The sequence below is a fragment of the Mesorhizobium sp. B2-1-3 genome (assembly GCF_006442495.1).
GTDB lineage: Bacteria > Pseudomonadota > Alphaproteobacteria > Rhizobiales > Rhizobiaceae > Mesorhizobium.
In genome coordinates this window covers 1-115343 of sequence record NZ_VFWL01000013.1, presented here as the reverse complement: position 1 = coordinate 115343, position 115343 = coordinate 1, and the positions used below count along the sequence as shown (strand labels likewise).

94 protein-coding genes, 1 other RNA gene and 2 pseudogenes (1 of these 97 running past the window's edge) are annotated in these 115343 nt (G+C 63.2%); 33 read left to right on the top strand and 64 right to left on the bottom strand.

Annotated elements, in window-relative coordinates; genetic code table 11:
* A protein-coding gene (locus FJ973_RS21080) for an SDR family NAD(P)-dependent oxidoreductase (RefSeq protein WP_140557548.1) crosses the window boundary here: on the top strand, window positions 1-159 show its end. It extends 708 nt beyond the left edge of the window; 159 of the gene's 867 nt are visible here — the last part of the coding sequence; the start codon falls outside the window, past its left edge; its stop codon occupies window positions 157-159.
* Window positions 160-238: 79 nt separating this feature from the next.
* Here FJ973_RS21080 and FJ973_RS21075 read toward each other — a convergent pair whose 3' ends face one another.
* The 3 genes from FJ973_RS21075 to FJ973_RS21065 all read right to left on the bottom strand — a co-directional run bounded on the left by FJ973_RS21075 (window position 239) and on the right by FJ973_RS21065 (window position 2243).
* Window positions 239-679 carry a low affinity iron permease family protein gene (locus FJ973_RS21075; RefSeq protein ID WP_181165307.1) on the bottom strand — a complete coding sequence of 147 codons (441 nt, stop codon included), beginning with the start codon at window positions 677-679 and terminating at the stop codon, window positions 239-241.
* 333 nt (window positions 680-1012) lie between these two features.
* Window positions 1013-1654, bottom strand: a complete 642-nt coding sequence (locus FJ973_RS21070; protein WP_140557546.1) for a DapH/DapD/GlmU-related protein — start codon at window positions 1652-1654, stop codon at window positions 1013-1015.
* Between the two features lie 85 nt (window positions 1655-1739).
* Window positions 1740-2243: a CreA family protein gene (locus FJ973_RS21065; protein ID WP_140630936.1), complete on the bottom strand. Its 504-nt coding sequence runs from the start codon at window positions 2241-2243 to the stop codon at window positions 1740-1742.
* Window positions 2244-2463: 220 nt separating this feature from the next.
* Between FJ973_RS21065 and FJ973_RS21060 the strand changes: the two genes are divergently transcribed.
* The 3 genes from FJ973_RS21060 (at window position 2464) to FJ973_RS21050 (ending at window position 5855) form a co-directional block, all read left to right on the top strand.
* Window positions 2464-3042 carry an SCO family protein gene (locus FJ973_RS21060; RefSeq protein WP_140495247.1) on the top strand — a complete coding sequence of 193 codons (579 nt, stop codon included), beginning with the start codon at window positions 2464-2466 and terminating at the stop codon, window positions 3040-3042.
* A gap of 9 nt (window positions 3043-3051) precedes the next feature.
* Entirely contained in the window at window positions 3052-3924 is an 873-nt protein-coding gene (locus FJ973_RS21055) for a 50S ribosomal protein L11 methyltransferase (RefSeq protein ID WP_140557545.1), read from the top strand.
* Between the two features lie 86 nt (window positions 3925-4010).
* Complete coding sequence (locus tag FJ973_RS21050) at window positions 4011-5855, top strand: aminopeptidase P family protein (RefSeq protein WP_140521203.1); 1845 nt, start codon at window positions 4011-4013, stop codon at window positions 5853-5855.
* A gap of 46 nt (window positions 5856-5901) precedes the next feature.
* On the opposite strand, the gene FJ973_RS21045 is transcribed toward FJ973_RS21050, so the two are convergent.
* The 23 genes from FJ973_RS21045 to mraZ all read right to left on the bottom strand — a co-directional run bounded on the left by FJ973_RS21045 (window position 5902) and on the right by mraZ (window position 33125).
* Window positions 5902-6198: an AzlD family protein gene (locus FJ973_RS21045; protein ID WP_140521204.1), complete on the bottom strand. Its 297-nt coding sequence runs from the start codon at window positions 6196-6198 to the stop codon at window positions 5902-5904.
* On the bottom strand, window positions 6195-6923 hold the full coding sequence (locus FJ973_RS21040; protein WP_140521205.1) for an AzlC family ABC transporter permease: 729 nt from the start codon (window positions 6921-6923) through the stop codon (window positions 6195-6197). The genes FJ973_RS21045 and FJ973_RS21040 overlap by 4 nt, the downstream gene beginning before the upstream one ends.
* Window positions 6924-7027: 104 nt before the next feature.
* Complete coding sequence (locus tag FJ973_RS21035) at window positions 7028-7720, bottom strand: TIGR02453 family protein (protein WP_140557588.1); 693 nt, start codon at window positions 7718-7720, stop codon at window positions 7028-7030.
* Window positions 7720-9924, bottom strand: a complete 2205-nt coding sequence (gene ligA, locus FJ973_RS21030; protein WP_140557543.1) for an NAD-dependent DNA ligase LigA — start codon at window positions 9922-9924, stop codon at window positions 7720-7722. Before ligA ends, FJ973_RS21035 begins: the two co-directional genes overlap by 1 nt.
* A 211-nt stretch (window positions 9925-10135) precedes the next feature.
* Window positions 10136-11809: a DNA repair protein RecN gene (gene recN, locus FJ973_RS21025; protein WP_140495235.1), complete on the bottom strand. Its 1674-nt coding sequence runs from the start codon at window positions 11807-11809 to the stop codon at window positions 10136-10138.
* A gap of 13 nt (window positions 11810-11822) precedes the next feature.
* The gene (locus FJ973_RS21020; RefSeq protein ID WP_140495233.1) at window positions 11823-12692 is read right to left on the bottom strand and encodes an outer membrane protein assembly factor BamD; all 870 of its coding nucleotides are present in this window, start codon (window positions 12690-12692) and stop codon (window positions 11823-11825) included.
* A gap of 261 nt (window positions 12693-12953) precedes the next feature.
* A complete protein-coding gene (gene lpxC / locus FJ973_RS21015) occupies window positions 12954-13904 on the bottom strand; it encodes a UDP-3-O-acyl-N-acetylglucosamine deacetylase (protein ID WP_140495231.1) in 951 nt (316 codons plus the stop codon).
* Window positions 13905-14186: 282 nt separating this feature from the next.
* Window positions 14187-15869, bottom strand: a complete 1683-nt coding sequence (gene ftsZ, locus FJ973_RS21010) for a cell division protein FtsZ (RefSeq protein WP_140495229.1) — start codon at window positions 15867-15869, stop codon at window positions 14187-14189.
* Between the two features lie 66 nt (window positions 15870-15935).
* Window positions 15936-17243 (bottom strand): cell division protein FtsA, encoded by a 1308-nt coding sequence (ftsA, locus tag FJ973_RS21005; protein WP_140553117.1) that lies wholly within the window; start codon window positions 17241-17243, stop codon window positions 15936-15938.
* Complete coding sequence (locus FJ973_RS21000) at window positions 17240-18181, bottom strand: cell division protein FtsQ/DivIB (RefSeq protein WP_140557542.1); 942 nt, start codon at window positions 18179-18181, stop codon at window positions 17240-17242. The genes ftsA and FJ973_RS21000 overlap by 4 nt, the downstream gene beginning before the upstream one ends.
* A complete protein-coding gene (locus FJ973_RS20995; protein WP_140557541.1) occupies window positions 18169-19095 on the bottom strand; it encodes a D-alanine--D-alanine ligase in 927 nt (308 codons plus the stop codon). Before FJ973_RS20995 ends, FJ973_RS21000 begins: the two co-directional genes overlap by 13 nt.
* A gap of 301 nt (window positions 19096-19396) precedes the next feature.
* Entirely contained in the window at window positions 19397-20362 is a 966-nt protein-coding gene (murB, locus tag FJ973_RS20990; protein WP_140557539.1) for a UDP-N-acetylmuramate dehydrogenase, read from the bottom strand.
* Complete coding sequence (murC, locus tag FJ973_RS20985; RefSeq protein ID WP_140495219.1) at window positions 20359-21759, bottom strand: UDP-N-acetylmuramate--L-alanine ligase; 1401 nt, start codon at window positions 21757-21759, stop codon at window positions 20359-20361. The genes murB and murC overlap by 4 nt, the downstream gene beginning before the upstream one ends.
* Window positions 21756-22883 (bottom strand): undecaprenyldiphospho-muramoylpentapeptide beta-N-acetylglucosaminyltransferase, encoded by a 1128-nt coding sequence (gene murG / locus FJ973_RS20980; RefSeq protein WP_140557537.1) that lies wholly within the window; start codon window positions 22881-22883, stop codon window positions 21756-21758. Before murG ends, murC begins: the two co-directional genes overlap by 4 nt.
* A gap of 1 nt (window position 22884) precedes the next feature.
* Entirely contained in the window at window positions 22885-24036 is a 1152-nt protein-coding gene (gene ftsW, locus FJ973_RS20975; RefSeq protein WP_140557536.1) for a putative lipid II flippase FtsW, read from the bottom strand.
* On the bottom strand, window positions 24036-25436 hold the full coding sequence (gene murD / locus FJ973_RS20970) for a UDP-N-acetylmuramoyl-L-alanine--D-glutamate ligase (RefSeq protein ID WP_140557534.1): 1401 nt from the start codon (window positions 25434-25436) through the stop codon (window positions 24036-24038). Before murD ends, ftsW begins: the two co-directional genes overlap by 1 nt.
* A gap of 9 nt (window positions 25437-25445) precedes the next feature.
* Complete coding sequence (gene mraY, locus FJ973_RS20965) at window positions 25446-26528, bottom strand: phospho-N-acetylmuramoyl-pentapeptide-transferase (RefSeq protein WP_140495211.1); 1083 nt, start codon at window positions 26526-26528, stop codon at window positions 25446-25448.
* Window positions 26529-26552: 24 nt separating this feature from the next.
* Complete coding sequence (locus FJ973_RS20960; RefSeq protein WP_140557532.1) at window positions 26553-28028, bottom strand: UDP-N-acetylmuramoylalanyl-D-glutamyl-2,6-diaminopimelate--D-alanyl-D-alanine ligase; 1476 nt, start codon at window positions 28026-28028, stop codon at window positions 26553-26555.
* Window positions 28025-29479, bottom strand: coding sequence for a UDP-N-acetylmuramoyl-L-alanyl-D-glutamate--2,6-diaminopimelate ligase (locus FJ973_RS20955; RefSeq protein WP_140557531.1), 1455 nt, complete (start codon window positions 29477-29479; stop codon window positions 28025-28027). The genes FJ973_RS20960 and FJ973_RS20955 overlap by 4 nt, the downstream gene beginning before the upstream one ends.
* Before the next feature lie 53 nt (window positions 29480-29532).
* Window positions 29533-31242: a penicillin-binding protein 2 gene (locus FJ973_RS20950; RefSeq protein WP_140495205.1), complete on the bottom strand. Its 1710-nt coding sequence runs from the start codon at window positions 31240-31242 to the stop codon at window positions 29533-29535.
* Entirely contained in the window at window positions 31239-31634 is a 396-nt protein-coding gene (locus tag FJ973_RS20945) for a hypothetical protein (RefSeq protein ID WP_140495202.1), read from the bottom strand. The genes FJ973_RS20950 and FJ973_RS20945 overlap by 4 nt, the downstream gene beginning before the upstream one ends.
* A 4-nt stretch (window positions 31635-31638) precedes the next feature.
* Window positions 31639-32670: a 16S rRNA (cytosine(1402)-N(4))-methyltransferase RsmH gene (gene rsmH / locus FJ973_RS20940; protein WP_140495200.1), complete on the bottom strand. Its 1032-nt coding sequence runs from the start codon at window positions 32668-32670 to the stop codon at window positions 31639-31641.
* Complete coding sequence (mraZ, locus tag FJ973_RS20935) at window positions 32667-33125, bottom strand: division/cell wall cluster transcriptional repressor MraZ (RefSeq protein WP_140495198.1); 459 nt, start codon at window positions 33123-33125, stop codon at window positions 32667-32669. The genes rsmH and mraZ overlap by 4 nt, the downstream gene beginning before the upstream one ends.
* 408 nt (window positions 33126-33533) lie before the next feature.
* Here mraZ and FJ973_RS20930 point away from each other — a divergent pair, with 408 nt between their 5' ends.
* Window positions 33534-34649, top strand: coding sequence for a cystathionine gamma-lyase (locus FJ973_RS20930; RefSeq protein ID WP_140557586.1), 1116 nt, complete (start codon window positions 33534-33536; stop codon window positions 34647-34649).
* Window positions 34650-34817: 168 nt separating this feature from the next.
* On the opposite strand, the gene rnpB is transcribed toward FJ973_RS20930, so the two are convergent.
* The 5 genes and pseudogenes from rnpB to FJ973_RS20905 all read right to left on the bottom strand — a co-directional run bounded on the left by rnpB (window position 34818) and on the right by FJ973_RS20905 (window position 38056).
* An RNA gene (rnpB, locus tag FJ973_RS20925) (RNase P RNA component class A) lies at window positions 34818-35227 on the bottom strand.
* Between the two features lie 65 nt (window positions 35228-35292).
* Window positions 35293-36009, bottom strand: coding sequence for a transglycosylase SLT domain-containing protein (locus FJ973_RS20920; RefSeq protein ID WP_140557529.1), 717 nt, complete (start codon window positions 36007-36009; stop codon window positions 35293-35295).
* A gap of 211 nt (window positions 36010-36220) precedes the next feature.
* Entirely contained in the window at window positions 36221-36976 is a 756-nt protein-coding gene (locus FJ973_RS20915) for an N-acetylmuramoyl-L-alanine amidase (RefSeq protein ID WP_140557528.1), read from the bottom strand.
* Window positions 36973-37691, bottom strand: a pseudogene (locus FJ973_RS20910) (DnaJ family molecular chaperone). The gene FJ973_RS20915 and the pseudogene FJ973_RS20910 overlap by 4 nt, the downstream one beginning before the upstream one ends.
* Before the next feature lie 155 nt (window positions 37692-37846).
* Window positions 37847-38056, bottom strand: coding sequence for a hypothetical protein (locus FJ973_RS20905; protein ID WP_140495184.1), 210 nt, complete (start codon window positions 38054-38056; stop codon window positions 37847-37849).
* A 235-nt stretch (window positions 38057-38291) separates the two neighbouring features.
* Here FJ973_RS20905 and FJ973_RS20900 point away from each other — a divergent pair, with 235 nt between their 5' ends.
* Window positions 38292-39539 (top strand): DUF3419 family protein, encoded by a 1248-nt coding sequence (locus FJ973_RS20900; protein WP_246675912.1) that lies wholly within the window; start codon window positions 38292-38294, stop codon window positions 39537-39539.
* Complete coding sequence (locus FJ973_RS20895) at window positions 39536-40201, top strand: class I SAM-dependent methyltransferase (RefSeq protein ID WP_140557525.1); 666 nt, start codon at window positions 39536-39538, stop codon at window positions 40199-40201. Before FJ973_RS20900 ends, FJ973_RS20895 begins: the two co-directional genes overlap by 4 nt.
* Window positions 40202-40205: 4 nt before the next feature.
* Here the strand turns inward: FJ973_RS20895 and FJ973_RS20890 are convergent, their stop codons facing one another.
* Window positions 40206-41585, bottom strand: a complete 1380-nt coding sequence (locus tag FJ973_RS20890; RefSeq protein ID WP_140557523.1) for a serine hydrolase — start codon at window positions 41583-41585, stop codon at window positions 40206-40208.
* A 316-nt stretch (window positions 41586-41901) separates the two neighbouring features.
* Between FJ973_RS20890 and FJ973_RS20885 the strand changes: the two genes are divergently transcribed.
* The gene (locus tag FJ973_RS20885) at window positions 41902-42696 is read left to right on the top strand and encodes a GH25 family lysozyme (protein ID WP_140557522.1); all 795 of its coding nucleotides are present in this window, start codon (window positions 41902-41904) and stop codon (window positions 42694-42696) included.
* Between the two features lie 185 nt (window positions 42697-42881).
* Complete coding sequence (locus FJ973_RS20880) at window positions 42882-44060, top strand: lytic murein transglycosylase (protein WP_140516624.1); 1179 nt, start codon at window positions 42882-42884, stop codon at window positions 44058-44060.
* Between the two features lie 94 nt (window positions 44061-44154).
* Here the strand turns inward: FJ973_RS20880 and FJ973_RS20875 are convergent, their stop codons facing one another.
* Window positions 44155-45375 carry an alanine racemase gene (locus tag FJ973_RS20875; protein WP_140516626.1) on the bottom strand — a complete coding sequence of 407 codons (1221 nt, stop codon included), beginning with the start codon at window positions 45373-45375 and terminating at the stop codon, window positions 44155-44157.
* A 208-nt stretch (window positions 45376-45583) separates the two neighbouring features.
* Between FJ973_RS20875 and FJ973_RS20870 the strand changes: the two genes are divergently transcribed.
* The gene (locus tag FJ973_RS20870) at window positions 45584-46513 is read left to right on the top strand and encodes a DMT family transporter (RefSeq protein ID WP_140557520.1); all 930 of its coding nucleotides are present in this window, start codon (window positions 45584-45586) and stop codon (window positions 46511-46513) included.
* 372 nt (window positions 46514-46885) lie between these two features.
* Here FJ973_RS20870 and metF read toward each other — a convergent pair whose 3' ends face one another.
* Both metF and FJ973_RS20860 read right to left on the bottom strand, forming a co-directional pair.
* On the bottom strand, window positions 46886-47803 hold the full coding sequence (gene metF / locus FJ973_RS20865; protein ID WP_140521221.1) for a methylenetetrahydrofolate reductase [NAD(P)H]: 918 nt from the start codon (window positions 47801-47803) through the stop codon (window positions 46886-46888).
* Entirely contained in the window at window positions 47803-48825 is a 1023-nt protein-coding gene (locus FJ973_RS20860) for a metalloregulator ArsR/SmtB family transcription factor (protein ID WP_140495166.1), read from the bottom strand. The genes metF and FJ973_RS20860 overlap by 1 nt, the downstream gene beginning before the upstream one ends.
* A 177-nt stretch (window positions 48826-49002) precedes the next feature.
* Here FJ973_RS20860 and tsaA point away from each other — a divergent pair, with 177 nt between their 5' ends.
* From tsaA to FJ973_RS20840, 4 genes are all read left to right on the top strand, one after another.
* The gene (gene tsaA / locus FJ973_RS20855) at window positions 49003-49524 is read left to right on the top strand and encodes a tRNA (N6-threonylcarbamoyladenosine(37)-N6)-methyltransferase TrmO (RefSeq protein WP_140495164.1); all 522 of its coding nucleotides are present in this window, start codon (window positions 49003-49005) and stop codon (window positions 49522-49524) included.
* Entirely contained in the window at window positions 49524-49838 is a 315-nt protein-coding gene (locus tag FJ973_RS20850; RefSeq protein WP_140495859.1) for a DUF2293 domain-containing protein, read from the top strand. The genes tsaA and FJ973_RS20850 overlap by 1 nt, the downstream gene beginning before the upstream one ends.
* Before the next feature lie 131 nt (window positions 49839-49969).
* Complete coding sequence (locus tag FJ973_RS20845) at window positions 49970-50926, top strand: aminotransferase class IV (RefSeq protein ID WP_140557519.1); 957 nt, start codon at window positions 49970-49972, stop codon at window positions 50924-50926.
* A gap of 135 nt (window positions 50927-51061) precedes the next feature.
* On the top strand, window positions 51062-51901 hold the full coding sequence (locus tag FJ973_RS20840) for an SDR family oxidoreductase (protein ID WP_140557518.1): 840 nt from the start codon (window positions 51062-51064) through the stop codon (window positions 51899-51901).
* A gap of 48 nt (window positions 51902-51949) precedes the next feature.
* On the opposite strand, the gene FJ973_RS20835 is transcribed toward FJ973_RS20840, so the two are convergent.
* On the bottom strand, window positions 51950-52576 hold the full coding sequence (locus FJ973_RS20835) for an MOSC domain-containing protein (RefSeq protein WP_140557517.1): 627 nt from the start codon (window positions 52574-52576) through the stop codon (window positions 51950-51952).
* 180 nt (window positions 52577-52756) lie between these two features.
* Here FJ973_RS20835 and FJ973_RS20830 point away from each other — a divergent pair, with 180 nt between their 5' ends.
* Entirely contained in the window at window positions 52757-53323 is a 567-nt protein-coding gene (locus FJ973_RS20830; protein WP_140557515.1) for an isoprenylcysteine carboxylmethyltransferase family protein, read from the top strand.
* 15 nt (window positions 53324-53338) lie between these two features.
* Here FJ973_RS20830 and FJ973_RS20825 read toward each other — a convergent pair whose 3' ends face one another.
* Together FJ973_RS20825 and tam are read right to left on the bottom strand one after the other, a co-directional pair.
* Window positions 53339-54460, bottom strand: a complete 1122-nt coding sequence (locus tag FJ973_RS20825; RefSeq protein ID WP_140557513.1) for a beta-ketoacyl-ACP synthase III — start codon at window positions 54458-54460, stop codon at window positions 53339-53341.
* 220 nt (window positions 54461-54680) lie between these two features.
* Window positions 54681-55448: a trans-aconitate 2-methyltransferase gene (tam, locus tag FJ973_RS20820; RefSeq protein WP_140557511.1), complete on the bottom strand. Its 768-nt coding sequence runs from the start codon at window positions 55446-55448 to the stop codon at window positions 54681-54683.
* A 185-nt stretch (window positions 55449-55633) separates the two neighbouring features.
* Here tam and FJ973_RS20815 point away from each other — a divergent pair, with 185 nt between their 5' ends.
* From FJ973_RS20815 to FJ973_RS20805, 3 genes are read left to right on the top strand one after another with little or no spacing between them, the layout of a single operon-like run.
* Window positions 55634-56272 (top strand): MT-A70 family methyltransferase, encoded by a 639-nt coding sequence (locus FJ973_RS20815; RefSeq protein WP_140557510.1) that lies wholly within the window; start codon window positions 55634-55636, stop codon window positions 56270-56272.
* Window positions 56233-57330: a hypothetical protein gene (locus tag FJ973_RS20810; RefSeq protein ID WP_140557508.1), complete on the top strand. Its 1098-nt coding sequence runs from the start codon at window positions 56233-56235 to the stop codon at window positions 57328-57330. The genes FJ973_RS20815 and FJ973_RS20810 overlap by 40 nt, the downstream gene beginning before the upstream one ends.
* Window positions 57317-57739, top strand: a complete 423-nt coding sequence (locus FJ973_RS20805; protein WP_140557507.1) for a PIN domain-containing protein — start codon at window positions 57317-57319, stop codon at window positions 57737-57739. The genes FJ973_RS20810 and FJ973_RS20805 overlap by 14 nt, the downstream gene beginning before the upstream one ends.
* Before the next feature lie 128 nt (window positions 57740-57867).
* Here FJ973_RS20805 and ettA read toward each other — a convergent pair whose 3' ends face one another.
* A complete protein-coding gene (ettA, locus tag FJ973_RS20800; protein WP_140495150.1) occupies window positions 57868-59517 on the bottom strand; it encodes an energy-dependent translational throttle protein EttA in 1650 nt (549 codons plus the stop codon).
* Window positions 59518-59690: 173 nt separating this feature from the next.
* Window positions 59691-60698: a ribonuclease gene (locus FJ973_RS20795; protein ID WP_140557505.1), complete on the bottom strand. Its 1008-nt coding sequence runs from the start codon at window positions 60696-60698 to the stop codon at window positions 59691-59693.
* Window positions 60699-60885: 187 nt separating this feature from the next.
* Here FJ973_RS20795 and FJ973_RS20790 point away from each other — a divergent pair, with 187 nt between their 5' ends.
* From FJ973_RS20790 to FJ973_RS20780, 3 genes are all read left to right on the top strand, one after another.
* Entirely contained in the window at window positions 60886-61818 is a 933-nt protein-coding gene (locus FJ973_RS20790) for an alpha/beta hydrolase (protein ID WP_140557504.1), read from the top strand.
* Between the two features lie 80 nt (window positions 61819-61898).
* Complete coding sequence (locus FJ973_RS20785; RefSeq protein ID WP_140557502.1) at window positions 61899-63071, top strand: CaiB/BaiF CoA-transferase family protein; 1173 nt, start codon at window positions 61899-61901, stop codon at window positions 63069-63071.
* Complete coding sequence (locus FJ973_RS20780) at window positions 63068-64717, top strand: thiamine pyrophosphate-binding protein (RefSeq protein ID WP_140557500.1); 1650 nt, start codon at window positions 63068-63070, stop codon at window positions 64715-64717. Before FJ973_RS20785 ends, FJ973_RS20780 begins: the two co-directional genes overlap by 4 nt.
* A gap of 87 nt (window positions 64718-64804) precedes the next feature.
* Here the strand turns inward: FJ973_RS20780 and FJ973_RS20775 are convergent, their stop codons facing one another.
* From FJ973_RS20775 to FJ973_RS20750, 5 genes are all read right to left on the bottom strand, one after another.
* Window positions 64805-65254 carry a CHRD domain-containing protein gene (locus FJ973_RS20775; protein ID WP_140557483.1) on the bottom strand — a complete coding sequence of 150 codons (450 nt, stop codon included), beginning with the start codon at window positions 65252-65254 and terminating at the stop codon, window positions 64805-64807.
* Window positions 65255-65438: 184 nt separating this feature from the next.
* Window positions 65439-66410, bottom strand: a complete 972-nt coding sequence (locus FJ973_RS20770; RefSeq protein ID WP_140495139.1) for an ABC transporter substrate-binding protein — start codon at window positions 66408-66410, stop codon at window positions 65439-65441.
* Window positions 66411-66447: 37 nt separating this feature from the next.
* The gene (locus FJ973_RS20765; protein ID WP_140557481.1) at window positions 66448-67602 is read right to left on the bottom strand and encodes an ABC transporter permease; all 1155 of its coding nucleotides are present in this window, start codon (window positions 67600-67602) and stop codon (window positions 66448-66450) included.
* Complete coding sequence (locus FJ973_RS20760) at window positions 67599-68477, bottom strand: ABC transporter permease (RefSeq protein WP_140557479.1); 879 nt, start codon at window positions 68475-68477, stop codon at window positions 67599-67601. The genes FJ973_RS20765 and FJ973_RS20760 overlap by 4 nt, the downstream gene beginning before the upstream one ends.
* A 367-nt stretch (window positions 68478-68844) precedes the next feature.
* Window positions 68845-69636, bottom strand: a complete 792-nt coding sequence (locus tag FJ973_RS20750) for an ABC transporter ATP-binding protein (RefSeq protein WP_140516662.1) — start codon at window positions 69634-69636, stop codon at window positions 68845-68847.
* Window positions 69637-69766: 130 nt separating this feature from the next.
* Between FJ973_RS20750 and FJ973_RS20745 the strand changes: the two genes are divergently transcribed.
* Entirely contained in the window at window positions 69767-70171 is a 405-nt protein-coding gene (locus tag FJ973_RS20745; RefSeq protein WP_140557478.1) for a cupin domain-containing protein, read from the top strand.
* Between the two features lie 328 nt (window positions 70172-70499).
* On the opposite strand, the gene hydA is transcribed toward FJ973_RS20745, so the two are convergent.
* The 4 genes from hydA to FJ973_RS20720 form a co-directional block, all read right to left on the bottom strand.
* On the bottom strand, window positions 70500-71951 hold the full coding sequence (hydA, locus tag FJ973_RS20735; protein ID WP_140557476.1) for a dihydropyrimidinase: 1452 nt from the start codon (window positions 71949-71951) through the stop codon (window positions 70500-70502).
* Between the two features lie 64 nt (window positions 71952-72015).
* Complete coding sequence (locus FJ973_RS20730; protein WP_140495126.1) at window positions 72016-73266, bottom strand: Zn-dependent hydrolase; 1251 nt, start codon at window positions 73264-73266, stop codon at window positions 72016-72018.
* On the bottom strand, window positions 73267-73680 hold the full coding sequence (locus FJ973_RS20725; RefSeq protein ID WP_281407023.1) for an endonuclease domain-containing protein: 414 nt from the start codon (window positions 73678-73680) through the stop codon (window positions 73267-73269). It abuts the gene before it with no gap.
* Between the two features lie 139 nt (window positions 73681-73819).
* Window positions 73820-75148, bottom strand: coding sequence for an aspartate aminotransferase family protein (locus FJ973_RS20720; protein ID WP_140495122.1), 1329 nt, complete (start codon window positions 75146-75148; stop codon window positions 73820-73822).
* A gap of 227 nt (window positions 75149-75375) precedes the next feature.
* On the opposite strand from FJ973_RS20720, the gene FJ973_RS20715 reads away from it, so the two are divergent.
* Window positions 75376-76011 (top strand): TetR family transcriptional regulator C-terminal domain-containing protein, encoded by a 636-nt coding sequence (locus tag FJ973_RS20715; protein ID WP_140557473.1) that lies wholly within the window; start codon window positions 75376-75378, stop codon window positions 76009-76011.
* A gap of 15 nt (window positions 76012-76026) precedes the next feature.
* On the opposite strand, the gene FJ973_RS20710 is transcribed toward FJ973_RS20715, so the two are convergent.
* Entirely contained in the window at window positions 76027-76899 is an 873-nt protein-coding gene (locus tag FJ973_RS20710) for a helix-turn-helix transcriptional regulator (RefSeq protein ID WP_140495117.1), read from the bottom strand.
* A gap of 101 nt (window positions 76900-77000) precedes the next feature.
* Between FJ973_RS20710 and FJ973_RS20705 the strand changes: the two genes are divergently transcribed.
* Window positions 77001-77840 carry an SDR family NAD(P)-dependent oxidoreductase gene (locus FJ973_RS20705; protein WP_140557471.1) on the top strand — a complete coding sequence of 280 codons (840 nt, stop codon included), beginning with the start codon at window positions 77001-77003 and terminating at the stop codon, window positions 77838-77840.
* A complete protein-coding gene (locus FJ973_RS20700) occupies window positions 77837-78559 on the top strand; it encodes an SDR family oxidoreductase (RefSeq protein WP_140557470.1) in 723 nt (240 codons plus the stop codon). The genes FJ973_RS20705 and FJ973_RS20700 overlap by 4 nt, the downstream gene beginning before the upstream one ends.
* Window positions 78560-78568: 9 nt before the next feature.
* Here FJ973_RS20700 and FJ973_RS20695 read toward each other — a convergent pair whose 3' ends face one another.
* The 5 genes from FJ973_RS20695 to FJ973_RS20675 all read right to left on the bottom strand — a co-directional run bounded on the left by FJ973_RS20695 (window position 78569) and on the right by FJ973_RS20675 (window position 82794).
* Complete coding sequence (locus FJ973_RS20695) at window positions 78569-78946, bottom strand: DoxX family protein (protein WP_140516666.1); 378 nt, start codon at window positions 78944-78946, stop codon at window positions 78569-78571.
* A 69-nt stretch (window positions 78947-79015) separates the two neighbouring features.
* Window positions 79016-79474, bottom strand: coding sequence for a carboxymuconolactone decarboxylase family protein (locus FJ973_RS20690; RefSeq protein ID WP_140495113.1), 459 nt, complete (start codon window positions 79472-79474; stop codon window positions 79016-79018).
* An 11-nt stretch (window positions 79475-79485) separates the two neighbouring features.
* On the bottom strand, window positions 79486-80004 hold the full coding sequence (locus FJ973_RS20685) for an Rrf2 family transcriptional regulator (RefSeq protein WP_140557468.1): 519 nt from the start codon (window positions 80002-80004) through the stop codon (window positions 79486-79488).
* 109 nt (window positions 80005-80113) lie between these two features.
* The gene (gene preA, locus FJ973_RS20680) at window positions 80114-81427 is read right to left on the bottom strand and encodes an NAD-dependent dihydropyrimidine dehydrogenase subunit PreA (RefSeq protein WP_140495109.1); all 1314 of its coding nucleotides are present in this window, start codon (window positions 81425-81427) and stop codon (window positions 80114-80116) included.
* Window positions 81428-81429: 2 nt separating this feature from the next.
* Window positions 81430-82794 carry an NAD(P)-dependent oxidoreductase gene (locus FJ973_RS20675; protein WP_140495107.1) on the bottom strand — a complete coding sequence of 455 codons (1365 nt, stop codon included), beginning with the start codon at window positions 82792-82794 and terminating at the stop codon, window positions 81430-81432.
* Window positions 82795-83094: 300 nt separating this feature from the next.
* On the opposite strand from FJ973_RS20675, the gene FJ973_RS20670 reads away from it, so the two are divergent.
* Window positions 83095-83871: a VOC family protein gene (locus FJ973_RS20670; protein ID WP_140516670.1), complete on the top strand. Its 777-nt coding sequence runs from the start codon at window positions 83095-83097 to the stop codon at window positions 83869-83871.
* A gap of 72 nt (window positions 83872-83943) precedes the next feature.
* Here FJ973_RS20670 and FJ973_RS20665 read toward each other — a convergent pair whose 3' ends face one another.
* Complete coding sequence (locus FJ973_RS20665) at window positions 83944-84432, bottom strand: hypothetical protein (protein WP_140495103.1); 489 nt, start codon at window positions 84430-84432, stop codon at window positions 83944-83946.
* Between the two features lie 200 nt (window positions 84433-84632).
* Here FJ973_RS20665 and FJ973_RS20660 point away from each other — a divergent pair, with 200 nt between their 5' ends.
* Window positions 84633-85025 (top strand): DoxX family protein, encoded by a 393-nt coding sequence (locus tag FJ973_RS20660; protein ID WP_140495101.1) that lies wholly within the window; start codon window positions 84633-84635, stop codon window positions 85023-85025.
* Between the two features lie 21 nt (window positions 85026-85046).
* On the opposite strand, the gene FJ973_RS20655 is transcribed toward FJ973_RS20660, so the two are convergent.
* Window positions 85047-87473 (bottom strand): FAD-dependent oxidoreductase, encoded by a 2427-nt coding sequence (locus FJ973_RS20655; RefSeq protein WP_140495099.1) that lies wholly within the window; start codon window positions 87471-87473, stop codon window positions 85047-85049.
* A gap of 66 nt (window positions 87474-87539) precedes the next feature.
* Entirely contained in the window at window positions 87540-89078 is a 1539-nt protein-coding gene (locus FJ973_RS20650) for a trimethylamine methyltransferase family protein (RefSeq protein ID WP_140557467.1), read from the bottom strand.
* Here FJ973_RS20650 and FJ973_RS20645 point away from each other — a divergent pair.
* Together FJ973_RS20645 and FJ973_RS20640 are read left to right on the top strand one after the other, a co-directional pair.
* The gene (locus tag FJ973_RS20645) at window positions 89077-89280 is read left to right on the top strand and encodes a hypothetical protein (RefSeq protein WP_140557465.1); all 204 of its coding nucleotides are present in this window, start codon (window positions 89077-89079) and stop codon (window positions 89278-89280) included. The two genes, FJ973_RS20650 and FJ973_RS20645, sit on opposite strands and share 2 nt — an antisense overlap.
* 16 nt (window positions 89281-89296) lie before the next feature.
* On the top strand, window positions 89297-89887 hold the full coding sequence (locus tag FJ973_RS20640) for a transglycosylase SLT domain-containing protein (RefSeq protein WP_140521244.1): 591 nt from the start codon (window positions 89297-89299) through the stop codon (window positions 89885-89887).
* Between the two features lie 544 nt (window positions 89888-90431).
* Here the strand turns inward: FJ973_RS20640 and FJ973_RS20635 are convergent.
* From FJ973_RS20635 to FJ973_RS20610, 6 genes and pseudogenes are all read right to left on the bottom strand, one after another.
* Window positions 90432-92633 (bottom strand): annotated as a pseudogene (locus tag FJ973_RS20635) (ABC transporter ATP-binding protein); the annotation flags it as partial.
* A gap of 53 nt (window positions 92634-92686) precedes the next feature.
* Window positions 92687-93844, bottom strand: a complete 1158-nt coding sequence (locus FJ973_RS20630) for an ABC transporter permease (protein ID WP_140495091.1) — start codon at window positions 93842-93844, stop codon at window positions 92687-92689.
* Between the two features lie 12 nt (window positions 93845-93856).
* Complete coding sequence (locus tag FJ973_RS20625) at window positions 93857-94891, bottom strand: ABC transporter permease (protein WP_140521245.1); 1035 nt, start codon at window positions 94889-94891, stop codon at window positions 93857-93859.
* A gap of 149 nt (window positions 94892-95040) precedes the next feature.
* Window positions 95041-96699 carry an ABC transporter substrate-binding protein gene (locus tag FJ973_RS20620; RefSeq protein ID WP_140495085.1) on the bottom strand — a complete coding sequence of 553 codons (1659 nt, stop codon included), beginning with the start codon at window positions 96697-96699 and terminating at the stop codon, window positions 95041-95043.
* Window positions 96700-96961: 262 nt separating this feature from the next.
* On the bottom strand, window positions 96962-103015 hold the full coding sequence (locus FJ973_RS20615; protein WP_140557462.1) for a translocation/assembly module TamB domain-containing protein: 6054 nt from the start codon (window positions 103013-103015) through the stop codon (window positions 96962-96964).
* Window positions 103016-103017: 2 nt separating this feature from the next.
* The gene (locus FJ973_RS20610) at window positions 103018-104943 is read right to left on the bottom strand and encodes an autotransporter assembly complex family protein (RefSeq protein ID WP_140521247.1); all 1926 of its coding nucleotides are present in this window, start codon (window positions 104941-104943) and stop codon (window positions 103018-103020) included.
* Between the two features lie 273 nt (window positions 104944-105216).
* Between FJ973_RS20610 and FJ973_RS20605 the strand changes: the two genes are divergently transcribed.
* From FJ973_RS20605 to cysT, 4 genes are all read left to right on the top strand, one after another.
* Window positions 105217-110715, top strand: a complete 5499-nt coding sequence (locus FJ973_RS20605; protein ID WP_140557461.1) for an alpha-2-macroglobulin family protein — start codon at window positions 105217-105219, stop codon at window positions 110713-110715.
* 212 nt (window positions 110716-110927) lie between these two features.
* Entirely contained in the window at window positions 110928-113021 is a 2094-nt protein-coding gene (gene pbpC / locus FJ973_RS20595; protein WP_140557460.1) for a penicillin-binding protein 1C, read from the top strand.
* 574 nt (window positions 113022-113595) lie between these two features.
* Window positions 113596-114621, top strand: coding sequence for a sulfate ABC transporter substrate-binding protein (locus tag FJ973_RS20585; protein ID WP_140495068.1), 1026 nt, complete (start codon window positions 113596-113598; stop codon window positions 114619-114621).
* 21 nt (window positions 114622-114642) lie between these two features.
* The coding region (gene cysT, locus FJ973_RS20580; protein WP_140557459.1) for a sulfate ABC transporter permease subunit CysT at window positions 114643-115343 on the top strand (701 nt) is incomplete at its 3' end.

The following is a 115343-nucleotide window of genomic DNA, read 5'->3' as shown; positions in this document are numbered from 1 at the left end:
CGCGACTTCTACATCCTGTGCCCTGACAACGAGGTGACGCGTCCGCTGGATGAGAAACGCATGGCCTGGGCGATCGGCGACATCATCGAAAACCGCCCTGCTCTGTCGCGCTGGCACCCCGACCACAAGGATGCCTTCGCGGCATTCATGAAGCAATGAGCATGTCCGAAAAATGAGAGCCGGTGTTCGGATCGGGTCGCATTCGAGCAACGACGGAACCCTTGGGGGTTAACCGGTTTCAGCCGGTGCTTCGAGCCACCTGCTTTTTCGGTTTGCTCTTTGACGCCACGGCTTTCTTGGCAGCTACGGCCGCGATTTTCTCGTCATGCCGCTTCGCTGCCCGCTCGCATTTGGCACGGATCTCCTGGACCTCGGCTTCGGTCAGATGCTCGATACCGATGAAGGTGTTCTTGGCTTCGCTGACCCGGATCAACTCGTCCAGTTTGGCCTGGATTGCCGCGCCGTCTCGATTCTGGGTGTTTTGGATGAGAAACACCATCAGGAAGGTGATGATCGTCGTCCCGGTGTTGATCACCAGTTGCCAAGTGTCCGAGAAGGCGAAGAGTGGGCCGCTTACTGCCCAGATGATGACGATCAGGCAGCAGAGTGCGAATGTCGGCGACAGCCCCGCAAGGTGGGCTACCCGGTTGGCGATTTTGGTGAAGAGCTTCTCGATCATGGGGTCCCTCAAACAGCGCCGCGCCGTGCGGTACGCCGGAAGGAACAACCGGCGGCCATATCGGGTTCCCATCGGAAAGAAATACAACCGCCGCAATCGAATGCACGCATCAAGGGAATCGGAAGGACAACACACTTTATCGGTTTGGTGTCACAGTAACGGTGCAGGCAAAACAGGCCTGTTCCTTCCGCTTCACAGCGGTTTACCTCCAGCCCCTTCCGTTGCGCCACCCCCGCATGACGGAAGGGGTTCAGTCCGGAGCGCTCGCACAGTGGTTCCCTGAAGCGCGCCTTTGGCGCAAATGCGCGTGCTCTTCAGCCGCGCCGGCGTCACTCACGCGGCGTGATTTTCCCAGCGGTCCAGGAAGGTCTCGATGGTCATGGCCTGCATGTCGGGAACGGCGCTGGCGAGCTTTTCGACCGGCCAGTCCCACCAGGCGAGAGCCTCGATCCGCGCCGCGACATCGGCTGCGAAGCGCGGCCGAAGCGGCTTGGCCGGCACCCCGGCGACGATCGCATAAGGCGGCACGTCATGCGTGACGACGGCATTGGCGCCGACGACGGCGCCATTGCCGATGGTGAGGCCGGGCATGATCACGGCCCCGTGGCCGATCCACACGTCATGGCCGATGCTCACCGCCTTCGCCTGGCGTCGTTCGCGGAAGACGGCATCGACGCCCAGCCAGCGGAAATATTCGTTGGGCCGGTAGCTGACCTTGTGCTGGGTCAGCCGCTCGATCGGATGATCCAGTGCATTGATGCGGCTGTTGGCGGCAATCGAGCAGAATTTGCCGATGCTCGTGTAGATCGCCTCGGCGTGCCGCTCGAAGTAGGAAAAATCGCCGACGCTCACTTCGCGCAGTACCACCCGCTCGCCGATCGAGGCGTAGCGGCCCAGCTTGCATGCTTTCAGCTCCGCCGTCGGATGGATACGCGGCTCGGGATCTTTCAGCACGAGATTTTCGGAACGGTCCATACGGGCGGCTTTACGTCAGGGCAATAGCTCCCGCAAGCCGGGAGCAATTGTCGGTCGGGTCAATTGCACGGAAAAACGGATCCATCTATTTCGGTTTGCCCTTGGTCCACACCACGTTCTGGCCGTAGAGCGGCACGGTGGTGACCGACATTTTGGCCGAGCCGTTCTGCACCTGGCGCGAATGCGAGAGGTAGATCAGCGTCTCGTTGGCCTTGTCGTAGATGCGGTTCACCACCTGCTTCTTCCAGATCAGGCTGATGCCTTGCTTGAACACCTCCTCGCCGCCTTCGCTCATGTCGATGTCGCCGATGGTGATCGGACCGGTCTGGCGGCACGAAATCGAGGAATCGGAAGGATCCTCGAACCAGTTGCCCTTGTGCAGGCGGTCGATGATGCCGCGGTCGAAATAGGACACGTGGCAGGTGACGCCGTCCACCTTCGGGTCCTTGATCGCTTCGACGATGATGTCGTTGCCGAGCCAGTCGACGCCGACCTTGCCGACTTCATCGGCGACTGCGGCACCGGCGCCAAGGACAAGGCACGCGGCCAGGGCGCCGCCGATCAGATTTCGCCCAATCAGTCGTTGCAAGATAGCCTCCGAGGTTCAAGTTTGCCGGTCTCAGGTGGGGCGAAGGACGTTGCATTGCAAGCCGGCGGCCCCGATCAAAACGCCGGCATAGGTCACGGCCGGTTGCGTCAACGCGGCACCTTTGCGTGTACCCGGTCGAACCGCTAAGACTGTTCGCCGAACCAAGGGCTGCCTGGCCATGGCCGGCATGCCGATGAAATTACAAGACGGAATCCTACTGATGATGCGCTCAATACTGGTCGGCATTCTCGTCCTGATGGCGGCCGGCATAGGCTGGCTGACCTTCGACTGGTATCGCGGCCACTATGGCGGCGAGCCTTTCGGTGCCGCCTTTACGCTGGTCGACCAGAAAGGCGCGCCGATCACCGAGGCCGCCTTCCGGGGCCACCCCAGCGTCGTCTTCTTCGGCTTCACCCATTGCCCAGAGGTCTGCCCGACCACGCTATTCGAACTGTCCGGCTGGCTGAAGACGCTTGGTGACGATGGCAAGAACCTGCATGCCTATTTCGTCTCGGTCGATCCGGAGCGCGACACCCCCGCGGTCATGAACGCCTATGTCAGCAATTTCTCTGACCGCATCACCGGCATATCGGGCGACCCGGACAAGGTCCACGCCATGGCGAAGTCCTTCGGCATCTACTGGAAGAAGGTCGACACCGGCGACGGCGACTACACGATGGACCATACCGCCTCGGTGCTGCTGCTCAACGGCAAGGGCGATTTCGCCGGCACGATCGCCTATGGCGAAAGCGCCGACACCGCGGTGGAAAAGCTCAAACGCCTCGCGGCCAAGGGCTGATGCGAATCCATGACCCAGACGCGGCTCCATTTCACCGCCGGCAAGATCGAATCCACCAGAATTTTCGCCGCCCTCGATGCCGCCTTTGAGGACGAAGGCTTGCCGATAGCCGTGCTGGAGGTCGATGAGGACGCGGACATTCATGAAGTCTCTCTCTATGCCGACGGCGATGTGGATGCGGTCGAGGCGCGGGTGAAGGACATTCTGGCAGGGCTAGCCCTGTCCAGGCCGGTCGAGCGCGAGACCTTGCCCGATATCGACTGGGTGGCGCGCTCGCTGGAAGGGCTGAAACCGGTGCGTGCCGGCCGTTTCTTCGTGCATGGCGCGCATGATCGCCGCAAACGCCACAGTGGCGAGCTTGCCATCGAGATCGAAGCGGGGCTGGCCTTCGGCACCGGCCACCACGGCACCACCGCCGGATGCCTGGAAATGCTGGAAAAGGTGACGCGGCGCGAGCGGCCGCGCAACGCGCTCGATCTCGGCACCGGCAGCGCGGTGCTGGCCATCGCTGTGGCCAAGCTCTTCCATATTCCCGTGCTGGCGACCGACATCGATCCGGTGGCGGTAAGCGTTGCCGCCGCCAATGCGCGGCTCAACCACGTCAAGGCGCTGGTGGAAACAGTGACCGCACCCGGATTCCACCATCCGATCTTTGCCAGGCGTGCGCCTTTCGACCTGATCATCGCCAACATATTGGCGCGGCCGCTGATGCGGCTTGCTCCGGAAATGGCGCGACACATCAGCCTCGGCGGCTCGCTGGTGCTGTCAGGCATCCTCGACCGGCAGCGCGATGCGGTGATCTCCGCCTATGTCGGCCAGAGCTTTCGCCATGTCAGAACGCTGCACCGCGAAGGCTGGGTGACGATCCATCTCAAACGGTGACGCAGCCCCGTCTGGCCCTGCTGAAATCGATTCCGGTTTCCAGCTCCATGCGCTACGGTCGGGCACTATCCGAGGGAGACGCCACCATGTTCCAGACCTTTGATTCCGCTGGCAATCCGGCCGTCGGCAGACCGCGCGTGGCGCTGCTGCGCCAATGGCTGGCGGAAAACGGCCTGGATGGATTTGTCGTTCCCCGCGCCGACGAGCATCAGGGCGAATATGTCGCCGACCGCTCGGCGCGGCTAAAATGGCTGACCGGCTTCAGCGGCTCCGCCGGCGTTGCCATCATCCTGCGCGACCGCGCCTTCATCTTCGTCGACGGACGCTACACGCTGCAGGTGCGCGGCGAAGTTGATCTCGGTATCTTCTCGATCGAGAGCCTGGTCGACAATCCGCCTGCAAATTGGCTCAAGGATAACCTCGGCAAGGGCGCGCGGCTCGGCTTCGACCCCTGGCTGCACACGATCGGCGAGGTCAAGGCGCTGCGGGCCTCGGCCGAAAAGACCGGCGCCGTGCTGGTGCCGCTCGAGGCGAACCCGATCGACATAATCTGGAAGGATCAGCCGGATGCACCGGTCGCTCCTGTCGAACTCCATCCCATCGGTTTTGCCGGCGAGCTCGCCAAGGACAAGCTGGCGCGGCTGGCGGCGGCGATCGGCCAGGAGGGCGCCACCCATGCGGTGCTGACGGATCCCTCCTCGATTGCCTGGGCCTTCAACATCCGTGGCGGCGACGTACCGCACACGCCGCTGGCGCTCGGCTTCGCTGTCCTCGCTGCCGACGGACGGCACCGGCTATTCATGGACAGCCGAAAATTCTCGCGCCAGGTTGCGGCGTATCTCACCCAGCTTGCCGAGCCCCATGAGCCCGGTGAATTCGAGGCCGCGGTCGTGGCGCTGGCCAAGAGCGGCGCGAAAATCGCGCTAGACCCCGTTTTGGCCGCCTACAGGCTGCGCATGCTGGTCGAGGACAATGGCGGCGAGGTGATTGCCGCTCCCGACCCGGCCCGCATCCCGCGCGCCACCAAGAACCAGGCCGAGATCAACGGCTCGCGCGCCGCGCATCGGCGCGATGGCGCGGCGGTGGCGAAGCTTTTGTGCTGGCTCGACCGCCAGAAGCCCGGCTCGCTCGACGAGATCGCGGTCGTCACCCGGCTGGAAGAGACGCGCCGGCAGACCGGCGAGGAAACGCAAATGCCGCTGCGCGACGTCTCCTTCGACACCATTTCGGGCGCCGGCCCGAATGGCGCCATCATGCACTACCGCGTCTCACGCGCCACCAGCCGCAAGCTCCAGGCCGGCGAGCTGTTCCTGCTCGATTCCGGCGCCCAATATCAGGACGGCACCACCGACATCACCCGCACCGTGCCGATCGGCCAGCCGACCGAGGAAATGCGCGAACGCTTCACGCTCGTGCTGAAAGGCATGATCGGCATTTCCACGCTGCGTTTCCCCGCCGGCACGCGCGGCTCGGAAATCGACGCCGTCGCCCGCATGGCGCTGTGGAAGCACGGCTGCGACTTCGCCCACGGTACCGGCCATGGCGTCGGCTCTTATCTGGCGGTGCACGAAGGCCCGCAACGCATCGCCCGCACGGGCACCGAAAAGCTGCTCGAAGGCATGATGCTGTCCAACGAGCCGGGCTATTACAAGGAAGGTTCTTACGGCATCCGCATCGAGAACCTCATCCTGGTGACGCCGGCCGAGCAGATCGACGGCGGCGACATCGCCATGCACGGTTTCGAGACGCTGACCCTGGCGCCGATCGATGTCAGGCTGGTGCGCTCGGATTTGTTGACCCGCGACGAGCTGCATTGGCTCGACACCTACCACGCCCGCGTGCTGGCCGAGATCGGCCCGATGCTCGACGGCGAGACGCTGGCCTGGCTGGAAAAGGCAACGGCGCCGTTACCGCATGGCGCTAAGATTTGAGTGCGTCTAAGGCGGCGCCAGCGTTCGAACGATCGCGCCCGGAACTCTACCCCACGAACTGCCGCGCCAGGATCAGCATCGCCGCACCAGCCAAAAACATCGCCATCAGCCCGCCGCGCAGCGAAACCATGGCGGTGACAACCAATGCCGCCCATTCCGCCGGTCCGGCATTCAACAGTTCCGGCGCCACCAATGTCGTCAGCACCGCCGCCGGCACCGCGTTGAGGCCGGCCTCGACGCGCGGATGGATATTGTCGAAGCGCGAGATGACCAGATGCCCGCCGATCCGCGTAAGATAAGTGGCGATCGCGCCGGCGATGATGATCCAGAACGTCGTGCTCATGGCCGTGCCTTCACGCCTGAGTGGTGGGGCGGCAGGATGACGGCCAGCAGCACGCCGGCGATGGCGCCGATCGAAACGTGCCAGGGTGAACCTACCATCTTGTAGGCGACGATCGAGGCGCAAGCACTGGCGACGACCACCGGCAGCCACAACGGCCGCTTGCGGAAGCCCATCACCAGGCCAAGGAAATAGATCGGCAGCAGGAAATCGATGCCCAGCGCATGCGTGTCGGGGATGAGCTTGCCGAACACCGCGCCGAGCGCGCTTTCGATCACCCAGAATACATAGACCGGCAGGCCGAGCCCGAGATACCAGGCGAAGCCGACCGTCTCGCCGGACTGCGCCCTCGCCTCGGCGACGGCGAACTGCGGATCGGTGAGGATGAAGAAGCCGAGCGCTTGGCTGACCACGGGCCAGTGCGCTATGCGCCGGCCGATACCCGCCGAATAGAGCACGTGGCGAAAATTGACGGCGAAGATTGACAGCACGATCAGCCACGGCGCGACATGCTGGCCGAACAGCTCGATGCCGACCATCTGGCTGGCGCCGCCGAAGATCATCGCACTCATCAGGAAGGCTTCGAACACCGAGAAGCCATTGTCGACGGCCAGCGCCCCGAACAGCACCCCGAACGGCGCCGACGCCACAACGACCGGCATGGAAAGCCGCACGCCTTGCCAGAAATCGCTCTTTGCGCCGTTCTCGGAAATTGCATCCGACACCATGGATAACTCCCAGGAGAATGGCCTGATCTAGGTAGCGTGGCCCGCCTTGTCACACGAATTCGGTTGAGCCCAACAATCAGCGGAAATGATTGCCAGGACCAATCCTAGCCCTGCGCCACCTTGCCCTCGATCGCCCTCCCCCAATCGAGCAGCGGCTTGGCGCGCATGGTGAAATCGACCAGCTCGTCGACCAGCGCCGCCGTGTGGATCCCCGTCGGATCGATGACATACTGGACGTAGAAATGACGGTTCCGGATGGCCTCGGCCAGATCGGAATCGCCGACATGCTCGAAGCCTCGCGGCGTGCGCTTCATGCGGCCTTCCGTCTCGAACTCCAGACCGTTCTTCTTCAAGGCGGCCACCAGGGCGCGGAACCTGTCCGGCCTTGCCGCGATGGCCTTGCGCATGGCGAGCAACAGTTCCGGGGCGGGCTGCCACCAGGCAATGTCGGCGAAGCAGCGTTCCAGCCCGACATGGACATAGAACACGCCCTGCTCCATCTTGGTGCCGTCGGGCGACAGGATCGCCGACAGATGCCGGTTGTAAGGCCGCTTGTCCTTGGCGAAGCGCACGTCCCGGTTGATCCGGAACAGTGATTTCTTGCGGTCGCCCTTGAGGCCGAGCCCGGCCTCGCCGAAACGGCGTGTGAGCGTCTCCACCAGATCGCCCAGCGGATCGCGCAATTCCTGTTCGAACAGGTCACGATTCTCTACGAACCACTCGCGGCTCTGGTGGAAATCAAGCGCCTTCAGGAACGGAATAGCCTTCTGGCCGAACCCCTTGAATTCGCCTGACATCATGCCTTGCCGATCCGCTGCAGCCACGCGTCCTCGTCTATGACCTCGATGCCGAGTTCACTGGCAAGCTTGAGTTTCGAGCCCGCGCCGGGCCCCGCCACCACCAGATCGGTCTTGGCCGAAACCGAGCCCGCCACCTTGGCGCCCAGCCGTTCGGCCATCGCCTTGGCTTCGGAACGCGTCATCTTTTCCAGCGAGCCCGTGAACACGACGGTCTTGCCCGCGACCACGCTGTCGGCCGAGACGGTGACGACATACGGCTTCGGCCTGACCTGTTTAAGCAACGCCTCAAGCACGTCGTCATTGCGCTCATTGCCGAAGAAATCGGCCAGCGCGTTGATCACCGTATCGCCGATGCCGTTGATCGACGGGAAGACACTATGCGGATCGTCAGCCGCCGCGGTCTCCTTGCCGACGCGGATCAGTTCCTCGATTGTCGAAAACGTCCGGGCAAGCACGGCCGCCGTCGTTTCGCCGATATGGCGGATCCCAAGCGCAAAGATGAAGCGGTCGAGCTCGGGTTCGCGGCGCGAATCGATCGCCGCAAAGAGCTTGTCCAACCCTTCATAGTTGCGGTCCTCGACGCTGCGCACATTCTTGCGCGTCTTGCCCGACGCCGCCTCGCGCTGCCTCGCCTGCTCCTCGCGCCGCTCGGCCAGCGCCTTGGTGACGGCGGGACGCCGATCCCTGAGCGTGAAGATGTCGGCGGCCGTCTTGACCAGGCCCGCATTGAAGAACAGGTCGATGTTTTCCGCGCCTAGTCCCTCGATATCCATGGCTCCGCGCGACACGAAGTGGCGCAGCCCTTCCACGGCTTGCGCGGGGCAGATCAGTTCGCCCGTGCAACGCCTGCGGGAATCCTCCTTGCCGGTCTTCTCGTTGATTTCGCGCGTCGCCGGCGAGCCGCAGATCGGGCAAGTATGTGGGAATTCGTAAGGCACGGCATCCGGCGGACGCTTGTCGACGACGACACTGACGATCTGCGGGATGACATCCCCTGCCCGCTGGATCACCACGGTGTCGCCGATGCGCACGTCGATGCCGTCGCGGATCGGCTGGCCGTTGCTGTCGAAACCCTTGATATAGTCTTCGTTGTGCAGCGTGACGTTCTCGACCACGACGCCCCCGACTGTCACGGGCGCAAGCCTCGCCACCGGCGCCAGCGTGCCGGTGCGCCCGACCTGGATGTCGATCTTCTGCACGGTCGTCATCGCTTGTTCGGCCGGAAATTTGTGCGCGATGGCCCAGCGCGGTTCGCCGGTGACAAAGCCCCACCGGCGCTGCAACTCCAGCTGGTCGACCTTGTAGACGACGCCGTCGATGTCGTAGCCCAAGGAAGAACGCTGTTCCTCGATGCGGTGATAATGCGCGATCAGTTCGCCGACCGACCTCGCCCGCACCATCAGCGGGCTGACTTTGAAGCCCCATTCCGCGAATTTCTGCACCGAATCGTATTGTGTCGGAGCGGGGTCGGCTGTCGTGTAGCCCCAGGCATAGGCAAAGAATTTGAGGTTCCGGCTGGCGGTGACCGATGGATCCTTCTGGCGCAGCGACCCAGCCGCCGTATTGCGCGGATTGACATAGTCCTGGCCGCCGGCGGCCGCTGAGCGCTGCTTCAGCGCCTCGAATTCGGCATAGGTCATGTAGACCTCGCCGCGTATCTCGATGATTTCGGGCCAGCCCGAGCCTTTCAGCCTGCCGGGAATATCGGCGATGGTCCTCAGATTGGCGGTGATGTCTTCGCCGACAGCGCCATCGCCGCGCGTTGCGCCCTGCACGAACACGCCGTTCTCGTAACGTAGCGAGGCCGACAGGCCGTCGATCTTCGGTTCGGCCGTGAAGGCGATGTCGAGATCCTTGTCGCGGTCGAAGAAGCGCCGGCCGCGTTCGATGAAATCGGCGACGTCCTCGTCGGTATAGGCCTTGGCGAGGCTGAGCATGGACACGGCATGACGCACCTTGGCAAAGCCTTCCGCCGGCGCGGCACCGACCCTGCGCGATGGCGAATCCTCGCGCACCAGGGCGGGAAAGCGCTGCTCGATGGCGAGGTTGCGCCGGGTCAGCGCATCATAGGCGGCGTCGGTGATAACAGGCGCGTCCTCGGTATGGTAGCGGCGGTCGTGCTCCGCGATCTCCTGCGCCAGGCGCTTCAGCTCCGCTTCGGCTTCGCTCTCACTGAGTGAATCGACTGGTCTTTCAGACATCGCACGGCTTCCCTGACCAATGCACGCCGCCCAAAATATGGTGCGATTTTGGGGCAACGACATGCGCAAAACAATAACCAAGGCGCGGCGCACTTTGGTTGGGCGCCACTATAAATCAGGATTTGGCAGGAGGGAGCCGGCCTGCGAAAAAATCATTCCTGAACAGCAGGATGCAGCCATATCCTGACTCGCCTTCACGGGAAACGAGCTTTCAGGCAGCCGCCGTATTCTCCCGCAGCAATCTTTCGGCGGCCGCGCGCGCTTCGTCGGTGATGGTGGCGCCGGCCAGCATGCGCGCGATCTCTTCCTGGCGCGCCGCCCGGTCCATTTCGGCGATACCGGTCGCGACCTTGTCGGTGCTGCCGGATTTGGAGATCAGGAAGTGCGTCGCCGCGCGGGCCGCCACCTGCGGCGCATGGGTGACCGAGAGCACCTGCACGCGCCTGGACAATCTTGCCAGCCGCTGGCCGATGGCATCCGCGACGGCGCCGCCCACCCCTGTGTCGATTTCATCGAAGACCAGCGTTGGCGCCGAGCCCCGGTCGGCCAGCGCCACCTTCAGCGCCAGTAGGAAGCGCGAAAGCTCGCCGCCGGAAGCAACCTTCATCATCGGCCCGGGTCGCGTGCCGGGATTGGTGCGCACCCAGAACTCGATCTGGTCGATGCCCTCTTCCATGCGGCTCTCGGCCTCGCTCTTCATCTCGACGATGAAGGCGGCGCGTTCGAGCTTAAGCGCCGGCAGTTCGGCCATCACCGCCTTGGTCAGCCCGACCGCCGCGGCATGGCGAAGCGAGGACAACTGCGCGGCGGCGATATCATAGGCTTCGCGCGCTGCGGCCGCCTGCTTTTCCAGCCCATGAAGGCGCTCCTCGCCGGCATCGAGATCGGCAAGATCGGCAACCATCGTGTCGCGCAATTGCGCCAAATCATCGACGGCAACGCTGTGCTTGCGCGATGCCGCGCGCAGCGAAAACAATCGCTCTTCCGCCTTTTCCAGCCGCTGTGGATCATATTCGGTGGCGCGCAAAGCCGCCTCGACACCCGACTGCGCCGCGTCGAGCGACAGCATCGCCTCATCCAGCGACTTGACCACTTCGTCGAGCAGCCCGGGGGCCTCGCCGGCCTTGCGCTGCAACCGCCTGAGCAGGCTGGCCAGTTGCGGCAAGGGCGAGGATGGACCCGAAAGCACGTCCTGCGCGTCGTGGATTTCGGAGGCGATCTTCTCGGCCCGCATCATGTGGGCGCGCAAGTCGGCAAGCTCAGTCTCCTCACCCGGCTGCGGATCGAGCTTGGTCAGCTCCGTGACCGCTGCGCGCAGGTAGTCCGCTTCGCGCGCCGCCGCCGCCACCTTGGCACGATGGCGCGAGAGCTCCTGCTCGCAGGCGCGCCAGTGCCGCCAGGCCTCGGCCGCCGACCGGACGGCGCCGAGATGGCCGCCGAAGGCGTCGAGCACGTCGCGATGCGCGCCGGGATCGACAAGGGCGCGTTCGTCATGCTGGCCGTGGATCTCGACCAGCGCGCGGCCGACGTCGCGCATCAGCGTCACGCTGGACGGCTGATCGTTGACGAAGACGCGGGTGCGGCCGTCCACAGTCTGCAAGCGGCGCAGGATGATGTCGCCGTCGTCCTCGATGGCATTCTCGGCAAGCAACGCGCGCACCGGATGGTTGCGCGGCACGTCGAACACGGCAATCACCTGGCCCTGTGCCGCGCCGTGGCGCACCAGGGAAGCGTCACCGCGAGCCCCAAGCGCCAAGGACAGAGCGTCGAGCAGGATGGATTTTCCGGCGCCGGTCTCGCCCGTCAGCACCGAGAGACCGGGCTGGAAGTCGATATCCAGCTTCTCGATCAGGACGATATCGCGGATCGACAGCCTGGAAAGCATCGTTACGCCTGCATCAGGCGCCGGTGATCAGTTTCCCGGCCTTGGATATCCACGAGCCGGCATTCTCGCGCGGCGCAAGCCCGTTGCTCTGCAGGAGCTTGTAGGAATCCTTGTACCATGGGCTGTCGGGATAATTGGTGCCGAGAACGGCGGCGGCGGTCTGCGCCTCCGAAGTCAGGCCCATCGCATAATAGCTCTCGGTCAGGCGCGCCAGCGCCTCCTCGACGTGGCGGGTGTTGGAATAATTCTCGACCACATTGCGGAAACGCTTGACCGCGGCGATGTATTCGCGGCGTTCGAGATAATAGCGGCCGATCTGCATCTCCTTGCCGGCGAGCTGGTCGTTGGCGAAGCGGATCTTTTCCTTGGCGTCATCGACATATTCTGAATTAGGCCAGCGCGTCACGAGATCCTGCATGGTCTGCACGGTCTGGCGCGCTTCCTTCTGATCCTGCGTCACGTCCTTGATCTGGCGGTAGTAGCTAAGGCCGATGATGTACTGCGCATAAGCCGCGTCATCCGTTGACGGATACAGCGTCAGATAACGCTTGGCCGACGAGATCGCTTCGTCGTAGCTGCCCTTGCGATAGTCGGCGAACGCGCCCATCACCATCGATTTGCGGGCCCACTCCGAATAAGGATGCTGGCGGTCGACCGCGTCGAACTTCTTGCTCGCCTCGTCGAGGCGTCCGGCATTCAGATTGGCGAGCCCTTGGTTGTAGAGAACGTCGGCCGGCTCGGTCTGGTCGACATAGGTCGACAGGTCGATATCTTTTTCCGACGACATGCAAGCAGACAGGAAGAGCGATGGAACAACCACCGAAAGCGCCAGGAAAACGGACCGCTGCGGCGCTTTCAATTGACCGACTCGCTTGAAGAACATGATTGGATTGCGCCCTTTCGGCGTTATTTCAGTGCCTGTTGCATATCGTTTCCCCAAAACTGGTCCCCACTTCCAGGCGACATGCACTATCGACGGCAGCAGCCATAAACCATAACCGCCTTGCCCGGCAACGCTATGTCTAGGCAATCGAACATTTTTGTGGCGGCCGGGCCGCGCCGGAGCATCCCTGCGATTTCGCCGGCAAATGATGCATTCATGCAACACCAGCGAGCTGCGATGGCATCCGGAAAGTGGCGCGACTCAGATCATCCAGGGCGCATAGAGAGGCGCGTTGACGGCGCTCATCTCGGCCGCACGGCCGCGCTCGCGGCGGGTCGTTTCGACGATCTCGAATGCGGTACGGTCCGACAGCACGCGCCGCAAGGCGGCCGCATTCAGCCTATGGCCGCCACGATAGGAGCGGAAGCAGCCGATGAAGCGGGCCCCGGCCAGTGCCAGATCGCCCATGGCGTCCAGCGTCTTATGGCGTACGAACTCGTTGGGGTAGCGCAAGCCGCCCATGTTGATGACGCGGTTGTCGTCACCGATGACCAGCGAATTCTCAAGCGAGGATCCCAGCGCATAGCCGGCGGCCCACAGCCGCTCGACGTCCTTCATGAAGCCGAAGGTGCGGGCGCGCGCGATGTCGCGGCGGAAAATGTCCGCATTGATGTCGGACGCGAACAGCTGCCGGCCGATCGCCGGGCTTTCGAAATCGATCTCGACCTCGAAGCGAGTGCCGTCATAGGGCCTGAACTCAGCCCAGGAGGCGCCGTTCTCGATGCGGACCGGCTTGACGATCCGGATGTAGCGCCGCTTGACCGACAGCGTTTCGATGCCGGCCTGGTCTATGGCCTCGACGAACGCCATGGCGCTGCCGTCGAGGATAGGGACCTCATGGCCGTCGATCTCGATGATGACATTGTCGATGCCGAGCCCGAACAGCGCCGCCATGATGTGCTCGACCGTGGCGATGTGCTCGCCAGAGGGATCACCGAGCATGGTGCACAGGTCGGTTGCGCCGATCTCGGAAAACAGGGCGCGGAACTCGCGACCTTGCCCGTTCTCACTAAAAAGCTGGAAAACGATGCCGGTGTCGGCATCCGCCGGGAGAAAGCTGATGGAAACTTCCTTGCCGCTGTGAACGCCGGTGCCCGTAAGCGACGCGCGCGTCTTCACTGTCGTCTGATAGTCGTGCAAGACAATCCCCATAAGCCCGAAATGCCTAGGTCCGCTTCTCCAGCCCGAGGGCGCGGCTCTCTTGTAAAAATCGGCAGGCCAGGTCACTTCCCCCGAAATCCCGGCAAACCGACGACGGTAGGCAATGAAGATAATGTCCCGTCAGGGATAGTCCAAATCACGGTTTCTTACTCTTTGTAACCGCAACCGACGTATGGATAGCCTCTTAAGTGCTTGAATTTGCATTATTTTAAACGTTAACAGGCAAGCAATTCCTTGCTTGCCTGTTAACAATTGTTACAGCCCGTTAACCGCTCAGTTGGCCTGGCGACGCAGGAACGCCGGAATTTCCAGCTGGTCGTCCTCCTGAGTCGCCCTGGCCTGCGGCGTCAGGCGGCCTTGGTCGTCGAGCTGGCCGCGACGAGGCGCGTAGAGCTGCGCGTCCTGGCTTGCCAGACGGCGCACTTCCGGTGCGGCCTGACGCAGCTTGGGCTCGCGCGGCTGCGCCGGCTGCAGGCGTGCAGGCTCTTCCTCGCGGCGCGTCAGGCCGTTGGTCAGACGCTTCAAGAGCCCCATCGGTCCGCTGTTCTCATGGTCGGCCGGGCGGCTCTTGGCGTCGACCTCGGCCTTCACGACAGGCGGAAAGTCCTCGACGCGCGGCATGCGCTGGGGAGCCATCGCGACCGGCTGCTGGACTTCGCGCAGGATCTCGCGCGGCTGAGGCGCCGGCTGCATCTGCTGGACCACGGGCTGCACCATCGGTTGCGGCTGCGCCGGCGGAGCCTGGAAGATCTTGCTCTGCGGACGGAAATCATCCGCATGGGCAATTGGCGCCGGACGGGCTTGTGCCATCGCCGCGGCGTTTGCTTCGGCCAGTTGGATCGCTTCCGCGACCGGATCGGCGGCGCGCGGCTCGAACGCAGCCTGCTGGACCGGCGCGGGGCGGCTTTCCGCCGCGGCAACGGCCGGGCGGGCGGCCGGCTTCTGCGGCGCGGTGCGGATCGAGATCGGCGCGGCGGCGATTTCGGCCGCCGACTTGTCGATGCCGGTGGCCACAACCGAGACGCGGATGACGCCTTCGAGCTCCTCGTCGAAAGTGGCGCCCAGGATGATGTTGGCGTCCTGGTCGACCTCCTCGCGGATGCGGGTCGCCGCTTCGTCGACTTCGAACAGCGTCAGGTCGCGGCCGCCGGTGATCGAGATCAGCAGGCCCTTGGCGCCCTTCATCGAGGTCTCGTCGAGCAGCGGGTTGGCGATCGCGGCTTCCGCGGCCGCCATCGCGCGGCCCTCGCCCGATGCCTCGCCGGTGCCCATCATCGCCTTGCCCATCTCGCGCATCACCGAACGAACGTCGGCGAAGTCGAGATTGATCAGGCCTTCCTTGACCATCAGGTCGGTGATGCAGGCTACACCTGAATAGAGAACCTGGTCAGCCATGGCGAACGCGTCGGCGAAGGTGGTCTTGTCATTGGCCAGCCGGAACAGGTTCTGGTTAGGGATGACGATCAGCGTGTCGACGCATTTCTGCAGCTCCTCGATGCCGAAATCCGCCGTCTTCATGCGGCGCTGGCCTTCGAAATGGAACGGCTTGGTGACGACGCCGACAGTGAGGATGCCCTTCTCGCGGGCGGCGCGCGCCACGACCGGCGCCGCTCCCGTGCCCGTGCCGCCGCCCATGCCCGCGGTGACGAAGCACATATGGGTGTTGGACAGGTGATCGATGATCTCGTCGATGCATTCTTCCGCTGCCGCGCGGCCCACTTCAGGCTGGGATCCGGCGCCCAGCCCCTCGGTGACATGCGCGCCGAGCTGGATCAGCCGGTCGGCTTTCGACATGGTCAGCGCCTGCGCGTCGGTGTTGGCGACAACGAACTCGACGCCGCGCAGACCGGCGGTGATCATGTTGTTGACGGCGTTGCCGCCGCCGCCGCCGACGCCGAACACGGTGATGCGTGGCTTAAGCTCGGTGATGTCCGGCTTTTGCAGATTGATGGTCATTGTCTCCGTCCTTTGCCTTTCCTGCCGCTTCGCCGCCGCGGCCACTTATGGGGCTGTCCCCGTCAATTAGAAACTGTCTCTCAACCACTGACTCATGCGATGCAGTTTTCCGCCCGTTCCAGTCATCCTGAGACCGGAAATTCCTTTCGCCGGATGGCTCTCGAAGCTCGCCATCTGCGGATAGATCAACAAACCGACGGCCGCCGAGAAGGCCGGCCCCTTCGCCGCTTCGGGCAGGCCCGCCACGCCGAGCGGGCGGCCGATGCGCACATTGCGCCCCAGGATGCGGCGCGCCGCTTCCGGCAGGCCGGCAAGCTGGCTGGCGCCGCCGGTCAGCACCACGCGCTTGCCCACCGCATTGCCGTAGCCGGACTTGTTCAGCCGGTCGCGCAAAAGCTCGAGCGTCTCGTCGATGCGGGCGCGCACGATACGCGTCATGACGGAGCGCGGAATCTGGAGCGGCACTTCGCCCTCGTCGCCGATCGGCTGGATCGAGACCAGGTCGCGGTCATCGGCGCTGCCGGGCAACGCCGAACCGTGCATCACCTTCAGCCGTTCGGCGGCATCGAGCGAGGTGGACAGTCCCTTGGCCATGTCCAGCGTGACGTGGTTGCCGCCGATGGCGATGGCGTCGCCATGGACGAACTTGCCTTCCGAAAACACCGAGATCGTCGTCGTGCCGCCGCCCATATCGATGCAGGCGGCGCCCAGTTCCAGCTCGTCGTCGACCAATGCCGCCAGCCCGCTGGCATAGGGCGTCGCCACCATGCGCTCGACCGAAAGATGCGAGCGGTTGATGGAGAGCTCCAGGTTGCGCATCGGAGCGGCGTCGCCGGTCAGCACATGCATGTCGACGCCAAGCGTGTCGCCGACCATGCCGCGCGGATCGCGCACGCCGCGCTCAGCGTCGAGCGAGAAGCCGACGGGGAGCGAATGGACCACCTCGCGCTCGGTCTTCAGCGCCTGCTTGGCGCCGGCACCGAGCACCCGCTTGATGTCGGCCTCGTCGGCCTCATGGCCGCCGAGATTGATGGTTGCCGAGAAAGCTTCGCTCTTCAGCCGGCCGGCGGTCATGTTCACGATCAGCGAATCGACCGTCAGCCCGGCCATGCGCTCGGCGGCGTCGACGGAGAGGCGAATGGCATGTTCGGCACGGTCGAGATCGATGACGACGCCCGATTTGACGCCCTGCGACTTCTGGTGTCCGATGCCGATCACCTGGATGCGGTGCGAGCGTCCGCGCAGCAGCTTGCCGTCATCGCATGGCTTCAGCTTCGCCACCATGCAGCAGACCTTGTTCGAACCGACATCCAGTACCGTCAAGGTGCCGGAGCGGCGCGAAGAGGCATCGCCTGAACCGCCAAGCCAGCTCATATCTTCGTCTCCGGCTTGCGCTTCAGCATTTTCGGCTTCTCGTTGAGCGCGGCTTCGCGCTGGGTCGCCGCCTCCGGCGTCAGTTGCACGACCAGCCGGTCGGACAGCCGCATGTCGACGGCGGCGATGTCGCGCGACAACAGCCCCTTGTCATGGTCCATGCCGACGAGTTCGGCGAGTGCCTGATCCTCGCCATCCTCGGGAAGCTTGACAGTGATGCCGTTATCGAGCTTCAGGTCCCAGCGCCGATCGCCGACACGGACATAGCCCCTGATGCGGGTCGCGAGATCCGGGTATTTTTCGATCTTCGCCAGGAATTCCGGCGCCTTGGCCGGCGCGCCGGCTCCGATCAGCAATGGCAGCAGCACCTGCTTGCCACCCGAGAACGGCGCGATAACGGCACCGTCTTTTTCGATGACGGAGAGATCGCTGCCCTGCTGCCAAAGTGCGAACGCCTGACGCTCCTCGACGCGCACCTCCAACGTGTGCGGATAGACCTTGCGCACCGCGGCGACCTCGATCCAGGGCAAGGTGGCGATGCGTTCCCGCGCCGCCTCGGCATCGAAGCCGATCAGCGACGTCCAACCATCGAGCTCGAGCCTGTCGAGAATATCGATCTCGGACGTCTGGCGATTGCCGACCACCTTGACCTGGTCGACGGCAAAGCCGGTCCGGGCAGTGATGCTCTGGACGATGCCGTCGGCATGACCGCCGAGATAGGCGCCATAGGCGCCGCTCGAGGCAATGAGCACTGCCGACATGATCGCGGCGGAGAAGCGCGGCGGCTGGAATTCACCCTCGCCCAGGCGCGCCAGGATACGCACCGGGCGGCGAAGCATGCGCGGCAGCACGAAATGGTCGAACGACAATGGCAGGCTGAACAGCGCCGGCCCGGCCACGCCCTTCCCCTTGCCCTGCCCCCACATCAACGCAGACACGAAGCGTCCTCCACCATCCAACTCAACAGATCGCCGAACGAATGCCCTGCCTGGGCGGCGATTTCAGGCACCAGAGACGTCGGCGTCATGCCCGGCTGGGTATTGACCTCGAGCCATACAACTTCGCCATTTTCGGAGTGACGATCGTCATAACGGAAGTCCGACCGGGAAACGCCCCGACAGCCGACAGCTTGGTGAGCCTTGAGCGCCAGTGTCTGTATTTTTTGGTAAATATTCGGTGAAACTTTTGCGGGGCATTCGTGTTTTGATCCGCCCGCGACATATTTTGAATCGTAGTCATAGAACGAATGGCCCGTCGGGATGATCTCGCAGACGCCAAGCGCCACGTCGCCCATGACGGCACAAGTCAGCTCGCGCCCATGGATGTAGCGCTCGACCATGACGGTATCGCCATATTTCCACTCGGACGAGCCGATGACCTGCGGCGGATGCGACTGCCCCTCATGCACGATCACGACGCCGAAGCTTGACCCCTCATTGACCGGCTTCACCACATAAGGCGGCTTCATCGGATGATTGTTCTGAATGGCGAAGCGATTGGCGACCTTCGATTCGGCGACGGGAACGCCGGCCAATTTCACGACTTTCTTCGACTGCTCCTTGTTCATCGCAAGCGCCGAGGCGAGCACGCCGGAATGGGTGTAGGGAATGCGGAGATATTCGAGAATGCCCTGAATGGTGCCGTCCTCGCCAAAAGGACCATGCAGCGCATTGAAGGCGACATCGGGCCTGAGATCGGCAAGCACGGAGCCGACGTCGCGCCCGACATCGACGCGCGTGACTTGATAGCCTTCCGTCTCAAGCACATCGGCACAGGCCTTCCCCGAAGACAGGGACACGGGCCGCTCGGACGAGAAACCACCCAGCAGGACGGCCACATGCTTGTTTTTCATTCCCCGTCATCCCCTCTCACGGCGGATCAAAAACCAAGATTTCCGCAACATTGAGTCCGAGTCTCCCGGCAGGTTGCCCCCCAGACGGAAAACGCGGGAAACGCGTCGAACGACTCAAATCAGGAAACGCTTTGGAGCAGAGAATCAGAGAGTTGATTCACTGGCAAGTGCTTATGATTCCGAGAGATTCACTTTCTGAGAAAATGGATGCGAAAACCGTGCTGTTGAGTCTTTGGAGCAACGGTCGCGCGGTCGTTCCGGACCGGTTGAAGTTCATGCGTCACATGAACTTCAACCGCGGCTAGAGCAGCTGTCCAAGAAACTCCTGGACGGCGTGTCCGGGGCGGAAGTCCCCGATGCGCTTGATCTCCCAGTGCAGCCGGATGCCGGAATGTTCGAGCACCCGCGTGCGCACCGTTTCGCCGAGATATTCGAGTTCGTAGCCGGTCGCTGTCCCGGTGTTGATCATGAAATTGCAGTGCATGGGCGACATCTGCGCGCCGCCGATCAGCAGGCCGCGGCACCCTGCCTTGTCGATCTCTTTCCAGGCTGAGGTGCCTTCAGGATTCTTGAAGGTCGAGCCACCGGTCTTCTCGCGGATCGGCTGCACCGTCTCGCGATGGTTCTGCACCGCGTCCATCGCCGCCTTGATCACTGCCTTGTCCTCAGCAAAGCCCTCGAAAATCGCCGAGGTGAAGATCAGCCCGGACGGTGCCGACGAGTGCCGGTAGGCATAGCCCATATCGGCATTGCTCAGCGTCTGGACGTTGCCTTTGCGGTCGAGCGCACGCACCTCGACGACGCGCTCGCGCGTCTCGACGCCATTGGCGCCGGCGTTCATCCTCAGCGCCCCGCCGATGGCGCCCGGTATGCCGTGGTAGAAATGGAAGCCGCCGATGCCGGCTTCCAGCGCCACCGCGGCGATGCGCTTGTCGGGCGTGGCCGCGCCAGCCTTGATCGATGCCGGCGAAACAATTTCGGTTTCACCGAACCCCTTGGCCGACAGCCTTATGACGAAACCCGGAATACCCCCATCGCGCACAAGCAAGTTCGAGCCGACGCCGACTATGGTCAGCGGTATCTCTTCGGGAACCGCTTTCAGGAAAGCAGCGAGATCCGCCTCGTCCGCTGGCTGAAAGAGCGCCTCGGCCAGTCCTCCGGCGCGGAACCAGGTGATCTTGTCCATCTCGGCATTCGGCGTGATGCGGCCGCGCAGGCCGGCAAGCCGGCCGCCAAGTCTGTCGATCAGCGCCTGGCCCTGCATCATGAGACGGCCAGCTCCTTGGGCAGCGCATAGGCCCATTGCGTGATGTTGCCGGCGCCGAGGAAGACGACGAAGTCGCCGGGCCTGGCCAGATCACGGACAACAGGCGCTATTGCTTCCGGACCCTCGATGTAGCGCGCGTCGCGATGGCCCCCGGCGCGGATGCGCGACACCAGCGCATCCGAGGTCACGCCTTCGATCGGCTCCTCGCCGGCGGCGTAGACCGGCGCCACCATCACCGTGTCGGCGTCGTTGAAGCAGGCGGAGAACTCATTGAACAGATCATGCAGCCGGGTAAAACGGTGCGGCTGGGCAATGGCGATGACGCGGCCCTTGGTGGCGCTGCGCGCGGCTTTCAGCACCGCAGCGATCTCGACCGGATGGTGGCCGTAATCGTCGAACACTTCGACGCCATTCCAGGAGCCGGTTTGGGTGAAGCGACGCTTGACGCCGGCGAAGGACGACAGGCCTTTCTTGATCGCCTCGGCCGACAGACCGAGCTCATGCGCCACCGCGATCGCCGCCGTCGCATTGGAAACGTTGTGGCGGCCGGGCATCGGCAGGCGCAAATCCGATATCGTCGTCTGGCCGCGTCCCTTGCGGTCGCGGATCACCACGTCGAATTCCGAGGTCGCGCCGGCCATGCGATGGTTGGTGAAGCGCACGTCGGCCTGCGCGTTCTCGCCATAGGTGATGACGCGGCGATCCTCGATTCGGCCGACCAGCGCCTGCACCTCCGGGTGGTCGGTGCACATGACGCCGAAGCCGTAGAACGGCACGTTCTCGACGAACTGGCGGAAGGCTTCGCGCACCTTCTCGAAACTGCCGTAGTGATCGAGATGTTCGGGATCGATATTGGTGACGACGGCGATATCGGCCGGCAGCTTGAGGAAGGTCCCGTCGCTCTCGTCGGCTTCGACCACCATCCACTCGCCGTCCCCCATGCGCGCATTGGTGCCATAGGCGTTGATGATGCCGCCATTGATGACGGTCGGGTCGAGCCCGCCGGCTTCGAGCAGCGTCGCTACCATCGAGGTCGTCGTCGTCTTGCCGTGCGTGCCGCCGATCGCCACTGCCTGGCGGAAGCGCATCAGTTCGGCCAGCATTTCGGCGCGGCGCACGATCGGCAGCAATTTCTCCCGTGCCGCCTTCAGTTCGGGGTTGGATTTCTTGATAGCCGTCGAGACAACCACCACTTCGGCATCGCCGAGGTTTTCTTCCCTGTGGCCGACAAAGCATTCGATCCCCTTGTCGCGCAGCCGCTGCACATTGGCGCTGTCGGCCTGGTCGGACCCCTGCACCTTGTAGCCGAGATTGTGCAGCACTTCGGCGATGCCGCTCATGCCGATGCCGCCAATGCCGATGAAATGCACGAGGCCTATGGTCTGCGGCATCTTCATGCGTGCGTTCCCTTCTTAAAATCCGAAACGGTTTTGCGGGACGCAATAGCCTCTGTGAGATCGGCGAGCAACCGTGCGGCATCCGGTTTGCCGACCGACTTCGCCGCGGCAGCCATTGCCGTGAGCCGTTCGGGCTCGGCCATCAGGGCGCCGATCAACGCCGCGATGCGCTCGGGCGAAAGTGAGGATTGCGGCTCCACCTCGCCACCGCCGGCGGCCGCAAGAGCGGCTGCGTTCGCGGCCTGGTCGTGATCGAGCGCATAGGGATAGGGCACCAGCAGCGCCGGTCGCCCGATGACGGCGATTTCCGAGACGGTCGACGCGCCGGAGCGCGACATCACCAGCTGTGCGGCCGCTATGCGCGCCGCCATATCGCTGAAGAAGGGCGAGACCTCGACACCGACGCCAAGCGCTGCATAGGCCGCCTTCACCCGCCCGACATCATCGGCCCGAGCCTGCTGCGTGATCACCAGCCGCTTGCGCAGGGCGTCGGGGAGCAAGGCAACGGCCGCCGGCACCGCATCGGAGAAGAACTGCGCGCCCTGGCTGCCGCCGAACACCAGCAGGCGGAAGGGATCGTTCCCGGCCGAGGCGGCGTAGGCGGTCTTTGCGGCTTCGAGCACCTGTGGGCGGACCGGATTGCCTGTCGTCACCGTCTTGGCGCCGACGGCGCTTTCGTCTTGCGGCAGGAAGCCACCGGCAATCGCATCGACGCGGCTGGCCAGCGCCCGGTTGGCGCGTCCCATCACAGCGTTCTGCTCGTGGATCAGCGTCGGCACCTTGCGCCGCGTCGCGGCGTAGAGCGGCGGCAAGGTCGGATATCCGCCAAAGCCGACCACGGTATCGGGCTTGATCCTGCCGATGATGGCGGACGCCTGGCGCACGCCGCGCCAGATTTTCCAGAAAGCACCAAGCAGGGCAACAGGATTTTTCGAGCCCAGCGTCGCGGACTGGATCGGGTGGATGGCGGCGGCCGGGAAGTGGCCGGCAAAGCGCTCAGCACGGTCGTCGGTCGCCAGATGCACCGTCCAGCCACGCGCGTTCAACTCATGCGCCAGCGCCTCGGCCGGAAACAGATGTCCGCCGGTTCCGCCCGCCGAGAGAAGGATAACACCTCTGGCCATGTCACCCCGCCGGCATGGCGCGCTGCGGCAAGGCAAAGCCCACCTGCTTGCGCTTTTCCGGTCGCTTGCGCGTCAGCGCCAGCACCATTCCCATCGAGATGGCGATGGCAATCTGCGAAGAGCCGCCATAGGAGATGAACGGCAGCGTCATGCCCTTGGCCGGCACCAGTTGCAGGTTGACGCACATGTTGATGACTGCCTGCAGGCCGAACACGGTGACGAGGCCGCCGACCGCATAGCGGGTGAAATCGTCATGCTCCTTCAGCGCCGTGTTGAGGCCGCGCAGCACGATGAAGGCGAAGATGGACATGATGAAGAAACACATGATCAATCCGAATTCCTCGCCCGCGACCGAAAAGACGAAATCGGCATGGCTGTCGGGGATGACCCGCTTGACGGTGCCCTCGCCCGGTCCGACGCCGAACCAGCCGCCATTGATCAATGCGTCGCGGCCCATATCGACCTGGAACGTGTCGCCTTCGCCAGTGAGGAACTTGTCGATACGCAGGGCGACGTGCGGAAATACCGTATAGGCGGCAAAGACGCCACCGACGCCGGCGGCACCCAGCACGACGATCCACAGCCATGGCAGCCCCGCCATGAAGAACATGATCCCCCAGGTGCCGGTCGTCAGCATGGTCTGGCCGAGGTCCGGCTGCGCCACCAGCAGCGACACGACCAGCACCAAGAGCAACATGGCGAAGAGATTGCCCGGAATGTCGGGCTGGCGCTTGTGTTCGGCGAACAGCCAGGCGCACATGATGACAAAGGCGGGTTTCAAAAACTCCGAGGGCTGGATCGACAGGCCGGCAAGCGACACCCAGCGCCGCGCGCCTTTCACCTCGACGCCGATGTAGAGCACCGCCACCATCAGTACCAGCATCAGGCACAGCATAATCAGCGCCATGCGCCGGATCTCTCTGGAATCGAGGAAGGACACCGCCAGCATCACGCCGAGCGCCGGCACGGTGAAGATGATCTGCCTGGTCGCGAAGTGAAAACTGTCGAGGCCGATGCGTTCGGCGACCGCGGGACTTGCGGCGAAGGACAAGACTATGCCCAGCCCCATCAGCGATAGGAACGCCGCCAGGAACCAGCGATCGATGGTCCACCACCAGGTCGCAACCGGGCTTTTGTCGAGACGGCTCTGCATTATCGTGCCCCTCCGATGGGTTTGACGCCCTCGATAGCATTCGCAGCTTGCCTGAAGGCTTCGCCGCGGACCTCGAAATTCTTGAACTGGTCGAAACTGGCGCAGGCCGGCGACAACAGCACCACCGCCTCGCCGCCATCGTCCCTGGCCGCATCATGCGCCGCATGCTCGACCGCCGCTGCAAGCGTGCCCGATATCTCATACGGCACCGCCTCGCCCAGCGTCGCCGAAAAGGCCGGCGCTGCCTCGCCGATCAGATAGGCCTTGGCGATACGCGGGAAGAAGCCGCGCAGCGGCTCGATGCCGCCTTCCTTGGGCAGGCCGCCGGCGATCCAGTAGATGCGTGAAAAGCTCGACAGCGCGGGTGCCGCCGCATCGGCGTTGGTCGCCTTGGAATCGTTGACGAACAGCACGTGGTCCTTGCGGCCGACCTGCTCCATGCGATGCGCCAGGCCCGGAAAGCTTTCCAGTCCGGACTGGATCTCGCCGAGGTCGAGCCCGACCTTGAGGCAGGCGGCCACCGCGGCAAGCGCGTTTTGCGCATTGTGCTGCCCGCGCAGCGAGCCGATGCCTTCGAGGAAGGCGACCCGGCTGTAGCGGCCATGCACCGCTTCCATCAAATTGGTGCCATCGGCGAAATAGCCGTCGGTCAGCGGCAGCCGCTTCGAAATGCGGATGACGTGCCGCCCCGCCCGCTCCAGCCGTTCGGCAATCTGCGCACACCAGGAATCGTCGATGCCGACGATCGCGGTCTCGCTGCCGGCAACCAGCCGCTCCTTGATCGAAGCGTAATGCTGCATGGTGCCGTGACGGTCGAGGTGATCCGGCGTCAAATTGAGCAGGACGCCGGCCGTCGGATTGATCGATGGTGCGAGGTCGATCTGGTAGGACGAGCATTCGACGACATAGTGCCGGTCGGGTTGCGGCGGATCGAGTGTCATCACGGCGCGGCCGATATTGCCGCCCATCTGCGTATCGCGGCCGGAAGCCTTCAATATATGCGCCGTCAGCGCCGTGGTCGTCGACTTGCCGTTGGTGCCGGTGATGGCGATGAATGGGGCGGCTGGCGCGCCGAGCGTCCGCTCGCGGCAGAAAAGCTCGACGTCGCCGATGATCTCGACACCCGAACCGCGCGCCAGTTCCACCGTCCAGTGCGGCTTGGGATGCGTCAGCGGCACGCCGGGCGACAGCACGAAAGCTGAGAAACCGGCCCAGTTGGCGCCACGCAGGTCGGCGGTTGCAATACCCGCTTCGGCCGCCTTGGCGACACTGCCTGGATTATCGTCCCAGGCCAGAACCTCAGCCCCGCCCTCGATCAGCGCGTGCGCGGTCGCGATCCCCGAGCCGCCGAGCCCGAAGAGCGAAACACGCTTGCCTGCGAAGGATGCGGCGGGAATCACGGGGCGCGCCTATCTGAGCTTGAGGGTGGAAAGGCCGACCAGCGCCAGGATGACGGCGATGATCCAGAAGCGGATCACCACCTGGCTTTCGGTCCAGCCGAGCTTTTCGAAGTGGTGATGGATCGGCGCCATTAGGAACACACGCTTGCCGGTCATCTTGAAGTAGCCGACCTGGATGATGACGGACAGGATCTCGACCACGAACAGCCCGCCGACGATGACCAGCACGATCTCGTGCTTGGTGGCGACCGCAACGGTGCCGATCAGCCCGCCCATGGCCAGCGAGCCGGTGTCGCCCATGAAGATCGCCGCCGGCGGCGCGTTGAACCAGAGAAAGCCGAGGCCGGCGCCGATGACCGCGCCTAGCACAACAGCCAGTTCGCCGGTGCCGGGCACGAAATGGATCTGCAAATACTCGGCGAATACGGCATTGCCGGAGAGATAGGCAATGACGCCGAAGGACGCCGCCGCGATCATGATCGGCACGATGGCCAGGCCATCCAGGCCGTCGGTGAGGTTCACCGCATTGCCCGCCCCCACGATGACGAAGCAGGAGAACGGGACGAAGAACCAGCCGAGATTAATCAGGAATTCCTTGGCGAAGGGGAATGTCAGCGACGAGGAGAACGGCGCCTGGCCATTATGCATGATCGCCCAGGCGGCGATGCCGGCGATGACGAATTCGAGCGCCAGCCGCGCCTTGCCGGAAAAGCCGAGATGCGACTGCTTCGTCACCTTCAGATAGTCGTCGTAGAAACCTATCGAGCCGAAGCCCAGCGTCACCAACAGCACCACCCAGACATAGATGCTCGACAGGTTCGCCCACAGCAACGATGAGCCGATGATGCCGGACAGGATCATCAGTCCGCCCATGGTCGGCGTGCCGGCCTTCTTGAAATGGGTCTGTGGCCCGTCGGCGCGGATCGGTTGGCCCTTGCCCTGGCGCAACCTGAGCGAATTGATGATGGTCGGCCCGAAGATGAAGACAATCAGCGCCGAGGTGATCAGCGCCCCGCCGGTACGGAAGGTGATGTAGCGGAAGACATTGAAGACCGAGATCTTGTCCGCGAAATCGACGAGCAGTGTGAACATGCGCTTTTCGTCCCCGACTTGACCCTAGGTCTGTTTGCCGATTGTCGTTTCAGCCGGGAACTTGCCCAGCAACGCATCGACCAGCTTTGCAAAGCCGATGCCCTTTGACGATTTGATCATCACCACGTCGCCTGGCCTCAGTGCGGCAAGCAGCACCGGCTTCAATTCCTCGACGCCGGCGCGGTATTCCGTCCTGATCTCGTCCGGCAGCGCCTCCGCCAGCGCCCGCATTTCCGGACCGCCGAGAAAGACGGTCTGCGTGCCGGTGCCGACGATGAGACCGGCAAGTGCAGCATGCAGCTTGGCCGAATACTCGCCGAGCTCCAGCATATCGCCCAGCACGGCGATGCGGCGGCCCTCGCCCGTCACCGGGGTCGCGTTGAGCAGCGCCATGGCGGCGGCCATCGAGGCGGGGTTGGCGTTGTAGCTTTCGTCGATCAGCGTGATCGGTCCACCGGGGTAGCTTGGGCCGCCGGGATGGCTCGAAGTCGAGCCTCCGGGATGACGCAGCACATAGCGTTTGCCGCGGCCGCGCTCGGCCGAGAGATCGGCCAGCGCCGGGGCAACCTTGTCGAGATCGGCGCCGACCAGACGGGCCGCGCCGAGGACCGCCAGAATGTTCTGCACCATGTGGCGGCCGGGCGCGCCGATGCGAGCCGTCACCTCGTGACCGCCGATCCTGGCGGCAATGTCGGAATGATCGGCATGGATCTCGCATTTGACCAGTCTGAAGGTTGAGCGCGCGTTCTCGCCGAACCCATAGACATGCTCGACGCCGGCGGCGTGCGCCATCTTGTCGAGAAGCTTGAAACGCGCGTCGTCGCGGTTGAGGATCGCCGCGCCGCCAGGTTCCAGCCCTTCGAAAATCTCGGCCTTCGCCTTGGCGATCTCGTCCAGATTTCGGAAGAAGCCGAGATGCGCCGCCGCGATCATGGTAACGATGGCGACATGCGGCCTTACCATCTTGACCAGCGGCCTGATCTCGTCGGGATGGTTCATGCCGATCTCGAACACGGCATAGTCGCAATCGGCCGGCATGCGCGCCAAGGTGAGCGGCACGCCCCAATGGTTGTTGAACGACTGCGCCGAGGCATGCACCTTGCCGACCGCCGACAGCACGTGGCGCAGCGCTTCCTTGGTGGTCGTCTTGCCCGCCGAACCGGTCACCGCGATGATCTTGGCCTGGGAACGGTCACGCGATGCGACACCGAGCTTTTCCAGCGCCACCAGCACGTCCTCGACGACGATCATCGGCGCCGTCAGCCGGCCAAGCGACGGCAGCTTGCCTTCGGCCACGACCAGCACCCCGGCTCCGGCCTTGATGGCGGCGGTCGCGAAATCATGGCCGTCCATCGCCTCGCCCTTGATGGCGAAGAAAGCGTCGCCCGGCTGAAGGCTGCGGCTGTCGATCGAAATGCCCGATATGCCGTCCGGCATCGGCCCGATCGGTCGCCCGTCCATGGCGGCGACCAGCGTCTCGGATGTCCACAGCAAATTCATGCGGCACGCTCCAGCAGCGCGGCACGGACTTCTTCGTGGTCGGAGAAATGCAGGGTCTCGGTGCCGATCGTCTGGCCTTCCTCATGACCCTTGCCGGCCACGATCAGCGTGTCCCCGGCATGCAACATGGAAACGGCCTCGTGGATCGCCGCGCGCCGGTCACCGATCTCGATCGCGCCGGGAGCGGCGGCAAGGATCGCGGCACGGATCGTCTCCGGCACTTCCGAGCGCGGATTGTCGTCGGTGACGATGACGACGTCGGCGAGCCGCGTCGCGATCTCGCCCATGATCGGCCGCTTACCGCGATCGCGGTCGCCGCCGCAGCCGAACACGACGATGACCCGGCCGGTGGTGAACGGGCGCACCGAGGCAAGCACGTTTTCCAGCGCGTCCGGCTTATGCGCATAATCGACATAGACCGGCGCGCCGTTTGCAGTCGTCCCGACAAGGTCGAGCCGGCCGGGTGCGCCCTTGAGTTTCTCCAACGCCTTCAAGGCCTTGGCGACTGGCGTTCCCGTGGAGATGGCAAGCCCGGCCGAAACCAGCGCGTTGGCTATCTGGAAATCGCCGGCCAGCGGCAGGTCGATCTCGTAGAGCATCCCGTCGGCCTCGACCTCGGCACGCTGGCGGTGGCGCTCATGCTCGACCCGCTTCAGCGTCAGGAAATCGCCGTGGCGACCGACCGTCAGCACGCCGAGCCTTGCGGCCTTCGCCGCCTGGATGGTTGGCGCCGACCACGGATCGTCGGCGAAGATCACGGCCGGCGCGCCCTTCGGCAGCAGCGCATCAAACAGACGCAGCTTGGCCCGGTGATAGTCCTCGACCGTCGGATGGTAGTCCATGTGGTCGCGGCCGAGATTGGTGAAGCCGCCGGCGGCCAGCCTGACGCCGTCGAGACGGCGCTGGTCGAGACCATGGCTGGAGGCCTCCATGGAGGCATGGGTGACGCCGGCGTCCGCCAGTTCAAGCAACAGCTGATGCAAGGCGACGGGATCTGGCGTCGTCAGCGAGCCATAATCGTTGCGGCCCGGCGCCACCACGCCGGTGGTGCCGATCGAGGCCGCGGCAAAGCCGGCCTGCTCCCAGATCTGCCTGACGAAAGCGGCGACCGAGGTCTTGCCGCTGGTGCCGGTGACGGCCACCATCGTCTGCGGCTGTTTGCCGAAATAACGGGCCGCGCTCAGGGCCAGCGCTAGGCGCGGGTCATCGACGGCCAACACTGGAACCGGCAGTCCCCCAAGGGCGCTGTCCTTGCCCGCGACGATGGCGGCAGCCCCTCGTGCGGCGGCGTCCGCGGCATAGGCGGCGCCATCCGCCTTGCTTCCAGCGAGCGCGAAAAAGACGACGCCGGGTTTTACCTGGCGGGAATCCGAAGAGATGCCGGTAACCTCCAGATCGGCGGAAGCTGTTCCTTCGACTGGCAGGATACCGGTTAGATTTTTGAGCTTCATCGAGTTCCGTTCACCGCAACAAAATAGCGCGCAGTTGCGGCGCGCCCTAAGAATCATTGATAGGAAACCAGCGTTGCACCATTTTCATGGCTGAAATCTGGCTTCACGCCAAGCATGGCCGCGGAACGCCTGATGATATTGCCGGCCATGACCCCGGCATTCGCGGCCGCGACGTCCGTCATGCCCGGCTTTTCCGGGTGCGGAGCATCGGCAATCGTAAACACGAGATATTGCGGATCGTCCATCGGGAATGCGGCGACGAACGTATTGAAATTCAACTCCTTCGAGTAGCGGCCATTGATGACCTTCTCGGCTGTTCCGGTCTTGCCGCCAACGCGGTAGCCGGGGACCCTGGCATTTCTGGCCGAGCCCTTCTCGGCGTTGAGCATGTAGAGATAGCGCATGCCCTCGACCGTTTTGTCGGCTACCACTTTCTTGGCCGCCGCCATCGCGTCCTGCTGGCTGCGGACCAGGAATGTCGGCTCCATCAGATATCCGCCATTGATCAGCGCCGCGCAGCCGACAGCCGCCTGCAACGGTGTCGTCGACACGCCATGACCGAAGGCGATGGTGAACGAGTTGACCTGTTTCCAGACCTTCGGTTCAGTCGGACGGGCGACTTCCGGCAGTTCGGTCTGCATCTTGTCCAAGATGCCAAGACGATGCAGGAATTCGCGGTGCGCCTCGATGCCGACCAGTTCGGCCTCCCTGGCCGACCCGATGTTGGATGAATAGAGGAACACCTCCGGCAACGACAGCACGCGGTTCTTGCCGTGGAAATCGTGAATGGCCTGATGGCCGACCCGGATTGGATGCGAAGCGTCGAAGCGGCTCGCCATCGTCGCCTTGCCGGAATCGAGCGCCATGGCCGATGTGAAGCTCTTGAAGGTCGAGCCCATCTCATAGAGCCCCGCCGACATCCGGTTCAGCCGGTCCTTGTCTTGTGCATTGTAGGGATTGTTCGGATCAAAATCCGGCACCGAGGCCATGGCCACCACTTCGCCGGTCTTGACGTTGAGCACGACGGCGCCCGCGCCCATGGCGCGATAGCGCTCCAGGCCGGCGGCAATCTCGTCGCGCACCACATGCTGGACGCGCAGATCGATCGAGAGCTTCACCGGCTTGAGATCCTTCGCCACCGCCAGGCCCGACGCCTGCAGATCGCTCAGGCCCTGCTCGTCGATATATTTCTCCATGCCGGAGATGCCTTGATTGTCGATATTGGTCAGGCCGACAATGTAGGACGAGGTTTCACCACTGGGGTAGAAACGGCGCTTCTCGGTGCGGAAGCCGAAACCGGGAATGCCGAGCTGCATGATGTCGGCCTGCTGCTTGGGCGTCAGCTGCCGCTGCAGCCAGACGAAGCCGGCGCCGCTCTTCAGCTTATGGTAGGTCTGCTCGTAATCGATCTCCGGCAGCACCGTCGACAGCTTTTCGATCGCCTCGTCGGCGTCGACGATGCGGCGCGGCTCTGCAAACAGCGATGCCGTCTTGATGTCCGTCGCCAGCACCTCGCCGTTGCGGTCGACAATGTCGGGTCGCGAGGCCGTCACCCGGCTCTGCGGGCCGCCCGACATGTCGGGGGTCTGGAAGCCGAGATAGACAAGCCGCCCGGAAATGATCGAGAAGATACCGAAGAACACCGCCATCGTCATGACGATGCGCGCCTTGCCCTTGCCTCCGGTCGCCTTGCGGGCGCCATCGACCACGATTGAACCGTCTTCGCTGGCCCTGGGGCGACGTTTCAGCAGTTTGCCGATCATTGGGCGATGCCTCCGGTCACGATGGGATCCTTGCCGTCCGAGGGTGTGTTGCCGGAATTGTCTGCCATGCCGCCTTGGCGCCCGTTCAGGATGTCCTGGATGTCGAGGGTTTTGGCTGGCAGGTCGCCGAGGCCGACGATCTGGTGCGCGCTGACCGGCTCCAGTTCAAGCTGCGACTTGTAGAGCTCGGCGAGCTTCTGTAGCCGCGATGGCTGGGTGAGCAGGCTCCAGTCGGCCTTGAGCAGGTCGATCGTGTCCTCCTCGTAGCGTATCTCAGCATGGATCTTCTGCACTGCAGCCAATTGGTCCTCGGCCTCGCGCTTGGTTTTGTAGGTCAGGGCCGCCGCCGAGACCATGACGGCGATGAGGACGATGTCGCTGGAACGAAACACGTGCTTACCTCTCCCCCGGCCGCTCGATGCCGGGAAGTTTTGGGCCGGGAAGTTTTGGAAGGCCGAAAATCGAAAAATCGCCGGCACGCGCCGGCGCATCGGTGCGGATGGCGGCGCGCAGCCTTGCCGAGCGGGCGCGCGGATTGGCCGCAGTCTCGGCCTCACCCGGCGTCACGCCGCCGCCGGACTTGCTGAAGGTGGCACTGCGTGCCCGTGCCTCCGGCATGTGGCGCGAGCCGCTCGCGGCGTCGGAGCGATCGGCAATGAAGCGCTTGACGATGCGGTCCTCCAGCGAATGGAATGTCACCACGGCAAGTCGTCCGCCCGGCTTCAGCGCCCGCTCGGCGGCGAACAGCGCCTTGGCCAACTCACCGAGCTCGTCATTGACGAAGATGCGCAGCGCCTGAAAGACGCGGGTGGCGGGATGGATCTTGTCCTTCGGCGCCCGGCCGATATGCGTCTCGATGGCGTCGGCAAGCTCCAGCGTGCGCTCGAACGGACGCTTTTCGCGACGCGCTTCGATCATGCGCGCGATGCGCCCGGCGTGGCGCTCCTCCCCGAGGAAGCCGAAGATGCGGGCAAGATCGCCCGGCTTGAAGTTGTTGACGACATCTGCGGCGCTGAGGCCCGCCTGCGCCATGCGCATGTCGAGAGGCCCATCGACGCGGAACGAAAACCCGCGCTCCGCCTGGTCGAGCTGCATCGAGGAAACGCCGATGTCGAGCACGACGCCGTCGGCACTTTCGACATGCTGGTCCAGCATCGAGAATGGCGCCTGCACCAATCGCAGGCGGCCGCCTGATTGGGCTTCGAGATTGCGACCAGCCGCTATGGCATCCGGATCGCGATCAATGGCAACCACGGACGCGCCGGCCGCCAGGATGGCCTTGGTGTAGCCGCCGGCGCCGAACGTGCCGTCGACGATGACGTCCCCTTCCGCTGGCGAGAGCGCCTGCAACACTTCGGCAAGGAGGACCGGAATGTGGCGGGCCGGTCCGCCAACGGCGTTGATATCATCGCCGTGGCCCACCGTCATTCCGGTCGCTCCCCAGGCTTCGTCCCCTGCCGAAGCTGCAAAAGCCGGGCCCGCGCCTGCGCTCCGTAGGCCGCAAGCCGTCCCGGCTCCCAGATCTGAAAGAAATTGCCGCGCCCGACAAAGGCTACTTCCGCCGAAAGGCCGGCATGTTCGCGGATGAAGTCGCTGATCGTGATGCGACCATCCTGGTCCAGCTTCAGGAATGTTCCGTCGCCATGGCAGAAGAACGACATGTCGTCCGCCGTCTGCTGGAACGGATCCTCGAGCGCGATGCGCTGCTCGTAGCGGTCGAGCAGGTCGGGCCCGCCGACATCCATGGCCGGCAGATCCAGGCAACGCAGCGCGTAGAGATCCGAATAGCCGCGTTTCTGAACGACGGCGCGAAAATGCGCAGGAACGGACACCCGCCCCTTCGCATCGATCCTGCTCACCGTGTTCGACAGAAACCGGTCCATCACACGTCACGGCCGCTTGCGCCGCCGCACCCCTCTTCGTCGTGTTGCACGCGCCACCGCTACGCGTTCCCTGCCCTGAACCCGCCTCCGTGACAGGGGCGAAAACCGGCAAACGCGCAGCCGCCGCGGCTGCCCGATTGGCGTACGCTTCACTCTGACGCGGAACGAAGGCTTTGGTATCGATATGGGATATCATGGGGTGTTATGGGCGTCAACGGGAACAGGCTTCACAACATGCAGTCGCGACCGATGGAAGCGGCTTTGAAAACACGTCTCGTCTTTATGGATCATTAAGCCTAACGAAGCGTTTAGAGCCGCTTGGCCCAACCGGACGCGCCTTGTCGCGAGCTGTTGCCGGGCATAGCGTCTCACCACACGTCCAGGGTCACCAAGAGGGTTTGAATGTCGATGTCTGAAACAGCACGGTCGCGCGCCGCGGCTCTTGCCCACCTCCGTCGCAACGCACTTGCCGTCGGCGATTCCATCCCCCTGCCACTCACCATGGCTGCCATCTTTCACGCGCCTGGCGACGCCACCGGTTTCAACCAGTATGGCCGTTTCAGCAATCCGACCTGGGATGCGGTAGAACATATGCTGGCGCATCTGGAAGACGCGCCCTGCGTCGCCTTTCCTTCCGGAATGGCGGCGATTTCGGCGGCATTTTTCGCTGTCCTCAAGACCGGCGACCGCATTCTTCTGCCTTCGGATGGCTATCACACGACAAGGGCACTGGCCGAACGCTTCTTGAAACCACTCGGCATCGCCTACGATGTGAGGCCAACCTCGACCTTCCTCGATGGCGGTTTCGAAGGCTATCGTCTCGCTTTCGTAGAGACGCCCGCTAATCCGGGGCTGGACATATGCGATATCGCGGCGGTGGCCGCGGCCGCACACAAAGCGGGCGCACTGCTTGTCGTTGATAATACGACCATGACGCCTTTCGGCCAGCGCCCGCTCGACCATGGCGCGGATATTGTCATCGCCGCGGACACTAAGGCGCCCAACGGCCACTCCGACGTGCTGTTCGGCCATGTCGCGAGCCGCAACGCCGACATCATCGCCGCGGTGACGGATTGGCGCGAAACGTCCGGCGGCATTCCAGGGCCGTTCGAAGCGTGGCTTGTGCATCGTGGCCTCGAAACGCTCGACGTGCGCTTCGACCGCATGTGCTCCTCGGCGGAAGTGATCGCGCGGCGCCTGCAAGGTCACCCGGCGATCACGGGCCTGCGCTATCCCGGCCTGGAAGGCGATCCTTCGCACAATCTTGCCCGTGCCCAGATGGAACGCTTCGGCTTCCTTGTTTCCTTCGAACTCGCTTCGGAGCAGAAGGCCGAGGATTTCATCAACAACTGCGAATTGATGCAGGCCGCGACATCCTTCGGCGGCGTCCACACCTCCGCCGAGCGGCGTTCGAAACGAGGCGATGCGGTATCGCCCGGCTTCGTTCGCCTTTCTGTAGGCTGTGAGCCGGTGGAAGAGCTCTGGAAGGCGATAGAGGCGTCGCTGGACAGGATCGGCGGCTGACCGGATCGGTTATGATCCAAGGTCCTCGGCTTCGATATTGCGATGGCCGTGCAGCACGCGAAGAATTTCGATCGCGTCCACGGGCGACCAATCAAAAGACCTGAATCGACAGGCGCGCCGGAGGGCGCAACCTGCTGATCTCAAAGAACTTTCTCGGGCAGCTTAAAAACTGCCAGCTGGCCTATAAGCCGGGTTCTGTATGGCCCTCGCCCCTTGCGGCGCGAGAACGTGGCGGCCATTCATCTTGGGCGCATATTGCCATGCGCCTCACGCAACCTACCCGGACGGTGAGCCGGAAACAGCCCTCGAGGGTTTCCCCTCGCACCGCCCCTATTCGGTCTTGCTCCCGGTGGGGTTTACCGTGCCGCTCCTGTTGCCAGTCGCGCGGTGGGCTCTTACTCCACCCTTTCACCCTTGCCCCGACCCGGCAAAGCCAAGTCGTGGCGGTTTGCTTTCTGTGGCACTTTCCCTGGGGTCGCCCCCGCCGGCCATTAGCCGGCACCGTGTCTCCATGGAGCCCGGACTTTCCTCACCCGCGGCCTTTCGGCTTTTGCTGGTGCGGCCGCCCGGCCAGCTGGCCAGGCGTATAAAGGGGTTCACGCCACAAAACGCAACCAAAAAAGCCGGTTACGACCGGTTCTTGTCACGCCGGCGACCCGACAGCCGCCAGTTGCACCTTGACCTTGCTGCAATAGGCGGCCGAGACCGGGTTCATTCGGGTGGCGCCGTGGCCGGCATTGTATTTCAGGATCGTGCCGCACGTCGTGCCGCCGCCGAGATCCCGCGCCATGGCAAGATACTTCATGCCGTATTTGATGTTGGTGTCCGGATTGAAGAGCCCATTGGCCGAGCCGCTATAGCCCATCATCCGCGCCGTCGCCGGCTTGATCTGCATCAAGCCGATTTCGCCGGCGCCGCCGACGAGGTTCGGCCGATAGTTGCTCTCGATCTTGATCACGGCGTGAGCGAGCGACGCCGGCACGCCATAGCTTGCGGCGTAACGCGCCACGATGGCCGAATACTGATCGCCACTGGCCACCGCTGCCGTCGAGGCCACTGCTTCCTTGATCCCGATCGATGCCGTCGTCGTTTTATCAACGGCCTTGCGGCCTCGCCTGGTCTTCTGTTTTGTGCTCGGCTTCTTGGCCTTGGTCCAGCTCGCCTTCTCCACTTTCGCGGAAGACCGCTTCGCCGCCCTCACATCCTTGCTGCTTTTGGCCGAAATGGCCTTGCCCTTGGCGGTCGCTGCGACGAGCCCCTGATCGGCCCGTGGGCTCAGCGGCGCGGCGCTCGCCGCCCCGAAGGCAAAAGTCATTACGCCGGCAGCAAGAGCTGCCGTTACAAAGGTCAATTTCTGCATGTGATCCTGTTCTGTCTGAACGCGCGAAGATTTCCGCGCGGCATTGCTTGATTAATGTCGGATCATCCGGGGGGTTAGACATCCGACAAGCTGTACGGATCGCCCTTTGAAGCCCGAATTGCGCGCAATGAAGGCGGGGCAAGTCACTTTAAGTGACAGATCGTAACTTAATGTCGGAAAAGCATTACTTGGACGACATCCTGACCCAAGGTCAAGTTGGGTGGGAAGCGAGCAGCCGTTGAAGCGTGCGCATCGTCGATCCGTCCGCCACTCCATCGATACGGCGTGGCCGGAAATGACGCTGGAAAGCTTGGACCACGACCCGCGTCTGCTGGTCGAAAACACCCGTTATTTCGACTCCATAGCCGTAGAGCGCCAGCATCGATTGCAGCGCCTCGACATCGGCGCCGGCGTCGCCGGTCTTCAGCACGGCGCCCCGCCTGATCGGTGCTGCCGGCACGAGATGGCCTACGCCGCCCTCGAACAGGGCCCGCCAAGGAAACTTCTCGCCCGGATCGATCTTGCGCCCCGGCGCCACGTCGGAGTGCGCCAGCACCCGCGGGGGGGCAATCGCATGCCGGCGGGCTATTCCGGCGCACAGGCCGATCACCGCATCGATCTGCCGCTTGGGAAAATCGGGATAACCCAGTGAATGTCCCGGATTGACGATCTCGATGCCGACGGAACAGGAGTTGATGTCGGTGCGTCCGAACCACGAACTCTTCCCAGCATGCCAGGCGCGGTCGCTTTCCCGGACCATCTGCACGATATGGCCGTTCTCATGCACCAGATAGTGCGAGGAGACTTCGCTGGCCGGGTCGCACAGCCACGCCTCGGCCCCGGCGCCTGTCGGCATGCCGGTATAGTGCAGCACGATCATCTCGGGCTTCAGCGTCTCGCGCCGTGGCCCGAAATTCGGCGATACCCTGACCTCGGCGCTCGGCTCGTCGGGCAGGAAGCCGCTCATGCGTGCCGCAGGCCCCGCTCGATCATCTCATAGGCGGTGTTGATCGCCGCGAGCCTCGTCGTCGCGATCTTGATGAATTCCTGCGGCAGGCCACGCGCGATCAGCCGGTCCGGATGATTGTCGGAAACCAGCTTGCGGTAGCGTTTCCTGACCTCCTCGAACGGCTTGCCGCGCTCGATGCCGAGCACGACATAGGGGTCGGCCGCACCAAGATTGACGTGCCTGGCAAGGATCGCCTCGTAGTGCACCTCGTCTATGCGGAAGATTTCGGCGATGCGGTGCAGGAACTGGCCTTCACGCTCATGGATCAGCCCGTCGGCCTTGGCAATGTGGAACAGGCCGTCGAGTATATCCTCCAGCATCATGCAGTTCGAATGGCCGGAGCCACAAAGCTGCGCCATGCGCTCGGCATAGGTCTCGAAGCCGGCAACGTCACGTTTGGCCAGATCGTAGAGTCGCGCCACGTTGCGCGTCTCCTTTGGCGGCACCTCGAATATTTCCTGGAAGGCGCGTATCTCATCCTGGGTGACGACCCCGTCGGCCTTGGCCATCTTGGCCGAGAGCGCAATCATCGCCACCGAGAAAGCGACGCGACGGCGCAAATCCGCATCGCCGGAAAAAACGGTGCGTACAGCCTCGACCACTCGGCGACGCCCGACGAGGCTGAGGACGAAATCCGCGTGATGAAGTCGCCGAGGCGGTCCCAAATCGACATGGCCGCTTCTTAGAGCCAACCGGTCCCCGCTATCAAGCCAATAACGGCCGGCATCATACCTCCGACGACAATCGATCTCGTGTCGGAACCACTACCCGCCTGGGCGAAGGGCCGGCAAGACGCCGGCCCTTCGCCAGAACACAGGTACTAATGGACTACTGCGCGGGCGCAGGAGCGGGCGTTGCCGGAGCCGGCTCGGCAGGCTTGGTCGAATTATCCGCGGGCGCCGCAGGTTTCATTGGCTGCTCGGCCGGCGGATTGGTGCTCTGGGTGGTGGTGTTATCCGTCCCCGTGCCGCTGTCGCTGCATGCAGCGACGCCGAGCAGCGCAAGCGCGGACACCGACGCAAGAATGAGTTTTTTCATGATATCTCTCCTTCAACACACGCTCACGTTGCAGTGAACGGTCGAGAAGGAAATGCATCACTCAGCCATGGGTTTCGTAACGATGCGTTTCCGCATGTAACATCGCTCGCATCCTCCCCTTGCGCCTCCCCGGGGGTGAAACAGCTTTGCGCTCCCCTGTGCGGATCGCTGTCATCCACCTGTCATAGCCGGGCGTTACCCGCTTGCGGCAAAGCAAATGGGGAATCACCTTGCCATGACGGACGTTTCCGCAGATCTGATCTTTCGCCGTGGCAAGGAAGTTGGAAAAGCCGTCTACCAGAACCGCCCCCTGTCGAAGGCAGGAATTTCCGAACGGCTGTTCGCCTTCCTGTTTTCGGGCCTGGTCTATCCGCAGATCTGGGAAGATCCCGATGTCGACATGGACGCAATGCAGCTTGGCGAAGGCCACCGCGTCGTCACTATTGCCTCCGGCGGTTGCAATATCCTGGCCTATCTCACCCGGTCGCCGGCCAGGATCGACGCCGTCGATCTCAATGCCGCTCACATAGCCCTGAACCGCATGAAGCTGGAGGCGGTGCGCCACCTGCCTTCGCAGGGCGACCTGTTTCGCTTCTTCGGTGCCGCCGGCAACGACCACAATTCTCAGGCTTACGACCGCTTCATCGCGCCGCATCTCGATCCGGTCAGCCGCCACTATTGGGAGCGCCGCAACTGGCGCGGCATCAGGCGCATCGCCGTCTTCGACCGCAATTTCTACCAGACCGGCCTGCTTGGCCTGTTCATCGCCATGGGCCACCGCACGGCTAAATTCTTCGGCGTCGACCCCGCCGGCATCATGCAGGCCAGGAACATTGGCGAGCAGCGCCGCTTCTTCCACCAGGAGCTGGCCCCGGTGTTCGAAAAGCCGCTTTTGAAATGGGCGACCTCGCGCAAGGCCTCGCTGTTCGGCCTCGGCATCCCGCCGGCGCAATATGACTCTCTCATCACGTCCGGCGACGGCACCATGGCCAGTGTGCTGAAAGCCCGGCTGGAAAAGCTCGCCTGCGATTTTCCATTGAAAAACAACTATTTCGCTTGGCAAGCCTTTGCCAGGCGCTACCCCCAACCCGGCGAAGCCGCCCTGCCCGCCTATCTTGAAAGGCAGAACTATGAGGCCATTCGCGGCAATGTAGACCGCGTCGCCATTCATCATGCCAATCTGATCGAATTCCTGGCAGGCAAGGACGCGGGTTCCGTCGACCGTTTCATCCTGCTCGACGCGCAGGACTGGATGACCGACGACCAGCTCAATGCGCTGTGGTCGGAAATCACCCGCACCGCCTCCGCCGGCGCGCGTGTCATCTTCCGCACTGCGGCCGAGCCAAGTCTGCTGCCGGGCCGCGTCTCCGCTTCCCTGCTCGACCAGTGGAGCTACGAGAGCCATGCCTCGCGCGAATTCTCCACCCGCGACCGCTCGGCAATCTATGGCGGCTTTCATCTGTACGTGAAGCGCGCCTCATGAGCACTACCGAGCTGCCGGCCAATCACGCCGAACTGATGGACGGTGTCTACCGCTGGCAGCGTCACATCTACGACCTGACCCGCAAATATTATCTGCTCGGCCGCGACCGGCTGATATCAGGGCTGGACGTTCCGCCGGGCGGCACGGTGCTGGAGCTCGGCTGCGGCACCGGGCGAAACATCATCCTCGCCGCCCGCAGCTTTCCCGGCGCGCGCTTCTATGGCCTCGACATTTCGGCAGAGATGCTGGAGACCGCGGGCACCGCGATTGCCCGCGAAGGCCTGTCCGATCGCGTCATGCTGGCAAGGGGCGACGCCACGGAGTTCGACGTAAAGGCGCTGTTCGGCCGCGACAGCTTCGACCGTGTCTTCGTCTCCTATTCATTGTCGATGATCCCAGGCTGGGAAAAGACGGTCTCCGCCGCGCTGGCAACGCTCGCTCCGGGCGGTTCCCTGCACATCGTCGACTTCGGCCAGCAGGAAGGCCTGCCGGACTGGTTTCGGACCCTGCTTCGCGGCTGGCTCAGAAAATTCCACGTCACGCCCCGTGAAATGTTGCGCGAGGTGCTGGAATCGGAATCGCGAAAAATCGGCGCAACCTTCCGTTTCCGCACACTTTATCGCGGCTACGCCTGGCTGGCGGTGGTCCGGCCGAGCAGCTGATTGGCTAGCGCAGCGCCTTCACCAATGCCCCGACCATGGTCTGCGGCCTGTAGCCCAGCTTGGCCGGCGTCAGGCCGAGCCGCACCACCACTAATTGCTCGGATGGAATGATGGCGACGGTCTGCCCATCATGCCCCTCCATCCAATAGGTGTCCTTGGGCAGGCCCGCCGCCACGCCGGCACCGGGGTTTTCCTCGTCGCCCGGCGCCTCGATCCACAATTGCCCCTTGCTGTAGACTTTCGAGGCCGACGCAGGTTCGCGCATCCAGTCGACGAAACCGGCCGGCAGTATCTGGTTGCCGTTCCAGACCCCGCCCTGCAGCAGGAACTGGCCGAAGCGGGCCCAGTCATGGGCGGTGGCGTAGAGATAGGATGAGCCGACGAACGTGCCCTGTTCGTCGGTCTCGAGCACGGCGCTGTGCATGCCCAGCGGCTCGAACAGCGCGGTGCGCGGCCACGTCAACGCCTTGGCCTTGTCGCCGACCGCATCCTGCCAGAGCCGCGACAGCATCACCGCCGTTCCGCTCGAATAGGAGAACACCTTGCCCACCTCGCCCGTGAGCGGCTTGGCTTCGGCAAAGCCCGCCATGTCGGGTTCGAGATAGAGCATGCGCGTCACGTCGGCGACGTCGCCATAGTCTTCGTTGAATTCCAGCCCGCTCGACATCGCCATCATGTCGGCAAGGCTGATCGCGGCGCGGCCATCGGCCTTCCACGGCGCGAAAAGGCCCTGGTTGGTCATCGCCATCTTGCCGTTCTTGACCAGCGTGCCGACTATGGCGGCATTGACCGTCTTGGTCATCGACCAGCCGAGCAACGGCGTTCGGGCGGAAAAGCCCTCGCCATAGCGTTCCGCCACGACGCGGCCGTTCTTGACCACCACCACGGCGCGCATGCCGGCGCCGGTCATGGCGGCATCGTCGACGATCTTCGCCACCTCCGAGTTCTGCGAGGCTTCGACCCGCTCGCCTTCCGGCCACAGCGCATCCTGTCTTGCCGCCGAGGGTTCGACATGGATCGCCGTGCGCCGCGCCTTGCCGACATCGCCATCCGGAACCGAGGCGCAGCCCAGCCCGTCGCGAGAAACCGCGATGCTCTTGCCGAGGAAGCCAAGCAGGCCGGCGGAAACTGTGCCCCGGTTCTTGTCGACCGAGACCCGCATCAGCTTGAGCAAGGGATGACCGGGCGCCTGCACATCGACGGCAAGCACCTCGTTGGCATCGCGCCCGGCGACGAAAACGTTGGAGCAGACGATCTTTGCCGAATAGCCCGAGCCGACCCGGATCAGTTCGGGCGGCGCGAAATAGAGCCACCCAAACAGCGCCACGACCGCCAGCACCACCAGGCCGAGCAGCCGTTTGACGATCTTGGCAATGATCCGCATCTTTCCCGCCCCCGAATCCAGGCTCGATCCATGTCATCGATTTGCCGCCATTGCTTCCGCAAAATCATGGGCCTTGTCGAGCGTCGTCAACCAGATATCAACCATGATCGGCGATCACAGGTGCATGTCGCCCAACAGCGCGCCGCGTTTTTGGGATCACGGCAGGAAACAAAATCAAAGCGCGCCGAAAAAATGCGCGTTTTGGCGATATACCGGGCGATGCTGTGGGGCGATCGTCCGGCGGGGGCCAGACCAAGCGCCGGCCATCAGTGCACAGACCCATCAGCAACCGGCTGCAACCGGCTCGGGAGTTGCAATGCGCCGTCTCGCGGCCCTTTTCATGCTGACGCTGCTGGGCGCATGCTCGACCGTGGAGGATCTGTCGCCACTGTCGCCATCCAGCACCCCTTCGATTGCGGTGCGCGCGCCCCGCTTCGCCGATTCCAAGCCGCATGAATGGGACAGCGGCGCGCCCTGGAATTACGCAGTTCACGGCACCGACGTCTCAAAATACCAGACCTCGGTCGACTGGCCGACCGCCAAGGCCAGCGGTATTTCCTTCGCTTTCATCAAGGCGACGGAGGGCGGCGACCGTTTCGATGATTATTTCAACGAGCATTGGGCGCGCACCAAAGCCGCCGGCGTTCCTCGTGCCGCCTATCATTTCTTCTATTTCTGCACTCCGGCGGCGGTACAGGCGCGCTGGTTCATCCGCAACGTCCCCGTCGACCGTTCGGCCATGCCGCCGGTGCTGGACATGGAATGGAACCCGAAATCGCCGACCTGCAGGCTGCGCCCCGACCCGGCCACCGTGCGCGCGGAGATGACCACCTTCCTCGAAATCGTCGAGCGGCATTACGGCAAGAAGCCGATCATCTACACGTCGGTAGACTTCTTTGAAGACAACGAGCTGTCGACCTTCCGCGGTTATCCCTACTGGCTACGCTCCGTCGCCGGCCACCCGCGTCAGAAATATGGCAGCCACCCCTTCACCTTCTGGCAGTATACGGGAACCGGCATCGTTCCCGGCATGATCGGCAAGTCCGATATAAACGTCTTCAACGGCAGCCAAGCCGCCTGGAACAAATGGTTGAGGCAGAACACCCGTTGACACCGTGTCAACGGCAGCCAGGCCGCCCGGAGGAAGGGTTGCTGCAGAACACCCGTTGACACCGGGCCTGCCGCCTGCTTTCGACACGGCCGGCGGCCAAGAGTGCAACCGCCGGTATTCCGGGGCGACGCGCATCCAGATGGACAGCAAGGCCGCCCGGAATCCTGAATGTCGAAAGGAAGTCTATGCGACTGCGTCCCCAAGCCCTCGCGGTGCTGTTCCTGTGCGCCACGGCCTTGCCGGCGATGGCGCAGGAATGTGGCGGCGACTTCGAAACCTGGAAGCAGGGCGTGGCAGCGGAAGCCAAGGCGGCGGGTGTCGGCCCTGTCGGCCTCGAAGCGCTCGAGGATGCCAGCTTCGACGAGAGGGCCCTGGCGCGCGACCGTGCGCAGGGCGTCTTCACCCAGACCTTCATCGAGTTCTCCAACCGGATGATCTCGGCCTACCGGCTGAAGCAGGGCGCGGCGAACATGAAGAAATATGCCGATATCTTCGCCCGCGCCGACCAGCAGTTCGGCGTCCAGGCGCCGGTCATCACCGCTTTCTGGGCGCTGGAGACCGATTTCGGCGCCGTGCAGGGCGATTTCCATACGCTCAGCGCGCTGGTGACGCTTTCCCATGACTGCCGCCGCCCGCAGCTGTTCCGGCAGCAGTTGGTGCCACTGCTGGAATTGATCGACCATGGCGTGCTGCCGGCCGACGTCAACGGCGCCTGGGCTGGAGAGATCGGCCAGACGCAGATCCTGCCTTCGGATTATCTTGCCCGTGGCGTCGACGGCGACGGCGACGGCAAGATCGACCTGCGGGGCAGCGTGCCGGACGTGATCATGACGACGGCCAACAAGGTGCTGTCGCGCGGCTGGAAACGCGACGAGCCCTGGATCCAGGAAGTGCGCGTGCCCGACGAGATGCCATGGGAACAGACCGGGCGCACAAACAAATTGCCGCTGACACAGTGGACGCAGTGGGGTGTTACCAATCCCGACGGCTCGCCGCTGGTCGACAAGGGCCTGAAGGCCGGGCTGGCGCTGCCCATGGGCCGCAAGGGGCCGGCCTTCCTCACTTACGAAAATTTCGACGTCTATCTCGAATGGAACCAGTCCTTCACCTACGCGCTGACCGCGGCCAATCTTGCCGCGCGGCTTGCCGGCGCGCCACCGATCGACCCGCGCAATCCTGAACCAGGCCTCAACAACGAGCAGATGAAGGCTTTGCAGACCAAACTGGAGGCCAAGGGCTATGATGTTGGCACGGTCGACGGGATCCTGGGCACCAACACCCGCGAAGCGATCCGCAAGGAGCAGACGCGGCTGGGATTGCCCGTGGACGGCTGGCCGACGCCGGAGCTTTTAGCGAAGCTGTGAGTAGTAAGTAGTGACGGAGCCATTTCCCTACTCCCTACTCCCTACTCCCTACTCCCTACTCCCTACTCCCTACTCCCTACTCCCTACTCCCTACTTAATCCGCCATCGTCTCCAGACTCGCCAATCCCACCGGCGCGTCGCCTTCGTCGAAGGACGTCGCCACCTCGACGAAAGTGTCGGGATAGAAGCCGTTGAAACGGGTTCTCAGCGACAGCGAATAGGCGCCGATATGGCCGATCTCGATCCAGTCGCCGGTGTCGACGGTTTCCGGCAGCCAGAACGGCCGCGACAATATGTCGACGGAATCGCAGGTCGCGCCGCAGACCTTGAACGGCACGATGGTTTTCTCGTCGCCATTGCGCGTGCGGATCGCCGGATCGGGAATGAAGCGCGCCGGCAGCGTGATCTTGCCGGTCCATGAATCCGACAGCGACGCCCAGATGCCGTCATTGATGTAGAGCCGCTTGCCCTTGCGCAAAAGCACCCGCACGATCAGCGACAGGCAGCGCGCCACGATCACCCGGCCGGGCTCGGCCACCAGCGGCATCTGGTCGAACTGGTATTCCTTGAGGTCTCCAGAAAGCCGCGACATGATCTGGCCGAGCGACGGCATCGCGACTTGCTTGCGGTTGGGATCATGCCCGTATTCGGCCGGAAAACCGCCGCCGACATCGAGACCGGCCAGGTCGAAGGTCAGCCGGTTGCGCACCCAATCGGCGGAAGCCAATGCCCTTTCGTAGGTGTCGGGGTCCTCGATCTGGCTGCCGACATGGAAGCACAGGCCGACCTTGTAGCCGGTACGGTTCAGCCGCTCGGCGAGCTCGACCGCATAGGCAGGCCCGGCGCCGAACTTCTTCGACAGCTCGTAAGCCGCATGGCCCTTGGTCTGCACTCGAACGAACACGCTGATTGCGCCCGGGTCAATGTCGAGTGCCCTGACCACCCGCGTCAGTTTGGTGATCTCGTCCTCGTGGTCGAGCGCAATGACGCGGATGCCGTATTTCTCCAGCGCCAGCTTGATGTCCGACTGCGCCTTGACGGGATGCATGTAGAGCATCTCGGCATCGGCCGAGACCGCGCGCACGGCGGCGAACTCGCCGGGCGAGGCCACGTCGAAGGCGGAGACACCGGCCTCGACCAGCGTCTTCAGCACGATCTGCTCGCCATTGGTCTTGACCGCATAGGCCGTCTTGCCGGGGAACATGCCCATGAACTGCAAGGCATCGGCCTTCAGCACCTGCGGGCGGAAGCAGTAGACCGGATCGTCCGGGCGAAGCGCCAGTGCCGCCTCGCGGGCATTCTCGAATCGCTGCATGGACGAATCCTTGACCTAGCCTGCGCACAATTAATCCAAGCTAGCGACCAATGAAAACAATTCTGTGTCTCGTGCGCCTGACGGCAGGGCGCTAGGCTTTGTCAGGGGAGACAGGCCATCGGGCAGGTTTCGGGTGGTTCTTGCCTGCGAACCCGATATGGCTTCTGTCTGGCTGCTTGCATTCGGCCGTCCGGGGAGGACGCATCACATGGCAATAGCCGCGACATCAGCACCGCGCCGACCGATGGCGCTCAAGGACTGGGCGCAGCTTCTGCTGCTCGGCGCGATCTGGGGCGGCTCCTTTTTCTTCGCCCGCATTGCCGTGGCGGAGCTTAACCCGCTGGTGCTGGTATTGTTTCGCGTCGCCATCGCGGCACTCGCTTTACAGCTCTATCTCTTCCTGCGCGGCCCATCCTTCCGCCTTGCCCTTCCTCATGCCGGCCTGTTCTTCCTGCTCGCGGTCACCAACAACGTCGTACCTTTTTCGCTGATCTTCGCCGGCCAGACCGAGCTTGGCGCCGGCGTCGCCTCGGTGCTCAATGCGACCACGCCGTTCTGGACGCTGATCCTCGCCAACGCCCTGACATCGGACGAGAAGCTCTCCTGGAACAAGCTGGCCGGCATTGCGCTTGGCGTCGCCGGCACGGCTGTGATGATCGGCCCCGGCCTGGTTGCCGGCCTCGGCGGCCCGGTCTGGGCCAAATTCGCGCTGATCGGAGCATCGTTGTCCTACGGCGTCGCACTGATGGTCGCCCGTCGCTTCAAGGGCGTGCCCTCGCCGGTCATTGCCACCGGGCAGCTGACCGCCTCGACCATCATCATGATCCCGGTGGTGCTGCTTGCGCACGGTCCCGCGGGCCTGTTCTCGGCCTCGCCGCCGGTCTGGGCGGCGGTGCTGGCGCTGGCGCTGCTGTCCACCGCCTTCGCCTATATCCTCTATTTCAACCTCGTCGCCTCGGCCGGCGCCACCAACGCCTCCCTGGTGACGCTGATCGTGCCGGTGAGTGCCATGCTGCTCGGTTTCCTGTTCCTCGGCGAGCGGCTGGAATTGTTCGAAATCGGCGGCATGATGCTGATCGGTCTCGGCCTGGTGACCATAGACGGGCGCCTGTTCATCCGCAGGGTAGCGCTGCCATGACATGCCAACGACACGAAGCCGCCATAATTTATTCACAGGTTCGTATCTGGTTTTTGCCTAGAAGTTTCAACGCCTAACGGCGAAAACGAGGTCGCAAACTCCACAATCGCGTCGCAATGCAGCACATTTTCCGCTTGCCTGTGGCACAAATGACCCTAGACTCCGGCCATAGCTCTTTAAGAGGAGGCTATGTCATGGGACTGACGAGGCCAATCAACGCATTGATGATCTGTGCTGCGTTTGCATTCATCGGCGCCCTCATTATAGGCGTTCTTCCCTGAACCCGCCAAAAACGGGGAAGACCAGCACCCAATAATCAACCAGTTTGAAAGGCCGGGTTTTTACCCGGCCTTTCTGCAACTCAAGCCCGGTTCAGGCGGCTGCGGAGCCAGCCACTTCCGCCTCATGCGAGCGGATGCCGATCATGTGGCAGACGGCAAAGACGAGGTCGGCCCGGTTCATCGTATAGAAGTGGAAATCGCCCACGCCCCGCTCGACCAGGTCCAGCACCTGCTCGGCCGCCACCGCCGACGCGACCAACGCATGCGTCTGCGGATCATTCTGCAGGCCGTCGAAACGTTCGGCCAGCCATGCCGGCACCAGCGCGCCGCAACGTGCCGAGAAATTGGCGACCTGGGTGAAATTGTGCACCGGCAGGATGCCCGGCACGATCGGAATGTAGATGCCGGCTCGACGCGCGCGCTCGACATAGCGCTCGTAGAGATCGTTGTCGAAGAAGAACTGGGTGATCGCCCGCGTCGCGCCATTATCGACCTTGCGCTTCAGCATGTCGATGTCGGTGGCGAAGTCGGGGCTTTCCGGATGCTTTTCCGGATAGGCCGAGACCGAGATGTCGAAATCGCCGGCGCTCTTCAGCGCACCGACCAGCTCGGCGCCATTGGCATAGCCGTCCGGGTGCGGACGATAGGCGGTGCCGACGCCCGCGGCCGGATCACCGCGCAGGGCGACGAACCGCTTCACACCCATCTCGGCGAATTCCTGGATCACCGCATCGACCTGAGGGCGCGGGGCGTCGACGCAGGTCATGTGCGCTGCCGGCGTCAGGCTGGTCTCCTTCAGGATGCGGCCTACGGTGCGTGCCGTGCGCTCCCGAGTCGAACCGCCGGCGCCATAGGTCACCGAGACGAATTTCGGCTTCAGCGGTTCCAGTCGGGTGACCGTGTCCCACAGCCTCGCCTCCATCTCATCCGACTTTGGCGGGAAGAATTCGAAGGAAACCCTGACCTTGTCGCCAATGTCGGGGCGGCGGGAAAAGCGGAACTGGTTCATCAGGCGATTTCCCCTATCGAACTCACTTTGGTCTGCTGGCTGTCATTGGCAGGATCGGCGATCAGCAGGCGCCGGTCGCGGCCAAGCCAGAGCTTGACCGTGAGCCTGGCCTCGGTGCCGCCGCGCGGCTCGAACTCCTGGGCATCTTCGAGATCAAGGCCCGCTTCGGAGAACCACTCGCCGATCTGCCGGTCGGAAAAGCCGAGGCGCATATGCGCGTGCTCGTCGCGCAGGAATTCCAGGGTATGCGGCGCGAAATCGACGATCACCAGCCGTCCGGAAGGGCGCAGCAGCCGCGCCGCCTCATGGATGGCGCGCGCAGGATCATCGAGATAATGCAGCACCTGATGGATGGTGACGAGATCGAAGGCGTCGCGCTCGACCGGCGGCGAGAAGATGTCGCCCTGCCGCACCTGAGCATTGGAGACGCCGGCCTTGTCGAGGTTGGCGCGCGCGACGGTCAGCATCTCGCGCGACATGTCGATGCCGATGCCGCGCCGGTAGAGCGGCGAGAATATCTCCAAGAGGCGTCCGGTGCCGGTGCCGAGATCGAGCATCGACTGGAACGGCCGCTTGCCGACGAGCTTCATGAGGGCTGCCTCGACCGCACGGTCAGGCACGTGCAGGGAGCGGATATGGTCCCAGCTTGCCGCGTTCTGCGAAAAATACTCCGCCGCGCGGTCCTGCCGCTTGCGCTTGACCGAGGCCAGCCGCTCGAGATCGCGCTCGACCTGTGGATCGGCGCCGCGAATGCCGGCGACCAGCCGCAGCACGAAGTCGCGCGCGGAATCCGTATCCGACAGCCGGAAGAAAGCCCACGACCCCTCCTGGTAACGGCCGATCAGCCCGGCCTCCAGGAGCAGCTTCAGGTGCCGCGACACGCGCGGCTGCGACTGGCCGAGAATCTCGGTAAGATCGGACACGGTGAGATCACCGCGCGACAGCAGCGCCAGTATGCGCAAGCGGCTCGATTCGGCCGCCGCCTTCAATGTGTCCACCATGGTGTCGAGCGCGACATGCATCAGCGTATTCTCTTTGAAAAAGATATAAACATATGTTTATGTCGATTTTCACAGCCTTGCAAGCGCTATGTCGCTTCCGGACAAGAAAATGCCGCAGGCGTGATTTCTCGGTGCATGTCGCCTAAAAATGTGTAGCGGTTTCAGGGCAAGACATGCGTCAACAAAAAGATGGATAAAATGACCGGGCGACGTGAGATGTTCGAGGCACGGGAGGGCGAGCAGAGGCTGGAGATCGATCCGGCGCTGATGCCGGCGGATGGCGGCGTCGTCTTCATCGGCCGTATCGCCTCGCCATGGACCACGCGCGAAACCTGCCCCAAAAACATGCGCGCGGCGCGCGAGACCCGACAGCCGGCAGCACTGACGATCGACCCACCCTACCGCGCCGGCCTGCAAGGGCTGGAGCGCGCCAGCCATCTCGTCATCCTGTCGTGGCTCCACCAGGCGCCGCGGACTCTGATCGTGCAGAAACCGCGCCATGCGGCTGAAGCAAAAGGTGTATTCGGTCTGCGCTCCCCTGCCCGACCGAACCCGATCGGCCTGCATGTGGCGAAACTGGTTGCGCTCGACCTCGCCACCGGGCGCATCGAGATCGACGCCATCGACGTGCTCGACGGCACCCCGGTGGTCGACATAAAACCCTATTTCGCATCGACCGATGCCTTCGCCGAGGCGACCATCGAAGGGCGCGACGAATGATGAAGGCGCCGACCGGCCGCCGCCGCGCCGTCGCCAAGGCGTTGACCGCGCTTCTGCCGCTGGCGCCCTATGCCGATATGGAGAAGATCCGAGCGGATGCCGGCTCCGTCCACATGAAGACCTTGCCGCCGACCATTGCCGTGTGGCTGGCGACGGTTGCTCATATCCGCCACGCCCATACCGACTACGAAAAGCTGCTCGCCGAAGGTTATGACCGCGACTCGGCGCGTTTCTTCGTCATCGAGCAGACCAATGTCGTGCTTACCCGCTGGCGCGCCACCCGCCTGCTCGACGCCGACGACGAGGATGATTGAAGCTGTTGCCGGTCCGGCACGGCGCTCGGTAGCATGGCTGGCAGCTTTTCACTTCGAGGACGAACGACGCCGGATGACTGGCTCTATGCCCTCTGCCTGACACCGATAGCCTGTGATGCAAGGAGGTGCGGATGAGCCAGACCGCACAGGATATACGGCCGCTGCCTGTGGTGAGCGACCGCCACGTCGACCCGCATGCTTATCCCGACGGCATCGCCTTCCTCGACGGCCAGTACCTGCCGATGTCGCAGGCCAAGGTCTCGGTGCTGGATTGGGGATTCCTGCATTCCGATGCCACTTACGACACGGTGCATGTCTGGAACGGCTGCTTCTTCCGGCTTGACCTGCATCTCGACCGCTTCTTCGGCGGACTGGAGAAATTGCGCATGACGATCCCGTTCGACCGCGATGGCGTGACGGAGATCCTGCACAATTGCGTGGCACTGTCGGGACACAGCGCCGCCTATGTCGAAATGCTGTGCACGCGCGGCGCTTCCCCTACTTTCAGCCGCGATCCGCGCCAGGCGATCAACCGCTTCATGGCGTTTGCCGTGCCGTTCGGCTCGGTCGCCAATCCCGAGCAGTTACAGCGCGGCCTCAATGTCGCCATCAGCGACAAGGTGCGCATTCCGCCGGCCTCGATCGACCCGGCGATCAAGAACTACCACTGGCTCGACCTGGTGCGCGGCCTTTACGATGCCTTTGACCGCGGCGCCGAGACAGCGCTCATTCTCGACTTCAACGGCAATGTCGCCGAAGGTCCGGGCTTCAACGTCTTCTGTGTCAAGGACAACAAGCTCTCGACGCCGGCGATCGGCGTGCTACCCGGCATAACCCGCCGCACTGTCTTCGATCTCTGTGCGCTGGAAGGCCTCTTCGCCACCCCGGCGGACGTCAGTGTCGCGGCATTGCGCGAGGCCGACGAGGTCTTCATCACCTCTACCGCCGGCGGCATCATGCCGGTCACGATGATCGACGGCAGCCCAGTCGCGGACGGCAGGCCCGGCGCGATTACCGGCCGACTGATGGCGCTCTATTGGGACAAGCATAAGGATCCGGCCTGGTCGAGCGCTGTACGCTACCCCTGACCGGTCGCCGCTCCCGTCCAAATAATTCCGCCACCGCCTCTGGAAAGTCGCGGGACGCACCGTATATGGCACAAAGCGGAGAGGCCTCCACTTATCTCTGAAAAAATTCCAGCTTGCACGGGCAAGGACTTCATCATGACAAACAAGGTTTGGTTCATCACCGGATCGTCGAAAGGTTTTGGCCGGGTCTGGGCCGAGGCCGCGCTCGCTCGCGGCGACCGCGTCGCGGCAACCGCCCGCGATGCCGGCACACTCGCCGATCTCGTCGAGAAGTATGGCGACAACATCGCGGCGATAAAGCTCGACGTCACCGACAAGAAAGCCGTCGATGCCGCAATCACCGGGGCGCACAAGCGCTTTGGCCGGCTCGACGTCGTCGTCAACAATGCCGGCTATGGCCATTTCGGCGCCATCGAGGAGGTCAGCGAGCAGGAAGCCCGCGACCAGATCGAAACCAATGTGTTCGGCGCGCTGTGGGTCACCCAGGCCGCCTTGCCGATCATGCGGGCGCAGCGCTCCGGCCACATCATCCAGATCTCTTCGATCGGCGGCGTCAATGCCTTCGCCTCGCTTGGCCTCTACCACGCCTCGAAATGGGCGCTGGAAGCTTTCAGCCAGTCGCTGAGCCTCGAGGTCGCCGAGTTCGGCATCCATGTCACGCTGGTCGAGCCCGGCGGCTTCTCCACCGACTGGGCCGGTCCGTCTGCAAAGGTCTCGAAAGCGCTTGACGCCTATGCGCCCGTCCGCGCCGCCATGGCGGAGCGCCGCAGTCGCGCCGTGGCCGGCGATCCCGAGGCCACCGGACCGGCGATGCTGGCCATCGTCGACGCGGCCGAGCCGCCTCTCAGGGTATTCTTTGGCGACGGCGGGCTGCCGATGATCAAACAGGAATACGCCAATCGCATCGCCACGTGGGAAAAGTGGGACCACGTCTCGGTCATGGCGCAAGGCGCCAACAAGAACCGCAACGCCTAGTCGGATCACTCAGCCCACGCCGTTTCGAGCGGCGGCGTGGCTGCCTCGTCAGGCGCGATAAATCCACTGCTCGGGCACCCGCACGGAGATTTCCTCGCCGGACCTGACGACGCCGGGCTTCTCGACCCAGGCGACAAGGCCCCGCAGCCGCTTGGCGGCTTTCGGGAAGAGCAGCGCGGTGGCGTCGCGGTCCGCCGCCCGGACATGCTCGGAGATCGAGTGTCCGGCGACGCGGCATGGCTTGTTCTGGGCATCGATCTTGACCGTCACGCCGCCCTTGAAGAACAGCAGCGAGCCGGATGGCAGCATCGAAAGATGCGGTATCCCTTCGATCAGCAAATTGGCGCCGATCCACTCAGGCTTGATCTCCTTGAGGCCCATGCGTTCGGCGACCAGCGCGAGTTCGTCCGCCGACACCAGCGACAATTGTCTCTCGTTGCGCATCTCGGTGCCGCGCTGATACCAGGGTTCGCGCCCGCCGGAGCGTCGCGTTATCCCGGCATGAAAATCGCCCGCTATGCCGTCGAAGCCCAACTGCAATTCCTCGACCGCCTTGGTTTCGAAATGGTCGAACGGAGCGGCATAGAGCGCCGCCGCTCTTGCCGCCAGCTTGCGGCCCGGCACGATGTCGACCGTCAGGTCCGCCGGAAAAAGGTCGAGATTGGTTTCCTGCATCAGTCTCGTCTAGAGGCCCTCCGCAATGCGGTCCAGTCGAAAGCGCTGATGATCCGATCACGCCGTTTGATGCCGATCACGACTTTCTTACCGGAAACGCCGTTGCCGTCCTCAGCGCGCCGCATTGCCGCCGCGCCGCGGGCATAGACGATGGCGCCAGATCGGGAGGAGGTTCGGGTCATGCAGGTGGGACACGCCGTTGCCGCGCTCTGGTTGTTCTGGCTGGTATCGTGGATCCTTGCCGCATCATGGGCCGATCCCGTGCGCAAGCGGGCGGATTTCAGGGCGGAGGCGCGATATCGGGTTCTCTGGCTCGCCGGTACCGTCCTGCTGTTCGTTCCGGCGCACGGCTATGTGGGTCGGCTTCGGCTCTGGACGCCGACGCTCACCCAAGCCTGGATTTGCGTCGCCCTGATCGCCATCGGCATCGCCTGTGCATGGTGGGCCCGCCTGCATCTCGGCCGGCTGTGGTCCAGCACGGTAACGGCCAAGGCCGATCATCGCATCATCGACACCGGCCCTTACGCGCTTGTCCGTCATCCGATCTATACCGGCCTGCTGCTTTCGGTCCTCGCCACCATGGCCGTCAAGGGCACGGTATGGGGCGTCGCGGGCGCCGCCCTGCTGCTTGTCGGGATCGTCATCAAGGCGAGGCTGGAGGAAAGTTTCCTGCGCGGCGAGCTTGGGCCCGCCTATGACGATTACGCGCGCCGCGTGCCGATGCTCGTTCCCTTTTCGCCGGCCTGAAGCGGCAAGCGCGTCCTACAGCATCCGCAGCAGCGCGCCGCCGATCGAATACCCCGCGCCGAAAGCGCAGATCAGCCCGAAGTCGCCCGCCTTCATGTCGGCATGGTTCTCCGACAGCGCGACGATGGCGCCGGCGCCCGCTGTGTTGCCGAGACGCTCCAGCACCATGGGCGCGCGGTCATGATCGACCTCGTGGCCGAATGAGAGTTTCAGGATCATGGCGTTCATGCGCGCATTGGCCTGGTGCAGCCAGAAACGTCGCACCGCCTGCGGCGTCAGGCCGTGCTCGGCCAGGAATTCGACGATGAATTGGTGCCCGGCGACGGTGACTTCCTTAAACACCTTGTTGCCGACCTGCTTGATCAGATTGCCCTCCAGATCGATCCTGTAGGGATCGTCCTGTGCGGTGCGGGTGTGGTAGCCGAGATTGGTGCGGATGTTGTTCGACATCTGCGTCCAGATGCGCGTGTCGAGCACTTCGAAACGTCCCGGCCGTTTCTCGCCGAGTGCCAGCCCTTCGACCACCATCGACACAGAGGCGTCGCCGAAGATGAAATGCGTCTGCCGGTCGCGGAAATTGAGATGGCCGGTGATGATCTCCGGCGTCGTCACCAGAATGCGCTTGTGCGCGCCCGCACGCACGAGATTGACCGCCATGTGCAGTGCCGCCGCGGCGGATGAGCAGCCGAGCCCCATGTCGAAGCCCGCCCCCTTGGTGCCCAGGGCCTGCTGCATCTCGATGGCGATCGCCGGATAGGGCCGCTGGTGGTGCGAGGCCGAGCAGATCACCAAATCGATATCGGACGGCTTCAGCCCGGCATGATCGAGGGCCTTGCGGGCCGAAGCTATGCCGAACTCGGCCTCCACCGACAGCGCATCGTCCGGCCGCGCCGGAATGCGCGGTGCCATACGGGTCGGGTCGAGTATGCCTTCGCGCTCGATCACATGACGGCTGCGCACGCCCGAGGCGTGGACGATGAAGTCGCTGTCCGATTTCTGCAGCAGCGGCTGGTCCGTGCCCGACCGGCGCGCGTTTTCCGTGTCGACCCAGTTGTTGAAACTGGCGACCAGTTCCTCATTGCTGATCTCTGGCTCGGGGATTTCGACGCCGATACCGCTGATGATGACGCGATGCATGTCCAGTCCGTCCCATCCGCAGGCGTTCAGGGGCTTTGATGTGGGCGTAAGGGAGGCCCGGCGCAACCCTTGTCGCATTGAGCCGGTTTATGCCAGCTTAAACCGGTTCCCACGTCCCTCACCATGCGCACAGTTTGGTGTTAGTCTGTGAGTTGTTCCAGCATGCACCGTCGTCGCGGCTGCACACGAACTGCCCCAGCTCCTCATCGACGTTGGTCGTTCAAGCCCGCTTGGCGACAATGAAAATGCGCGGGAAACGCAACAGCACCTTGCCATTTGCGGTCTTGTTATAGGCCTTGGCGATCTTGGCCGTGTAGCTTTCGAGGAACAGCATCTTCTCGTCCGCATCGAGCGGGTCGACAAAAGGCTTCAAGCCCGTCGACTTCACCCATTCCACGATCGCCCCGGCGTCGGCCAGCGGATGGTTATAGATCGTGTGCCAGATGTCGAGCCGGTCCGAGAGCGGCGACAACAGATCATAATAGAACGACACCGGCGGCAGCGGCGCGCGCGCCGCCCCTTTCAGCTTGGCTGCGAACGGCATTTCGGCGGCGGTCTCGCGCATCAGCCTGTGGGAATCCTCGCCCATATTGTCTGGCATCTGCACGGCGAGCGCGCCGCCGGGCGCAAGAAAACCCATCAGCCGCTGGAAGACATCAGGATGTTCCGGCAGCCACTGGAACACGGCATTGGCGAAGATCACATCGACCGGTTGAGCCGGCGCCCATGTCGAGGCATCGGCAAGGTCGAAGCTGACATTGGGCAGGCGTGCCCTAGCCTTCTCGATCATGTCGGGAGACGTGTCGAAGCCGCTCACCTGTGCATCCGGCCAGCGCGCGACCAGAAGCTCCGTCGAATTGCCCGGCCCGCAGCCTATGTCGACAACCCTGCGGGGGAAGTCGACCGGCACCTGCGCCACCAAGTCGCGCGCAGGACGCGTGCGCTCGTCCTCGAACTTCAAATATTGGGCGGCGGACCAATCGGGCATTTCAATTGCTCCTCAAACTCTCGGCCGAACTGTACGGCGATCCACCACCATCAGCCTGAATATGGTTAACGAAAAGTCTACTGTTGATACCCGAGAGTGCGTAGCGACATAGGACACAGAATCGTGTCAGATTGACAAACGGGTTTGTTCCTGATTTGTTCACATTCCGTTCGGAGAATTATGTCATGAATGCAGAACCCACCGATCCTAGCATCGATCTTCTCCGAAAGCTTGACGGAAAGACCTTTAGAACTATTCTTGCGGATCCACCTTGGCGCTTCATAAACCGCACCGGGAAGGTGGCGCCCGAGCATCGTCGGCTTTCCCGCTATGAGACGATGACGACAGACGAGATTTGTAAGCTACCCATCAGAGGGGTAATCAAAGACCCTGCTCATCTTTATCTTTGGGTTCCTAATGCCCTTCTTCCAGACGGATTGCGAGTGATGGCTGCCTGGGGTTTTGAATACAAAGCGAATATCGTCTGGCACAAGGTACGTAAGGACGGCGGCTCAGACGGCCGCGGTGTCGGCTTTTATTTTCGCAACGTAACAGAGCTTCTACTGTTCGGCGTGCGGGGAAAAAATGCAAGAACAGAGGCCCCAGGTCGGAGCCAGGTCAACTACTTATCGTCTCGAAAAAGAGAGCATTCACGTAAGCCGGATGAGCAATATGATCTTATAGAGAATTGCTCAAAAGGGCCTTATTTGGAACTTTTTGCGCGAGGTACGCGACCGAAGTGGGCTTATTGGGGAAACCAAGCCAACAATGACTATGAGCCAAATTGGCCAACGTACAAATACAACTCGTTTTCGACAAAATGACCACAAATAAAAAGCGCGTAAAAGTGTGGAGAATCGGAAGTTTCACCAAAAACTTCCGATGGGGCAAGGAGATAGATGGCCTAAAAAGACTATATGACGCGATAAATGTTGGCTTTAGCGGTAAATTACATCCGGTTTTAAGGTCAACGTTTAGAGATCGACTTAGAAAAAGAGGATTTATAGATTATATTCCAGCAAATTTCTTTGTTTTTAACCAAAATATTAATGGAGAAGACTTAATTGTCGTCGACGAACTTGTATACCAAGCCGTTAAGTTCGACCATACCGAAAATTTTGACCGTCTTGCCATATTTGCTTTGCTCCTGAGCGAGGCGGGTAAATGGAAGGGGGCAACCCAAGAACAAGAAAATCCTTCCGAATGGGCGAGATTCTTTGTCCTAGAAGATCTTTCTCAATTGGAGAAGTGGACACCCGACCTGTACAGCGCCGACAGGATTGAGAGCTATCTAAATGGGAAGAAGGAATTTGAAGGGAATACGCGAAAACTGGCTACAAATCTTAGCTACTTTTTCAATAAAGGCAATCTTTCTGACTTACGGGAAATTGAGAGTCCTGATTGGTTTTCCAGCGCAATTTTCCTCGCCTTAGATCGATATTACCTGAAATCGCTTCCACCTGCTCCAAGCGTTGGTTGGGCCATCGACGCATTGACGGAAAATGACGTTGTCGATCTAACCGGTCCAATGTCGGAGTTCCAACTGGAGATGCAAAAATCTATCGCCAAACTTTATCTCTCCGTCCACCAGGTCGAACGATTCCAGGGAGACGGCGGCGAAGTCGGGAAAACGATTTTTGCGGTATTGAACAGAAATCCAGCATTGATAAAGTCATTGCCTGGAATTACACAAAGGTGGCTCGAAAGCCGCCTTTTTGTTGAGATTTTCAGCAGCAAAGACGAGATGAAAAAGGTAATTGATGGAAACTACCAAAAGGAAATTCAGTTAGCCGTAGAGAAAATTCATAATTCACTTCCAAAACCGAGTCTAAGCGGTGACGACGTAATCGCGCTTTTCCGAGGCGAGGATGACAATAATTGATTCGTGCATTGTACTTGATATAGCGGAGAACGGTGCCTACACGCAAAAGGCCCAAGATGCTTTAGCAGAAAGACTGAAAAAAGGTCGGGTGTTCGCACCGGACATGGTTTTTGCTGAAGTATGCTCAGGCTACGAAAAACTTGAAGACGTGTTATATCTGTTCAGGTCATTGAATATAGAGATAGTACCCTTGCAAGCAGAGGCTCTGTTCCGGGCTTCACGGGCGTTTGACAAATTTCTAAAAAGGAACCGACGAACTCAGCGTGCCCAAATTCGCTCCCTTAAGAGAATACTACCAGACTTCTACATAGGCGCATTGGCGGAAGAAGAGGGGATACCCCTTCTCACTCGTGACAAGAAGCGCAAATGGACAACAGACTTCCCCACTCTCCAGATTATTGAGCCTTAGCCGGTTCTTAATAAAAAACTCCTGATCTCATTCCTCTCCTTTAAACCAAGGAACCGCTCCCAGGTACTGAGAACAAGCTCCGCATTGAGCGAAGATCCGCAAAAACTCCGGCCGGCAGCAACTGATTCTTACCGCGTCAGCCTCTTATGCGTCATGCGGTGCGGGGCCGCCGCTTCCGCGCCCAGGCGGCGGAGCTTGTCCTTTTCATATTCCTCGAAATTGCCTTCGAACCATTCGACATGCGCGTCGCCCTCGAAGGCGAGCATGTGGGTCGCCATGCGATCGAGGAACATGCGGTCGTGGCTGATGATGACAGCGCAGCCGGCATAGGCTTCCAGCGCGTCTTCGAGCGCGCTCAGCGTCTCGGTGTCGAGGTCGTTGGTCGGTTCGTCGAGCAAAAGCACATTGCCGCCGCCTTTGAGCATCTTGGCCAGATGCACTCGGTTGCGTTGGCCGCCCGAAAGGTTGCCGACCTTCTGCTGCTGATCGCCGCCACGGAAGTTGAAGGACGAGCAATAGGCGCGGCTGTTGACCTCGTGCTTGCCAAGCTTGATGACTTCGGCGCCACCGGAGATTTCTTCCCACACCGTCTTGTTCGGGTCCAGCGCGTCACGGCTCTGGTCGACATAGCCGAGCTTGACCGTCTCGCCGATGCGGATCGACCCCGCATCAGGCTTTTCCTGGCCAGTGAAGGTCTTGAACAGCGTCGTCTTGCCGGCGCCGTTCGGGCCGATGACGCCGACAATGCCGCCCGGCGGCAGCCTGAACGACAGGTCCTCGATCAAAAGCTCATCGCCGAAGCCCTTGGTGAGCCCTTCAACCTCGATGACGACATTGCCGAGGCGCTCGCCCGACGGAATGACGATCTGCGTGTCGGTCGGCTTGCGATTCTGCGACTGCTCGACCAGTTCCTCATAGGCCTTGATACGGGCCTTGGACTTGGTCTGGCGCGCCTTCGGCGAGGATTGGATCCACTCACGCTCGCGCCAGATCGACTTCTGGCGGGCGTCGTCCTCGCGGCCTTCCTGGATCAGGCGCTTGGCCTTGGCGTCGAGATATTTGGTGTAGTTGCCCTCGTAAGGGATGCCACGGCCGCGATCGAGCTCGAGGATCCATCCCGTGACGTTGTCGAGGAAGTAGCGGTCGTGGGTGATGATCAGCACCGAGCCCGGATAGTCGCGCAGGTGCTTTTCCAGCCAGGCCGTGGTCTCGGCGTCGAGATGGTTGGTCGGCTCGTCGAGCAAAAGCAGGTCGGGCTGTTCCAGGAGCAGCCGGCATAGCGCCACGCGGCGGCGCTCGCCGCCTGACAGATTGGTCACCTCGGAATCGGCCGGCGGGCACTGCAGCGCGTCCATCGCCATCTCGACCTGCTGCTCGAGGTCCCAAAGGTTGAGCCGATCCATCTCGTCCTGGAGCTTGGCCGACTCGTCCGCCGTCTCGTCGGAATAGTTCATCATCAATTCGTTGTAGCGCTCGATGATGGCGGTCTTCCTGCCGACGCCGTCCATGACGTTTTCACGCACGGTCTTGCTGTTGTCGAGCTGCGGCTCCTGCGCTAGGTAGCCGACCGTGGCGCCTTCGGCCAGCCACGCCTCGCCCTGGAACTCCTTGTCGAGCCCGGCCATGATGCGCAGGATGGTCGACTTACCCGAACCGTTAGGACCGAGAATGCCGATCTTGGCGTCCGGGTAGAAGGACAGATGAACGTTATCGAGCACCTTCTTGGTGCCGTAGGCCTTTGACAGGCCTGACATGTGATAGATGAACTGGCGTGCCACGCGCGCTTTCCCTGAAAAACTGACTGATTTGTCGATCTGAATGGAGGTTGGCCGCTATGTAGGCGATGCGGAGCCGAACGGCAATCGCTTTCGCCGCATCGAACCGATCACAGGCCGCACAACAACGGGCGTTGGCGCCCCGGCCTGCCTGCCGGCTGGAATGAGCTCAGGACCTACTGGAACCCGATTGCGTCGACGGTTCCGGTCGGGCAACCGGCCTTGTTGGTCGGCACCGAGGCCAGCAGCAGGTCCTTGAGCGAGCTGTTTGGGCCGATCGGACCGGCAAGGCCAAGCGTCAACTCTCCGATCAGCCGCCGGCCGCTCGACGGATCGATGACACAGGAGACGCGCACGCGATCGCCGGCGCCGGCGCCAAAGGCCTGGTCGAAGGCGCCGCGGATCTGGTCCGCCGTCAGCTTGCCGCCGATGTTCTTGGCGAAGAGATCGCGCACCGCTGAGCCGTTCACCGCGCGCATCAGGCCGAGTGCGTCGGAAAAATACTCCTGCTGGTTCTTGCCGTAGCAGGTGCCGTGCTTGATCCATTCATGCCGCTCCAACTGCGAAGCGGTGCCCGGCATAACCTTGTCGAGTTCCGCGCGCGTGCCGGCGTCCAAATTGACAGGCGGAAGATCCTTCCAGTGCGCCGGACTGTCGTTGGCCTTGTCGCTGGCCGGTACCTGGCAATAGAAGTTCCCGTTCGGCTGCGGCCACAGGCCGTGCAAGGTGAAGTTGCTGGCATCGAATTCATTCGGGTTTTGTGCCTTGCATTCGCTCTTGCTGGACTTGGTCTCGCAAAAAGCCGGCTGCCAGCTCAGCGCGAAGACATATTCGGGTTTTCCCGACGCCGCCGGCTTGCCCTGCCCGCCGGGGGTCGCCGGCAGCGTTGCTGCGCTGCTGCCGGAGAGATGTCCGCAACTGACCTTCACCCAGCGCCGATCCGGATCTGCGCCCGGCACCAGAATGAGATAGTGCGTCGGCGCATCCTTGTTGCCCGCCAGCAGTTGATAGCTCTGTCCGGCATCAGTCGAGACATTGCCGGGATTCTTGCCGTTCTTGATGGCTTGCGTCGCCGGACAGGAGGCGTCGGCAACGAAGGTGCCACTCATCCTGACGTCGGCATGGGCCGCACCCGTTAACGATGCCGCCAACATGGCCAATCCGAAAACAACAGCAATGCGCATGGGGAATCCCTGGATGAAAAAGGTGGGCGACAGACTGAAGCTGTCTCCATGTCAGAATTGCGATATTCCACCGGCCAGATGCAAGAAACATCATCGCGAGAAATCCGGAATGGCGGATTGACGCTGAACCGGCCCCGGCGCAAACAAGGCCGGCGCCACCGAGGCGGGCCAGGGTGGAAATCACTGAATGTCATTCAGCCAGCAGCGCATGGTCCGTTCGCCGACCGGCGCCGACCTCAATCTTCTGGTCCGGCAGGCCGACGGCCATCCGCGCGCCGTCATCCAGATCAATCACGGTCTGGCAGAACATGCGGCGCGCTATGATCGTTTTGCCGATTTCCTGGGCGCGCGCGGCTTTAGCGTCTATGTTCACGATCATCGCGGCCATGGCGCAACGAAGGCGCCCGACGCACCGCTGGGCAGGTTCGCGCATGAGGACGGCCCCGCCAAGGTCATCGCCGATGTCGGCGCCATCCATGATCTCATCGCCAGGGAGCAGCCGGGCCTGCCCGTCATCCTGTTCGGCCATTCGATGGGCGCGTCCGTGGCGCTGAACTTTCTCCTGGCCCATTCGAACCGCGTTCACGCCGCCGCCATCTGGAATGGCAATTTTTCAGCTGGCCTGCTCGGGCAGGTGGCGCTCGGCATCCTTGCATGGGAAAGGATGCGGCTCGGCTCGGACGTCCCATCGCGCCTGCTGCCGAAACTCACCTTCCAGGCCTGGGGTAAGGCGGTGCCCAACCACCGCACCTTGTTCGACTGGCTGTCACGCGATCCCGCCGAGGTCGACAAATACATCGCCGACCCGCTATGCGGCGGGGACGCCTCGGTGTCGATGTGGCGCGATGTCGTGCAGATGGCGCTCAAAGGCGGCAGGGACGCCGGTTTCGTCGGCGTTCGGCGCGACCTCCCCGTCAGCGTCGTGGGGGGCGAAAAAGACCCTGCCTCGGATTATGGCAAAGGGATCATCCAGCTTGCCGGACGCATGCGCAAAATGGGCTTTTCGAATCTCGTTTCAAAGGTTTACAGCGAGACCCGCCACGAAAGCCTGAACGAGGTGAATCGCGACATCGTCATGGACGATTTCGCGGCATGGGCCGAGACGATCCTGACGCGATGAAGCGTTGGCCCATTGCAAGAGCCGTGACAGCGGCAATCTCTGTTGATAGAGGCTTTGGTTCCGACCAATTCTGGTGATTTATGGCTGAGCCCCCGCTGAAAGGCGTCCGCGTCGTCGAACTCGCCCGCATCCTTGCCGGGCCTTGGGCCGGGCAGTTGCTTGCTGATCTCGGCGCCGACGTCATCAAGGTCGAAAGCCCTGACGGCGGCGACGACACCCGCAAATGGGGCCCGCCCTTCGTAATGGGCAAGGATGGCGAGAACCTGTCGGCCGCCTATTACCATTCCTGCAATCGCGGCAAGCGCTCCATCGCCATCGATTTTTCGACACCGGAGGGCGCCGAAACCGTGCGCCGGCTGGTGGCAACGTCTGACGTGCTGATCGAAAACTTCAAGCTTGGCGGCTTGAAGAAATACGGGCTCGACCATGAGAGCCTGCACAAGATCAATCCGCGCCTCGTTTATTGCTCGATCACCGGCTTCGGCCAGGACGGTCCTTACGCGCCGCGCGCCGGCTACGATTTCATCATCCAGGGCATGGCCGGCATGATGTCGATCACCGGCGAGGCGGGACGCGAGCCGCAGAAGGCCGGCGTCGCCATCTCCGACATCTTCACTGGCCTCTATTCCGTCATCGCCATCCAGGCGGCCCTTCGCCACGCCGAAAAAACCGGCGAAGGCCAGCACATCGACATGGCATTGTTCGACACCCAAATCTCGGCGCTCGGCAATCAGAACCTCAACTATCTCGTCTCCGGCAAGTCGCCTGTGCAGATGGGCAACGCGCATATGAACATCGCGCCCTACGAGGTGCTGCCGGTCCGGGACGGTCACATCATCCTGGCGGTCGGCAATGACGGCCAGTTCGCCAGGTTCTGCGCGGTGGTCGGGCTGGACGAATTGCCCGGCAATCCCGATTTCGCCACCAATCCGGCCCGCGTCGCCAACCGGGCGGCGCTACGCGAGCGGATCGTCGAGGCGCTGAAGACCAAGGATCGCGACCCGCTGCTGGCCAAGCTGGAAGCGGCCAGCGTGCCGGCGAGCCCGATCAACACGATCGGACAGATGTTCGCCGACCCGCAGGCGATCGCGCGCGGCATGCGGCTCGATCTCGACGACGGCCATGGCAATCTTCTGCCCTCGGTTCGCGCACCGATGATCATGTCCCAAACACCGCTCGTCTATGAGCGCCCCTCGCCCCGCCTGGGCGAACATACTGACGAAATCCTTGCCGAACTGGAGAGAGCAAAATGAAAACCGGCGGACAATTGATCGTCGACGCGCTCGAGGCCAACGGCACCGACCGTATCTTCTGCGTGCCAGGCGAATCCTACCTCGCGGTGCTCGACGCGCTGCACGATTCGGCGATCCGCACCATCGTCTGCCGCCAGGAGGGTGGCGCCGCCATGATGGCCGACTGCCAAGGCCGCCTGACCGGCAAACCCGGTATCTGCTTCGTCACCCGCGGCCCCGGCGCCACCAATGCCTCCGCCGGCATCCATATCGCCATGCAGGATTCGGTTCCCGTGATCCTGTTCATCGGCCAGGTCGCCAGCCACGCCAAGCAGCGCGAGGCCTTCCAGGAAGTGGACTATGTCAGGTTCTTTGGCGACATCGCAAAATGGGTGGTAGAGATCGACGATGCGTCGCGTATTCCCGAATTCGTCACCCGCGCCTTTGCCGTGGCGACCTCCGGACGCCCAGGTCCCGTCGTCATCTCGCTGCCGGAAGACATGCTGACCAGTGTCGTCGATGCACCGGCCGCGATCGCCTACACCCCGGTCGAGACCAGCCCCGCCGAAGCCGAACTCGACCGGTTCGAGGCGCTGCTCAATGCCGCCAAACGACCGATCGCGATCCTGGGCGGCACACGTTGGGATTTCCAGGCTGTTCAGGAAATCACCCGCATCGCCGAGGCGTGGTCGCTACCGGTCGGCTGCTCCTTCCGCCGCCAGATGCTGTTCGATCATCTGCACCCGAACTATGCCGGCGATGTCGGCATCGGCATCAACCCGAAGCTGGCGACAGCAATCAAGCAGGCCGATCTGGTGCTGCTGATCGGCGGCCGCATGGGCGAGATGCCGTCCTCGGACTATACGCTGCTGAAGAGCCCCTACCCTGACCAGACGCTGGTCCATGTCCACCCCGATGCCGGCGAACTAGGCCGCGTCTACCGTCCAACGCTGGCGATAAATGCCTCGCCCGCCGCCTTCGTGCGCGCCTTCGCCAAACGGAAGGGACCGGCATCGCCGGGCTGGGCGGCGGAGACGGCAAAGCTCCATGCCGCTTATCTCGACTGGTCGACCCCACCGGAAAGCGGTCCGGGCGCCGTCCAGATGGGGCCGATCATGACCTATCTCGAAACGGTGCTGCCCGACGATGCCATCCTGACCAACGGCGCCGGCAACTACGCCACGTGGGTGCACCGCTTCCATCGCTTCCGCCGCTTTGCCACACAGGGCGCGCCGACCTCAGGCTCGATGGGTTACGGAACGCCGGCGGCGGTAGCGGCCAAGGCGCTTTATCCGGATCGCACCGTAGTCGCTTTCGCCGGCGACGGCTGCTTCCTGATGAACGGGCAGGAATTCGCCACCGCCGTACAATACGGGTTGCCGATCATCGTCATCGTCGTCAATAATGGCATCTACGGCACCATCCGCATGCACCAGGAGCGTGAATACCCCGGGCGGGTGGTGGCCACGGACCTCAAGAATCCGGACTTCGCCGCCCTGGCGCGTGCCTATGGTGGCCATGGCGAAACGGTGGAGAAAACCGCCGACTTCGCCCCTGCCTTCGAGCGTGCTCGCGCCAGCGGCAAGCCGGCAATCGTCGAAATCCGGCTCGATCCGGAGGCAATCACCCCGACCCGAACGATGACGCAGATAAGAGACAAGGCCTGAAAGTCGGTTTCCGGCAGGAGAAAGGGCGGCGCTGTCCCGCAAAGCTTTCGCAAGCAAATACGGGCGCGCGCCCCGAGCGACGTCGCGTTACATCGACGCCGCCGCCTTTTCGATCTGACCGCGGATCTCGCCGTCCTTGTTGGCCGCGGTGTGTATGTTGACGTAATATTTGCCGGCTTCCAGATCGGTCACCTGCGTATCGGTCAATGTCGCCGATCCCTTGATCGGGCTCTTGAGTTTTTTGAACGGGATTACGGGGTCCGCATTTTCCCCCTTCGCGGCCGGGCCATGAATATGTGCGGCCGTCGCCGGCCCGCTGAGGCCGGAGTATTTGACGTTCCAACTGAGTTTCTTCTTGGCGGTGTCAAAGGTGAATGTGGCGGTTCCCTTGCCCTTGGTGGTAACGGGTGGGCTCTGCTGGCTGCCATCGAGCGTCGCCTTGAACTTCATCATGTCGGCCAGGGCCGGCGACGCGAACAGGAAAGCGGTCGAAATGGCCAGCGCCGAAAGCGTCGGCAAGACGGTCTGTGTGCGCATGAAGAACCTCCGATTGGCTGTAGCATCCGCCGTGGCTCCCCGCACGCGCATGCCTCCGACGCAACGCTCGGCCGCCCCAATGTATCCAGGCACACGCTTTTGTGATTTGGCCGCATGAAAAAGGGGCGGTCGCCCGCCCCTCCAACATCGTCCATCAAGCCCCGTCACGAGGCCGCTTTGAGGCCTACTTGATCGCCTTGTCGGTGATCGCGGTGGTATAGGCGCCCTTCGGCTCCTTGGTGATGATCTTCTGGTCGAGCAACGCCTTGGCGGTACGCTCATAGGTCGCCGGGTCGAGCTTGCCGTCGGCATTGTCGATGAGCTTGGCGACTTCGCTCATCATACGCTTCTGGTGATTCTCGTCCTGGCCGCCACCATCCATGACGATCTCCGCCGCTTCGTCATTGTTGTCGACGGCGTATTTCCAACCCTTCATCGAGGCGCGCACGAAACGCACCATCTTGTCCTCGAAGGCCGGATCCTTGAGCTTGTCCTCCGAGGCATAAAGCCCGTCCTCGAGCAGGTCGTTGCCCATCGCCGAGTAGTTGAACACGGTGAGTTGCTCCGGCTTGTAGCCGGCGTCGATCAGCTGCCAATATTCATTGTAGGTCATGACCGAGATGCAATCCGCCTGCTTCTGAATCAGCGGCTGCACGTCAAAGCTCTGCTTGAGAACGGTGACGCCGTCCGGGCCGCCATCGGTCTTGAGGCCAAGCTTGTTCATCCAGGCGTAGAACGGATATTCGTTGCCGAAGAACCAGACGCCGAGCGTGTGGCCCTTGAAGTCGGCTTCGGTCTTGATCGGGCCGTCTTTCGGACAGACCAGTTCCATGCCGGCCTTCTTGAACGGCTGGGCGATGTTGACCAGCGGCACGCCCTTTTCGCGGGCTGCCAGCGCGCCGCCCATCCAGTCGACGATGACATCGGCGCCGCCGCCGGCGATCACCTGCTCGGGCGCAATGTCGGGACCGCCCGGCTTGATGTCGACGTCGAGACCCTCGGCCTCGTAGAAGCCCTTCGCCTTGGCGACGTAATAGCCGGCAAACTGGGCCTGCGTGACCCATTTCAGCTGCAACGTCACCTTGTCGGCGGCCATTGCCTGGAACGCGGCCAGCGACATCGCGCCGGCCAGTACAGGAACAATCAGTCTTTTCATTTTTTCCCTCTGGAGTTAGTGCCCAAACCCACCGCCCCTATCCACCACGGACAGAGGGATGCCAAAACGTGACGGCTCTTTCGACAAGAGCGACCACACCATAAAAGACCGAACCCGCAAGGGCTGCAACTGCGATTTCGGCCCAGACCATGTCGATGTTCATCCGTCCGACTTCGGTCGAGATGCGGAAGCCCATGCCGACGACGGGCGTGCCGAAGAACTCGGCGACGATGGCGCCGATCAGCGCCAGCGTCGAGTTGATCTTCAGCGCGTTGAAGATGAAGGGAGCGGCGGCCGGCAGCCTGAGCTTGATAAGCGTCGGCCAGTAGCCCGACGCATAGGTGCGCATCAGGTCGCGCTCCATATGGCCGGACGCGGCCAGACCGGCGACGGTGTTCACCAGCATCGGGAAGAAGGTCATGATGATGACGACAGCCGCCTTGGACTGCCAGTCGAAGCCGAACCACATCACCATGATCGGCGCCACGCCGATGATCGGCAGCGCCGAGACCATGTTGCCGATGGGCAGCAGGCCGCGCCGCAGGAACGGCACCCGGTCGGCGAGAATGGCCGTGACAAAGCCGGCGCCGCTGCCCACGATATAGCCGAAGATAACAGCCTTGAAGATGGTCTGCCGGACATCGGCGCCAAGGATCGGCAGCGAACTGGCGATGCGCGCGCCGATGGCGCTCGGCGGCGGCAACAGGATGAACGGGATGCCGGCGCCACGCGTCACCGCTTCCCAGATGATCAGGATCCAGGCGCCGAAGATGGCGGGGATGATCAGGCGCAGCGCCGTGCGCATCCAGCTTGCGGTGGGGTGCAGTCCCGATAGCACCGCGACGCAGCGCCAGCCAAGCAGCCAGGCGGCCGTGAGCAGCACGAAATACGGCGCCAGTGCCGTGCCTTCGAAACCAGCGATACCTGAGATCAGCAGCAAGGCGACGAGGTGGGCGCCGACGAACAGTACGACCGCTTCCACAAAGCGCGAAATCCTGATCATCGAGACCAGGGCCGTCAGCATGGCAAGGCCAAACATCAGGCCCTTCGTTCCGAGATAGGGATAGTTGGCGCTGGTTGTCGGGTCCGCTAGCGCCGCCGCTTCCGGCTTCGACATGGCGCCGAGTGCGACCGCCATCAGGCACAGCACGATGGCCAGCACAGCCTGCCAGGAAGGCTTCAGCCGGTTCATGCCGGCCTCCCGCCCATGGCGCGGTCGACGAGGCGCCCGGCAATGCCGACCACCATGACCAGCAGCGCGGCCACGATCGAGCCCGCGACAAGCGCCGACCAGATGTCGATGGACTGGCTGTAATAGGCGCCAGCGAGCAGCTTGGCGCCGATGCCGGCGACGGCGCCCGTCGGCAGTTCGCCGACAATGGCGCCGACCAGACTGGCCGCCACCGCCACCTTCATCGAGGTGAACAGGAACGGCACCGAGGCCGGCACGCGCAGCTTCCAGAAGGTCTGTGCACGGCTGGCATTGTAGGTGTGCATCAGGTCGAGATGCATGATCTCGGGCGAGCGCAGGCCTTTCACCATGCCAACCGTCACCGGGAAGAACGACAGATAGGTCGAAATCATCGCCTTCGGGATCAGGCCGGTGATGCCGATCGCCGCCAGCACCACGATGATCATCGGCGCCACCGCCAGGATCGGGATGGTCTGCGAGGCGATGATCCATGGCATCAGGCTGCGGTCGAGCGTCGCCACATGTACGATGCCCACCGCGATGATGATGCCGAGCGCCGTGCCGAAGGCAAAGCCCAGCAGCGTCGAGGACAGCGTCACCCAGGCATTGTAGACCAGGCTGCGGTTCGAAGTGACGTTGCGCAGGAACGTGTTCTCGAAAAAGTTCACCGCCACCTGGTCCGGCGCCGGCAGCGTCGGCTTCGGCTGCGAGAGCGTCTTGCCGATGAACTCGACGGTGCCGGGCGTTTCGTTGGCACGTTGGTCGAGATCGCGCTGGAACGGCGTGTTGAGTATGACGGCGAAGACGTACCAGAGTACGACCACGCCGGCGAGGATGGAGGTTACCGGGATGACCTTTGAGCGGAAGGTGTCCATCTAGCGCCGCCCTTCTCCTCTCCCCACCGGGGAGAGGGTGGCCGGAGCGAAGCGGAGGTCGGGGGCCCTTGCCTTCGTCATCCTAGGGCGAAGCAAGGAGCGAAGCGACGCGGCGCAGACCCTAGAATCCATGCCGTTACCTCTCCGCTCCGCGACCATTCGGAATATGGCTCCCTCCGCGCCGCTTAGCCTGCCGAATATTCTCGACTGTTTGCGCCTTTCGGCAGGCGTCACGGCATGGATCCTAGGGTCTACGTATGCCGCTTCGCGGCTACTCCGCCCTAGAATGACGAAGGCGTAGGTGGCCGCTCCTTCGTGAGGTGGAGGCGCCTTTCGGGGCGCTGCCGCGAGTCCATCCTGCCCCCGCTCAATCATCATAGCTGTGCCCTGCCCTTAAGCCGTCTCGCACCCGTGCGGCGATCGCCAGGAACTCCGGCGTCTCGCGGATGTCGAGTGGCCGCTCCTTCGGCAGCGTCGATTCGATGACGTCGCTGACGCGGCCCGGGCGCGGCGACATGACGACGATGCGCGTCGATAAATACACCGCCTCGGGAATGGAGTGCGTGACGAAGCAGATGGTCTTGTTGGTGCGCGCCCACAATTGCAGCAATTGCTCGTTGAGATGGTCGCGCACGATCTCGTCCAGCGCGCCGAACGGCTCGTCCATCAACAGAAGGTCGGCATCGAAGGCGAGCGCGCGAGCGATCGAGGCGCGCTGCTGCATGCCGCCGGAAAGCTGCCAAGGATACTTCTTCTCGAAGCCGGAAAGGTTGACGAGATCGAGCGTGCGCCTGATCCGCTCTCCCTGCTCCGCCCCGGACAGACCCATGATCTCCAGCGGCAGCGCGACGTTGCGCTCGATGGTGCGCCAGGGAAACAGGGCGGCGGCCTGGAAGACATAGCCGTAGGCGCGTTTCTCGCGCGCCTGTTCTGCTGTCATGCCGTTGACCGAAATGGTCCCCGAGGTCGGCTTCTCAAGATCGGCGATGACCCGCAGCAAGGTCGTCTTGCCGCAGCCCGACGGCCCGATGAAGGAAACGAACTCACCCTTGCCGATGGTCAGGTCGACATTGGACAGCGCCTGTACCGGCCCGTCATTGGTCTGGAAGGTCAGGCCAAGCTTGCTTGCCGCGACGACGGCTGGCGAAATCCCCGTCATCGGCCGCGGCCTGCCTGTTCCTGCCCCTTTAGTGCCGGCCCGATTCCGATTGCTTTTATCGCGATGTTGTTTTCCACTCGCCCAGTCCCATTGGTCTTGTTCCACTCATTCGACGCCCGGAGTTTCCCCGATGTCGCCTCAACCCACTTGCCATCTTATCCGCCCTGAAAGCTCTTATGAAGGCAAGCAGGGATTGACCTATTTCGCCGGTATCGCCACCGAGTCGGTCGGCTCATCTGGTATCTGCATGCATGTGCTCACCATGCCGCCCGGCGCCCGCGCTAAGGCGCATCTGCATGAGAACCATGAAACGGCGATCTACGTGCTCTCCGGCGGGGTCCATACCTGGTACGGCGACCGGCTTGAGAACCACATCGTCGCCAAAGCCGGCGACCTCTTCTACATTCCGGCCGGCGTGCCGCATCTGCCCGCCAATCTGAGTGGGGCCCCGTCTTCGGCCGTCATTGCCCGCACCGATCCCAAAGAGCAGGAAAGCGTCGTCCTGCTGCCGGAACTGGATGCATTGGTCGCCTGAAGCCGGCCTTGCGGGGCTAGGCGCCCATCGGCCAATTGCTTGAGGTTTGCGCTGCCCCTCATCGCCCTGCCGGGCACTTCTCCACGTATCGGGACGGGGAGAAGGACGATTTCGCGAAGGATTTCGCCAATTTCCAGCGTTGCCGGAAAGGGCGCCAAGATTGCGTTCAGTTCCCTTCTCCCCGTCCCTATACGGGGAGAAGGCGCCGGCAGGCGGATGAGGGGCAGCACCAACTTCGGCAATCATCGGCACCGGGAAACTTCCCCGCAGACGGTGCCGTCCTTGTCGGCGATCATCAGTTTCTTGGCGCTTTTCGAGCTGCGCAAACTCAAACCCCAGTCGCCGGAATGCCTGTCCGCTCCACCTTGCGCGGCGCGGTGATCTCCTTCCAGGTCGACAGTGCCCGGTTGACCGCCGCGTTCGGCTCGCGGCCGACGAACTGGCCATGGCCAGGCTTGGCCTTCACCTCGGTCTCCTCGATCGACAATTCGCCACGCGAGAAGACAAAGCGCGGCAAGCCGGTCACTTCGACGCCTTCGAAGACATTGTAGTCGATGACCGACTGCTGCTTCTTCGAAGAAATCGTCTTCTTGCGCTTGGGGTCCCACACGATGATGTCGGCATCCGCGCCTTCGACAATGGCGCCCTTTTTCGGGTACATGTTGAGGATCTTGGCGATGTTGGTCGAGGTTACGGCGACGAATTCGTTCATCGTCAGCCGCCCGGTGTTGACGCCCCTGGTCCACAGCACCGGCATGCGATCCTCGAGGCCGCCCGTGCCGTTCGGGATCTTGGTGAAATTGCCGACGCCGAAGCGCTTCTGGTCCGTGGTGAAGGCGCAGTGGTCGGTCGCCACCACCTGCAACGATCCCGCCTGCAGGCCGGCCCACAGCGAATCCTGGTGTAATTTGTTGCGGAAGGGCGGGCTCATCACGCGGCGCGCCGCATGGTCCCAGTCCTTGTCGAAATACTCACTCTCGTCCAGCGTCAGGTGCTGGATCAGTGGCTCGCCGAACACCCGCATGCCTTTCTGACGCGCCCGGCGGATGGCCTCGTGCGCCTGCTCGCAGGAAACATGCACGACGTAGAGCGGCACGCCGGCCATGTCGGCAATCATGATGGCGCGGTTGGTCGCCTCGCCTTCCACTTCCGGCGGGCGCGAATAGGCGTGCCCCTCCGGGCCATTGTTGCCGGCGGCAAGCAACTTCTGCGAGAGCGCCGCAACCACGTCGCCATTCTCGGCATGCACCAGCGGCAGCGCGCCGAGCTCGGCGCAGCGCTGGAACGACGCATACATCTCGTCGTCGTCCACCATCAGCGCGCCCTTGTAGGCCATGAAATGCTTGAACGAGGTGATGCCCTTGTCGACGACGGTGGCCATCTCGTCGAACACCTGCTTGCCCCACCAGGTGATCGCCATGTGGAAGGAATAATCGCAGGACGCCTTCGAGGTCTTGTTGTCCCACATCTGCAAGGCCTCGAGCAGCGACTGCTGCGGCGACGGCAGGCAGAAATCGACCACCATCGTCGTGCCGCCGGCTAGTGCCGCGCGCGTGCCGGACTCGAAATCGTCGGCCGAATAGGTGCCCATGAACGGCATTTCGAGATGAGTATGCGGATCGATACCACCTGGCATGACATAACAGCCGGTGGCGTCGAACTCATGGTCGCCGTGTAGGTCGGAGCCAATGGCGACGATCTTGCCGTGCTGCATCAGCACGTCGGCCTTCCATGTGCGGTCGGCGGTAACGATGGTGCCGTTTCTGATGACTTTGGTCATTTTTCTCGTTCCCTTGTTCCTTCGCGCTTCTTGCGAGCAGCGTTTGGAAATCCAGCTTTCCAGCTTACTCCACGATGACCGCTGTCTCCACCACGGCATGGAACAGCACGTCGGCTCCTGCCGCCGCCCATTCCTTGGAGATCTCCTCGGCCTCGTTGTGGCTGAGACCGTCGACGCAGGGGCACATCACCATGGCGGTCGGCGCGACGCGGTTGATCCAGCAGGCGTCGTGGCCCGCGCCCGAGACGATGTTGCGGTGCGTGTAGCCGAGCCGGTCGGCGGCATCACGGATCGCCTTGACGCAGCCCTTGTCAAAGGTGACCGGATCGAAATGGCCGACCTGCTCGATCTTGTACTGGATGTCGAGCGCCTCGCATATCGTGTCGATGCCTTCGCGGATGCGCCCATCCATGGCGTCGAGCACTTCCTTCTCCGGCGAGCGGATGTCGATGGTGAAGACCGTGCGCCCGGCGATGATGTTGCGCGAGTTCGGATAGACTTCCATGTGGCCGACCGCGCCGACGGCGTCCGGCTGGTAGTCCATGGCAATCTCGTGCACCAGTTCGATCACGCGCGCCATGCCGAGCCCGGCATTGCGGCGCTTGGGCATCGGCGTCGAGCCGGTATGCGCCTCCTTGCCGGTCAGCGTCACCTGCAGCCATTTCAGCCCCTGTCCATGGGTGACGACGCCGATGTCGATGCCTTCGTCCTCGAGGATAGGCCCTTGCTCGATATGCAGTTCGAAAAAGGCGTGGATCTTGCGATCGCCGACCTTCTCCGTGCCCTTCCAGCCGATGCGCTCCAGTTCCTCGCCGAATTTCTTGCCGTTCTTGTCCGTATGCTCGTAGACGTCGGCCTGGTCGAGCACACCGGCGAATACGCCGGACGCCATCATCGCCGGGGCAAAGCGCGAGCCTTCCTCGTTGGTCCAGTTCGTGACCACGATCGGATGTTTGGTCTTGATGCCGAGATCATTGAGCGAGCGCACGACTTCCAAGCCGCCGAGCACGCCGAGCACGCCGTCATACTTGCCGCCGGTCGGCTGCGTGTCGAGATGGCTGCCGACATAGACCGGCGGCAGGCTGGGGTCGGCGCCTTCGCGCCTGGCAAACATGGTGCCCATCTCGTCGATGCCCATTTCGAGCCCGGCGGCATCGCACCAGCGCTTGAACAGATGCCGGCCCTCGCCGTCCTCGTCGGTCACGGTCTGGCGATTGTTGCCACCGGCAATGCCGGGGCCGATCTTCGCCATCTCCATGATGGAATCCCACAAACGGTCTGAATTGATTCGCAGATTCTCGCCGGGTGCGGCCATTCAAAACCTCTCCAATTGCGTGGCGTTCCCCTCCCCCTTGAGGGGAGGGTGGCCGCGAAGCGGTCGGGTGAGATCGCCGGACATGCGCTCGACCTTCCCTTTGACCACCTGCGCAACATGCCAAGGGTTGTTTATCACATCGGGCTCATCGACGCGAAAGACATCAAAGCCGAGCGAGCGCAGATAGGCATCACGAACGGCATCATGCCGCTTGCCCTTCTCGTGTTCGTGCAGATCGCCATCAACTTCAACGATCAGCTTCACGGCGAGGCAGGCAAAGTCAACGATATAAGGCCCGATCGGACACTGACGACGAAACTTGATGCCGGCCGATTTCAGCTCGCGCAGTTCATACCAGAGCAAGGATTCACCCCTGGTTGCGTGAACTCGAAGCGCGCGCGCCTTTTGGCGCATTTCGTAGCTCACGCGAGTGCGGGGCATCAACGGCAGCCTCGCGGCAACAGATCAGGTCGGCACCCCGTCGCACCGACCCCACCCGACCGCTTCGCGGCCACCCTCCCCTCGAGGGGGAGGGATATCCGCGCCCAGTTCTTCAATCGATCGACCTCAGTACCTCACGCACATGATCGATCAGTTCGTTGATCTGGCCCTTGGTGATGATCAGCGGCGGCGACAGCGCGATGATGTCGCCGGTAGTGCGGATCAGCGCGCCGCGCTCGAACGCCTTGACGAAGGCCGAGAAGGCACGCTTGGTCGGCTGCCCGGCGATCGGCGCCAGCTCGATCGCACCGATCAGGCCGATGTTCCTGATATCGATGACATGCGGCTCGCCCTTCAGCGAATGCAGCGCGTCTTCCCAATAGGGCGCCAGTTCCTCGCCGCGTGTGAGCAGGCCCTCTTCCTTGTAGGTGTCGAGCGTGCCGAGCGCCGCGGCGCAGGCGATCGGATTGCCGGAATAGGTGTAGCCGTGGAAGAACTCGATCATGTGCTCGGGGCCGGTCATGAAGGCGTCGTGGATTTCCTTCTTCACGAACACCGCGCCCATCGGGATGACGCCGTTGGAGACGCCCTTGGCGGTGGTCATGATATCAGGCGTGACGCCGAAATAATCGGCCGCGAACGGCGCGCCAAGACGGCCGAAACCGGTGATGACCTCGTCGAAGATCAACAGGATGCCATGCTTGGTGCAGATTTCGCGCAGCTTCTGCAAATAGCCCTTGGGCGGCAGGATGACGCCGGTGGAGCCGGCGACCGGCTCGACGATAACGGCCGCGATGGTCGAGGCGTCATGGAGCGCAACGATGCGCTCCAGCTCGTTGGCCAGCTCCGCGCCATGTTCCGGCACGCCCTTGGAGAAGGCGTTCTTCTCGGGCAGGTGCGTGTGCGGCATATGGTCGACGCCGCCGAGCAGCGTGCCGAACATCTTGCGGTTGGTGACGATGCCGCCGACCGAAATGCCGCCGAAATTGACGCCGTGATACCCGCGCTCGCGTCCGATCAGGCGGGTGCGCGAGCCCTCGCCCTTCACGCGGTGATAGGCGATCGCCATCTTCAACGCGGTCTCGACCGATTCCGAACCGGAATTGGTGAAGAACACGTGATCCATGCCCTTCGGCGCGACGTCGACCAGGCGGTTGGCCAGTTCGAACACGATCGGGTGGCCCATCTGGAAGGCCGGAGCGTAGTCGAGCTCGGCGGCCTGCTGCTGGATCGCCTCGGTGATCTTGGGCCGGCAATGGCCGGCATTGACGCACCAGAGGCCGGCGGTGCCGTCCAGCACCTTGCGGCCGTCGCTGGTCGTGTAGTGCATGTCCTTGGCGGACACGAACATGCGCGGCGCCTGCTTGAACTGCCGGTTTGCCGTGAACGGCATCCAGAATGCACTGAGATCGTTCGGCGTGACTTTCAGCCGGTTGGACATGACCAAGACTTCCCCTTGTAACCTGTTTCGGTACGTCCAACGCTTGGTCTTTGCCGCGCTTTCGTGCTACGCAAATTTTTGACCGATTGGACAAACGTTAGCACCGCCCTGTCGGCGGTCAAGGGATTACTAGCGGAAATGCGGCTCCTGAAGTGCGTTCCACAGGCCGGGGAAAAACTGGTCCAGAGAATTGGGCCAGACCGCTTTCAACACGAGGGCGCGCAACGGTGAACACCAGCACGGAAGCCCCTCGCCGCACCCGCATCCAGCAGGAGAAGCGCGAACTCATTCTCGAAGCCGCACTCGAGGTGTTCTCCACCAATGGCTTCCGCGGCTCGACCATCGACCAGATCGCCGAAGCCGCGGGGATGTCGAAGCCCAACCTGCTCTATTACTTTCGCCGCAAGGAAGACATTCACGAGACGCTGATGCAGCGCCTGCTCGACACGTGGCTGGCGCCGCTCAGGGAACTCGACGACATCGGCGATCCCCTGACCGAGCTCAGGAGCTACATCAGGCGCAAGCTTGAAATGGCGCGCGATTTTCCGCGCGAGAGCCGGCTGTTCGCCAACGAGATTCTGCAGGGCGCACCACGCATCATGCCCTTGCTGACCGGCGAACTGAAGACGCTGGTCGACGAGAAGGCAACCGTCATCAATGGCTGGATGCGCGCCGGCAAGATCGCCAGGACGGATCCTTGGCACCTGATCTTCTCGATCTGGGCGACGACCCAGCACTATGCCGATTTCGACGTCCAGGTCCGCGCCGTGCTCGGCCCGAACCGTGGCGGCGACGGCCGCTTCGAGGACGCAGCGAGGTTCCTGGAGCAATTATTTCTCGACGGGTTGAAGCCGAAGGCCTGACCCTGCCCTGAAGGCTCAGGCGCTGCGCCGCTCGGCCGGCAGTGCATCAAGCAAGCTCTGCAGCTTGGCGATCGAGTTCTGCTCGGCCAGCGGCGTGTAGACGACCAGCCGCATGTCGGATCCATCGTCAATCGACAGGCTCATATGCTCGAAGGCCATGGCGCCGGCCGTCGGATGGCGGACGTGCTTCAGACCCGTCAGCTTTCGCGCTACGTCACGTCGGGGCCACCAATCGCGGAACTCGGGGCTCGAGCGCATCATCAGCGCGATCAGCCGGTCGAAATCGGGATCACCGACATATTTGGCGCTTTCGGCGCGAAACGAAGCGAGCACCACGCGAGCAAGCTCTTCCCAGTCGACGAGCAGGCGACGGTGCTGCGGGCTTGTAAACACCATGTGGACGATGTTGCGGGCGTCGCCTTCCAGCAAGCCATAATCGCCGAACACCGCGACGGCTGCCGGGTTCCAGGCGAGCACGTCCCAGCGCCGGCCAACCACATAAGCGGGTTGCAGCACAAGACTTTGCAGCATGTGCAGCAACGGCCCGTCGACCTTTTCGGGCGTTGCCCCACGACGCTCCGGCTGTTGGCGGCCGGCGAGGATGAACAAATGCCGCTTCTCGACAGCGTCGAGGCGCAGCGCCTCGCAGAGCGCCGCCAGCACCTCCACCGAGGGCCTGACATCCCTGCCTTGTTCCAGCCAGGTGTACCAGGTGGTGCCGACACCGGCGATCATCGCCACCTCCTCGCGCCGCAGGCCCGGCGTGCGCCGCCGCGCGCCGCAGGCAATGCCGGCGGCCTGTGGCGAAAGCCTCTCGCGGCGCGAGCGCAGGAAGGCGCCGAGCTCGCGCCGGCGGCTGTCTTCAGCGGAATGAGAAGGAGCATCCATGACCCTATTATAGCAGTACCGATACCAGGATAAAGTTTGAACTGTTTGGCGCGCACCCGCTGCCCCATCTTCTGTCGAGAGCAACGAATGGAGGCTCAAACATGGACCTGAAAGACAAGACAATCCTGATCACCGGCTCGACCGACGGTGTCGGCCGGGTCGTCGCGCAACGGCTGGGCGCAGGTGGCGCCCGGGTGCTGGTGCACGGACGCGACGCGGCGCGCGGCAAGGCCACGGTCGCGGACATCGAGGCGGCCGGCGGCAAGGCCGAGTTCTTCGCAGCCGACCTCGCCTCGCTGGCCGAGGTGCGCCGGCTCGCCGAGGCCGTGCGTGAAAAAACCGCTCGGCTCGACATCCTCATCAACAATGCCGGTGTCGGCACGGCTGGCCAAAACGCCAAAAGGCAGGTCAGCGCCGACGGCTATGAACTGCGCTTCGCCGTCAACTATCTCGCCGGCTTCCTGCTTACGGAGGGATTGCTGCCCCTGCTGAAGGCCAGCGCGCCGGCGCGTATCGTCAACGTCGCCTCGGCGGGCCAGCAGGCCATCGACTTTAGCGACGTCATGCTTACCCATGGCTACAGCGGCGTGCGCGCCTACTGCCAGAGCAAGCTGGCGCAGATCCTGTTCACCATCGATCTCGCCGAGCAGCTCAAGGGCAGCGGGGTTACCGTCAACGCCCTGCACCCGGCGAGCTACATGAACACCACGATGGTCCGGCAGGCAGGCGTCACGCCATGGAGCTCGGTGGAGACCGGCGCCGAGGCCATTGTCAATCTCGCCACCTCCCCCGCGCTCGAAGCGCGCAGCGGCCTCTATTTCGACGGCCTGCGCGAATCCCGCGCCGACGCCCAGGCTTACGACGCAACGGCAAGACAGCAATTGCGAGTCTTGAGCCTGGACCTTGTCGGCCAGGCAACATCGAAGGAACAACATTCATGACCGACAAGATCGAACACACAGTCGTCATCGGCGGCTCGTCCGGCATCGGCCTGGCGACGGCGCGCAAACTGCTCGGCCCCGGCATGAAGGTGACCATCACCGGGCGCAATCAGGACAAGCTCGTCAGCGCATGGAAAAGTCTCGGTGGCGCCGCTGACAAGGCGGCATTCGATGCGTCAAAGCCGAATGAAGTGCGCCACTTCTTCGAGCGTCTCGGCCCGTTCGACCATCTCGTTCTGGCCGCGAGCGGCGGCAAGGGCCTTGGCCCGTTCGAAACACTCGACCTTGCCGATATCGCTGGCGGCGTCGACGAAAAGGTGCGGCCGCAATTGTCCTGCCTGCAGGCGGCCTTGCCGACGCTGGACAAATCAGGATCGGTCACCTTCATCTCGGCGGTATCCGCCCAGCTCGCCACGCCGGGCGTCGCCGGCATCGGCGCCGTCAATGGCATGCTCCTGACGGTGGCGCCGGTCCTGGCCGTCGAACTGAAGCCGCTGCGCGTCAACGTCGTGGCGCCCGGCGTCATCGACACGCCCTGGTGGGACTTTCTGCCGGACGAGCAGCGACAAGCGGTCTTCGCGGACTATGCCGGCAAGACGCCGGTCGGCCGCATCGGCCGCGCCGAGGACGTCGCCTCGGCCATAGCCTTCCTCGTCTCCAACGGCTTCATGACCGGCCAGGTATTAACCTGCGATGGTGGTTTGCGGTTCGCGGCCTAGCTGCAACCGTCAAAGCGATTGGGCGATCAGTGTCAGGAAGCCGCCGCTCAGCGCGACATTGCCAACAAAACCATTGATACGCGACGCACGCTCCTGTCCCTGATGATCCCAGAAATTGTGGAACATCGGCGTGGCGACGATCAGGAACAGCACCAGCACCGCACAGGCAGTGGCGGTCCAGAAGCCCGTCACCACCAGCACGCCGGCGACGATCTGCAACACGATGCCGGCCCAAAGTGCCAGCCGCGCCTGCGGCACACCGCGCGCGACCATCAGCCCCGTCAAGAAGCCCGCGTTCTGGATGTTGCGCAAGCCGGCGAAGACAAACCCGCCGCCAAGCAACAGCCGGCCGAGAACCAACAAGGCGGCGGGTAAATCGGCAAGCATCAAACGCTCTCCCTTTAAAATAATGGGAGCGCCGCCTCCCTTGGCGGCGCTCCGATCGTGATCGAACAATCAGGCGGCCTTGGCGGCAGGCATCGGATGAATGGCGTGGAACGGAATGCAAAGCCGGTTCCAGGTATTGATCATGCCCAGCGCCACGGAGAGCTTGACCAACTCCTCTTCCGAGAAATGTTCCAGCGTGCGGGCATAGAGTTCGTCCGAAACACCATTGTTGGCGATCAGCGTCACGGCCTCGGTCCAGGCCAAAGCGGCGCGCTCACGCTCCGAAAACAGCGGCGATTCCTTCCAGGCTGAAACCAGATAAAGCCGCTGTTCGGTCTCGCCGTCGCGCCTCGCCTCGCGGCTGTGCATCTCGACACAGAAGGAGCAGCCATTGATCTGTGAGGCCCTGAGCTTGATCAGGTGCAGCAGGCTTTCCTCGAGCCCGCATTCGTCGACCGCCTTGTTGAGCGCCGATACCGCTTTCATGATCTCGGGCGCCTTGGCGAAGAACTGGAGCCTCTGTCTCATCATCTTTCCTTTCATACTTGCTTGGTTGAACTGGATTTCTGCTGCCGCTGGTGGCGCTCGGTGAAAGCGCAGCTTGCCGCGACCGACCGCGGATCGGCGCCTTTCATGAAGTCCGCCACGATGTCGGACAGCCTGACCTCGGCCAGCGCCGCGCGATAGGCGCGCTCCGCCTTCAGCATCGCAGCATTGATGCCGCACGGCCTGACATAGGCCGATGCATCGAGTTTCGTCGGGCCGCGCTGGCGGATTTCGCCGCATCGGAAAGCCGGCTCGCGCCCTTCGACCGCCAGCACGATGTCCAGCAGCGTGATGCGTTCGGCCGGTTTCGCCAACCGGTAGCCGCCCGCCGGCCCAGGAACGGATTCCAGGATGCGCGCAGCGGTGAGCATGTTGAGATGTTTCAGGAGATAGCTCGGCGACAGGCCAAACGCCTCCGCCAGGGCCGCACCTGGCATGGTGCTGTCGCCATCGACGCCAGCCAGCGTCGCCGCGCAGTGGATGGCCGCTTCGACGCCATCGCCGAGTTTCATGATACCAATCTCCAATACATGGATAATTTATATCCTGGATATTTTGTATCTGCAATAGCAAAATGAAAACGGCGCCCGAGGACGCCGCTTTTTCCTTGATTGTTCCGCCCTACTCCGCCGCCACCTTGGCCATTGGGTTGTTCGGGTGCGTGGTCCAGTTGGCGTAGACCGGCGACACAGGCATGCCGGTGCGCTGGTCCATCACCCCGGCGGCCAGCGGCTCCATGGTGATGCAGTTGTCGACCGGGCAGACATTGACGCACAGATTGCAGCCGACGCACTCGGCCTCGATCACCTCGAAATGCCTGACGCCGTCGACCATGCTGGTGATCGCCTGATGCGAGGTGTCCTCGCAGGCGATGTGGCAGCGGCCGCATTTGATGCAGGCATCCTGGTCGATATGCGCCTTGGCGACATAGTTGAGGTTGAGATACTGCCAGTCCGTGACATTGGGCGTGGCACGGCCGATGATGTCGTCGAGCGAGCGATGGCCCTTCTCGTCCATCCAGTTTTCGAGACCGGCGATCATCTCCTGCACGATCTTGAAACCGTAGGTCATCGCGGCCGTGCACACTTGCACGTTCCCGGCGCCGAGCGCCATGAACTCGGCAGCGTCGCGCCAGGTGGTGATGCCGCCAATGCCGGAGATCGGCAGCCCCTGCGTTTCGGGGTCGCGCGCGATCTCGGCCACCATGTTCATGGCGATCGGCTTCACCGCCGGGCCGCAATAACCGCCATGCGAGCCCTTGCCGTCGATGGTCGGCATCGGCGCGAAGCTGTCGAGATCGACGCCGGTGATCGAGTTGATGGTGTTGATCAGCGACACCGCGTCGGTGCCGCCGGCATGTGCTGCTCGCGCCGGCTTGCGGATATCGGTGACGTTGGGCGTCAGCTTGGTGATGACGGGCATGCGCGTGTACTGCTTGCACCAGCGCACAACCATTTCGATATATTCCGGCACCTGGCCGACGGCGGCGCCCATGCCGCGCTCCGACATGCCGTGCGGGCAGCCGAAATTGAGCTCGATGCCGTCGGCGCCGGTTTCCTCGACAAGCGGCAGGATCGCCTTCCAGCTTTCCTCGACGCAAGGCACCATGATCGAGGCGATCAGCGCCCGGTCGGGCCACTCCATCTTGACCTGCTTCATCTCACGCAGATTGGTCTGCAAGTCGCGGTCGGTGATCAGCTCGATGTTGTTGAGGCCGAGCAGACGGCGGTCGGCGCCCCAGATCGCGCCGTAGCGTGGGCCATTGACGTTGACCACCGGCGGGCCCTCTTCGCCCAGCGTCTTCCAGACGACACCGCCCCAACCGGCCTTGAAGGCGCGCACGACATTGTAGGCCTTGTCGGTCGGCGGCGCCGAGGCCAGCCAGAACGGATTGGGCGATTTGATGCCGACGAAATTATTCCTGATATCTGCCATGCTCATGCCCTCCCGTTCGAGGTCAGTGCCCGGTGAATGGATTCCGCCGCATCACGCCCTTGCGCCACGGCCGAGACGGTCAGGTCGTCGCCACCGAATATGCAGTCGCCGCCGGCCCAGACCTTGGCCAGCGAGGTGCGCCCTTCCGCATCGACCTTGATGCGCCCGGCCTCGAGCTCGATCGCAGCACCGCTGCCGTTGAGCGCAGCGGGGACGAAACTCTGTCCGATCGCCTTGAACACCTGGTCGGCAACGAGGGTCAGCGTCTCGCCGGTGCCGGCAAGACTGTCGCCGTTCATGGCGGTGTATTCAAGCTCGATGGCATTGACCTTGCCGCCTTCGGCAATCACCCGCTTCGGCTGTAGCCAGTGTCGGATGACGACGCCGTTGGCGGCCGCCAGGTCCTGCTCGAATTCGGAAGCATTCATATGTTCCTGGCCGCGCCGGTAGCAGATCGTCACCTCCTCGGCGCCAAGCAGCTTCGACTGCACCGCGGCATCGATCGCCGTCATGCCGCCGCCGATGACGACGACGCGGCGGCCGACCGGCAGGCCGGAGAGATCGCTGGCTTGGCGCAGCTCGGAGATGAACTCGACGGCGTTGGTGACGCCCACGGCGGCCTCCCCATCGGCGCGCAGCGCATTGACGCCGCCGAGCCCCATGCCCAGAAACACCGCGTCATAATTGCGGATCAGGTCGGAGAGCTGATAGTCGCGGCCGAGCGCCTTACCGTTCTGGATATCAATCCCGCCAATCGAGGTGACGTACTCGACCTCGGCTTGGGCGAAATTGTCGACGCTCTTATAAGCGGCGATGCCGTATTCGTTGAGCCCGCCCGCCTTCGCGCGCGCTTCCAGGATTGTGACGTCGTGGCCATGGCGGGCGAGCCGATGTGCGGCGGCAAGGCCGGCCGGCCCGGCGCCCACCACGGCGACCGCCTTGCCTGTCGGTGCGGCACGTGGATAAAATTGCCTGTTCTCGCTCATCGCGATATCGGTGGCATAGCGCTGCAGCCGACCGATCTGCACCGGCTTGCCTTCCGCCACTTCGCGCACGCAGACCTCCTCGCACAGCGTCTCGGTCGGGCAGACGCGGGCGCACATGCCGCCCAGAATGTTCTGGTCGAAAATGGTCTTGGCCGAGCCGATCGGATTGCCCGTGGAGATCTGGCGGATGAACAGCGGAATGTCGATCGAGGTCGGGCATGCGTTCATGCACGGCGCGTCGTAGCAGAAATAGCAGCGGTCCGCTTCGACCAGCGCCTCGTGGTGATCGAGCGGCGGATGCAGGTCGGAAAAATTGTCCGCATACTGATCGGCAGGCAGCCGGCCGCCTGCAATGCCTTCCCTGAACTGGCCTTCTGCCATCGTCAGTTCCCCTTGTTTTCGTTTTAGGGAAGGCTAGCACGTTTTATTTTTTTATCAATTGGTCAATTTTCTACATAAGCCTCTGAAAAGGCTCGAATAAAACATGATAATTTAGTTCACGTTTAATATCGTAATGCGCGAATGTCGAACTTTCGAGGAAGGACGGTCCGCTAAGCGGCAGGTCGCAATCATGGCATGCCTGTCGAGCCGCAATTTTTCCTCCGCTGTCGGATTTCCGTCTCGAAGATCGTCCTATGATGGATCGAAGGACGATCGACGCAAAAGGTGAGGAGACCGACGATGCCGAAATCCCCAATGCCCTTCTTCTGGTACGAATTGATGACATCAGACCTCGACGCCGCCGAGGCGTTCTATACCAAGGTGGTCGGCTGGACCGCGCAAGCCTTCGACAAGGCTCCCGGCATGCCGCGCTACATCGTCATGAATGTCGGCGAGCGTGGCGTCGGCGGGCTGATGACGATGCCTGAGGATGCCGCCAAGATGGGCATGCCTCCCGCCTGGCTTGGCTACATCCACACCAGGGATGTCGATGCTGCCACGGCGTCGCTGCAGAAAGCCGGCGGCGCCGTTCATCGCCAGCCCGACGACATTCCGGGCGTCGGCCGCTTCGCCGTCGTCGCCGATCCGCAAGGCGCGACCTTCATGTTCCTGCAGCCGAACGGGCCCGACCAGCCGGTCGTGCCGGCCAGCACGCCGGGCCATATCGGCTGGCACGAGCTTTACACAACCGACTGGAAGGCCGCGTTCGACTTCTATTCCAGCCAGTTCGGATGGACCAATGCCGGCGATTTCGACATGGGGCCGATGGGAACCTATCAAACCTTCGCGGCCGGCCCCGAATCCGGTGGCGGCATCATGAACAAACCCGAACAGATCCCGGTGCCGGTCTGGCAGTTCTATTTCAACGTAACCGCCATCGACGCGGCGGCAAAACAGGTGACCGACAATGGCGGCAAGATCCTAATGGGCCCGATGGAGGTCCCCGGCGGCAGCTGGATCGTGCAGTGCCAGGATCCGCAAGGCGCCCATTTCGCCTTGATGGCGCCCGGACGGTAAGGGGCTCAACGTCGCACAGGAGGACGGCCTTTGATCGTAAGATTGAGGGCCGTGTCCTCGCTTGGCGCCGAGCTATTCCGGCGTCAGCACCGCGACTTTCAGGCCTGCCTTTTTTGCACCGCTGAACTGGACGGTGGCCGGGCCGGGCGCAAGCTTGAACCGAACGCTTTTGCGAATGTCCGGACAGGTCTTGACCCCGCTGTAGCCGGCCAATTTCACGGTATGGCCGTCTTGAATGACATCGATCCAGGCTTCGCCCGACAGGCTTATCTGGATGCCCCCTTCCGGCGGCACAACCATGCTGGCGACAGCGCCGAACGTGCCAGGCGCCGGGGCACGTTCCGGCGGGAGGGCGAATTCCGCTGTCTCGGCCGGCACCAGAACCAGATCGGCGGCAGCGCCGACCGCCAGCGTCGTCCCCGACGCAGCAGAAGGAGGCGCGGCGAACAGCGCCTGCTCGCGCGTTACCGGCCATTTGAAAGCCTCGCAGCCGGCATCCTCGGCCATCGCGAAGCTGGTACCGGCAAGGATTGCGAAAAAGCTGATGACGACTTTTTTCATAGCGAGAGACCCCCAAACGATTTCAACTATCTACAGATCGATACAACCAGAGGGATAATAATGCAACCTTAGGGAGAAAATATCGACGCGTTGCGGAACATCTCGCATCACCGATTGTTGATGTCCGGTAGCGGGAAGTGAATGGTCCATCTCGGGGCGATAATCTAGGCCGGACCTGGGGGGTGAAAACGGAGTTTCAGATGGCGCTTTTTGAAGGCTTGGCCCGATACCAGCCACAGGCGCTCGGCGTTCTGCGCATCATAACCGCGCTGCAATTCATCGAGCATGGCAGCCAGAAGCTGTTCAATTTCCCGGCAAGCGCCGAACCCCACGCCCTCAGCGGGTTGACGCTGACAGCCGGCATTCTCGAGTTCGCCGGCGGCATCCTGCTCGCGCTGGGGCTGTTTACCCGCCCAGTCGCCTTCCTTCTGGCGGGCGAGATGGCGATCGCCTATTTCATGGCGCACATGCCGCGCGGCTTCTTCCCGGTCAACAATGGCGGCGATTTGGCGATCTCGTTCTGCTTCATCTTCCTCTATCTGTTCTTCGCCGGCCCTGGCGCCTTTGCGCTCGACAATCGCCGCGCTGCCTGATGCGAGCCGGATGCGGATTTTTCACGCCCGCATCCGCTCCAAATTGGCGTCGAACAGCGGCACCGGCTGCATGCGTGCGGCATGGCGCTTGCCGAGGATTTCGATCTCGAAGCCTTCGCTCTCCTCGGCGATCTCCTTCGGCACGTAGCCCATGGCCACCGATTTCCTTGAATGATGCGCATAACCGCCTGACGTCACCCAGCCACGCACCGTGCCGCCGAACCAGATCGGCTCGTCGCCGATGACATCGGCGTCGGCAGCCTCGACGATGAAGGCGCGCAGCCTGAGCCTGCCGCCCTGCTTGCGCTCTGCCAACGCCGCGGTCTTGCCTATGAAATCGGCTTCCTTGCCATAGGCGACAAAGCGATCGAGCCCTGCCTCCAGCGGTCCGTAGATCGGCCGGTATTCGCGCGCCCACGAGCCATAGTTCTTTTCCAGCCGCAGTGCGTTCAGCGCACGGGAGCCGAACAGGCCAATGCCGAACTCCTCGCCCGCCGCCATCAGCGCCTGGAACGCCGCGCGCTGATATTCCGGCGCCACCCAGATTTCATAGCCGAGATCACCGGTGTAGCTGACGCGGCCTACCAGGCACGGCGCCATGCCGATATCCATCTTGCCGATGGCGATGAAGGGAAAGGCGGCGTTCGAGACGTCCGTCCGCGTAACCTTGGCCAGCACGTCCCGCGCCTTCGGCCCGGCGACGGCAAGGCCGGTGAGTTTCGCGCCCGAAGCCTCGATGCGGACAGAACCATCCGCGGGCAGATGCTTTTCGAACCAGCGCATATGGTACTGCTCGGCAATGCCGGAACCGGCGATGAACCACTCCTCGCCGCCGAGATTGGCCAGCGTGAAATCGCCGATGAGCTTGCCGTCCTCCTTCAGCATAGGCGCCAGCGTCATGCGGCCTGGCCTCGGCAGCTTGCAGGCGAGCAGCCGGTCGAGCCATGCAGCAGCCCCCTCGCCTGTCACGCCGTATTTGGCGAAATTCGAAATCTCGGCGATGCCGACGCCCCCGCGAACGTTTGCAACCTCCCTGCCGACATGCGCGAAATCGCTCGAGCGACGCCACGAGAACTCGTCCTTGACGCCTTCGGGCGCGTACCAGAGCGGCACTTCCAGCCCATAGGACACGCCCCATTGCGCGCCCTTGGCCGACAGCAGGTCATAGACCGGCGTGGTCTTCAGCGGCCGTCCGGCGGGCAATTCCTCATTGGGGAAGCGTATCGAAAAGCGCCTGGAATAGTTCTCGCGCACCTTAGCGTTGGTGTAGGCCATCGTCGCCCAGTCGCCATAGCGCGACACGTCCATGGCCCAGATGTCGGCGCCGGGATCGCCCTCGATCATCCAGTTGGACAGCGCGAGCCCAACGCCGCCGCCCTGGCTGAAACCGGCCATGACGCCGCAGGCCACCCAGAAGCCCGGCAAACCGCGCACCGGCCCGACCAGCGGGTTGCCGTCAGGCGCGAAGGTGAAGGGTCCGTTGATGATCTGCTTGATGCCGGTGTTCTGAAAGGCCGGGAAATGCCGGAAGCCGACTTCCAGCGACGGCGCGATGCGGTCGATGTCCGGCTCCAGCAATTCATGGCCGAAATTCCACGGCGTCTGGTGCTCGGACCATGCCTTGTTGGCCTTCTCATAGGTGCCCATCAGCATGCCGCCGCGCTCCTGGCGCAAATAGAGCTCGCCGTCGAAATCGACGGCGTGGATGATCTCGGTGCCGGTCTTGGCGTTCCAGGCGGCGACCTCCGGCATGTCCTCGGTGATCAGATACATGTGCTCCATGGCCAGCACCGGCAGTTCGAGCCCGACCATGCGGCCGACCTCGCGCGCCCAAAGGCCACCGGCGTTGACGACATGCTCGGCCACGACCTCGCCCTTGTTGGTGATGACGCGCCACAGCCCGTCGGGACGCCGCACGATGTCCTCGACCTTGGTGAAGCGCTCGACCTCGGCGCCCAGCTTACGCGCAGCCTTGGCATAGGCATGGGTGACGCCGGAGGGATCGAGATGGCCGTCCTCCTTGTTGCGGACAGCGCCGACGAACTGCTTGGGGTCGAGCAGAGGCATCAGTTCGGCCGCTTCTTTCGGCGAGATTTCTTCGAGATCGATGCCGAGATAGCGACCCTTGGCGACGACGCCACGCAGCCAGTCGAGCCGTGCCTCGGTCGCCGCCAGCAGCACGCCGCCGGTCAGATGCACGCCGGTCGCCTGGCCGGAAAGCTCCTCGATCTCCTTGTAGAGGTTGATCGTGTATTTCTGCAGCTTGGCGACGTTGGGATCGCCATTGATCGTGTGCATGCCGCCGGCTGCGTGCCACGTCGAGCCTGAAGTCAGCTCGTCTCGCTCCAGAAGCACGACGTCGGTCCAGCCATGGCGGGCGAGATGGAACAGCACGGAACACCCGACAACCCCGCCGCCAATGACCACGACCTTTGCATGCGATTTCATGGGTTCTTCTCTGATATCAGTGAGTTGGATGGGCTAGATGATTCAAAACGGGACGTTCGTGGCGCATCACGGCTCGCCCGCCCCAATCTCTTCCTTGCGCTTGGTCACGTAGGCCTCCAGCGCTTCGCGCACGGTGATGTCCATCGGCGGCTCGACATAGTCTTCGAGCGCCTTCTTCCACAACCGCGTGGCGCGCGCGGTTGCGTCGAGGCCGCCGGCTTCCTGCCAGGCTTCAAAATTCTGCCAGTTCGAAAGCATCGGCTGATAGAAGGCCGTCGCATAACGTTCCAGCGTGTGCGGCTCGCCGAAGAAATGGCCGCCGGTCGGCACCGCGCCCAGCGCCTCGACGGCAAGCTCGGCCTCGTCGACCACGATCGGGCGCAAAAACTCCATCATGTGCTGGATCATTTCGACGTCGATGATGAATTTCTCGAACGACGCCGTCAGCCCGCCCTCCTGCCAGCCGGCGGCGTGATAGACGAGGTTGCCGTGGCCGAGCACAGCGCCCCACAGCGCCATCAACGTCTCGTAAGCGCCTTGCGCATCGGCGGCGTTGGAGGCCGAGCCCGGTGTTGTCCGGTAGGGCAGCCCGTAACGCCGTGCCAATTGCCCCGACGCGATGTTGGCCTTGGTGTTTTCAGGCGTGCCGAAGGCCGGCGCGCCCGACTTCATGTCGACATTGGAGGTAAAGGCGCCATACATGACCGGCGCGCCCGGACGCACAAGTTGCGTCAGGACTACGCCGAACAGTGCTTCCGCATTCTGCTGCGCGAGCGCACCCGCCAGCGTCACCGGGCTCATCGCGCCCATCAGCGTGAACGGCGTCACTGCCACAGACTGGCCGAATTCGGCCATCGTCATCAGCCCCTCGGCCATCATCTCGTCGAAACGGCGCGGCGAGTTGACCGAGATGATGGTGGCGATGCCGGGATCGTCGCGCAACTGGTCCAGCGTCAGCCCGCGCGCGATCGCCATCATCTCGATCCCGTCCAGCGCCCTGCCCCGGCCGATCGCCGAGACATGGAAGCTTTTGTCGGTCAGCGTCAGATTGGTGAAATAGGTGTCGAGATGGCGCGAATTGGCCGGCAATTCGACCGGCGCGCAGACCTGGTTGCCGAGCATGTGCACGCAGTTGAAATGCTGTGCCAGCCGGGTCAGGTCCGCATAGTCGCGCAAATTGCCGGGGCGGCGGCCCCGCGCCATGTCGTGCACATTGGGCGGCCCCGCAACGAGCGTGAAATTGATTGTGTTGCCGCCGAGATGAACGGCGTTGGCCGGATTGCGCGGTGTAAGGGAATAATTGGACCGCGTCGTCTTCAGCGCCTCGTCGACCATGCCGCGGTCAATGCGCACGTTCGCCGACGCGTGGTCCACGCTGGCACCGGCCTGCTCGAACAGCGAGAGCGCCCGCGGGCTCATCACCTCGATGCCGAAATTCTCCAATATGTGCATCGACGCCTGGTGGATCGCCTCGATCTGGTCGGGCGACAGCAAGGCCATCGGCGGATAAGGATTGGTCACCCGCCTCGCCGGCAGCTGCGGGATAGGCCTTGGTCCCCGGTTGCTGGTGCGCTCGGCGCCGCGCTTGCGTCTTGGTTCGTTCATGCCAGGCATCAAAGCCTCGGCAAACCGCGCCAGCTGTCAGAAATACGCCGTTTGCGGGCGCGATTTTAACCGAGGCGGCATTTTCGAAATATCGATTTATGAAAAGCGACAAGATATGTCGGGTGATCAATATGGCATTTTTCTGAAGCGCCCGCATCGGCGGCCCGTTAACGAGGGCAGCAAGATTCCCTTTATGATTTGAGCCTATTGCTCTGCCGATGCGTAGGTCGAGTTTTAGTAAAATTGTAGCGGTTGGTATGCTGCTGGCACTTTCGGCCTGTGCGACGGCCCCCAGCCACATCAACAATGTCTGCGCCGTCTTTGACCAGAATGACGGCTGGTTCGACAATTGGCAGTCGGCCGCCGAACGCGCCGAGCAGAAATACGGCGTGCCCGTCCCCGTGCTGATGGCGACCGTGCGCAAGGAATCGGGATTCAAGAGCAACGCCCGGCCGCCACGCACCAAACTGCTCGGTTTCATCCCATGGAAGCACGTCTCGTCGGCCACCGGCTTCTCGCAGGCGCTGGACGGCACCTGGTCGCAATATCAGAGCGAAACCGGCAACTGGGCGGCGCGCCGGACCAAATTCGCCGACGCCGTCGATTTCGTCGGCTGGTACCATTCCAAGACAGCGGATACCTACGGCGTCGCCCGCAACGACACCTACAATCTCTACCTTGCCTATTATCTCGGCTGGACCGCCTATGGCCGCGGCAATCGTGGCGATTCCGGCGTCCAGAGCTATGCCCGGGCCACCGACAAGATGGCCCGCGACTATGCCGAACAGCTAAGGCAGTGCGGCAGCTAAAGGGCTCCCGCTACAACGACAGCATCTGTCAGCGCGGCTTCCTGCCGAACACCTTGATGTATTCCGCCTCGCCGCCCTTGGCGAGCGCCTTCGCCTGCTTGACCCAGTCCTCGCGCTCGATGCGGCCCTGGAATCTCAAATGGTCGTCGACCCACTCCCGTTCGGCCTTCTTCCACGAGGCAATTTGAGCGTAGGTGAAGATACCGAGGCCATTGAGGATGGCTTCCGTCTTCGGACCCACGCCGGATATCAATTTCAAGTCGTCCGGCTTGGCAGGCTTGGAGATGCCGGCGGGTCGGTTCCTGTCGGCCGCGCCATCACGCGCCGCGCCTGGTCTGGCCGCACGGCCGCTAATTGGTGCGACACGCGCATTCTCTGCCTGGCGGCCCTCGCCAAGCGTTCTCGGCGTGAAAGGCGCGGAGGTCGCGTTGGCATCGGTCGCCGGTGCACCTGTTTCGGAGACCTCGTCGCGCACCTCGTGGCGGCGGGCTCGCCACACGGCTTCTGTCTCCTCGGCGTCCTCTCCCACCGCGCTGGCTTCCGCACTGGCGGTCTTGCCATGTGGTCGGTTGGGTGGCTGACCGGCAAAGCCCGGGCCGGCCCCATGCGGCGCGTCGTCCGGCACGCCCTCATGGTCGGCATGCTGCTTGTCGAACTTGATCACTGGCTCCATCGTCGCCAGAACGTCGTCCGAGAGCCAGCACAGGCTCATGTGCCCGTCGCCCAGGTTCTTTACCGGCGGCACCTTGGTTTCGCAGAGATTGTCCGGCACCAGTCTCTTGTAGCCGCAGCGCGTCTGGAATGGACAGCCGGACGGCGGGTTCATCGCCGAGGGTATGTCGCCCTCCAGCACGATGTGCTTCTTGACCACGCTGGTGTCGGCGATCGGGATCGCCGAAAGCAGTGCCTCGGTGTAGGGATGATAGGGCGGCGCGAAGATCTGGTCGGTCGTGCCTTGCTCGACGATATAGCCGAGATACATGACGACGACCCGGTCGGCGATATAGCGCACGACCGACAAATCGTGGCTGATGAACAGCATCGTCGTCTTGTTCTTGCGCTGGATGTCCATCAGCAGCTCGGTCACCGCCGCCTGCACCGACACGTCGAGCGCCGAGACCGGCTCGTCGGCCACCACCACCTTGGCATCGCCGGCAAAGGCGCGCGCCACGCCGATGCGCTGCTTCTGGCCACCCGAAAGCTGGCGCGGCTTGCGGCTCTCGAAGGCGCGCGGCAGCTTCACCAGGTCAAGCAATTCCAGCATGCGCTTGCGCCGGTCGGCGACGGTCTTGCCGACGTTGAATTTTTCCAGTGTGCGGATGATCTGCGAGCCGACCGAATGGCTGGGGTTGAGCGTATCGAACGGGTTCTGGAACACCATCTGGATCGACGACACCGTGTCGACGCTGCGGCTCTCGATGCCGGTCGACTGGATTTCCTTGTTGGCGAGCGTGACCTTGCCGGAGCTCGCCGTCTCGAGCCCGAGCAGTACTTTGGCCAGCGTCGATTTTCCGCACCCGGATTCGCCGACAATGGCGACGGTTTCGGATTCGCGCGCCGTAAACGAAATCGTCTCGTTGGCCTTGACGACGCGGCCCTCGCTTGAGCCGAACACCTCGCTGCCGCCAACCTTGTAGTATTTTCTCAAGTCCTCGATCTTGAGTACCGGTGCGCCAGGCACGACCTTCTCATTGACCTTTTTGGCGCCGGGCGGCAGGGCGTCCCAATCAATTTCGTTGAAGCGCACGCAGCGCGAGAAATGACCTTCATGTCCCGCGACTTCGATCATCGGGATTTCGGCGGCGTTGCAGACGCCCTCGACGAAATGATGGCAGCGCGGACCGAAATTACAGCCCTTCGGCCTTTCATGCGGCAGGGGCAGCTGGCCGGGGATCGAGATCAGCGGCCGCGAGTTCTTGTCGGCGCCCGGCAGTGGAATCGAGCGGAAAAGGCCCTGCGTATAGGGATGGCGCATCCGGTCGAACACGTCCTTGATCTTGCCGGTCTCGACGGCCTCGCCCGAATACATCACCGTGATGCGGTCGCAGGTCTCCAGGATCAGGCCAAGATTGTGCGACACGAAGATCATCGAGGTGCCGAACTTCTCGCCCAGCCCCTTGACCAGTTCGACGATGCCCGCCTCCACCGTTACGTCGAGCGCCGTCGTCGGCTCGTCGAGGAGAAGCAGCGCCGGCTTCGACAGCAGCGCCATGGCGATGACGATGCGCTGCTGCTGGCCGCCCGAAAGCTGGTGCGGATAGGAGCGCATCATGCGTTCCGGATCGGGAAGCTTCACCGAGCGCACCATTTCGAGCGCACGTTTATAGGCCTCTTCCTTCGACACCTTGTCATGGATCAGCGGCACTTCCATTAACTGCTGGCCGATCTTCATCGCCGGGTTCAGGCTCGCCATCGGCTCCTGGTAGATCATGGCGATCTTGTTGCCGCGGATGCTGCGCAGCTCCTCCTCGGAGAGCTCGCCCATGTCCTTGCCCTGGAACTTGATCTTGCCGCCGACAATCTTCCCGATGTTGGAGAGGTCGCGCATGATGCCGAGCGACACGGTCGACTTGCCGCAGCCGGATTCGCCGACAATGCCCATCGCCTCGCCGGGCATGACCGTGCAGGAAAAATCCATCACGGCCGGTATCTCGCCCTTGCGGGTGAAGAAGGAGATCGACAGGTTCTCGATCTCGATGATCGGCCCATTGTTCGGCCTGGCCGGATTTCGAACTGCCTCGTTCATGGGTCGCTCCAATCCTTGGTTCTTCCGGGCAAGTAGGGTCGAGGACCCCGCCATCAATCCTTCATCGATTGCTCGCGCAGGGAATCGGCGAGCAGGTTTAGCCCCAGTACGAACGACATCAGCGCGATCGTCGGCGGCAGTGCCGGGTGGATGAAGGAACGCAGCAGCCGGCTGGCATCCTTGATCGCAGTGCCCCAGTCGGGACTTTCCGGCGCCAGCCCGAGGCCGAAATAGCCCAGCGTGCCGAGCAGGATGGTTGTGTAGCCGATGCGCAGGCAGGCATCGACGATCAGCGGTCCGCGCGCATTGGGCAGGATCTCCCACAGCATGATGTACCATGGCGACTCACCGCGCGTCTGGGCCGCCGCCACATAGTCCCGCGTCTTGATATCCATGGTCAGGCCACGCACGATGCGGAACACGCCCGGGCTGGAGGCGAACACCACCGCCACGAAGATGTTGAGCTGGTTGGGATCGATATGCACGATCTTCAGCGGGTCGGCATCGAACACCAGGCCGGCATAGATCCAGCCGCCGACCACCAGCGTCAGTCCGAGCAGGATGTAGATCCGGTCGGAACGGTTCTTGTAGCGCGTCCAGAACAGCACGCAGAAGAAAATAATCGGGAACAGGAAGAAAACGCCGGCCAGCGCGTAGGGGATCGGCGTGTCCATGATGCCCGGCGTCACCAGGAGGTAGAACAGCAGGATAACCGGGAAGGCCAGCACGAGATTGGCCAGGAACGACAAAACGGTATCGATCTTGCCGCCATAATAGCCGGCCGGCAGGCCGAGCGTGATGCCGACCATGAGCGCGAAGCCGGTCGCCGCCGGCGCGATGATCAGGACGATCTGGCTGCCATAGACCATGCGTGAAAAGACATCGCGGGCGAGCTTGTCGCCACCGAATAGATAAGCGAGGCCAGATTGCGGTTCGATGGCTCCGGGCAGTGTATCCTTCATGATGGGAATCTGGCCGAGCGGATCGAAAGGCGAGATGGTCGAGGCGAAGATCGCCGTGAACAGCCAGAACAGGCAGATGGCCACCCCCGCTATGCCGACGCCGCTGTCGAACAGTTGGCCGTAGAGAGCCAGCTTCTTCTTGTAGAGGAAGCTCGCGCCCATGACGATGAGAAGCGCGAGCCAGACCGGCCAGAAGCGCCAGAGCACTTCGAGGACGACGGTGGAGGCGCCGATATATTGGGCTTGCATGCGCCGTCTCCCCTACTGGACCCGAATGCGCGGATTGAGGAACGCGTAGCCGACATCGGAAATGAGCTGCGTGATCAGGACGATGAACACCGAGACCAGCGAGCAGCCGAGCAAAAGGTCGATGTCGTTGTTGCCTGCGGCCTCGACCAGCGTGTAGCCGAAGCCCTGATAGCGGAACATCACCTCGACGATGACGACGCCGGTGAGCAGCCACGGAAACTGCAGCATGATCACGGTGAAGGGCGCGATCAGAGCGTTGCGCAGCGCGTGCTTGACCACCACGCTTTTGAAGGAAAGACCCTTCAGCCGGGCGGTGCGGATATATTGCTGCGTCATCACCTCGACCATCGAGGCACGCGTCATGCGCGCGATGTAGCCGATGCCGTAGATGGCCAGCGTGATCACCGGCAGCGTGAAGTTATAGAAGGTGATGCCCTGGCTTGCCGATGCGGCGGATCCGTTCAGCCAGCCAAGCCAGGAGGCGAAGATGACGGTAAAGATGACGCCCGATACATATTCGGGCGTCGCCGTCGAGGCGATCGAGGCGACCGACAGCACCCGGTCGGTGCGCGACCCCTCGCGCATGCCGGCCAGGATGCCGATCAGCAGCGAGACCGGCACCATCACCGCCAGCACACAGAACATCAGGATGCCCGTGGCGCCAAGCGCAGGGAATAGCTTGGCCCCCACCGTGGTCTTGAATTTGGTCGAGCAGCCGAAATCACCCTGGAGCACGCCGGAGAACTTCGGCTCGGCCGGATCATTGCAGAAAGAGAAGCGCTGCGCCGGCTTACCGGTCGCCGGATCGGTTACCGGCTGCTTGGGCACGACGCCGAGCCACTGGCCGTAGCGCACGAAAAAGTTCTGCCGGTAGCCGTGATTGACCAGCCAGCTTTCCAGCTGTTCGGCCGAGGTGTGCATCTCGGTCTGGCTGATCGCCAGCTTCTTCAGGTTGGGTTCCAGATTGACGAGGAAGAAGACGACCAGCGTCAGGCACAGCATCGTGAGCAGTATCGTGCCGATGCGTCTGGCGATGAATGAGAACATTGTACCCCCCTGCCGGCCGGGTTGGGGTCAGATAGGTTCAACCCTGTATCAAAAACCTTGTGACGTCACGCCGCCGCTGCATCCAATGCAACGGCGGCGATGCCGCGGGAGCGAAAGGCGCTGGCGCCCCGCTCCCGACAGGCTGTGGGTCACGCCTGATCGAGCCAGACCTTGCCGAAGTCGTGCTCGTAGGTGGGGTGCATCGAGTGGTTCTTCACCTCGGGCTTGATGTTGATGTAGAGCTTGCGCCAGTAAGGCTGGATGATGATGCCGGAATCCTGCAGCATCTGCTCGATGTCCTTCATCACCACCTTGCGCTTCTCCGCGTCGGCGATCCCGAGCGCCTCGTTGACCTTCTTGTCGAAGTCCGGATTGGCGTAGGCCGTCTCGTTCCAGGCTTCACCCGAGCGGTAGGCGATGGCGATGACCTGGATGCCAAGTGGACGCATATTCCAGTTGGTTTCCGAGAACGGATATTTCGTCCAGTCGTTCCAGAAGGTCGAGCTCGGCAGCACGGTGCGCTTCACCTTGATGCCAGCCTCGCGCAGTTGGGCTGCGATCGCGTCCGTGGTGTTCTTGTGGTAGTCCTCGTCGTTGCTGATCAGCTCGTGTTCGAAATCGATCACGCCGGCTTCCGTCAGCATCTGCTTGGCCTTGGCGATGTCGCGCTTGATTTTGGGCAGCTCGACATATTCGGGATGGATCGGCGCGACATGGTGGTTCTCGGCCGGCGTGCCGGCATTGCCGTAGCCGAGCTGCAGCACCACCGAGTTGTCGACGGCCAGACACATCGCCTGACGCACTTTCTGGTCGCCATAAGGCTTGGCGTTGACGTTGAAGCGCGACACCACGGTGGCGGCGGTCACGACCTCGGAAGGCGGCGCGCCGACGTCTGCGATGATCTTGACGTAGTCGGCGGTCGTCTCATGGTTGGTCTGAACTTCGCCCGATTCGAAGGCCGAAACCGTTGCGGCCGGATCGGTGCCGTAATCGATGAACTCGACGCCATCGAGGAAGGCTTCGCCCTGCCACCACTTGCCGGTCTCGCGGCGCTTGTAGACGACCTTCTGGCCGACGTCGTAGGAGACGAGCTCGAACGGACCCGTACCGATCGGGCAGTTCTTGAAGTTGGCGCCCTTCTCGTCGAAGCTCTTGTGCACCACCAGTGCCGGATAATCGGTCAGGTTGGGGATGATGGCGATATCGGGTTTGGTGAGCTTCAGCTTGACGGTCATGTCGTCGACCTTGATGACCGACCCTTCGCGCAATTTCTTGGTCTTGTCATCGACGAGGCTGCCGAGACGGCCCGGCATGGAGTTGCCTTCCGCGGCCTTGTCGGCCCAGCGGGTGAAATTGTAGATCACGTCGTCGGCGGTGAACTTGTCACCATTGTTCCATTCGACGCCCGGCCGCACATGCAGCGTGTACTCGGTGGCGTCGTCATTGATGTCCCAGCTTTCCAGGAGATAGGGCGCGAATGTGTACTGGTGGGTGTATTTCACCAGCGGCTCGAGCGCCTGCCTCTCGGCATTGGAGATTTCCGACCAGTCGGCCGTGCGCGGATCCTTGGGATCCTTGACCGACATTGCCACCTTGAGCACGCCGCCTTTCTTACCCTGCACGTCCTCGGCCTTGGCCGGCGTCGGGGCGGCGAGCCCCAGAAGGCCATAGGCCATGGCCGTCGAAGCGCCGAAGACGCTGGCGAGCGCGAGGAATTCGCGGCGATCGACCTTACCCGACTTGGCCTCTTCGGCCATGGCCAGGATGTGATCCGGAACGCTATCGCCATTACTCTTGTAGATTGTCATGACTAACTCCCATTGTTGGCTTTCCGCCGATTAACATTCCGCATCCAGGCCATGATGTCAAAGACGGCATGGTTGGGAACATATTGACGAATGTGCAACTTTGGAGGGGGAGCGGTTCGCGTGATAGCGACAGTCTTGGCGCAAAATTGCTAGTGCGCGACGGATTTCCACTAAATCTCTTCAGGCGATTAAACTGAGACATTGGCGCGGTTTGCGACAGGACCAGCCCTCGCCAGGATGAGGGCCAGCCCAAGTCTCCGCTTCAATATTCCTTCTCGTAGAAGATGCCGCCCTTGGCTTCGCCGGCGTCCGTCGCCTCGCCGCGCAGTTTGACGCCACGTCCCACGTTGAGGTCGATCGTGGCCTTGCCCGAGCCCGGCTTGTCGCCTTTCTGGATCGTCACATAGGTGCGGTCGTTGAGGTACTTGCCGGCAGAAACCGCCGTGCCGCCCTTTTCGTCGGTGGTGACATCGAGATCGTCGACGCCGATCGCGCTGCGCAGGTTTTCCAGCAGCGACGTCGAGCCGCCGACACCGGCGAGTTGCCCGGCGGCTTCGGCCAGTTGCGCGATCTGCAGCGGCGACAGGTTCGACATGGACCGCCCGAAGATCAGTTGCGCCAGCACCTCGTCCTCGGGCAGCGCCGGCACCGAGGTGAAGGTGAATTTCGGATTGGTCGCCTCGCCCGACACCACGATGGTGACGGTTGCGCTGCTCGTGGTCGTTGTCGCGGTCAGGTTGAGATAGGGCACCAGCGAGCCAGAAAAGCCGACCGTGCCCTCGGTGAAGGTCAGCCGCTTGCCGAGAATCGACAGCCGCCCGCGTTGCAGCGTGAAAGTGCCGACCGCTTGCGGCGATGAGGCCGGACCGGTCAGCCTGAGCGAGCCGCCGAGTTCGGCGTCCACGCCCCTGCCCTGGATGAAGATCTGGTTCGGCGCGTTGACGGTGACATCCAGCACAAGGCCGCTGCCACCCGTCTTGCCGCTGGTCGTGGCCGGGCGCAATGCCTTGTCCTGCGCCCTCACCGCGCCGGGCGCGTTCTTGTGTTTGACATCGAGCGCCGAAAGCGAACCTGGCAATTTGTCCGGAACGGTGATCACGGTCTTGGCAAGGTTGACGGTGCCGGCAATCACCGGCGCCGACGTCAGCGGTCCTTTGATCGTCAGGTCGCCGCCAAGATTGGCGGTGACCACCCGCCCATCGGTGTAGCGGCCGTCGGTGAGCTTGATCGACAGATCGGCCGGGAACCCCTGCGCCGGATTGATACCGACCGTGCCGCTGGCCGACAGGCTGCCGCGCGTCGACAGCGTCCCGGTCAGCCGGTTGATCCTGGCGACGCCATTGCCGATGGAAATTTCGGCTGCGATGTCGTTGACCGCAAGCCCGGAACGCGCGTCGAGCAGGCGGGCGCCCGACGTGCTGATGCTGCCGCCGATGACCGGCGATGTCGCGGGACCGCGTACCTGCACATTGACACTCGCGGTCCCCGTCAGCGACAGGCCTTGCGCGGCGAGCTTCTGACTGAGGATGCCGAACGGCACGGCGCCATTGAAGTCGAGCGCGAGCGCCGGCGTGCCTGATGTCGTCACCGTGCCGCCCCCCTTGAGACCAAGGCCGGCCCCATCGCTGACATTGGCGTTGAAGGTCAGCTTGTTGCCGGCAAAGGTGCCGGAGGAAGAGACACTCACCGCACCGACCCCCGCGCCGCGGGTCCGCGAAGTCTGCACGCCGGCAGCGTCGAGGTTGAACGCCACACTGGGGCTGGCTGGTGCCCCGGTGACCTTCACCGTGCCCGAAATCGAACCGGCGGCATCGAGACCCCGCGAAAAACTGTTGGCAAGCGAGATCGGCACCCGCGCCAGCGCCGCGTTGATGTCGAGCGCCTGCCCGATCTTGCCGGTCACCGTCGCCGTGCCGCCGCCCAGGTTGAGCACCAGCCTGTCCAGCGTCGTCGTGCCATTGGCGATGGTGACGGTCGAAGCCTGCGCGATGGCAGCCTTTATGCCTTGGACGGTCGCCTCGCCGGAAGCAAGCTCTATGGTCGTCGTGCCGTTTGCCGCCTTCACGCGGCCCGCGGCCCTCGCCGGAATTCCTTTCACCGTCGCGCCGCCGGAAAAGCCGGTCCAGTCGCCGTCACGCTTCAGGTCGACATCGATGCCGCTGATCACCGTGCCGCCCGACGTGACGGTGTCGGCATGGATTTTTCCGGAGATGACCGGAGCGGCGAGGTAATTGGCGATCAATGCGTCGATCGACACGGCCTTCGCCTGAAGATCGCCGCGCGTGACCGAGGCGGTCGTAGCCTTGATGGCGACCTGCGGTGCGGCACCGTTCTTCGAGAACGCAATCGTGCCGCGCACATCACCTTCCGCTTTTTCCAGCGCCAGTGCGGCAAGCGGTCCTATATCGGGCAGGTCGAGAGAGATCGTGCCTTCGGGTATGAACTTGTCGTCCAGCGCCAGGTCGCCGGAAATCCTGTTTTGGCCCAGCGACAAAAGCAGGCCATTGATGGCGCTCTTGCCGTCCGCGGTCGCCAGCACCGCACTGCCTTGCAAGGGTTGGCCCGCGACATTGCCTGTCAGCTGCACATTGGCCGCCGGCTTGGCCGCGTCGGCTTTGCCGGTGGCGGTTAGTCTGAGCCCGGTGATCTCGCGCGACGCCACCGAAAGCTTGTCGCTGTCGACGGTCAGCGACAGATCCGGCGCGGTCGCCGGGCCCTGCGCATTCAGCGCAAAGGCGATAGCGCCTTTGGCATCCTTCGACAGCAGCGAAACATCGCCCAGCACGCCCTTGATGTCGGCGGCCAGCGTATTGTCGGCAAGGCTCGCCTGCCCCTGTGCGGTCAGCGCGCCGGAGGCCAGCGTCAATCCGCCTATGGCGATATTACCGTTGGGTTCGCGCTTCAGCATGGCGCTCAACTGCGCCCGTTCGCCAAGCATGCCGCGTGCTGCGGCCGGCAGGGCCGACGATGGAGCATCCGCCTTCAGCTTGAGGTCGATGGCGCCGTCACGCAGCGACACCAGGCCGGCGACCTCGCTGTTGAGCGCGTCGCTTTTGAGCGAGCCGCTGTCGATGGCGACAGCGTCGGCTGACAGGCGCCCGCTGAGCGCGGCCGTGACCTTGCCGGCGATCAGCGGCGCGATCGTGGGATTGTCGAGCCCAACCCTATCCACCGAAACTGTGCCCGAAACCGGCCCGGCGCGGTTCTTCAGATCGAACGCATCCGAGTGCAATACCAGGCTCAGCCCGTCCACCTTCGCCGGTCTCGTGGCGATCGAGGGCAGGATCGCGGACATATCCAATCGGGCCCGCGTGCTCTCGCCCGCCACCTTTGCCGACAGCGACCGGACCTCGATCTTGATGGGACTCTCGGCGCTTCCGATCGTGAGCGGCAGACTTGGACCGGATGAGACGAGGTCAAGGGCGAAATCGCTGGCGCCGTTCGGATTGATCGTGCCGGCGGCTTGACCGGAAACCTTGTCACCGGAGAGCGTCGCGTGGTCGAGGACGACGCCGCCGGCCATGGTGTAGCTGCCGGCCGCGTCGACTGCGAGCTGCCCAAGCCCGGTCTGGCGGGTTTGGCTTGTTTCGACACCGGCCAGTTGCACATTGAACCGGACGTCCGGAGCCGACGGCGAGCCCGTTACCTCAGCGCTGCCATCAAGCGTTCCAGCGGCATCGAGGCCGGGCGAAAAGCCGTTGGCAAGGGCAGCCGGCAAGGCGGAGACCTTTGCCGCGAGATCGAGCGTCTGGCCGGCGGTACCGGACAGCGCCACCGAGCCGCCGCCGACATCGAGCGCTAATTTTTCGATGCTGGTGGTGCCATCGGCGATACTGAGCATAGATGGCTCGGCAATTGCCGCCTTGATGCCGCGAATCGTAGCCTCGCCCGAGGCGATCTCGACGCTGGTGACGCCATCGGCGATCTTCAGGCGCCCCGCCGCCTTCGCTGGAATGCCGGATACCGTGGCGCCGCCGGCAAAATTCGTCCAGTCTCCGTCGCGCTTCAGATCGACGATGATGCCGCCGACTTGGGTGGTCCCTGACGTCACAGCATCGGCCTTGATCGAGCCTGAAATCGCCGGCGCCTTGAGATAGTTGGCAATCAGGGCATTGACGGCGATTGTGCTGGCCGTCACCTCGCCTCGCGCAATCGACGTGCTCTTCGCGTCAATGGCAACGGAGGGCGCGTCGCCACTCTTGGCAAAGCGGATGGTGCCGTTGATGTCGCCGGTCACCGCCTGGCCGGCCAGCGCCGCAAGCTGATCGATTGCAGGCGCAGAAAGAATGAGCGTGCCCAGCGGCATGAACTTGTCATCCAGTGCCAGATCGCCCGACACCTTGTTGTCACCCAGCGACACCGCAAAGCCATTGATCGAGCGCTTGCCTTCGCTCGTCACCAGCGCCGCCTTGATGTCGAGCGGCTGGTCGTTGACGGCGCCTGTCAGCGAGACATTGGCGGAAGGGTTAGCAATGTCGGCCTTGCCGCTCGCGGTCAGCTTGATCGCCTTCACCGTGCGGCCCGAGGCCGTCAGGCTATCGCTGTCGGCGGAAACCGTGAAATCCGGCGCGGTCATGGCGCCGCTTGCCGACAGGGCGAAATCGACACCGCCCTCGACCGGGACGCCGACCGTCGGCGACAGCACCGAAACATCACCCAGCCGGCCTTTGATATCGGCCAGGATGTCGGTACCTTGCATGCTGGCGGTACCGCTGGCGCTGAGCGAACCGGACGTGAGTTCGATCGAGTTGGCGGCGAACGAGCCCTGCGGATCGCGCGACGCTGTGGCCGAGAACTTCACCCGCCCGCCGAGCACCGAGGCGATCTGCTGCGGGAAGGCGGTCGCCACGGCATCGGCATTCATCTTGAGCTGCATCGACAGGTCGGCGAGCGCCACGGTCGCCGTCAGCGAGGCATTGAGCGCATCGGACCGGAGCGTGCCCTGATCGATGACAATGGCGTCCTTGCTGAGGGAACCAGCCAGGCCGACATCGACCTTGCCAGTGACCAGCGGCGCCAGCGTCGCGACGTCGGTTTTCAGGCCACCGGCCCCAAGCTTGACGGTAACCGGCCCGGTGCGGTTCTGGATGTCGAAACCGTCGGAGTGTATCTGCGCCGCCAGGTCGTCTAGCCGCGTGCCGCCGACGACGATCGAAACGAAGGAGGCGCCGATATCGACGACCGGCGCCTTGCCGTCGCCGAACGCCCGGGCGGTGGCATTCTTGATCGCCAGCGTGATCGGCTGCGCCTTGCTGCCGACGCTAACCACCACGGGTGGCCCCTTGGCGGCGAGTTCGACCGAAAGATCGCTGGCTCCGGCGGGATCGACGATACCGGTCGCGGTGCCGTGCACGGCATCACTGTCGATGTTGGCCCGGTCGACACTGATCCCGCCCGCCGTCGTGGCAGTGCCCGCCATATCGAAGCTGGTCTTACCGACAAACAATGGTTTCAGGTTCTCCGGCAGGAAGCGGGCGAAATCGCCGTCGCCCTTGGCTTCGAGATAGTTACCCTTGTCGGTGAGCTGATGGCGGCCGGTGAGCTGGGTTACGATCCGATGATCGACAAGGAAGGTACCGACGCCACTCCAGTTGGCCAGCGGCCCGGTGCCCGAGACGACGATGTCGACCGGCGGCGTGTCCGGCAGATTGAGCAGATTGGCGATGATGCCGCCGGCCGGTTCCGACGCCTTGAGGTTGAGGTCGAGCTTGTTGTCCGCTGGCGCGAAATGGATCTGCGCGTCGACATTGCCCTGTTTGCCGTCATGGCGGGTAATGTTGAGCACCGTCTCGACCGACAGCGGTGCGGCGTCGGCCTTCACCGAGGCCTTGGCGGCGAGTTCGGCGATGCCGCTGCCGGCCAGTTGTTGGCCGAGCGCGACTTCCGGCAAGTCGATCTGCTTGATATCAATGGAAACCGGCAGCGTCGTCGCGCCGCCTTGCGCCGGCTGCTGCGTGCCGGCCACCGGCAGACGCGCAAGTTCGATGCGCTCCGCCGCGATGCGGTCGGCGCTGAAGTTTTTGGACAACAGTGCCAGCGGCGACCAGTCGATGGCCACCTTGCGCGCCACCAGCCAGGCGCCCTCGCGGTCCTCCAGCACGACATGGTCGACACTGAGCGCGCCCGACCAGATCCCGTCGATGCCGCTGACGGTGACCTTACGCTCGTCGCTCGAGGCCAGGCGCGAAATGATGCCGGCGAGATTGTCGCGTCCACGCTCGGTCTTGGTCAGCACGAAAAGCGCGCCGATGGCGCCTGCTACCACGATCAGCAGCGTGTAGAGAAAAATGCGAAGGATGCGCCAGACCGTCTTCATGTTCAAAACGCTTGGCCAATGCCGGCATAGATGCCGAAATGAGGGTCGCCTGGGTCGCGGTTGAGCGGCACGGCGGCGTCGATACGCAGCGGCCCGAATGGCGTCACATAGCGCAAGCCGACGCCGGCGCCCACCTTGACGTCGGAAAAATCGGGGAACGACTTGGTCGATACCGTGCCGGCATCGACGAACGGCACGATGCCGATCGTGTCGGTGATGGCGATACGCATTTCAACCGAGGTCTCGAAGAAGGACAGGCCGCCGATCGGCTGGCCGGTGAAATCCTTGGGGCCGATGCCCTGATAGGCATAGCCGCGCACCGAGCCGCCGCCGCCGGAATAGAAACGCCGGTCGGCAGGCACGTTCTGCAGGCTGGTGCCGACGATCGAGCCAAGTGCGACACGTTCCGCCAGCACGAATTTCGAAGCGGTATCCAGCGACTGATAGGCCGATCCCTCGCCCTTCAGCTTGAGGAAGGCGGCACCGCTCAATATGTCGTAGCTCGGCTCGGCATAGGCCAGCAACCTGAAGCCCTTGGTCGGGTTCAGCCTGACGTCCCTGTTGTCATAGACATATTGCAGCGGGATGCTGGCGATCAGGTATTTATGTTTGCCAAAGGAATCGTGGATGCGTGAATAGTCGAGCGCGACCTCGGCCGACACGGTTTGGTTCTTGGTCAGTTCATAGGACAGGCCGGTGTTGCCCTTGACCGAGAAATGGTCGTAGGCGTCGGGATGTTCGAGCACGGTCTTGATGCCGGCGAAGAATTTAGATGCCGGCCCGATCACGCCGGGTTTCTCGAACATGATGCCGGCATTGTAGTTCAATTCGGACAGGTCATTGCTGCCGATGCCGCTGATGGCTCCGTCGATGCGCAGCTTCTCGGCCCGGCCGAACAGGTTGCGATGGCCCCAATACCCCTCCAGCCCCAGCCCTTCCGTATTCGAGAAGGTGCCGCCCAGCCCGAAATAACGCGGCTTGCGCTCGCTGACCTGGACGCCGATCGGAATGTTGCCCTCGGCATCGAGCTTGTCGGCCTCCTTGAAAGTCACGCTGTTGAAGACCTCGAGCGCCAGCAGCCTGTCGCGCGCATCGTCGATCTCCTGAGGCGAGTATTGCCGGCCACGTTTCAGCCCGGTCATGTATTCGGTGAAGTCGCGGTCGACCTTCTCGGTGCCTTCCACCGTGGTCGCGCCATAGCCGGCGACTGGCCCGGCAGCAACCGTCAGCGTCACGTCGAGGGTCGACGTGTCATGGTCGGCGACGATGTGCCTGCTGGTCACCTCGGCCAGCGGCCTGCCCTGCTCCTTCAGCGTGCGCACGATCAGCGCCTCGGCCTTGAGCACCGCGCCAGACCCAGCGTCGCCGCCTGATATCAGGCCGTAATCGGCGCTCATCAGTCCAGCGGCGTCACCCTCCAGCCGGATATCGCCGAGGGTGAATTTGGGACCCGCGGCGATGTTGACGGCCACGGGAATGGGCTGCGGACCCTTGAATTCGGCGTCCGGCGGCAATTCGTCCAGCGGCTTGCCCTCGATGGTGATGGTGACGACGCCTTCGTAGCGGGCATCGGCGTAGAGCGCCGCCACAAGCTGTTCTCGATCGCTGCGCGCCTTGGCCATCAGACCGAGCGAGCCGGAGACGGGATGGTCTTCGTCGCTCTTCAGCGCCGAGGCGTTTTCGAGCTTTTTTACCAGGTCCTTGTCGGCGTCGGGCGCGGAGATGGTCACGGCGTAGCGCATCGGATCGACGATGTCGGCATCCTCATCGCTCGATGAGCCCCACAGCTTGATGCCGAAGATTTCGAAGGCGGCCGCCGGTCCCAGCCCGGCGATCAGCGAGCAGCAGATCACGGCCAGAAGCAGCGCGCGCGAAAGCACGCGCTTTGGCTCGGTACCCCCTGACATCTGCCTTTCATACGCCGGCATTAAGACAACCTACTTTACAAACCTAAAATTGGAATGAAGTTCTGAAGCGCTCGTAAAGGGGCCACAATCCAATTGTCTGAAATAGGACGGGCTTGGAATTCACACCTTTTGCATTGCCGCAAGAATGCGTGATCCCCTGTCCTATGGAGGTACTACCGGCTGTTGGCCGGAAAGGAAACCGTTGGCAGGCGGAACCCTGCCGCGTCCTCATGTTGACAAGCCTGAGTGAAGCTTGAACATGCCCGGACGTCTGCAAATTGTCTGGAGGGTGTTATGGCAATGCGCGCGGCTCGTCGTCTGTCTTTCCTGATCCTTCTCTTCTTCGCCTGGGCCAATGTCTTGGCCTGGGGTAACGTCGCGCAAGCGGCCGAAGCACGGCGAGTCGCAACGACCGACAATTCCGACTATTTCGGTTTCGACCTCCGGTCCGACCAGAACGTCACGCTCGATCAATGCAAGACCACCTGCCTGGGCGATCCCGCCTGCCGCGCCTTCACCTATAACACCAAGGCCAAATGGTGCTTCCTCAAATCCGATTATAACCAGTTGAAGCCCTTCAACGGCGCGGTCGCGGGCAAGGTCGTCAATATCGACGGCGACCCCGACATCGGCGCGCCGCCGGAACTCGCCTTCTTCCCCAACTGGATGGCTGACCAGGCCCAGCAATACCGTAACCGGCTGCTCGGCCCGGCCTATGACAGGCCGACCGAGGGCATGGCCGCGCTGACCACGGCGGCCGAGCAGGCGGTGCTCACCGGCGATCATCGCACTGCCGTGCAGAAATACGAGGCCGCGGTCTCTGTCATGCCCGACGATGGCCAGCTCTGGCTCAACCTGGCGCGCGAAACGCTTGCCGTGCAGCCGGCGGCCAACACATCCGAGGCCTCCACCTTGCCGGCAAACGGTACGTCGGCCGCCTTCAATGCCTACAAGCTCCTGCGTACAGCCAGGACGCGGGCGGAGACGCTGGCGCTCATCGGCTCCGGCCTCGACAAGCGCGACCTCTATCGCCCCGCCCTGCAGGCCTATGAAGCCAGCCTTGCCCTGGTACCTTCGCCTGCGGTCCAGGCCGACTATTCCGATCTCAAGGCTCGCAAGGGTTTCCGCGTCATCGACCACACCGTCGATGCCGACACCAGCGCCCCGCGCATCTGCGCCCAATTCTCCGAGGAACTGGTCAAGACCGGCGTCGATTACGCACAATTCGTCACCGTCGACAAGCAGCCGCCCAAAGGCGTTGAAGCCAAGGACAAGCAGATTTGCGTCGAAGGACTGGAACACGGCCAGCATTATGACGTGACCTTCCGCGCCGGCCTGCCGGCCGCCATCGGCGAAGTGACCGCCGCGCCCGTCGTGCTGTCGATCTATGTGCAGGACCGTGCGCCTTCGGCCCGCTTCACCGGCGACAGCTTCGTGCTGCCGGCCGGCGCGCGCCGCGGCATCCCCGTCGTCACTGTCAACATGAACGCCGCCGAGATGAAGCTCTATCGCATCGGCGACCGCTCGCTGGCCCAGCTTCTGTCCGGCTACCAGTTCCTGCATCAGCTCGACAGCTACGACATCTCAAACATTTCCGAGCAGATGGGCGAGCCGGTCTGGGAAGGCCAGCTCGACATCGCCAACGACCTGAACAAGGAGGTCACCACCTCCTTCCCGGTCGACGAGGCGCTGCCGCGGCGCAAGCCCGGCGTCTATGTGCTGACTGCCCAGGCTGTCAGCGAGAAGAGCGACGACTACAACTCGATGGCCACGCAATGGTTCGTTGTTTCCGACATCGGCCTCTCGACCTATACCGGTCAGGACGGGCTCAATGTCTATGCCCGTTCGCTGGGCAGCGCCAAGCCGATAGCGGGCGCCGAACTGACGCTGGTTGCCCGCAACAACGAGATCCTCGGCACCGCGACTTCGGATGCCGATGGTCATGCCGTGTTCAATCCCGGCCTAACACGCGGCGACGGCGGCATGGTGCCGGCCGTGCTGATGGCCAGGCAGGGCGATAACGACTTTGTCTTCCTCGACATGGCCCGCGCCGGTTTCGACCTGTCCGACCGCGGCGTCACTGGACGCGCAGCGCCGGGCGCGCTCGATATCTACGCCTGGACCGAGCGCGGCATCTACCGCGCCGGCGAGGAGGTGCATGTTGCGGCTCTTGCCCGTGACGGCGCCGCCAAGGCGGTCGAGAACCTGCCGCTGACCTTCATCTTCTCGCGCCCGGACGGCGTCGAGGATCGCCGCGTCGTCAGCGATGGCGCGTCAGCCGGCGGGCACGCCGTCGATCTGCCGCTCCAGCCAAACGCCATGCGCGGCACCTGGTCGGTATCGATCTATACCGATCCCAAGCAACCGGCCGTCGCCAGCCAGATGTTCCTGGTCGAGGATTTCGTGCCGGACCGCATCGAATTCGACATGAAGGCCGACAAGCAGGAGATCGCGCAGGGCGAAACCGCCAACATCACCGTCGACGGCCGCTTTCTCTATGGCGCACCGGCTGCTGGCCTCGCGCTCGAAGGCGAACTGACCCTGTCGACCGCGCGTGACTGGGACCGCTTCAACGGCTATTCCTTTGGCCTTGCCGACGAGCAGTCGTCGGAACCGACCGTCATCCCGTTCACCGATCTTCCGGTGGTCGGCGAGGATGGCAAGGCGACCTTCCCGGTCTCCGTCGAGCAACTGCCGTCGACCACGAAGCTCATCGACGCCAAGGTGACGGTCCGTATGCGTGAGACCGGCGGCCGCGCAATCGAGCGCTCGCTTAATATCGGCATCCGCCCGCAAGGCCACATGATCGGCATCCGGCCGGACTTTGCCGATGATGAAGTGCCGCAGGGCGGCACGGCGAAATTCAGCCTGATCGCCGTCGACCCCGACGGCCAGCGCGAGGCGCTGAAAGGTGCGCAATGGTCGCTGGTCAAGGTCGAGCGCAATTACCAGTGGTACCGCTCCAACAACTCATGGAATTACGAACCCGTCACCTTCACCAAATCGATCGCCAATGGCCAAGTCGACCTTGGCGCCGACGGCGAGGCGACAGTGTCGATCCCGGTCGACTGGGGCCGCTACCGGCTCGAGGTCGAGACAGCGGATCCGGAAGGACCCGCGACCAGTTATGAGTTCGATGGCGGCTGGTATGTCTCCTCCACCACTACCGAAACGCCTGATGGTCTCGAGATCGCCCTCGACAAGGACAATTATGCCGCCGGCGAAGTGGCCAGGCTCAAGGTCTCGCCGCACTTTGCCGGCGAACTTCTGGTCAACATCGGTTCCGACAAGCTGTTGAAGACCGTCACGGCGTCGGTGCCGGCCGGCGGCGGCACGGTCGACATCCCGGTCGGCGACGACTGGGGCGCCGGCGCCTATGTTACGGCAACCCTGTTCCGGCCTGGCGACGCGCAGGAAAGCCGCATGCCGGCCCGCGCCATCGGCGTGAAATGGCTGAAGGTCGATCCGGGCTCGAAGAAGCTCGCCGTCACCCTTACCCCGCCGGACAAGACCATGCCGCGCCAGCAGCTGTCGATCCCGGTCGCGGTCGCCGGCGTAGAGCCCGGCAGCAACGCCTATGTCACTGTCGCCGCCGTCGATGTCGGCATCCTCAACCTGACCAACTACAAGGCGCCGGATCCTGAGAATTGGTTTTTCGGCCAGCGCATGCTGGGCATGGAAATCCGTGATCTCTACGGCGGCCTGATCGACGGCTCTCTCGGTACTATGGGCAAGCTCAGGACCGGCGGCGACGGCGCCAACATGCAGGCGCAGGGCAGTCCGCCGACCGAAAAGCTGGTCGCCTTCTTCTCCGGCCCGGTGCAGCTCGATGCCGACGGCAAAGCACGCGTCGACTTCGATATTCCGCAGTTCAACGGCACGGTTCGCGTCATGGCCGTCGCCTGGACCAAGGAAGCGGTCGGCCACGCCCAGTCGGACGTGATCGTGCGCGATCCGGTGGTGATCACCGCCGGCCTGCCGCGCTTCCTGGCGCCCGGCGACGCCGCCGTCATGCGGCTCGACATTGCGGACACCGACGGTCCGGCCGGCGACTATGCGCTGTCGATCGACACGACGGGGGACCTCTCGACGGGCGACAAGCCCCTGCCCCAGAAACTGACGCTGGCGCAGGGCAAGCGCCAGACCCTGACCGTGCCGCTGATCGCACAGACGGCAGGCAATGCCTCGCTCACCATCAAGCTGGCGCACGCCGACGGCACCAAGGTCGAGCAGACGCTCTACGTGCCGGTGCGTCCGGCGCAATTGCCGGTCACCACCCGCTTGGTGGTCGACCTCAAGGGCAATGGCGGCGCGCTGCGCGTCGACAAGGAGCTTTTGGCGGCAAGCCTGCTCGACGGCGCTTCGGTCAGTGTCGGCGTTTCGCAGGCGGCGGCCTTCGATGTGCCTTCGCTCCTGATGACGCTCGACCGCTATCCCTATGGCTGCGCCGAGCAGACCACCAGCCGGGCGATGCCCCTGCTCTATGTCAACGAAATGGCCTCGGGCGTCGGCATGGAGAGCGATCCCGAGCTGCGTGGCCGCATCCAGGACGCGATCTACAAGGTGCTGAGCTACCAGGCTTCGGGCGGCAGCTTCGGCCTGTGGGGCCCGGGCTCCGGCGATCTGTGGCTCGACGCCTATGTCACCGACTTCCTGACCAGGGCGCGCGAGCAGAAATACGACGTGCCGGCGCTCGCCATGAACCAGGCACTGGGCAATCTTCAGAACTCGCTTGGGTACGATCAGGACGTCCAGGACCGCGGCAGCGAGATCGCCTACGCGCTCTATGTGCTCGCCCGCAACAAGAAGGCCTCGATCGGCGATCTGCGCTATTACGCGGACACCCAGCTCGAGGCCTTCACCAGCCCGATGGCTGTCGCCCAGCTGGCGGCGAGCCTGGCGCTCTATGGCGACGCCCAGCGTTCGGAAGCGACCTTCCAGACGGCGCTGCGGCTCGCCAAGTCGAGCACGGACTATGACTATTATCGGTCGGACTATGGCTCGGCGCTGCGGGACGGCGCCGCGATGCTGGCGCTGGCGGCGGAATCAAAACCGGCGCCGACGATCGTGCCGGAATTGATCAAGCTGGTGACCAAACAACGCGCCGAGGTCCGCTGGACCAGCACCCAGGATGAATCCTGGATGCTGCTGGCGGCCCGGGCACTGAAGGAAGGCAATGATTCGATCACGCTTTCCGTCAATGGCGCGCCGCATTCCGGCGGCTATTCCAGCCAGGTCAACGGCAGCGATCTGGCCGACAGCCCGCTCACCATCGCCAACACCGGCAAGACCCCGCTGCAGGCCGTCGTCACCACCGTGGCGTCGCCGGTACAGCCCTTGCCGGCGGGAGGTGACGGCTTCACTATCGAGCGCACCTACTACAAGCTCGACGGCACCGAAGCCAATGTGACGGAGGCAACCCAGAACGAACGCTATGTCGTCGTGCTCAAGGTCAACGAACAGAACAACTGGCCTTCGCGCCTTTTGATTACCGACCTTTTGCCGGCCGGCTTCGAGATCGACAATCCCGGCCTGGTCTCCAGCGCGCAATTGTCGAACTTCTCCTGGCTGGCACAGACCGACGCCGCGCATCTGGAATTCCGCGACGACCGTTTCGTCGCCGCCTTCAACCCCAGCGACGGCGACCACGACCACAATCTGACGCTCGCCTATGTCGTGCGCGCCGTGACGCCGGGCACCTACGCTCATCCGGCCGCAACGGTGGAGGACATGTACCGGCCGCAATATTCGGCCCGCACCGCCACCGGCATGATGGAGGTCAAGGCGCCGTAAGGTGTCGAGGCGGACATGAACGTGAAGTTTGCGCTGCCCCTCATTGCCCTGCCGGGCATTTCTCCCCGTATAGTGACGGGGAGAAATGGCCCTGCACCAAGGCTTTCGCCAATTTTCAACGTTACAGAAAAGGCGCCGACGATTGCGACAGCTCCCTTCTCCCCGCCACTATGCGGGGAGAAGGTGCCGGCAGGCGGATGAGGGGCAGCGCCATGCCCTCAAGAAAATTCCTGCGCCGCGCGGCTATCGCTAGCACCTCCTTGGTGGCTGTTATTGCTGTTTCCGCCGCTACCCTGTGGCAGCTCGACCGCGCCTTCCCGCCTCCGCTTCCTGAAAAGCTTACCGTCTCGACGGAAGTCCAGGATCGTGACGGCCAGCTTTTGCGCGCCTTCGCCACGCCTGACGGCTATTGGCGGCTCGAAACCCGCCTCGACCAGGTCGACAAGCAGTTCGTCGACATGTTGGTCACCTATGAGGACAAGCGCTTCTGGAACCATGAAGGCGTCGATGTGCTGGCGCTTGCCCGCGCCGCCGGCCAGTTCGCCACCAGTGGCCACATCGTGTCCGGCGGCTCGACGCTGTCGATGCAACTCGCCCGCCTGATCGAGCCGCGCGACAGCCGCAGCCTCGGCTCCAAGCTCAAGCAGATGCTGCGCGCCATCCAGATCGAGCGGCGGCTGTCCAAGCGCGAGATCCTCGAACGCTATCTGACGCTGGCACCCTATGGCGGCAATCTCGAAGGCGTGCGCGCCGCTTCGCTCGCCTATTTCGGTAAGGAGCCGAAGCGGCTCACCGTCTCGGAAGCCGCGCTTCTCGTCGCCCTGCCGCAACTGCCGGAGAAGCGCCGGCCCGACCGCAACCTCGCGATCGCGCACGCCGCCCGCGACCGCGTGCTGTCCCGCATGGCCTCGGCTGGCCTGCTTGGCGAACGCGAGGCCGCGCGCGCCGCGCTCGACGATGTGTCTGGCCTGCGCCGTAGCTTGCCGGCGCTCGCCGCGCACGCCGCCTATGCGATGCTGCCCAAGGCGGTTCCCGGCCAGCCGCTTAAGCTGACGATCCGCAAGAGCGTCCAGGAAGGGTTGGAACAGGTAGCGCGCGACGCCGCCGCCAAGCTTGGGCCGCGTCTCTCCGTCGCCATGGTGCTGGCCGATTCCCGCACCGGCGATATTCTGGGCGAAGTCGGCTCGGCCAATTTCTTCGACGCCAGCCGCTCCGGCTGGATCGACATGACCAAGGTCGTGCGTTCGCCCGGCTCGACGCTGAAGCCATTCATCTACGGTCTTGCCTTCGAACAGGGACTGGTGGCGCAGGAAATGCTGATCGAGGACAGCCCGGCCGATTTCGGCGGCTACCGGCCGAAGAATTTCGATATGGGCTACCAGGGCGACGTCAGCATCCGCGAGGCGCTGCAACTGTCGCTCAACGTGCCGGCGATCCGCGTGCTCGACGCGGTCGGTCCCGCGCGGCTGACGGCCCGATTCCGCCAGGCTGGGGTAAACCCGATCCTGCCGGTCAACGAGGCGCCGGGCCTGGCCATCGGCCTTGGCGGCGTTGGGATTACGCTGCGCGATCTCGTCCAGCTCTATACAGGGCTCGCCAATGGCGGCAAGACGCACACGCTGCATGATGGCACCGAGCCGGCCGATGCCGAGCGCACCACCGCGACCATCCTCGACGACCAGGCGAGCTGGCAAATCATCGACATTCTGTCGGGCGTCAAGCCGCCCGAGGGTGCATTGCAGCGCGGCATCGCCTACAAGACCGGCACCTCCTATGGCTACCGTGATGCCTGGTCGGTCGGCTTCGACGGCCGTTACGTGCTGGGCGTCTGGGTCGGCCGGGCCGATGCAGGCGCGGTGCCTGGCCTGTCCGGCTATGTGTCGGCAGCCCCAATTCTGTTCGAGGGCTTTGTCCGCTCGGGTCTCGCCACCGTGCCGCTGCCGGGCAAGCCCCCCGGCGCCTTCACTCCTCGACGTAACGACCTGCCTGTGACGCTTGCCCGCTTCGGCGCCGGGTCCGACGGCCTGGTTCAGGCCTCGACCCCCACAGAGCCCGCGCCGACCATTATCTTTCCGCCCGACGGCGCCCGCGTCGATCTCGCCACCAACTCGGCCGACGCCTCGCCGCTGGTACTGAAGCTGCAAGGCGGGCGCGCGCCGTTCCGCTGGCTGGCCAACGGCAAGCCGCTGACCGGCATCGACCGCCGGCGCACCGCGACATGGCAACCGGACGGCACCGGCTACTCGACCTTGACCGTAATCGATGCGGCGGGACGCGCGGCAAGTGTGAAGGTGTTTGTTGAATAAGATTGCGCAAGCAATTCAGAGGATTGCGCTTCTTCGCCTAAGGTACAGCGCCTCGCGCCGACCTTCACCGGTAGCGGCGACAATACTCGCGACGCTAGTTCCTTTACCCGCAATCTCCTCCCAGCCCGCGCCGATGCCCTGCCCGCCGACTTCGTCCGCGTTGCCGGCCCCTCGATCCGCCAGGATATCCGTTACGCCGGAACGGACAATTTTCCTGTACCGCAAGCGAAGCAACGGCAAACCGCAAGCTGCTGCTCGGCGCGATGCACTCGGCCGGATTCAAGAACTATGCACGCGAATGGCGGCACCTGAACCACGATCCCTCCGCCAAGCAGCGCTTCGATTTCCCAGTCCAGCCGGATAGCGTGCCGACCAAATGCCACAGCCTTGCTTCGGCCCCGCTTGTTCCTAGATAGGTCGATGGGGATTCGCCAGCGGACGTTTGAGGGAAAATGTTTCTCCGCACCGCGAAATCAGGTCCAAGATTTTCTCCAAAACAACAAAAAAGGCAACATTTAATGCATCTAAATTCTACCAATTCGGTAGATTTGACGCGGGTTCAACGGAGGCAGAAATGACCAAACCTCGTTTCAGGAGACTGCTCGGCGCACTGGTCGCCACGTCTGTCCAGTTCGGCACGCTCGGTTTCGCGTTCGCCGATACCACCATTCTCAACGTGTCGTACGATCCGACACGCGAGCTCTACAAGGCTTATGACGAGGCCTTCGCCGCTCACTGGAAAGCCGAGACAGGGGAAACGGTCACCATACAGCAGTCGCACGGTGGATCGGGCGCACAGGCCCGGGCCGTGATCGACGGCCTCGACGCCGACGTGGTGACGCTGGCGCTCGAAGGCGATATCAACGCCATCGTCTCCAAGTCGAAAAAGATCAATCCGGACTGGCGCACGAAATTCGAGAACAATTCGGCACCCTACACCTCGACCATCATCTTCCTCGTCCGCAAAGGAAACCCCAAGGGCATCCACGACTGGAACGACCTGGTCAAGGACGGCGTCCAGGTGATTACGCCCAACCCGAAGACATCGGGCGGCGCACGCTGGAACTATCTCGCCGCCTGGGCTTATGCCAACGCCAATGACGGTGGCGACGAGGCCAAGACGAAGGAGTTCGTAGGCAAGCTCTATGCCAACGCTCCGGTGCTCGATACCGGTGCGCGCGGCTCGACGGTGACCTTCGCGCAAAAGGGCCTGGGCGACGTGCTGATTGCCTGGGAAAACGAGGCCTATCTAGCGCTCGACGAGTTCGGTGCCGAAAATTTCGATATCGTCTATCCACCGACCTCGATCCTGGCCGAGCCGCCGGTCGCTTTGGTCGACGCCAATGTCGATGCCAAGGGCACGCGCAAGGTCGCCGAAGCCTATCTGGGCTGGCTCTATTCCAAGGAAGCGCAGACGATCATCGCCAAGAACCACTATCGTCCGGCCAAGCCCGATCTGGTGCCGGTAGAGGACCTGGCCAAGCTACCGCCGATCAAGCTGGTCACCATCGACGACCCACAATTCGGCGGCTGGAAGAAAGCACAGCCTTACCATTTCGGCGATGGTGGTATATTCGACCAGATCTACAAGCCCCAGTAAGCAGTCGATATTCAGGACGATATGATCACAGCACCCGCTCGGGCGGGTTGGCGGTTTCGACAGCCGAGCGTCATTCCGGGTTTCGGATTGACGCTCGGCTTCTCGCTTGCCTACCTTACCCTCATCATCCTCATTCCGCTGTCGGGGCTGATCTGGCGCTCCGCGGCGCTGGGCTGGACCGATTTCTGGGTGATCGCCACCGACCGGCGCACCATCAACGCGCTCCGCATCAGCTTCGGCACCGCCTTTGTCGCGGCCGCCGTCAATGTCGTCTTCGGCACGCTGGTCGCCTGGGTGCTGGTGCGCTACCGCTTTCCCGGCCGCCGCATCGTCGATGCCATGGTCGACCTGCCCTTCGCGCTGCCGACGGCGGTGGCCGGCATCGCGCTGACCACGCTCTACGCGCCCAATGGCTGGATCGGCAAGCTGTTGCTGCCGCTTGGGCTCAAGGTCGCCTACACCCCGCTCGGCATCGTCATCGCGCTGGTCTTCATCGGCCTGCCCTTCGTCGTGCGCACCGTGCAGCCGATCATGGAGGAGATCGACAAGGAGGTGGAGGAGGCCGCCGCCACGCTCGGCGCCAGCCGCTTCCAGATCGTCACCCGGGTGCTGTTCCCGGGCCTGGCGCCGGCCATCGTCACCGGCTTCGCGCTGGCCTTCGCGCGCGGCGTCGGCGAATACGGCTCGGTCATCTTCATCGCCGGCAACCTGCCCTACAAGTC

What these genes read in the sequence shown, in the direction of transcription:
- FJ973_RS21075 (WP_181165307.1), bottom strand. Translation starts at nt 679, where the DNA reads ATGATCGAGAAGCTCTTCACCAAAATCGCCAACCGGGTAGCCCACCTT.
- FJ973_RS21070 (WP_140557546.1), bottom strand. Translation starts at nt 1,654, where the DNA reads ATGGACCGTTCCGAAAATCTCGTGCTGAAAGATCCCGAGCCGCGTATC.
- FJ973_RS21060 (WP_140495247.1), top strand. Translation starts at nt 2,464, where the DNA reads ATGATGCGCTCAATACTGGTCGGCATTCTCGTCCTGATGGCGGCCGGC.
- FJ973_RS21055 (WP_140557545.1), top strand. Translation starts at nt 3,052, where the DNA reads ATGACCCAGACGCGGCTCCATTTCACCGCCGGCAAGATCGAATCCACC.
- FJ973_RS21050 (WP_140521203.1), top strand. Translation starts at nt 4,011, where the DNA reads ATGTTCCAGACCTTTGATTCCGCTGGCAATCCGGCCGTCGGCAGACCG.
- FJ973_RS21045 (WP_140521204.1), bottom strand. Translation starts at nt 6,198, where the DNA reads ATGAGCACGACGTTCTGGATCATCATCGCCGGCGCGATCGCCACTTAT.
- FJ973_RS21040 (WP_140521205.1), bottom strand. Translation starts at nt 6,923, where the DNA reads ATGGTGTCGGATGCAATTTCCGAGAACGGCGCAAAGAGCGATTTCTGG.
- FJ973_RS21035 (WP_140557588.1), bottom strand. Translation starts at nt 7,720, where the DNA reads ATGTCAGGCGAATTCAAGGGGTTCGGCCAGAAGGCTATTCCGTTCCTG.
- ligA (WP_140557543.1), bottom strand. Translation starts at nt 9,924, where the DNA reads ATGTCTGAAAGACCAGTCGATTCACTCAGTGAGAGCGAAGCCGAAGCG.
- recN (WP_140495235.1), bottom strand. Translation starts at nt 11,809, where the DNA reads ATGCTTTCCAGGCTGTCGATCCGCGATATCGTCCTGATCGAGAAGCTG.
- FJ973_RS21020 (WP_140495233.1), bottom strand. Translation starts at nt 12,692, where the DNA reads ATGTTCTTCAAGCGAGTCGGTCAATTGAAAGCGCCGCAGCGGTCCGTT.
- lpxC (WP_140495231.1), bottom strand. Translation starts at nt 13,904, where the DNA reads ATGGGGATTGTCTTGCACGACTATCAGACGACAGTGAAGACGCGCGCG.
- ftsZ (WP_140495229.1), bottom strand. Translation starts at nt 15,869, where the DNA reads ATGACCATCAATCTGCAAAAGCCGGACATCACCGAGCTTAAGCCACGC.
- ftsA (WP_140553117.1), bottom strand. Translation starts at nt 17,243, where the DNA reads ATGAGCTGGCTTGGCGGTTCAGGCGATGCCTCTTCGCGCCGCTCCGGC.
- FJ973_RS20995 (WP_140557541.1), bottom strand. Translation starts at nt 19,095, where the DNA reads ATGAAAAACAAGCATGTGGCCGTCCTGCTGGGTGGTTTCTCGTCCGAG.
- murB (WP_140557539.1), bottom strand. Translation starts at nt 20,362, where the DNA reads ATGATGCAGGGCCAGGCGCTGATCGACAGACTTGGCGGCCGGCTTGCC.
- murC (WP_140495219.1), bottom strand. Translation starts at nt 21,759, where the DNA reads ATGAAGATGCCGCAGACCATAGGCCTCGTGCATTTCATCGGCATTGGC.
- murG (WP_140557537.1), bottom strand. Translation starts at nt 22,883, where the DNA reads ATGGCCAGAGGTGTTATCCTTCTCTCGGCGGGCGGAACCGGCGGACAT.
- ftsW (WP_140557536.1), bottom strand. Translation starts at nt 24,036, where the DNA reads ATGCAGAGCCGTCTCGACAAAAGCCCGGTTGCGACCTGGTGGTGGACC.
- mraY (WP_140495211.1), bottom strand. Translation starts at nt 26,528, where the DNA reads ATGTTCACACTGCTCGTCGATTTCGCGGACAAGATCTCGGTCTTCAAT.
- FJ973_RS20960 (WP_140557532.1), bottom strand. Translation starts at nt 28,028, where the DNA reads ATGAATTTGCTGTGGACATCCGAGACGCTGGTCGCCGCCATGGACGGG.
- FJ973_RS20955 (WP_140557531.1), bottom strand. Translation starts at nt 29,479, where the DNA reads ATGAAGCTCAAAAATCTAACCGGTATCCTGCCAGTCGAAGGAACAGCT.
- FJ973_RS20950 (WP_140495205.1), bottom strand. Translation starts at nt 31,242, where the DNA reads ATGATCGGCAAACTGCTGAAACGTCGCCCCAGGGCCAGCGAAGACGGT.
- rsmH (WP_140495200.1), bottom strand. Translation starts at nt 32,670, where the DNA reads ATGACGGTGGGCCACGGCGATGATATCAACGCCGTTGGCGGACCGGCC.
- mraZ (WP_140495198.1), bottom strand. Translation starts at nt 33,125, where the DNA reads ATGGACCGGTTTCTGTCGAACACGGTGAGCAGGATCGATGCGAAGGGG.
- FJ973_RS20930 (WP_140557586.1), top strand. Translation starts at nt 33,534, where the DNA reads ATGTCTGAAACAGCACGGTCGCGCGCCGCGGCTCTTGCCCACCTCCGT.
- FJ973_RS20920 (WP_140557529.1), bottom strand. Translation starts at nt 36,009, where the DNA reads ATGCAGAAATTGACCTTTGTAACGGCAGCTCTTGCTGCCGGCGTAATG.
- FJ973_RS20915 (WP_140557528.1), bottom strand. Translation starts at nt 36,976, where the DNA reads ATGAGCGGCTTCCTGCCCGACGAGCCGAGCGCCGAGGTCAGGGTATCG.
- FJ973_RS20905 (WP_140495184.1), bottom strand. Translation starts at nt 38,056, where the DNA reads ATGAAAAAACTCATTCTTGCGTCGGTGTCCGCGCTTGCGCTGCTCGGC.
- FJ973_RS20900 (WP_246675912.1), top strand. Translation starts at nt 38,292, where the DNA reads ATGACGGACGTTTCCGCAGATCTGATCTTTCGCCGTGGCAAGGAAGTT.
- FJ973_RS20895 (WP_140557525.1), top strand. Translation starts at nt 39,536, where the DNA reads ATGAGCACTACCGAGCTGCCGGCCAATCACGCCGAACTGATGGACGGT.
- FJ973_RS20890 (WP_140557523.1), bottom strand. Translation starts at nt 41,585, where the DNA reads ATGCGGATCATTGCCAAGATCGTCAAACGGCTGCTCGGCCTGGTGGTG.
- FJ973_RS20885 (WP_140557522.1), top strand. Translation starts at nt 41,902, where the DNA reads ATGCGCCGTCTCGCGGCCCTTTTCATGCTGACGCTGCTGGGCGCATGC.
- FJ973_RS20880 (WP_140516624.1), top strand. Translation starts at nt 42,882, where the DNA reads ATGCGACTGCGTCCCCAAGCCCTCGCGGTGCTGTTCCTGTGCGCCACG.
- FJ973_RS20875 (WP_140516626.1), bottom strand. Translation starts at nt 45,375, where the DNA reads ATGCAGCGATTCGAGAATGCCCGCGAGGCGGCACTGGCGCTTCGCCCG.
- FJ973_RS20870 (WP_140557520.1), top strand. Translation starts at nt 45,584, where the DNA reads ATGGCAATAGCCGCGACATCAGCACCGCGCCGACCGATGGCGCTCAAG.
- metF (WP_140521221.1), bottom strand. Translation starts at nt 47,803, where the DNA reads ATGAACCAGTTCCGCTTTTCCCGCCGCCCCGACATTGGCGACAAGGTC.
- FJ973_RS20860 (WP_140495166.1), bottom strand. Translation starts at nt 48,825, where the DNA reads ATGCATGTCGCGCTCGACACCATGGTGGACACATTGAAGGCGGCGGCC.
- tsaA (WP_140495164.1), top strand. Translation starts at nt 49,003, where the DNA reads ATGACCGGGCGACGTGAGATGTTCGAGGCACGGGAGGGCGAGCAGAGG.
- FJ973_RS20850 (WP_140495859.1), top strand. Translation starts at nt 49,524, where the DNA reads ATGAAGGCGCCGACCGGCCGCCGCCGCGCCGTCGCCAAGGCGTTGACC.
- FJ973_RS20845 (WP_140557519.1), top strand. Translation starts at nt 49,970, where the DNA reads ATGAGCCAGACCGCACAGGATATACGGCCGCTGCCTGTGGTGAGCGAC.
- FJ973_RS20840 (WP_140557518.1), top strand. Translation starts at nt 51,062, where the DNA reads ATGACAAACAAGGTTTGGTTCATCACCGGATCGTCGAAAGGTTTTGGC.
- FJ973_RS20835 (WP_140557517.1), bottom strand. Translation starts at nt 52,576, where the DNA reads ATGCAGGAAACCAATCTCGACCTTTTTCCGGCGGACCTGACGGTCGAC.
- FJ973_RS20830 (WP_140557515.1), top strand. Translation starts at nt 52,757, where the DNA reads ATGCAGGTGGGACACGCCGTTGCCGCGCTCTGGTTGTTCTGGCTGGTA.
- FJ973_RS20825 (WP_140557513.1), bottom strand. Translation starts at nt 54,460, where the DNA reads ATGCATCGCGTCATCATCAGCGGTATCGGCGTCGAAATCCCCGAGCCA.
- tam (WP_140557511.1), bottom strand. Translation starts at nt 55,448, where the DNA reads ATGCCCGATTGGTCCGCCGCCCAATATTTGAAGTTCGAGGACGAGCGC.
- FJ973_RS20815 (WP_140557510.1), top strand. Translation starts at nt 55,634, where the DNA reads ATGAATGCAGAACCCACCGATCCTAGCATCGATCTTCTCCGAAAGCTT.
- FJ973_RS20805 (WP_140557507.1), top strand. Translation starts at nt 57,317, where the DNA reads ATGACAATAATTGATTCGTGCATTGTACTTGATATAGCGGAGAACGGT.
- FJ973_RS20795 (WP_140557505.1), bottom strand. Translation starts at nt 60,698, where the DNA reads ATGCGCATTGCTGTTGTTTTCGGATTGGCCATGTTGGCGGCATCGTTA.
- FJ973_RS20790 (WP_140557504.1), top strand. Translation starts at nt 60,886, where the DNA reads ATGTCATTCAGCCAGCAGCGCATGGTCCGTTCGCCGACCGGCGCCGAC.
- FJ973_RS20785 (WP_140557502.1), top strand. Translation starts at nt 61,899, where the DNA reads ATGGCTGAGCCCCCGCTGAAAGGCGTCCGCGTCGTCGAACTCGCCCGC.
- FJ973_RS20780 (WP_140557500.1), top strand. Translation starts at nt 63,068, where the DNA reads ATGAAAACCGGCGGACAATTGATCGTCGACGCGCTCGAGGCCAACGGC.
- FJ973_RS20775 (WP_140557483.1), bottom strand. Translation starts at nt 65,254, where the DNA reads ATGCGCACACAGACCGTCTTGCCGACGCTTTCGGCGCTGGCCATTTCG.
- FJ973_RS20770 (WP_140495139.1), bottom strand. Translation starts at nt 66,410, where the DNA reads ATGAAAAGACTGATTGTTCCTGTACTGGCCGGCGCGATGTCGCTGGCC.
- FJ973_RS20765 (WP_140557481.1), bottom strand. Translation starts at nt 67,602, where the DNA reads ATGAACCGGCTGAAGCCTTCCTGGCAGGCTGTGCTGGCCATCGTGCTG.
- FJ973_RS20760 (WP_140557479.1), bottom strand. Translation starts at nt 68,477, where the DNA reads ATGGACACCTTCCGCTCAAAGGTCATCCCGGTAACCTCCATCCTCGCC.
- FJ973_RS20750 (WP_140516662.1), bottom strand. Translation starts at nt 69,636, where the DNA reads ATGACGGGGATTTCGCCAGCCGTCGTCGCGGCAAGCAAGCTTGGCCTG.
- FJ973_RS20745 (WP_140557478.1), top strand. Translation starts at nt 69,767, where the DNA reads ATGTCGCCTCAACCCACTTGCCATCTTATCCGCCCTGAAAGCTCTTAT.
- hydA (WP_140557476.1), bottom strand. Translation starts at nt 71,951, where the DNA reads ATGACCAAAGTCATCAGAAACGGCACCATCGTTACCGCCGACCGCACA.
- FJ973_RS20730 (WP_140495126.1), bottom strand. Translation starts at nt 73,266, where the DNA reads ATGGCCGCACCCGGCGAGAATCTGCGAATCAATTCAGACCGTTTGTGG.
- FJ973_RS20725 (WP_281407023.1), bottom strand. Translation starts at nt 73,680, where the DNA reads ATGCGCCAAAAGGCGCGCGCGCTTCGAGTTCACGCAACCAGGGGTGAA.
- FJ973_RS20720 (WP_140495122.1), bottom strand. Translation starts at nt 75,148, where the DNA reads ATGTCCAACCGGCTGAAAGTCACGCCGAACGATCTCAGTGCATTCTGG.
- FJ973_RS20710 (WP_140495117.1), bottom strand. Translation starts at nt 76,899, where the DNA reads ATGGATGCTCCTTCTCATTCCGCTGAAGACAGCCGCCGGCGCGAGCTC.
- FJ973_RS20705 (WP_140557471.1), top strand. Translation starts at nt 77,001, where the DNA reads ATGGACCTGAAAGACAAGACAATCCTGATCACCGGCTCGACCGACGGT.
- FJ973_RS20700 (WP_140557470.1), top strand. Translation starts at nt 77,837, where the DNA reads ATGACCGACAAGATCGAACACACAGTCGTCATCGGCGGCTCGTCCGGC.
- FJ973_RS20695 (WP_140516666.1), bottom strand. Translation starts at nt 78,946, where the DNA reads ATGCTTGCCGATTTACCCGCCGCCTTGTTGGTTCTCGGCCGGCTGTTG.
- FJ973_RS20690 (WP_140495113.1), bottom strand. Translation starts at nt 79,474, where the DNA reads ATGAGACAGAGGCTCCAGTTCTTCGCCAAGGCGCCCGAGATCATGAAA.
- FJ973_RS20685 (WP_140557468.1), bottom strand. Translation starts at nt 80,004, where the DNA reads ATGAAACTCGGCGATGGCGTCGAAGCGGCCATCCACTGCGCGGCGACG.
- preA (WP_140495109.1), bottom strand. Translation starts at nt 81,427, where the DNA reads ATGGCAGATATCAGGAATAATTTCGTCGGCATCAAATCGCCCAATCCG.
- FJ973_RS20675 (WP_140495107.1), bottom strand. Translation starts at nt 82,794, where the DNA reads ATGGCAGAAGGCCAGTTCAGGGAAGGCATTGCAGGCGGCCGGCTGCCT.
- FJ973_RS20670 (WP_140516670.1), top strand. Translation starts at nt 83,095, where the DNA reads ATGCCGAAATCCCCAATGCCCTTCTTCTGGTACGAATTGATGACATCA.
- FJ973_RS20665 (WP_140495103.1), bottom strand. Translation starts at nt 84,432, where the DNA reads ATGAAAAAAGTCGTCATCAGCTTTTTCGCAATCCTTGCCGGTACCAGC.
- FJ973_RS20660 (WP_140495101.1), top strand. Translation starts at nt 84,633, where the DNA reads ATGGCGCTTTTTGAAGGCTTGGCCCGATACCAGCCACAGGCGCTCGGC.
- FJ973_RS20655 (WP_140495099.1), bottom strand. Translation starts at nt 87,473, where the DNA reads ATGAAATCGCATGCAAAGGTCGTGGTCATTGGCGGCGGGGTTGTCGGG.
- FJ973_RS20645 (WP_140557465.1), top strand. Translation starts at nt 89,077, where the DNA reads ATGCCAGGCATCAAAGCCTCGGCAAACCGCGCCAGCTGTCAGAAATAC.
- FJ973_RS20650 (WP_140557467.1), bottom strand. Translation starts at nt 89,078, where the DNA reads ATGAACGAACCAAGACGCAAGCGCGGCGCCGAGCGCACCAGCAACCGG.
- FJ973_RS20640 (WP_140521244.1), top strand. Translation starts at nt 89,297, where the DNA reads ATGCGTAGGTCGAGTTTTAGTAAAATTGTAGCGGTTGGTATGCTGCTG.
- FJ973_RS20630 (WP_140495091.1), bottom strand. Translation starts at nt 93,844, where the DNA reads ATGCAAGCCCAATATATCGGCGCCTCCACCGTCGTCCTCGAAGTGCTC.
- FJ973_RS20625 (WP_140521245.1), bottom strand. Translation starts at nt 94,891, where the DNA reads ATGTTCTCATTCATCGCCAGACGCATCGGCACGATACTGCTCACGATG.
- FJ973_RS20620 (WP_140495085.1), bottom strand. Translation starts at nt 96,699, where the DNA reads ATGACAATCTACAAGAGTAATGGCGATAGCGTTCCGGATCACATCCTG.
- FJ973_RS20615 (WP_140557462.1), bottom strand. Translation starts at nt 103,015, where the DNA reads ATGAAGACGGTCTGGCGCATCCTTCGCATTTTTCTCTACACGCTGCTG.
- FJ973_RS20610 (WP_140521247.1), bottom strand. Translation starts at nt 104,943, where the DNA reads ATGCCGGCGTATGAAAGGCAGATGTCAGGGGGTACCGAGCCAAAGCGC.
- FJ973_RS20605 (WP_140557461.1), top strand. Translation starts at nt 105,217, where the DNA reads ATGGCAATGCGCGCGGCTCGTCGTCTGTCTTTCCTGATCCTTCTCTTC.
- pbpC (WP_140557460.1), top strand. Translation starts at nt 110,928, where the DNA reads ATGCCCTCAAGAAAATTCCTGCGCCGCGCGGCTATCGCTAGCACCTCC.
- FJ973_RS20585 (WP_140495068.1), top strand. Translation starts at nt 113,596, where the DNA reads ATGACCAAACCTCGTTTCAGGAGACTGCTCGGCGCACTGGTCGCCACG.